Below are 112801 nucleotides of genomic sequence, written 5' to 3'. Positions count from 1 at the left end.
TCCTCGCGCACGGCGGCCACGATCTTCGCCCCGCGGTTGAGCTGCCGGGCCGTCAGCGTGACGAGCACGGCAGTGTCGTCGCGCTGGGTCGCGATGATGATCTGCCGGGCCCGCTGGACCTCGGCGCGGATCAGTACGTCACTGCGGGTGGCGTCGCCGACCACACCCGCGTAGCCGTCCGCCGTCGCCGCGTCGATCACCCTGGAGTTGGGATCGACGACCACGACCTGCTCCTTCTTCAGCCCCGTCGCGCACACGGTCTGTATCGCCGAGCGGCCTTTCGTGCCGAACCCGATGACAACGGTGTGCTCCCTCAAGGCGGTCCTCCAGCGGTTCAGTCGCCACTCCTCCCGGGTGCGTTCGGTGAGGACCTCGAGAGTGGTGCCGACCAGGATGATCAGAAACATCACGCGCAAGGGCGTGATCACGAAGATATTGGTGAGCCGGGCGGCGTCACTGACGGGAGTGATGTCGCCGTATCCGGTGGTGGAGAGCGTGACGGTCGCGTAGTAGAAGGCGTCGAGCAGGTCGACCGAACCGTCCGAGTTGTCGTTGTAGCCGTCGTGGTCGGCGTAGACGATGAGGGCGGTGCCGACCAGTACGAGCAGTGCGATGGTGACCCGTTTGGCGACCTGCCGCAACGGATGTTCCACGCGTCGGCGAGGCAGTTTCACCCGGCGGGTGACGATGCGTTCGTCCGCGTGACGGGCGATCGCGTCCTGGCCCGGAAGTTTCACGTGAAACACACCCCGATCCCGGCCGTGGCCCAGGGCAGGTCGAGAATCTCCAGCTCCTGGCCGGGGCGCGCCCCGCCGGGCGGCACGACCGCGAGCGCGTCGGCCACGGCGATGCCCCGCAGCATGGCCGGTCCGTTGTAGTGCAGCGGCACGGCCCGGTCCTCGCGCAGGACGACGGGGATCAGCCGGGTGTCGTACGGGTGGCCGTGCACGGTCTCCTTCAGGGGCAGCGTGTACGTCTCCGGGGCCCCGCGTCCCGCAAGGGTGCGCAGCAGGGGTTCGGCGAGCGTGAGCAGGCCGGAGACGGCGGCGAGGGGGTTGCCGGGGAGCCCGACGAGGTGCTGGTTCTCCTTGGTGCGGGCCAGGAGCATGGGATGGCCGGGGCGCACCTTGACGCCGTCCACCAGGAGTTCGGCGCCGATGCGGCGCAGGGTGGGGTGCACATGGTCGACGGGGCCCGCGGCGGTGCCGCCGGTCGTCACGACGAGGTCGGCTTCGGAGTTCTTCAGGGCCTTGTGGAGGGCCTCGGCGTCGTCGCCGAGCCTGCGCACGGCGATGACGTCCGCGCCGAGCGCGCGCAGCCAGGACGGCAGCATCGGGCCTAGCGCGTCCCGGATCAGTCCGTCGTGGGGCAGGCCCTCGGTGAGCAACTCGTCCCCGAGGACGAGGACTTCGGCGCGGGGCCGGGGGAGGGCCGAGACGGTGTCGTATCCGGCGGCCGCGGCGAGCCCGAGCACGGCCGGGGTGACGACCGTGCCGCGCTGCAGCAGGGGATCGCCGGAGCGGCACTCCTGGCCCCGGGGACGGATGTCCTGCCCGGGCACGACCTCCCGGGTGGCGTGGAGCCGTTCCTTCTCGTCGGTGCGGCCGTGCTCGCTGCGGATCACCGCGGTGACGTCCTGCGGGATCCGTGCCCCGGTCGCGATACGGACGGCCTCGCCGTCGGTGAGGCGCTCGGGCTCGGCGTGGCCGGCGAGGACCCCCTCGGCCCGGACGTCCCAGGGTCCCGGCCCGGCGACGGCCCAGCCGTCCATCGCGGACGTGTCGAACGACGGAAGGTCCGTGAGGGCGGCGAGGGGCGCGGCGAGTACGAGGCCCAGCGCGGCGTCGAGGGATACGGAGACGGGGGCGTCCGGCCGGCGGGGGGCCCGCCCGGCGAGGGCGCGTGCCTCGGGCCAGGGGGTGGCCCTGTGGTGGCCGTGCTCGGCCGTGCGGGCCCGGGAGGTTCCGGCGGCGGTTCCGGCGGTGTGCTGCCCGTGCTCCGGGCTTCCGCCCCTCGGTGACGGCGGGGGCACGGCGGGAGAACCTCCAGTGGCTCCGGAGCCGTCGGGCACCTGGGCACCGCCTTCCTTGACCAGGGCGAGGGCCTCCTCGACGTCGAGATCGTCGAGGTCGACCTCCTCGTACTGCCCCCGGGCGGTCATCCGGCGTCCGGGCGGGCTTCGGGAGCGGCTGCCCCGGTGCCGGTCCCGGGCCTGCTGGTGGTGCCGGTGCTGGTGCCGGTGCCGGTCCCGGTGCTGGTGCCGGACGGGGCCGTCGGGGGTGGTGCGGTGCCGTCGTCGGTCTCCGCCTCCGACTCCGCCGCCCAGCGCAGCGCCAGTGCGGTCGCCTTGCGGGCGGCCTCCGCGACCGCCTCGGGGCCCCCCTTGGCCTGCGCGGCCGCGTACCCCACGAGGAACGTGGTCAGCGGTGCCGCCGGGCGCGCCACACCGTGCGCGGCGTCGCGGGCGAGGTCGAGCAGGGTGCCGGTGTCGACGTCCAGGTCGATGCCGAGCTCGTCCTTGACTGCGGTGATCCATTCATCCAACACGTGCCCATGCTCCCTGATACGTGCCCGGGCGGCGGCGATGTCGTCCCAGGTGTCGCAGTCGAAGGACGCGACGGGGTCGGTGATACGGGTCAGTTCGAGCGCACCGGTGAGCCGGCGCAGCGGCAGCCCGGTCAGTTCGCCGTGCTCGGCGCGGAGGGCAGCCAGCTCGCGGCGCAGCGCCGCACTCCGGTACGCGGCCACGAGCGGCTGGTCGCGCCCGCCGGAGTCGGTGAGCAACACACCCTCCGTGCCTGCCTCCTGAAGAGCGGTCAGCAACCGCTCGACCGTGCCCCCGTCCAGGAACGGCAGGTCGGCGGAGAGCACCACGACGTACGCGGCGGTGGTGTGCCGGAGGCCTTCGTCGAGGGCGGCCAGCGGGCCCCCGCCGGGCGGGTCCTCGCGCGCCCACTCCACCGGACGCGCGGTGGGCCGGGGCTCCGCGACGACCACGGTGGTGGCCGCGCCGGAGCAGGCGGCCAGGACGCGGTCGAGCAGCGCGCGGCCGCCCACGCGAACGCCGGGCTTGTCCGCCCCGCCGAGGCGGCGGGCGGCGCCGCCGGCGAGCACGACGGCGTCATGGCCGTCCGTGTCCCGGCCGTCCATACCGGGTCCGAGTGCGTCGGAGGAACCGAGTCCGCTGGAGGAACCGGGTGCGCCGACGGAACCGGGTGCGCTGGGACGCTCGTACGCGGTCACCCCCCGAGTATGAGCGCCCGATGGATCATTTCCACCCCCGCGCACAGCATGTGGACGGGGGTGGTGACGAGGTCGTACGGGCCGAGGGGGCTACAGGGTCCGCAGCAGGACCGCGGGCTGTTCCACACAGTCCGCCACATACCGGAGGAATCCGCCCGCCGTGCCGCCGTCGCACACCCGGTGGTCGAAGGTGAGCGAGAGCTGCACGACCTGCCGCACCGCCAGCTCGCCCTGGTGCACCCAGGGCTTGGGGACGATCCGGCCGACGCCGAGCATGGCCGCCTCGGGGTGGTTGATGATCGGTGTGGAGCCGTCGACGCCGAACACTCCGTAGTTGTTCAACGTGAAGGTCCCGCCGGTGAGTTCCGCCGGTGTGAGCGTCCCGGTCCGGGCCGCCTCGGTGAGCCGCGCGAACTCCGCGCTCAGGGACTCCGCGTCCCGCGTGTGCGCGTCCTTCACCACCGGCACGACGAGCCCGCGCTCGGTCTGCGCGGCGAACCCGAGGTGCACCGCGTCGAGCCGGACGATCTCCCGGGCTTCCATGTCGACCGTCGAGTTGAGCTCGGGAAAACGGGCCAGCGCGGCGGTGCAGATACGGGCGAGGAGCGCGAGGAGGGCGATCTTCGGCCCGCCGGCCTCGTTCATCCGCACGCGCGCGTGCATCAGTTCCGTGGCGTCGGCGTCGACCCAGCAGGTCGCGTCGGGAATCTCGCGCCGGCTCCGGGAGAGCTTGTCGGCGACGGCACCTCGGACGCCCTTGAGAGGGATACGGGTGCCACGCGCGTGCGTGGGTGTGGACGTTTGGGCTGTTGGGGGCGCCACGGCCTGTGGTGGCCGCGCGACGGTCGGGGCGGACGAGACGGCCCGCGCCGCGTGCTCGACGTCCGCGCGCGTGATCAGCCCCTCGGGACCCGAGCCCGCCAGCTCCCGCAGGTCGAGCCCGTTCTCCCGGGCCAGCCGGCGCACGAGCGGGGAGATCACAGGCACGGGACCGTCGGCCCGGCGCCCCGCATCGGTACCGGTCCTGTCCGCGACCGGCTCCTCGTCCCGTACGGGACGACGGAGGGCCGTGCCGGACTCCGTGGGCGCGGCGGGCGCCGCCGCGACGGCCCGGTCGACGTCCGGGAGCCCAGTGCCACGGCTTCCAGCCGATCCGGCTCCAGCTCCGGCAGCAGTGCCAAACCGTCCCGAGCCCGGCCCGCCGTCGGCCGAACCCGGTGACCGCCACCCCGGAGCCGCCCCGGCCCCCGCCGGCCGCAGCCGTCCACGCCGTGCCGGAGGCGCCTGCGTGCCGTAGCCGACGAGTACGTTCCCGGAGCCCTCGTCCTCGGAGTCGGAGACGAGTGGGCCGGAAGCCGATGCGCCGGAAGCCGGTGCCCCGACCGCGACCGTCAGCAGCGGGGAGCCGACGGGCAGTTCGGTGCCCTCTTCGCCGTAGCGGGCCGTGACCACGCCGCCGTACGGGCAGGGGACCTCGACCATCGCCTTGGCCGTCTCGACCTCGACGACGGGCTGGTCGACGGCGACGACGTCACCGACCTGGACGAGCCAGCGGACGATCTCGGCCTCGGTGAGCCCCTCACCGAGGTCGGGCAGCTTGAATTCCAGGACCTGGGCCATCAGCTCTGTGCCTCCCACTGCAGCCGCGCCACCGCGTCCAGGATCCGGTCGACACCCGGCAGATGGTGGCGCTCCAGCATCGGCGGCGGATACGGGATGTCGAACCCGGCCACGCGCAGCACCGGCGCCTCCAGGTAGTGGAAGCACCGCTCGGTGACCCGCGCGGCGATCTCCCCGCCGGGCCCGCCGAAACCGCCCGACTCGTGCACGACCACGGCCCGCCCGGTGCGTCGTACGGACGCGGAGACCGTCTCGTCGTCGAACGGCACCAGGGAGCGCAGGTCGACGACTTCGAGGTCCCAGCCCTCGGCCCGCGCCGCCTCGGCGGCCTCCAGGCAGACGGGCACCGACGGCCCGTAGGTGATGAGCGTGGCGCTGCGGCCGTGGCGCCGTACGACCGCGCGGCCGATCGGGTCCACGGCCTGCGGCTCGTCCGGGTTCCAGGTGTCCTTCGACCAGTACAGGCGCTTGGGTTCCAGGAAGACGACCGGGTCGTCGGAGGCGATGGCGGCGCGCAGCAGCCCGTACGCGTCGGCGACCGTCGCGGGTGTGACGACATGGAGGCCCGGGGTCGCGATGTAGTACGCCTCGGAGGAGTCGCTGTGGTGCTCGACGCCGCCGATACCGCCCCCGTAGGGCACGCGCACGGTGATGGGAAGCGGCATCGCCCCGCGCGTGCGGTTGCGCATACGGGCCACATGCGAGATCAGCTGCTCGAAGGCCGGGTAGGCGAAGGCGTCGAACTGCATCTCCACGACCGGCCTGAGCCCGTACATGGCCATGCCGACGGCCGTGCCGAGGATGCCCGCCTCGGCGAGCGGCGTGTCCGTGACGCGGTCCTCGCCGAACTCCTTGGCGAGCCCGTCGGTGACGCGGAAGACGCCGCCGAGGGTGCCGACGTCCTCGCCCATGACGTGCACGGTCGGGTCGTCGGCCATGGAGTCCCGCAGGGCGCGCCCGAGGGCCTGCGCCATGGTGGCCGGCTTCACCGCGACGGTGGTCATCGGGCCGCCCCTTCCGACTCGTGCTCGTTCTCGGTCCCGTGCTCGTGGTGGCGCGCCTCGGCGTCCAGCTCGGCCCGCAACTGTGCCTCCTGTTCCAGGAGTTGCGTCGTGGGCTGGGTGTAGACATGTGCGAAGAGGTCCATCGGGTCGAGCGCGGGATCCTGGTTCATGCGCTCGCGCAGGTCCGCGGCCATCACCTCGGCGTCCTCGCGCGCGGCGCGCATTCCGGCCTCGTCGAGCAGCCCGCGCTCGGTCAGCTCGTGCTCCAGGAGGGCGATCGGGTCGTGCGCGCGCCAGGCCTCGACCTCGGAGTCGCCGCGGTAGCGCTTGTCGTCGTCTGCGTTCGTGTGCGCCTCCATGCGGTACGTGACCGCCTCCACGAGCGTGGGACCGCCACCCGCCCGCGCGTGGGCGACGGCGTCGCCGAGGACCTCGTACACGGCGGCGGCGTCGTTGCCGTCGACCAGGCGGCCGGGCATCCCGTAGCCGACGGCCTTGTGGGCCAGCGACGGGGCCGCGGTCTGCTTGGCGAGCGGGACGGAGATCGCGAAGCCGTTGTTCTGTACGAGGAAGACGACCGGTGCCTGCCAGACGGCGGCGAAGTTCAGCGCCTCGTGGAAGTCGCCCTCGCTGGTGCCGCCGTCGCCGACCAGGGCGAGCGCGACCACGTCGTCGCCCTTGAGGCGGGCGGCGTGCGCGAGGCCCACGGCGTGCGGGAGCTGGGTCGCGAGGGGCGTGCACAGGGGCGCGATCCGGTGCTCATGCGGGTCGTAGCCGGTGTGCCAGTCGCCGCGCAGCAGGGTCAGCGCCTGGACGGGGTCGAGGCCACGGGCGACGGCGGCGAGCGTGTCGCGGTAGCTGGGGAAGAGCCAGTCGCGCTCTTCGAGGACGAGCGCGGCGGCGACCTCGCAGGCCTCCTGGCCGGTGGAGGAGGGGTAGACGGCGAGGCGGCCCTGCTTGGTGAGGGCCGTGGCCTGCGCGTTGTAACGGCGGCCGCGCACCAGCTGCGCGTACAGCCTGCGCAGGAGCTCCGGGTCGACCCGCTCGGCCGCCTCGGTGCCGAGGACGCGGTGGGGCAGCGCGTCGGGCAGCAGCGGCGCGGGGTCGGTGCGGGGCTGCCAGGCGGGCGGCGGGGTCGGCCGGTATGCGCCTCGCTGCTCCATGACCGTCATGTCGGCACCTCCTCGTGGGCGGCTTCGAGAGACGTGCCGAGAGTGACGCGCCTCACCTACCGATTGTTCGGTCGTCGGCACATTTTGGCTACAGGCACCTCCAGGCTGTGGACAAACGGTTCTCCACAGCCTGAGATGGACGCAGTACGTCCATGGTAGGGAGGCGGGGGGACATGGCACCTGAACAAATGGCCGAGGGGCCGGAGGCGGGATCCTCCCTGCCGCCGCCGCGCCCGCTGGACGCCATCGATCAGGACATCCTCCAGATGCTCCAGGCGGACGGCCGCGCCTCGATACGGTCCGTGGCCGAGCGCGTCCATGTATCGCGAGCGAACGCCTACGCGCGCATCAACCGCCTCATCGAGGACGGCGTGATCCGCGGCTTCGGTGCCCGCGTCAACCATGAGCGCGCGGGGCACAGCACCTCGGCGTACATCACCCTCAAGATCGTGCAGAACTCCTGGCGCACCGTGCGCGAGCAGCTGACGGCACTCCCCGGGGCCTCCCACATCGCGCTGGTGGGCGGGGACTTCGACGTGCTCCTGTTGGTGCACACGCCCGACAACAGGGCGCTGCGCGAGCTGGTGCTCACCCGGCTCCAGGCCATCCCCGAGGTGCTCAGCACACGGACGCTGCTGGTGTTCGAGGAGGAGGACCTGGAGCCGCAGGGGTGACCTGCGCCTTTGGAGGATTGGGGCTCCCCTTGTGCCTCAGTCCTCCTGCCGGAGCCCCCCGAAGACCAGCCGCACCACCGCGTCGGCGACCTCGCGCTCGCCCATGCCCCGCCCGTCGGGGCGGTACCACTCCACGATCGAGTTGATCATCCCGAAGACCAGCCGTGTCGCGAGCCGGAATTCCACGTCGACGCGTACGTCGCCGTCGGCGGCCGCGGCCCTCAGGAGCTCGGCCACCCGGTGGTCGAAGTCCCGGCGCCGCTCCAGGGCCCACCGCTCGGCGTCGGTGTTGCCGCGCACGCGCAGCAGCAGTGTCACGTACGGCAGCTCGGCGGTGAGGACCTCGACCATGCGCCGGGTGACGTACTCCAGGCGCTCCACGGCACGCCCCACGCGCGCGTGCTCCTCGTCGAGGATCCCGAAGAGGCCGTCGAGCGCCCGGCTGACGGCCCGGCGCAGCAGCTCCTCCTTGCCCGTGACGTGGTGGTAGATCGACGACTTGGAGATGCCCGCCGCCTTGGAGAGGTGCTCCATGGAGGTGCCGTCGTAGCCGCGCTCGTTGAAGACCCGCACGGCCACGGAGAGCAGCGTCTCCGGGGTGTAGGTGTCGCGCTTGGCGGTGGTCATGGGGTGCCCTCCCGCTTCTCGGAGGCGTACGCGTGGCGGTAGAGCGCGAGGGACGGCGCGTAACGGCCTGACGGGTCGCGCATGTGCAGGTCGTCCAGGACGTCGTAGGCCCAGCTCCTGCCCAGCCTGCGGCTCCATTCGAAGGGCCCCAGGGGGTAGTTGACGCCCAGGCGCATCGCCGTGTCGATGTCCTCCTCGGTGGCCACTCCCTTGGCGACGGCGTCGTGCGCCAGGTCGACGACGCGGGCCACCGTGCGGGCGACGATCAGGCCGGGCACGTCCCCGATGACGCTGACGTCCTTGCCGAGCGCCTGGAAGAGCCCGGTGGCCTCGGCGAGGGTCTGGGTCTGGGTGTCCTGCGAGTGGGACAGGGCGATCCGGGTCGCCCGCCGATAGTCGAGCGCGAGGTCGAAGTAGACGACGTCACGGAACTCGACGGCGGTCTGGCCGTCCGCGAGGGCCAGCTGGCCGCCGCTCGGCAGCACCAGCCGGGTGCCGTGGTCCTCCTCGTCCTCGCGGACCTGGATGCCCGCCTCGCGGATCAGCGCGAGCAGGTCGGACGCGGGGCCCAGATCGCCCTCGGCGACCACGTACGCGGGCGGCTGGGCCTTCTCCGCGGTGTGCGGCTCGGGACGCTCGCCCTCGTCCCCGTAGTCGTACCAGCCGTGCCCCGACTTGCGGCCGTGGCGGCCCGACTCGACGAGCCTGCGCTGGGCCAGCGAGGGCGTGAACCGCACGTCCTGGAAGAAGGCCTCCCACACGGAACGCGTGACGAACTCGTTGACGTCCTGGCCGATGAGGTCGGTCAGTTCGAAGGCGCCCATCCGGAAGCCGCCCGACTCGCGCAGGACCGCGTCGATCGTGGCGGGGTCGGCGGCCTGGGCCTCGTAGACCGCGAAGGCCTCGGCGTAGAAGGGCCGCGCGATGCGGTTGACGATGAAGCCCGGGGTGTCGGCGCAGGCGACCGGGGTCTTCCCCCAGGCACGGGCCATCTCGTACGCGCGCGTGGCCGACGTGACGTCGGTCGCGAACCCGGAGACGACCTCGACGAGGGGCAGCAGCGGTGCGGGGTTGAAGAAGTGCAGCCCCACGAAACGGCCGGGGTTGCGCAGGGCGCCGCCGATCGCGGTCACCGACAGGGAGGAGGTGTTGGTGGCGAGCAGACAGTCGTCGTCGACGACGTCCTCCAGCTCGCGCAGCAGCTGCTGTTTGACGTCCAGGCGCTCCAGGACGGCTTCGACGACCAGGCCCGAGTCGGCGAGGTCGGCGAGGCTCTCCGCGGGGCGCAGGCGCGCGCGGGCGGCGTCCCGTTCGGCGCCGGTCAGCCGGTCCTTCTCGACGAGCCGGTCGAGGCGGGCGGCGATCGCGTCGGCCGCGGCCCCGGCACGGCCCGGCACGGCGTCGTACAGCCGTACGGGATGGCCCGCGACGAGCGCGACCTGGGCGATGCCCTGGCCCATGGTGCCGGTACCGACGACGGCCACAGGGCCGGCGAGGTCGAGTGCTGTCATGCTCGCGATCCTCCCGCACGGGGTTGTCCACAGGTTCAGCGGACCCCCTTGTCCCGACCGATCGTTCGGTTACTCTAACTCTGTCCGCCCGTTCCTGCCCAGGTCGTGAGCTCGACGGAGAGCTCACGAGACGAGGAGTTGGTCCCTCATGGCCGCCGAACTCACCGCGCACCAGCTGATCGCACAGCACCGGCCCACCCTCGACCAGGCGCTGGAAGCGATCCGCACACGCGCGTACTGGTCGCCACACCCCGAACACCCCAAGGCGTACGGGGAGAACGCAAGCCTGGACGCGACGGCGGGCAAGGCCGCCTTCGACGCCCTCCTGGGCGGCCGCCTCGACCTCGGCCAGCCAGGCACCGACGACTGGGTGGGCGGCGAGGTCTCGCCGTACGGAATCGAGCTGGGGATCACGTACCCGCACGCGGACGTCGACACCCTGCTGCCCGCCATGCGCGCGGGGCAGCGCGCGTGGCGCGACGCCGGCGCGGAGATGCGCGCGGTGGTGTGCCTGGAGATCCTCAAGCGGATCAGCGACCGCACCCACGAGTTCGCGCACGCGGTCATGCACACCAGCGGCCAGGCCTTCATGATGGCGTTCCAGGCGGGCGGCCCGCACGCGCAGGACCGCGGCCTGGAGGCGGTGGCGTACGCGTACGTGGAGCAGGTCCGCACCCCCGACAACGCCGAGTGGACGAAGCCCCAGGGCAAGCGCGACCCGATCGCGCTGACCAAGCGGTTCACGCCGGTGCCGCGCGGAATCGCGCTGGTGATCGGCTGCAACACTTTCCCGACGTGGAACGGCTATCCGGGCCTGTTCGCCTCCCTGGCCACGGGCAACGCGGTGCTCGTGAAGCCCCACCCGCGCGCGGTGCTGCCGCTCGCGCTCACCGTCCAGGTGGCCCGCGAGGTGCTCGCCGAGGCCGGCTTCGACCCGAACCTGGTGGCGCTGGCCGCCGAGCGGGCGGGCGAGGGCATCGCCAAGACCCTGGCGACACGCCCGGAGATCCGGATCATCGACTACACGGGCTCGACGGCGTTCGGCGACTGGCTGGAGGCCAACGCCCGCCAGGCGCAGGTCTACACGGAGAAGGCCGGCGTCAACACGGTGCTCGTGGAGTCGACCGACAACTACAAGGGAATGCTGTCGAACCTCGCCTTCTCCTTGTCCCTCTACAGCGGCCAGATGTGCACGACCCCGCAGAACCTCCTCATCCCCCGCGACGGCATCCGTACGGAGGAAGGCCCCAGGACGTACGACGAGGTGGTCGCCGACCTCGCCAGGTCGGTCGGCGGACTCCTCGGTGACGACGCCCGGGCGAACGGGCTGCTGGGCGCGATCGTGAACCCTGATGTGAAGGCCCGCCTGGAGGCGGCCGCGGGTCTCGGCGAAGTCGCCCTCGCCTCACGGGAGATCGCCAACCCCGAGTACCCGGACGCGGTCGTGCGCACCCCGGTGATCGTGAAACTGGACGGCGCCAAGCCGGACGACCAGGCCGCGTTCATGAACGAGTGCTTCGGCCCCGTCTCCTTCGCGGTCGCGGTCGACTCGGCGGCGGACGCCGTGGCACTGCTGCGGCGGACCATCGCCAACAAGGGCGCGATGACGGTCGGCGCGTACACGACCTCGGAGGAGGTCGAGGAGGCCGTCCAGGAAGCCTGCCTGGAGGAGTGCGCCCAGCTCTCGCTCAACCTGACCGGCGGGGTCTACGTCAACCAGACCGCCGCGTTCTCCGACTTCCACGGGTCGGGCGGCAACCCGGCCGCGAACGCCGCACTGTGCGACGGAGCGTTCGTGGCCAACCGCTTCCGCGTGGTGGAGGTCCGCCGGGAGGCGTAGGAGGCGCCCCAAAGGGGCGCGGGGAACTGCGCGACCAGCCACAGCCGACCCGCAGGGATACGACTACGAGGCACTCCAGTGGAACAACGTCATCGCCACGCTGGTGGCGAGGTTGTAGCTGGAGACCTGAGGCCGCATCGGCAGCGAGACCAAGTGGTCCGTACGGGCGCGCAGTTCGCCGGACAAGCCACTCCGCTCCGAACCGAAGGCGAGGACGGCATCGGCCGGGAGCTTCAGCGCCCGGATGTCCTCGCCCTCGGGGTCGAGGGCGAACACCGGCCCGGCGGGCAGTTCGTCCACGGTCAGTCGCTCGACGGCCGTGGCGAAGTGCAGGCCCGCCCCGGCGCGCACCACCGTGGGATGCCACGGATCGAGCGTGCCGGTCGTGACGACACCCGTCGCACCGAAGCCGGCCGCGAGCCGGATCACGGCGCCCGCGTTGCCGAGGTTGCGCGGCTGGTCGAGGACGACCACAGGTGCGCTGCGGGGCGTGCGGGCCAGCACGTGCAGATTGGCGGCACGCTCGGGCCGTACCGCCAGGGCGGCCACGGCGGTGGGGTGCGGGCGCGGGACGAGGGCTTCGTACGCGGCCTGCGGGACCTCCGTCAGAAGGGCGTCCAGCGTGTCCCGTACGTCCGGGGCCAGGTCGTCGGCGAGGGCGAGCGCGGCCTGTCGATCGGCGGTGACCGCCACCGGGATCTCGGCCCGGAAGCGCACGGCGTGCTTGAGGGCGTGGAAACCGTCGAGCAGCACGGAGGTGCCGGCGAGCCGACGCCAGGCGCTGACGGGGTCGCGTAGGTCGAGGTCTCGTGGCTCGGGCTCGCGTGGCTCGGGGTCGCGTGGGTCGGGGTCGCGTGGGTCGACGGCGTCGAGGTCGTGGGGGTCGTCCGTCATGCGGTGAAGCCTACGTGCGGGTGCTCGGCCGTCTCGGCGGTCTCGGCCGTCTCCGGGGTGCGCGGGGGTTCCTTGCGGAGCCCCGGGAGCGTACGCGTACGGCCCAGACGCGAAAACAGCCCTCCACGCGCGCGTGCCGCCCATCCGCCCACGCGGCGCAGGAAGGACGTCGGCAGGAACACGGCGTCGGCGGCGATCATCGCGAGCGAGAAGAACGGCAGCCCCAGCACGACAGCGATCACGGCGTGCTCGGTCATCATCGCGGCGAGCAGAACGTTCTTCACCCGCCGGTTGAACAGCGTGAAGGGGAAGGCGACCTGCACGACCACCGTCCCGTACGTCACGAGCAGCATCAGCGCGCCGCTCGCGGACAGCAGATCGGAGAGCGCCGGCCAGGGGGAGAAGTAGTCCAGGTGGAGGGGGTAGTAGACGGCGGTGCCGTCCTGCCAGCGCGAACCCTGGATCTTGTACCAGCCGGCGGTCGCGTAGATCAGACACGCCTCGGCCATGATCACGAAGAGGGCGGCGTTGTGGACGAGGTTGGCGACGACGTCGAGGAGGATGCGGGGCTGGACGCTCCGGCCGTACCGGCCGGACAGCCACCACAGGCCCTGTACGGCCCAGAGTCCCCAGTAGATCGTCCGCCAGCCGCCGAGAAAGCCGCCGTCGATCTTCCCCGCGAGCGTGGCCGCGGCCAGGACGAGGCCGAGCACCGTCCAGAGGGTGGGACCGGCCCTGTCCGGCCCGACCCATGCTCCGCGCGCGCGTGCGTCCCGGGCCCGGCGCTCCCGCCGCTCGTCCAGCGACCAGACCTGTCCGCAGCGCGTGAGCACGAGGTAGATCGCCATGAGGTGGATGACGTTGTCGCCGCCGTCCCCCATGAAGATGCTGCGGTTCTGCAGGGAGAGCACGCCGACCATGAAGAGCACGGACATGGTCCGGGTGCGCCAGCCGAGCATCAGCAGAAGGCTGGACAGTACGGCGAACGCGTAGACGATCCCGAACCAGACCTGGCCGTCGGCCCACATCAGGGCAGTGAAGGCGTGGTTGCTCGCGATGAGCTGCTGGGCGAGATCCCAGCTCCAGGGGCCGTCGGGCCCGTACAGCTCCTCGCGGTGCGGGAACTCCCGCAGCAGGAACAGCAGCCAGGTCCCGGCGAAGCCTATGCGGATCACTGCGCTCTGGTACGGGCCCAGCGCCTCGCCGGTGACGCGCGTGATGGCCTGCGCGAGGGTCCGGTCGACGCGCTGCTTCCGGTCGAACCGGCTTATCCGGCCGGCAAGCCGCTCACGCCCGAGGTCGCGCGTCCGGTCCCGGCCGAGGCTGCTCGTCCGGTGGTGGTCGGGGATGCGCGCCTGGTGGTGGTCGGGGGTGCTTGTCGGGGTGCCCGTCGAGGCGGGGGTGTTCGTCGGGGCACCGACAGGGGCTCCGGTCGGGGCGCCGGTCGGGACGGGGCCGGTCGGGACGGGGCCGCGGTCATGGTTGCCCGGCGGGGTGGGCTCGGGGTCGTGGTCGCCCGTCGGGCCGTGGTCCAGATCGCTCATCGGGCGCTCGCCTCCGTCCCCGTGGACTCCGCGGGCCGCGTCCCGGCCGCCCGGTCGGCCTCCGAGACCGGCCACCAGGGCAGCTCGCGGACGATGGGCTTGTCGGACACCTGCTCCTGGCTCCACTTCGGCGGCTGCACATTGGTCGTACGGGAGCGGACCTGGACCTGTTGCACGACCGCGCCCCGGCCGCCGGCCTGCTCGCGGTCGAGGCGCAGGACCACGATGCGGCGCAGGTACTTCTCGGAGAGGGCCCCGCGCAGGCCGTTCGGACGGTTCGCGTTGTCGTGCGTGGCCACGAAGAAGTCCCAGGCCCGGCGCAGCTCGTTCTGCTGGGTGTGGCTGGGCAGCAGATTGCCGTCGATGGCGGCACCGTCCAGCGCGGAGAGGTCGTACCAGCCGGTCGTCCTCATGTCACCGTCCGCGGCCCGTACGTCGGCGCGGACCTGGACCGCGATGTTCTGCTGCAGCGGGTTGGGCGCGAAGAGCTTCCAGTTCTGCTCGAACTCGGGGTAGATCCACTCGTCGATCGCCTGCCCGTGCTGCTTGGTGACCGTGTTCGACGGCGCCACATGCAGGAAGACCATGCCCACGTGCACACAGGCGGCGACCGCGACGACGGCGAGCGCGAGCGCCGCGGCGATCTGGTACGGGAGGGAGAGGGCGGCGATACCGGCGGGAGGGGGGAGCGGCGGACCGGTGAGGGCTGGGTCGTCGTGCTGCTGGTCGTAGTGCTCATCGTGCTGCTCGTCGCACTGCCGGCCGTCTTGACTGTCGTACTGCCGGCCGTCGCGTTGCTGGTCGCCGTACTGCTGGGGGATGCGGGCGGGAGCCTCGCCGGAGGGCTTCTGCCCGCCCGGGGACGCCTGACTGTCCGGAGACGCCTGACTGTCCGAGGGCTCATGGCTGTCCGGGGGCTCATGGCTGTCGGGGACGGCCGCCGCGGGCTCGCCCGGCACGGGCCGGGCGTTCGAGCCCTTGTCGTACGCGTCCATTCCGCCCCGTTCCCGAAGTCTGTCCGATTCCCGTCGCCCGTCCCGCGACAGTCGCACCGGCACGGTACTCAGGCCCGCCCGCCCAGCACAGTCCCATGGGTCACAGAAGCCACGAGGTTATCCACAGCGGTTGACACCTTACGACCCTCGCTCCTCCCCGAATCGAACACACCGACCGATCGGTAGGCCTGCCGGTCGGCAGCCCTCCGGTGAACGATGTGAACCGGCCCGGCCCGCCCGCACCGTTCCCTTCTTCTAGAACCTGTTCTATCTTGACGCTCCGCCAGATCAACGGATCCGCCGGAAGGACAAGGCCGTGGACTTCACCTTCACCGAGGAGCAGCAGGCGGCCGTGGAGGCGGCGAGGGCGGTGTTCGCGGGGGTCGCGCCGGACGGTGTGCCGAGTCCCGCGCTCACCGCCGGCGCCGTCGCGGACGACTTCGACCGCGCCCTGTGGGCGAAACTCGCCGACGCCGACCTGCTGAGCCTGCTGCTCGACGCCCGTCACGGGGGCGCGGGCCTGGACGCCGTCGCGCTCTGCCTGGTGCTGCGCGAGTCCGCGAAGGTGCTCGCGAGGGTGCCGTTGCTGGAGAGCACCGCGGCCGCGGTGACCGTGCAGACGTACGGCGGCGAGGAGTTGAAGGCGGACCTGCTCGCCCGGGCCGGCCGGGGTGAGCTGGTCCTGACGGTCGCCGCGAACGGCCGTACCGGCCACGACGGCGCCGAACTCGCCGTGACCGCACGGCCGGAGGGCGACCTGTGGGTGCTGGACGGGATGCAGACGGCCGTCCCCTGGGCACAGAACGCCGACTTCGTCCTCGTACCCGCGCTGGGCAGCGACTCGGGCCGCTCCGTGCTCGCCGTTGTCCCCCGCGTCCACGAAGGCGTGCTGCTCGCTGAGCAGTTCTCGACAACGGGCGAGCGGCTCGGCGAACTCCGGCTGGATTCCGTACGCGTTCCCGCCCGTGACGTCATCGACGCCGACGGAGCCTGGGAGTCGCTGCGTGACCTGCTCGCCACCGGGACGTGCGCGCTGGCGCTGGGGCTGGGCGAAGGAGTGCTCGGGATGACCAGCGAATACACCAGCAAGCGGGAGCAGTTCGGGTTCCCGGTCGCCACGTTCCAGGCCGTGGCCGTGCAGGCCGCCGACCGCTACATCGACCTGCGCGCGATGGAGGCCACCCTCTGGCAGGCCGCGTGGCGGATCAGCTCGAGGGCCGGCGGGGCGCTCCCCGCGTCCGGTGACATCGCCGTCGCCAAGATCTGGGCCTCCGAGGGCGTACGCCGTGTCGTGCAGACCGCGCAGCATCTGCACGGCGGCATCGGCGCGGACACCGACTACCCCCTGCACCGGTACCACGCCTGGGCCAAGCACCTGGAACTCTCACTCGGCCCGGCGGCAGCGCACGAGGAAACCCTGGGCGACCTGCTGGCGGCGCACCCCTTGGGATGAGCGCGGCCGTGGGGCGAACCTGAGGCTTCTGGGACGAGCGAGGGGCTTGAGACGAACCCGAGGCTCTGGAATCAGCGAGGGCGTTGAAAGAGGCGGGCGGCCAGGGAACCCGGCCGCCCCGGGTCGGCTAGAGCACGAACCCCGACTGCCCCTCCGTGTTCACCACAGGACGGCCCGCGGCCGCCCAGATCTGCATGCCGCCGTCGACGTTCACCGCGTCGATGCCCTGCTGGACCAGGTACATCGTGACCTGGGCCGAACGACCTCCGGAGCGGCAGATCACATGGACCCTGCCGTCCTGCGGCGCCGCCTCGGTCAGCTCGCCGTAGCGTGCGACGAAGTCACTGATGGGAATGTGCAGCGCCCCTTCGGCGTGACCCGCCTGCCACTCGTCGTCCTCCCGGACGTCCAGCAGGAAGTCACCGTCCGCGAGATCCGAGACCTCGACCGTGGGCACACCAGCTCCGAAACTCATGCCCCGACGCTACCCGACCGGGCCGTTCCGCAGCTCGGCCCGGGGCACGAGGACGGACGCGACTGGTCCCAGGGCCGACGCCACCGGTCTCAGCGCCGACACCACCAGAAAACCTGCCGTCCAGCCGTCCAGCCGTGCTGCCGTCAGGCCTCGCTGCCGAGCAGGCCCGCCAGTTCGGCCTCCCGCTCGCTCACCTGCGCCAGCAGCTGCTCGGCGATCTCCTCCAGCAGCCGGTCGGGGTCGTCCGGGGCGATCTTGAGCATCGCGCCGATCGCGCTCTCCTCCAGGTCGCGGGCGACGAGGGCGAGCAGTTCCTTGCGCTGGGCGAGCCATTCGAGACGGGCGTAGAGCTCCTCGCTACGGCTCGGGCGCCACTCCTCGGACACGGGTCCCGCTGCCCACTCCTCGGACAGCTCCCGGAGCAGCGGCTCGTCGCCACGGCCGTACGCCGCGTTGACCCGGGAGATGAACTCGTCGCGCCGCGCGCGCTCCGTGTCGTCCTGAGCCAGGTCGGGGTGTGCCTTGCGGACCAGTTCCCGGTAGAGCTTGCGGGCCTCGTCGCTCGGCCGGACCCGCTGCGGCGGCCGCACGGGCTGATCGGTCAGCATGGCCGAGGCCTCCGGGGACAGCCCGTCCGAGTCGAGCCAGTCGTGGAACAGCTCCTCGATCCCCGGCATCGGCATGACGCGGGCCCGTGCCTCCTGCGCCTTGAGCACGTCCTCCGGGTCACCGGTGCTCGCGGCCCGCGCCTCGGCGATCTGCGCGTCCAGCTCGTCGAGCCGCGAGTACATCGGCCCGAGCTTCTGGTGGTGCAGCCGGGAGAAGTTCTCCACCTCGACCCGGAAGGTCTCCACCGCGATCTCGAACTCGATCAACGCCTGCTCGGCCGCCCGAACGGCCCGCTCCAGCCGCGCCTCGGGCCGCTCCGCCTCGTCACCCCCGGCGTCACCGGCCCCACCGACGGCACCATCCCCCGCCGGCCCGCCCTCCGCCGCCTCGTCGCCTCCGACCGCCCCCGTCGATGCCCGGGCACCCGATTCGGCACCCGCCTCGACAGACGGCACGGCAGACGGCTCGGCATCCACCTCGACGGACGGCTCGGAGGACGGCACCTCCTCGACGTGTGCCTGGTCGCCGCCGGGCTCATCGGCGCGCGGCTCACCGGCGACCGGCTCCGCAGGGGGCTCGGACGGCTGCTCGGACGGGGACTGCTCAGCTTCCGGGGTCGTCACCCGCCCAGCCTAGGCCACGGCTGCACCGGCCACCCGAACCCGCCTGGGACAAGGGCTTTCACCCCTGCCGCCGACTCCCACCCTCAGCCGGTCACCGCCGAAATCCCCAGCTTCTCGGCTCCGCAGTTCCCAGCTCCCAGTTCCCAGCCCCGCCCCGAAAGGGGCGCGGGGAACTGCGCGACCAGCCCCCACCAACCCGCACCCGGCCAACCACCAGCCAGCGAGCTCCCAGCCTCAGGCTTGCCGACCCCCAGCTTCCGCCCCCAGCTCCTGGCGCACAGCTCCCGGCTCCCGGCTCCCGGCGCGCAGCCCTGCCGGCGTTCAGACCCCCAGCTCTCCCACGATCCGCCCCGCCCGCACGGCCGCCACCAGCTCCGCGTGGTCGGCCTCGGTCCGGTCCGCGTAGGCGACCGAGAAGGTGGCGACCGCCTCGTCCAGTTCCTCGCTCTTGCCGCAGTACCCCGCGATGAGCCGTGGATCGGCGCTGTGCGAGTGCGCCCTTGCCAGCAGGGCTCCCGTCATCCGGGCGTAGTCGTCAATCTGGTCGGCGGCCAGCGCCGCGGGATCGACGCTGCCCTTGCGGTTGCGGAACTGCCGCACCTGGAAGGGCCGCCCCTCGACCGACGTCCAGCCGAGGAGAATGTCGCTGACGACCTGCATCCGCTTCTGGCCGAGGACGACCCGGCGGCCCTCGTGCTCGACCTCGGGCACCGCGAGGCCGGCCGTCGCCAGATGCGGCACCAGCACGGACGGGCGGACCTCCTTCACCTGGAGGACGAGGGCCTCACCGCGGTGGTCGAGGAGCAGCACCACGTACGAGCGCGTGCCCACGCTGCCCGTGCCGACCACGCGGAACGCCACGTCGTGCACCGCGTACCGCGCGAGGAGCGGCAGACGGTCCTCGGAGAGCGAGGCCAGATACTCTTCCAGCGACCGCGCAACCCCGGCGGCCTCTTCGTCCGGCACGCGTCGCAGCACCGGCGGGGCGTCGACGAAGCGGCGCCCGCCGCCCTCCACGACCTCCGTCGACTTGGCCGCGAACCGCCCGCTGGTGTTGCCACGGGCCTTCTCCGAGACCCGCTCCAGCGTGCCGAGCAGGTCGTGGGCGTCGGTGTGCGAGACCAGCTCCTCGTCCGCGATGGCGTTCCACGCGTCCAGGACCGGGAGCCTGGCGAGCAGCCGCATGGTGCGCCGGTACGAACCGGTCGCGAAGTGCGCGGCCTTGCGACACGTGTCCTCGTCCGCCCCCGCCTCCCGGGCGGCGAGCACGAGCGAGGTCGTGAGCCGCTTGAGGTCCCACTCCCACGGGCCGTGGACGGTTTCGTCGAAGTCGTTCAGGTCCATGACGAGTCCGCCGCGCGCGTCCCCGTACAGACCGAAGTTCGCGGCGTGCGCGTCGCCGCAGATCTGGGCGCCGATGCCGGTCAGCGGCGTACGCGCGAGGTCGTAGGCCATGAGTCCGGCCGAACCGCGCAGGAAGGCGAAGGGGGTAGCCGCCATCCGGCCGACCCGCATCGGCGTGAGCCCGGGGATCCGGCCGTGGTTGGACGCGTCGACCGCGGTCACCGCGTCCGGGCGGTCGCCGTTGGTGTCGATGGAGGAGTGCGCACTGCGCGGGACGCTGCCTCGCAGCGCCTTGCCTTCCTCCTTGGGCGAACCCTGCGCCTTGGCCGGGCCCTCCCCGGGCCGCCGCGCGAACCCGGGCACCGCCGGAACCCTTGCCGCCCCGGCCACCACACCACCGGTCTCGCTCACTCGAACCGCCTCCCCCGCGCACGAACATCAATCACGAACATCGATTTCGAGACGACCGTACCGCCGGGCGGCGATCCTTGTGAGCCCCTGTGGACAACTCCACGCCTGTGGAAAACACCCCAGCTCAGCGCCGGATCAGCGCCGAAGACAGCTCGCGGGCGGTGCCGGCGCTACTTCCGGAACTGCTCCTGGCAGCGACCGTCCTCGGCCAGATATGTCTTCGCCCACGCGCCCAGCTCCCCCAGCGCGGGCTCCAACGCCGCCCCCGCCTCCGTCAGCCGGTAGGAGACCCGCAGCGGCGGCCCGTCGTCGACCTCGCGCACGACCAGCCCGACCGTCGCCAGCTCGGTGAGCCGGTCGGAGAGCATGCGCTCGCTGATGCCGGGGATGGCACGGCGCAGGTCGGCGAAGTGCACGGGGGCGGGCAGGAGCACGGCCACGATCGGGCCCGTCCAGCGCTTTCCGAGCACCTGGAAGACCTGGGTGATGCCGTTGTCCACGCGCCTGCACGACGCGGCGTCGTGGTTTTCCTGGACCGCCATGCCTTCAGGGTACTGGTCTCCCGTGAGGGGATGAAAAAAAGTAAGTGACTGTGTTATTCATAGTTACGAACAGAAACGCAGTCCATGGCGACGGGCCGCACCGCGCCCGGACTGCCAACAGCGTCGAGCCCTCTCGGCGCACCCGTCGGACAGCGCTCCGTCGAACCACATCGCCGAACCACCCTCACTGGAGAACTCATGGCCACCCTGCTGCACCTGGACTCGTCCGTCTTCCCGGGTCCCGCCTCGGCGTCCCGCGCCGTCACGGACGCCTTCCGCACGACCTGGGAGGAGCAGCACCCCGAGGGCACGGTGATCTACCGCGACCTCTCCGTGAATCCCGTGCCGCACATCACCGCCCTTGCCCACAGCGCCGGCTTCGCCGATCCGGCGGAGCACTCCCCGGAGCAGGCCGCGGCCTTCGCCGAGCGTGTGAGGTTCATCGAGGAGCTGGAGCGGGCGGACGCCGTGCTGATCGGCGCGCCCATGTACAACTACTCGATCCCGTCGACCCTCAAGGCGTGGCTGGACAACGTGGTCCTCTACGGCCGTACCGCGGGCGAGACCCCGTCCGCCAAGGGCACCCCGGTCACCGTCGTGGCCAGCCGCGGCGGCTCCTACGCGCCGGGCACCCCGCGCGCGGGCTACGAGTACGTGCAGAACTACCTGGAGGCCGTCCTCAAGGACATGCTCGCCCTGGACCTCGAATTCATCGTTCCGGAGCTCACGATGGCCCCGCACAACCCGGCGATGTCCGAGCTGGTCCCGCTCTTCGAGGCCTCCCGCGCCAAGGCCCTGCAGGAGGCTGCCGACAAGGCCAGGACCCTCGCCGACCAGCTCACGTCCAAGGCGGCCTGACGCTTCACGGCGTGAGCACGACCACGTGACCACGCACCCCGGTCGTGCGGCGCCCACTGCGCCCGAGCCGCGCCGCACGACCGTTTTCCCCCTCTACGGAGAGGGCACTTTCACTGATGGGCACCCCTAGGAGACCCGTTTCCCCCTGGGTTTCCCCCTGGGTTTCCCCCTGGGGCGGCATCACGGGCCGCATCACGACCCCTGGGGTCCCATCACGACGGAAGTCGCCCCTACGCGCCCGCGCCCGCTGCCGCAGCCGCTGCCCGGTTGATCCCGTCCGTCTCCAGCACCCGCTCGGCCGCCCCGTCCCGGGCCACCGCGATCATCGCCAGGCCCACCTGTTCGGTCGTCGTGATCCGCCGGGGCGCCAGCTTCCGAAGGACGGGCAGCAGCGGCCCGGTCAACGCGTAGATCGCCCGGTACACCCGGGTCTTCGACCGGATTCCGTGCAGCGGCTGGATGAGCCCCGGCCGGAACATGTACCCCTCCACACCGTCCAGGGCGAGCAGCGCGTTCTCCGTCTCCCCCTTGACCCGCGCCCACATCACACGCCCCTGCGCGGAGCCGTCGGTCCCCTGCCCGGACACGTAACAGAAGGTCAGCCCCGGATTCCAGCGGCCCAGCGAACGCGCCACCTCGAGCGTGAGGTCGTACGTGACCTTCCGGTACGCGTCCTCCTTCATACCCGCCGACGAAACCCCGAGGCAGAAGAAGCAGGCGTCGTACCCGGAGAGCTCGTCATCGAGCCCGCCGAGATCGGTGAGATCGGCCCGCACGACCTCACTCAGCTTCGGATGCGAGACCCCCACCGCCGTCCGCCCGACCACGAGCACACGCTCCACACCCGCGTCCCGCAGACACTCCCGCAAAACCCCTTGCCCGACCATCCCGGTCGCCCCAAAGAGAATCACCTTCACAGAGCCCACTCCCACCACATAGCCGGACCGTCACGCTGGGCGGTCCTGCCCGGCGAAGAAATCAGCCTCACACAAAGCAGACCCCCGGCCGTGAGATACCTCACCGCCAGGGGCCTGCCCTGCTCTGTCGGCGGCCGGGGTGGGCAGTCCGGCCGGGCCTGAGTCGGGGAACGAAGAACGGGCCCCCACCGGAACTTTCGTTCTGGTGGAGACCCGGTCTCCTGTGGTGCGCGAGGGGGGAGTTGAACCCCCACGCCCTTGCGGGCACTGGAACCTGAATCCAGCGCGTCTGCCTATTCCGCCACCCGCGCATTGGGTGTGTCGTCCGTCTCTCACCGAGTGGGTGAGCGCCTGCCGACATGCAGAAGATTAGCACGCTGGATGGGGTGGATTCACATCCGTTTCCGAGGGCCGGAGGTAGGGCAGCGGACCTCCGCGTCGGCCCTCCATCAGCCCCGCTTCACCCCCGCATCACCTGCGGGACCGCCTCGGACGGCACCCCGGATCCCTTCGTCCCCACCCTCCACGTATCAACGAGAACCGGTTCACGTATCAACCTCGTACCGGTCCAGGCCATCTCCCCAGGAGGGGGCCAGGGTCCACAGTCGGGTGCGGGACACTGTGGGGACGCCACCTCTACGATCCTTCTCATACGGAGTGCCCGGGGGGAGTTCGAAGAGGGGCTTCCGAGGGAACTTCGGGAGGGGACTTCAGTGGGCGTCGACTTCTGTCGACCGGGCCGACAGGGGGAACCAGCCGATTTCCCGGCGCGTGGATACGATCAGTAAGCAGTACCAGGGCAACGACGAAGGAGGAGGTGCCCCATGGGAGTCCTGAAGAAGTTCGAGCAACGTCTCGAAGGTCTGGTCAACGGCACCTTCGCCAAGGTGTTCAAGTCCGAGGTCCAGCCCGTGGAGATCGCAGGAGCGCTCCAGCGCGAGTGCGACAACAACGCCACGATCTGGAACCGCGACCGGACCGTCGTCCCGAACGACTTCATCGTGGAGCTGAGCACGCCCGACTTCGAGCGGCTCAGCCCCTACTCCGGCCAGCTCGGTGACGAGCTCGCCGGCATGGTGCGCGACTACGCCAAGCAGCAGCGCTACACCTTCATGGGCACCATCAAGGTCCATCTGGAGAAGGCGGACGACCTGGACACGGGCCTGTACCGGGTCCGCAGCCGTACGCTCGCCTCCTCCGCCAACCAGCAGGCCACTCCCGAGCGCGCACCCGCGGGCCCGCCCCCGGCGGCGGCCCGCGGCCAGGCAGGCGGCTACGGCTATCCGCCCGCGGCCGCTCCTCCCATGCCTGCCGCGCCGCCCCCCGGCGGCCGTCCGGGCGCCGCACCCGCGGGCCAGCGGCCCGCCGCGGCCCCACAGCCGGGTGGACGTACGCGGCACTGGATCGAGATCAACGGCACCCGCCATCAGATCTCCCGCCCGACGCTGGTGCTGGGCCGCAGCACCGAAGCCGACGTGCGGATCGACGACCCCGGCGTCTCGCGCCGGCACTGTGAGATCCGGACCGGAACGCCCTCGACTGTCCAGGATCTCGGGTCCACCAACGGCATCGTGGTGGACGGGCAGCACACCACCCGCGCTACGCTCCGCGACGGCTCGCGGATCGTCGTGGGCAGCACCACCATCATTTACCGGCAAGCCGAAGGGTGAAGCGGGGGCAATGTCAGAGCTGACCCTCACGGTCATGCGGCTGGGTTTCCTGGCCGTACTGTGGCTGTTCGTGATCGTGGCCGTGCAGGTCATCCGCAGCGACCTGTTCGGAACGCGCGTCACACAGCGCGGCTCGCGCAGGGACGCCAACCGACCGCAGCAGGCCGCGCGCCAAGCCGCGCCGCCGCAGCAGCGCCAGCAGGCGGCACCACCGAGCGGCGGCGGCCGTCAGCGCCGTGGCGCCCCCACCAAGCTGGTCGTCTCCGAGGGCATCCTCACGGGCACGACGGTCGCCCTGCAGGGGCAGACCATCACCCTGGGACGTGCACACGACAGCACCATCGTGCTGGACGACGACTACGCGTCCAGCAGGCATGCCAGGATCTACCCGGACCGTGACGGCCAGTGGATCGTCGAAGACCTCGGGTCCACCAACGGCACGTATCTCGACCGGAACCGACTGACGACTCCCACGCCGATCCCGCTGGGCGCGCCGATCCGCATCGGCAAGACCGTCATCGAGCTGCGGAAGTAGTGCTACGTCATGAATGAGCGCGAGCGGAGCGAGCGGGCAGCGGCGGTCCACACGACGGACCCCGGCGCGCTCCCGACCGGAGGGTGGGCACCGTGCGGATGTACCCGGAGCCGACGGGCGAGGTGCGCATGAGTCTGTCACTGCGCTTCGCCGCCGGATCGCACAAAGGCATGATCCGCGAGGGCAACGAGGACTCCGGTTACGCCGGTCCTCGGCTGCTCGCGATCGCGGACGGAATGGGCGGCCAGGCCGCCGGCGAGGTGGCCTCCTCCGAGGTCATCTCCACCATCGTCGCGCTCGACGACGACGTGCCGGGCTCCGACATCCTCACCTCGCTCGGGACGGCCGTTCAGCGCGCCAACGACCAGCTCAGGATGATGGTCGAGGAGGACCCCCAGCTCGAAGGCATGGGGACGACCCTCACCGCGCTCCTGTGGACCGGGCAGCGGCTCGGCCTCGTACACGTCGGTGACTCCCGCGCGTATCTGCTGCGGGACGGCGTGCTGACGCAGATCACGCAGGACCACACATGGGTGCAGCGCCTCGTCGACGAGGGCCGCATCACGGAGGAAGAGGCCACCACCCACCCGCAGCGCTCCCTGCTGATGCGCGCGCTGGGCAGTGGCGACCATGTCGAGCCGGACCTCTCCATCCGTGAGGTCCGCGCCGGCGACCGGTACCTGATCTGTTCCGACGGGCTGTCCGGAGTCGTCTCCCATCAGACGATGGAGGACACCCTCGCCAGCTACCAGGGCCCGCAGGAGACCGTGCAGCAGCTCATCGAGCTCGCGCTGCGCGGCGGCGGCCCCGACAACATCACGGTCATCGTGGCCGACGTCCTCGACATCGACGGCGGGGACACCCTCGCGGGGCAGCTCTCCGACACCCCCGTCGTCGTGGGCGCGGTCGCCGAGAACCAGCACCAACTGCACGACAACGGCGCCATGCAGACGCCCGCCGGCCGCGCCTCCAGCCTCGGCCGGCAGGTGCCCGGGCAGGGCGGCGGCGGAGAGTTCGGCCCGCCCGGCAGCGGCGACACCACCGGCTACGTACCCACCGGCGGTTTCGGCGGCTACTCGGACGACGACTTCGTCAAGCCGCGCTCCGGGCGGAAGTGGCTGAAGAGATCTCTCTACATCGCGCTCGCGCTCGGCGTCGTCGGCGGCGGACTGTACGGCGGCTACCGCTGGACGCAGACTCAGTACTACGTCGGCGCCAACGACGAGCACGTCGCGCTGTACCAGGGGATCAGCCAGGACCTGGCCTGGGTCTCGCTCTCGAAGGTGGAGAAGGATCACCCCGAGATCGAACTCAAGTACCTGCCGCCGTACCAGCAGAAGCAGGTCAAGGCCACGATCGCCGAGGGCGGTCTGACCGACGCCCGCTCGAAGGTCGAGGAGCTGGCCACCCAGGCGTCCGCGTGCAAGAAGGACGCCGAGCGCCGCGAGGCGGACAGCAAGGAGAACGCGAAGACCGGTGAGGGCGAGGCCGGCGGTGTCACTGGAACCACACGGACCTCTGCCGCGTCCAAGGCGACACCTACGCCGACCCCGTCGGGGTCAGGTACAACATCGCCCGACCCGTCCAAGTCCACGACCGCACCCACTCCCACACCCGGCCCCAGCCTCTCCGACGAAGAGCAGAAGCTGGTCTCGCTGTGCGGTAAGCAGTAAGCAGCCGTGAGGGGCCCTGTCACACGATGAGCAGCACTTCCAACCCGTCGACGCACCACACGTCCACGATCGGCTCGATCGGAGCACCGAGCCGGCGCAACACCGAGCTCGCGCTGCTGGTGTTCGCCGTGGTCATCCCGGTGTTCGCCTACGCCAACGTCGGCCTGGCCATGAACGACTCGGTGCCGCCCGGGCTGCTGAGCTACGGCCTCGGCCTCGGCCTGCTCGCGGGCGTCGGCCATCTCGTCGTGCGGAAGTTCGCCCCGTACGCGGACCCGCTGCTGCTGCCGCTGGCCACGCTGCTCAACGGCATCGGGCTGGTGGTGGTGTGGCGCCTGGACCAGTCGCAGCGGCTGCAGCAGAGCCCCAACTTCTTCGAGGCGGCCCCCCGCCAGCTGCTGAACTCCGCGCTGGGTGTCGCCCTGTTCGTGGTCGTGCTGATCTTCCTCAAGGACCACCGCGTCCTGCAGCGCTACACCTACATCTCCATGGTCGCCGCGGTGATCCTGCTGCTCCTCCCGCTGGTCCCGGGCCTCGGCGTGAACGTCTTCGGCGCGAGGATCTGGATCAAGATTCCCGGCCTCGGCACCATCCAGCCCGGTGAGTTCGCGAAAATCGCCCTGGCGGTCTTCTTCGCCGGCTATCTCATGGTGAAACGCGACGCCCTGGCCCTGGCCAGCCGCCGCTTCATGGGGCTCTACCTGCCGCGCGGGCGGGACCTCGGCCCGATCGTCGTCATCTGGGCGCTCTCCATCCTGATCCTGATCTTCGAGACCGACCTGGGTACCTCGCTGCTGTTCTTCGGCATGTTCGTGATCATGCTGTACGTGGCCACCGAGCGGACCAGCTGGATCGTGTTCGGTCTGCTGATGTCCGCGGCCGGCGCCGTCGGTGTCGCCTCCTTCGAGTCGCACGTCCAGCAGCGCGTCCAGGCCTGGCTCGACCCGATGCGCGAGTACGAGCTGAGCCAGCAGGGCGTCCTGGGCCACACCGAGCAGTCGATGCAGGCCCTGTGGGCCTTCGGCTCCGGTGGCACCCTCGGCACAGGACTCGGCCAGGGAAACTCCGACCTCATCGGCTTCGCCGCCAACTCCGACTTCATCCTCGCCACCTTCGGCGAGGAGCTGGGCCTGGCCGGTGTGATGGCCATCCTGCTGATGTACGGCCTGATCGTGGAGCGCGGCGTCCGTACGGCGCTCGCGGCCCGTGACCCCTTCGGCAAGCTCCTCGCCGTCGGCCTGTCCGGCGCCTTCGCCCTTCAGGTCTTCGTCGTCGCCGGCGGCGTCATGGGCCTGATCCCGCTGACCGGTATGACGATGCCCTTCCTGGCATACGGAGGTTCCTCCGTCATCGCCAACTGGGCCCTCATCGGCATCCTGATCAGGATCAGCGACACCGCCCGCCGCCCCGCGCCGGCCCCCGCTCCCAACCCCGACGCCGAGATGACCCAGGTGGTCCGACCGTGAACAAGCCCCTGCGCCGGATCGCGATCTTCTGCGGACTCCTCGTCCTCGCGCTGCTCATCCGCGACAACTGGATCCAGTACGTCCAGGCAGACTCGCTGAAGAAGGACACGAAGAACCGCCGCGTCGCCATAGCGCGCTATGCCACACCGCGCGGCGACATCATCGTCGACGGCAACCCGATCACCGGGTCCACGAAGACCAGCGGCGACGACTTCAACGACTTCGAGTACAAGCGCACCTACAAGGACGGCGCGATGTGGGCCCCCGTCACGGGCTACGCCTCGCAGGCCTTCGGTGCCACGCAGCTGGAGAGCATCGAGGACGGCATCCTCACCGGCAACGACGACCGGCTCTTCTTCCGCCGCACCCTCGACATGATCACCGGCAAGAAGCAGGAAGGCGGCAACGTCGTCACCACGCTCAACGCCGCCGCGCAGAAGGCCGCGTACAGCGGTCTGCTGAAGCAGGGCAAGGGTGCCGTCGCCGCGATCGACCCCGAGACCGGCGCGATCCTGGCGCTGGCCTCCACTCCCTCGTACGACCCGTCGTCGTTCGCCGGGAACTCCACCAAGGTCGACGGCAAGGCCTGGACCAAGCTGCAGAAGAAGAACAACCCCGACGACCCGATGCAGAACCGGGCGCTGCGCGAGATCTACCCGCCCGGGTCGACCTTCAAGGTGGTCACGGCCGCGGCGGCGCTGGAGCACGGCATCGTCGACAGCGCCGATGAGAAGACCGACTCGCCACTGCCGTACACCCTGCCGGACAGCACCACCGAGCTGAAGAACGAGGGGAACATCCCCTGCAAGAACGCGACGCTGCGCGAGGCGCTGCGCGTCTCCTGCAACACCGTCTTCGGCAAGCTGGGCGTCGACGTCGGCAAGGAGGACATGCTGGAGACGGCCAAGAAGTTCGGCTTCAACGAGGAGCAGTTCATCCCGATCCGCTCCAGCGCCTCCAACTTCCCCGAGAAGATGGACAGGCCGCAGACCGCGCTCAGCTCGATCGGCCAGTTCGAGACGGCCACGACGCCGCTGCAGATGGCCATGGTGGCCTCGGCCATCGCCAACGACGGCACGCTCATGAAGCCGTACATGGTCGACAAGCTCCAGGCGCCCGGCCTCGATGTCATCGAGCAGACCGAGCCCTCCGAGATGAGCGAGCCGCTGTCCGAGAAGAACGCCCAGATCCTTCAGTCGATGATGGAGACGGTCGTCAAGGAGGGCACCGGCACCAAGGGCCAGATCAACGAGGACGGCGTCACCGTCGGCGGCAAGACCGGTACCGCCCAGCGTGGTGTCGACAACAGCGAGAACCCGTACGCCTGGTTCATCTCGTACGCGAAGCTCGAGGACGGCAGCTCGCCGGTCGCCGTCGCCGTGGTCGTCGAGGACGAAAGTGCCAACCGTGACGACATCTCCGGCGGCGGTCTCGCGGCACCGATTGCGAAGGACGTGATGAAGGCAGTCATCGACAGCAAGAAGTGACCCCGCTCACGTCCCCTTCACATCGGTGCACGTTGCGATACCGGTCCTGTATCGGGTGACGGTTGTGGCCAGGTCAGTCAAGGCGAGCCGGGTACGGTATGCCCGGACAGCACACCGCCGGACCACACGTGGTGTGGTCAGGACCGTCGGAGAGGGCTGGTAGGTAGCTATGGAAGAGCCGCGTCGCCTCGGCGGCCGGTACGAGCTGGGCCACGTGCTCGGCCGTGGTGGCATGGCGGAGGTACATCTCGCCCATGACACCCGGCTCGGCCGCACGGTGGCGGTGAAGACGCTGCGAGCGGACCTCGCGCGCGATCCGTCATTCCAGGCCCGGTTCCGCCGGGAGGCCCAGTCGGCCGCCTCGCTCAACCATCCCGCGATCGTCGCCGTGTACGACACGGGTGAGGACTACATCGAGGGCATCTCCATCCCGTACATCGTGATGGAGTACGTCGACGGGTCCACGCTGAGAGAGCTGCTGCACTCCGGGCGCAAGCTGCTGCCCGAGCGCGCCATGGAGATGACCATCGGCATCCTCCAGGCGCTCGAGTACTCGCACCGCAACGGAATCGTCCACCGCGACATCAAGCCGGCGAACGTCATGCTGACGCGCAACGGCCAGGTCAAGGTCATGGACTTCGGCATCGCCCGCGCCATGGGCGACTCCGGCATGACGATGACGCAGACCGCGGCGGTCATAGGAACCGCGCAGTACCTGTCACCGGAGCAGGCGAAGGGCGAGCAGGTCGACGCCCGCTCCGACCTGTACTCCGCGGGCTGTCTGCTGTACGAGCTCCTGACGGTCCGCCCGCCGTTCATCGGGGACTCCCCGGTCGCGGTCGCGTACCAGCACGTGCGTGAGGAGCCGCAGGCGCCCAGCGTCTTCGACCCCGAGATCACGCCCGAGATGGACGCCATCGTCCTGAAGGCGCTCACCAAGGACCCGGACTACCGCTACCAGTCCGCCGACGAGATGCGCGTGGACATCGAGGCCTGCCTCGACGGCCAGCCCGTCGCGGCGACGGCGGCCATGGGCTCCGTGGGCTACGGCGGCTACCCGGACGACCGGCCCACCACCGCTCTGCGCTCCGCGGACTCGCAGGCCACGTCCATGCTGCCTCCGATGAACCCGGACGACGGCGGCTTCGGCTACGACGACCGTGCCGGGCGCCGACGCCAGCAGAAGAAGAACAACACCTCGACGATTCTGCTGGTCGTGGCGGGTGTGCTCGTGCTGGTCGGCGCGATCCTCATCGGCAAGTGGGCCTTCACCGGGCAGGGCGGGTCGGGCGACGACGCGTTCCCGGCGCCGAACTTCGTGAACCGGACCCAGTCCGAGGCCGAGAAGATGGCGACCAACCGCGAGCTGGAGCTGAAGATCGACTCCAAGCCCTGCGAGAACACCCCGAAGGACAGTGTCTGCGCCCAGAACCCGAAGGCGGAGACACAGGTCAAGAAGGGCGACACGATCACGCTGACCGTGTCGACGGGGGCGCCGAAGGTCGCGGTACCGAACGTCATCGACGACCCGGTCGACGAGGCCACGGAGAAGCTCGAGGACGACAAGTACGGCTTCACGGTCAAGACGGAGTCCAAGGAGTCCAGCGAGACGCCCGGCACGGTCCTCGAACAGGACCCGACGGCGGGCGACGAGGTGGAGAAGGGCTCCACGATCACCCTCACCGTCGCCAAGGAGAAGGAACAGACCACCGTTCCGGACGTGAGCGGCCTGAGCTGTGACGACGCCAAGGCGCGGATGGAGCAGAACGACCTCACGGGCAACTGCACCGACGTGGAGACCGACGACGCCAACCTCGTCGGCAAGGTCGTCGCCACATCGCCCACGGCCAACTCCCCGGCCGACCCGGGCTCCACGGTGAACATCCAGATCGGCAAGGCGGCGGAGGAACAGGAGTTCGCCATGCCGAAGGTGACCCAGATGACCCTCGCCCAGGCCAAGCAGGTTCTCGCGCAGAACAACCTTCAGCTCGGCAACGTCCAGGGGTCGCAGGACGACAACTCCATCGTCCTCGCGAGCAACCCGCAGGAGGGCCAGCAGGTGAAGGCCGGCGACAGGGTCAACCTCGGAACGATCGACGCCGGGCAGCAGAACAACGGCGGCAACGGCAACGGCGGCCTCATCTCGGGCTCCAACGGGGCGGCCTTCCGCGAGGAGGACTGACCCGGGCGACCGGACGCGGACCGCTGGTCGCTGGTCAACGTCAATGGGGGCCTGTACTGCTCGGTCGAGCAGTACAGGCCCCCATTTGCATGGCCCTTGCGAGGTCCGGTGCGGGATCGCGCCCCCACGGGGTGCGGGGCTGTGTCCCTACGGGGTGCGGCTCTGCCTCGCGGGTGCGGCAGGCACGCAGGGGGCTCGCGGGTCGTCACCGCGCATACCGCGGAGCGCTCAGCGCAGCTCCGTCGGCGGGGTCCGCTCGTCGTTGACCTTCTCCACACGGTCCAGCTCGCCCCACACGACGTACCGGTAGCGGGACGTGTAGACGGGCGTGCAGGTCGTGAGCGTGATGTAGCGGCCGGCCTTCTGCCTGCCCGATTCCTTGGGGACGGGCGCGAGGACCTTGACGTTGAACTTCGACGTCTCGGGAAGGGTCGCGTAGACCTTGTAGACGTACCAGTCGTCCTTGGTCTCGAAGACGATCGCGTCGCCCTTCTTGAGCTTGTCGATGTTGTGGAACTTGGCACCGTGACCGTCGCGGTGGGCCGCCAGCGAGAAGTTGCCCTTCTTGTCCTGCGGAAGGGCGGACTTGACGGGGTCGGTGTAGTAGCCGGCGATGCCGTTGTTGAGGGACTTCGTGGAGGTGCCCTTCTTGACCAGCACCTCGCCGCTGCTCATCGCCGGGACGTGCAGGAAGCCGATGCCGTCCTTGGTGTCCAGACCGACCGGGCCGCGGTCCTCCGCCCAGTGGTCGCGCACCTTGTCGCCCTGCTTGTCGGCCTCACGGTCCGCCACGACGTTCGTCCACCACAGCGAGTAGGCGACGAACAGGCCGAGGACCAGACCCGCCGTGATGAGGAGTTCACCGAAGACGCTGACGGCCGCCGCGATCGGGCCGCCGCCGCGGCGCCGCGGCGAGGACGCCCGGGCGTCCGTGTGCTCTTCGTGGTCGGTCGTCGCTGCCACTGCATTGCCCCGTCTGGTCTCTCAGGAATCTTGGAATGTCGTGAAGCTCGGGAGGTTCTGAAGCTGGGATGTTCTCAAGCTGGGTTGTTCTGAAGCTTGGGATGCCGTGAAGCGTGGGGTCGCCGGCCGCCCGGGTGTCTCAGTCGACCAGCGCGTTCGGTTTGCCCTTGTCGCGTGGTCGTTCCTCGACCATCGTGCCCCAGACGATCATCCGGTACTTGCTGGTGAATTCCGGGGTGCAGGTGGTGAGAGTGATGTAGCGGCCCGCCTTGGTGAAGCCCCCCGCCTTGGGGACCGCGTCCAGCACGGACGTGTTGCTCGGCGACGTCACCGGCAGGATCGACGCCATCTTGTACACGAAGTACTTGTCCTGCGTCTCCACGACGATCGGGTCGCCCGGCTTCAGGCGGTTGATGTACCGGAACGGTTCACCATGGGTGTTGCGGTGCCCGGCAAGACCGAAGTTGCCCGTCTTGGCGTCCGGCATCGCCGTCTTCACGCCCTCCTCGGCATAGTGACCGACCATGCCGCGGTCCAGCACCCGCTTCTTGTCGGTGCCCTCGGCTATCGGCACGACCACATCGAGCTTCGGGATGTGCAGGAGGGCGAAGCCCTGGCCCGGCTCGAACACCCCCGGGTTCCCCTTGCCGTTGGCCCAGTCGTCCTGGAGGCTGCTCGCCTCGTTGCCCGCCTGCGCGTGCGCCCGGACGTTCGTCCACCACAGCTGGTACGTCACGAACAGCAGCATCAGCACGCCGGTGGTGATGAACACCTCGCCGATCGCCCGGCTGGCCATCACGGCCGCACCCGGCTTCCGTGCCCGCGCCGCACGCCGCGCCTCCATGCGTGAGAGGGGCGCTCCGGCCGCCGCCCGGCTCTCCTGGGCCTCCTCCTGCCCCTCCTGTGCCCCACCGGCCCCACCATGCCGCCCATGGCGCCTGGAGGCCTTGCGACGGGCCGCACGACCGCCACCCGGGACTCCAGCGCCACCTGAGGCTCCTGAGGGCGGTACGGCGCGCCCAGCGGGCCCGGCGGGCGTCGGAATCCCCGGTATGGACTCGACGACATCGGCTATACGCAGCCCGACCGTCTCGTCGTCGACAAGGGGCGGCTGCTCGTACGGAGCGGAGTACGCCGGAGCCTGGGAACTCGCCGGGCTCGTCGGACTCAGCGGGTCCGGCTGGGCGTACGTCCCGTCGTACGAGGTCTGCGGCGCCCCTCCATAGGACGGTCGCCGCTCCTCCCCGTACGGGGGCTGCGGCTCGTACGACCTCTGGGGCTCGTACGGCTGCTGCGGTTGCTGCTGCTGCGGTTGCTGTTGCTGTTGCGGCCCGGCATACGACGGCGGCTGTCCCGGTTCGGCGTACCCGTGTGCGGGCTCCGCCTGCGCGCGGCGACCCGGCTCCGGGTACGAGGAGGCGGTCTGCCCGGCGCTCCAATCCCGCGGATACCCCTGGGGGTCGTACCACTCCTGCTCGGGCGCCGCGGGCGGCCGCTGCCCCGGCAGGGGGTCGCTGAGCGGGTCGGCCAGCCCGTCGACGGCGGCCCGCATCGCTCCGCTCGGCCGGGCATCGGCGTTCGGTGCCCCGAAGTCGCGGGCCGGCTCGAAGGCCGGCGCCCCCTCGAAGGCACCCGGCGCCTCAAACGCCTCAGCGGCCCCGTACAAGGCGTCCTCGCCGTACGGGGCGGCACTGTCGCGCTCGGGGCGCAGGGCGGTCACGCCGTGGCCCTGCCCACCACCGGGGCGAGCCCGACCGATCTGGCGACGGCTCCCTGGTCTCCGCACTCCACCAGCCAGTTGGCCAGCATGCGGTGACCGTGCTCGGTCAGCACGGACTCGGGGTGGAACTGCACACCCTCGACCAGGAGTTCACGGTGCCTGAGCCCCATGATGATCCCGTCGTGCGTACGGGCCGTGACCTCCAGCTCGACAGGGACGGTCTTCGGCTCGGCGGCCAGCGAGTGGTAGCGGGTGGCGGTGAAGGGCGACGGAAGCCCCGCGAACACCCCCCTGCCCTCGTGCTCGACGAGCGAGGTCTTGCCGTGCAGCAGCTCGGGCGCGCGGTCCACCACGCCGCCGTACGCCACCTGCATCGACTGCATCCCCAGGCAGACCCCGAAGACGGGGATGCCGGTCTCGGCGCAGTGCCGGACCATGTCGACGCAGACGCCGGCCTCTTCGGGGGTGCCGGGGCCGGGCGAGAGCAGTACGCCGTCGAAGCCGTCCTGTGCGTGCAGGGCCGACACCTCGTCGTTGCGCAGGACCTCGCACTGGGCACCCAGCTGGTACAGGTACTGGACCAGGTTGAAGACGAAGCTGTCGTAGTTGTCGACGACGAGAATCCGCGCGCTCACTGGTTGTCCACCGTCACATCGTTGAAGGGCAGCAGCGGTTCGGCCCACGGGAAGACGTACTGGAAGAGCACGTAGACCGCCGCGAGGACCAGCACCAGGGAGATCAGTGCCTTGATCCACGTGTTCCCCGGCAGATGCCGCCAGATAAAGCCGTACATGCCGTCCCTTCCGTCGCGCCACGGCACCGGACTCACGCCGTACCAGACCAGACTAACGGCGTAGGGCCCCCGGTTTCCCAGCCTCCACAGGCTGGGTCGAGTCAAGATGTGCCCATACGATCAGCCGGTGGCTGTGACCCCATTCCGGCTCACAGGTCGTCAGCGTCAGATAGCGGCCCGCACGCGTGTACCCCGACTTCTTCGGTACGGGGTCAATGACCGCAATGTCACTGGGCAATGTTTTGTAGGGCTTTGTGTCGATGCGGTACGTGAACCAGGTCGTCCCGTCGGTCAGCACCACCGAGTCACCCGGCCGCAGCCTGGGGAAATCCTTGAACGGGTCCCCGTACGTGCGCCGGTGGCCGGCGACGGCGAAGTTCCCCGGCTGCCCGAGCTGCGCGGTGCTCGCGTAGTGGCCGAGACCCTTCTTGAGGGTGCCCGTCTTCGTGCCTTCGAGCACGGGCTTGTTCCACGTGAAACCAAGCCGAGGGATGTACATCACAGCGAAGGGCTTGCCGTCCTTGTACGGGGCGGGCTCCTCGGGGCTCGCGTCGGGGTTCGACCCGGGGGCGCCCGTCGCCGTGGACCTCGGCTCCTTGGGCCCGGCGGCCACGGAACCCTTCGACCACTGCTCCTGGAGCTGCGCGATCTGGTCGTCCATCGCGGTGTCGGCCTTCACACCCGTCCAGAACAGCACGTATACCACGAAGAGCACGATCACGGTGCCGACGGTGATGCACAGCTCGCTGAACGTCCTGACGACCACTCGCACCGACACAAGGTCCCCCAGCGGCAGCGGCTCCACTACTCCATGGCCTCTTACCCCACGGGCTGCTACTCCACAGGCTTCGCGTAGTGGAGATCCACTGTGCCCGAGTAGCCGGGAAGAGTCACGGTCCCGTCCTCGTCGACTTTCCAGCCGAGCCCGTAGACGTTGACATACACCATGTAGTTCTGGATCGCCTTGGACGCCGAGAGGGCCTTCTGGAGCTTCTCCGGGTCACCGACCGCCTGGATCTTGTATGGGGGCGAATAGACGCGGCCCTGGAGGATCAGGGTGTTTCCCACACAGCGGACGGCGGAGGTGGAGATCAGCCGCTGGTCCATGACCTTGATGCCCTCGGCGCCGCCCTGCCACAGGGCGTTCACCACGGCCTGGAGGTCCTGCTGGTGGATGACCAGGTAGTCGGGCTGCGGCTCGGGGTAGCCGGGGAGCTTGGCGGTGGCGTTCGGGGGCGCGTCGTCGAGGGTGACCGTGAGGGCCTCGCCCTTGAGCTTCTGGGTGCCCGCGTTCTTCTCCAGGGCGGCGAGTCTGGCCTCCTCCGCCTTCGTACTGCCGTTGTCCCGCTCCGCCAGCGACTCGACGTCCTCCCGCAGCGATCCGTTGCTCTCGTCGAGCTGCCCGTTCTTGTGGCTGCGCTCCTGAATCAGGTCGGAGAGCTTCAGCAGCGAGGCATCTGTGCGGATATTGGTGCCCTTGGCCGTGTTGAAGCTGGTGAAGAAGATCAGCCCGGCCAGGGCGAACACGGCCACGGTCAGCACCCGTACCGGCCGGAAACGCCGGATTGTGCCAGCACTGGTACCTGGCTGGGGAGAGTCGGCAGAATTGCTCAACGTACCCTTATCTCCTTCGGCGCCGCGGAAGCACTACGCTAACGGACGCCCGGGGGAGCGCTAAGAGTCCCCTTGTACGCTGCCCCGGAGCCAGCCCACGTTCCCTGCGCGGCCACGCAGCGCATCGACAGGAGAGACCCTCGTGCCGAAGTCACGTATCCGCAAGAAGGCCGACTACACGCCGCCCCCGGCGAAGCAGGCGACCAACATCAAGCTGAACAGTCGTGCCTGGGTCGCCCCGGTCATGCTGGCCATGTTCCTCATCGGCCTCGCCTGGATCGTCGTGTTCTACGTGACGGACGGTTCGCTGCCGATCGACGCGTTGGGCAACTGGAACATCGTGGTGGGCTTCGGCTTCATCGCGGCGGGATTCGGCGTTTCCACGCAGTGGAAGTAACGCGGCCATAAGGTGTCGGGAGCCTGTACCAGGGCTTCTCCAACCTGTGTCCGCAAGCCGTGGCCCAAGTTGTCCACTGAGTTATCCACAAGGGTTTCCACAGTGTGGATAGGTCTGAAGATCTGTGGATAACCCATCCGGTGTTGACGCCGGTGTGACTGGCCTACCGGTATCCGCAAGTGCGTTCGCCCCCTGTCCCGCCTGGGGAAACCCAGGTCAGGGACAGGGGGCACACTTGTTCCTACACAGCATGCACAAGATCCGCCACGGTCTGTGGACAACGTGGGCTCCCGCGGGATTCTCAGGCGGGTCGGACTTGACTCTCGGACGGGCTGAGCGGCTCGGCTCGGGTGGGCCGGACTCTTCGGCTCAGATGAGCTGGGTGGTTCGGCTCAGGTGAGCTGGCCGGTCCTCACCAGTGTCATGACCACAACCGCGATCAGCACCAGCGCACACACGCCGTACTGGATCAGGGACCGCCGCTCGCGGGGCGCGTGCACCATGGCGTAGCCGATCACCACACCGCCGACGAGGCCGCCGATGTGGGCCTGCCAGGCGATGTTGAACGCTGGGCTGAAGGTGAAGATCAGGTTGATCACCAGCAAGGCGATCACCGGACGCAGGTCGTAGTTGAGCCGCCGCATGAGGACGGCGGTCGCGCCGAACAGACCGAAGATCGCGCCGGAGGCGCCCAGCGACGGCTGGTTCGGTTCGGCGAGCAGATACGTGAGCGCACTACCGGCGAGGCCGGACGCCCCGTACACGGCGAGGTAGCGGGCACGGCCGAGGGCCGCCTCCAGGGGGCCGCCGATCCACCACAGGCTGAACATGTTGAAGGCGATGTGGATATAGCTGGCGTGCAGGAACATCGACGTGACCAGCCGGTACCACTGCCCCTCCGCGACGCCCTCGACGCTTCCGAGGATCGGCACAAAGGCCCGGCCGATGAGGTCGAAGCTGTCGGTGAAGCGGTCGCCCACGGAGAGCTGGACCAGGAAGACGGCGAGATTGAGCCCGACAAGGATCTTGGTGATCAGCCGGGGATCCGAGGTGACCGTGCCGCCGGCGAGAGTGCGGGGCTGGGCGGCGTTGGGGGCGTGGCCCGTGCCGGAACCGTTGCGCACGCATTCCGGGCACTGGAAGCCGACCGAGGCGCTGATCATGCACTCGGGGCAGATGGGGCGCTCGCAGCGCGTACAGCGGACGCCGGTCTCCCGGTCCGGGTGCCGGTAACAGGTGGGCAGGCTCGCGGCACCCTGTGGTTCCTGCGGGCTGCCTGGCGCCTGGTCCATCGGGATCCCCTCATCCTCTGTACGCATTTGGTACGCAACGCACCGCCCCGCTCATCCTTACGGATGGGCGGGGCGTTTGGTTCCCTGCGGGAGACCTCTCTCGGTTCCTCCGAGGGGTCTCGGTTCCTGCGGGGGCCTCGGGTTCAGCGGGTCTCGATGACGACCGACTCGATGACCACGTCGCTGACCGGGCGGTCGGTGCGCGGGTTGGTCTGCGCGGAGGCGATGGCGTCCACGACCTTCTGGCTGGCCCCGTCGCTCACCTCACCGAAGATGGTGTGCTTGCGGGTCAGCCAGGCCGTAGGGGAGACGGTGATGAAGAACTGGGAGCCGTTGGTGCCCGGGCCGGCGTTCGCCATGGCCAGCAGGTACGGCTTGTCGAAGCCGAGGTCGGGGTGGAACTCGTCCTCGAACTCGTAGCCGGGACCGCCGGTGCCGTTGCCCAGCGGGTCACCGCCCTGGATCATGAATCCGCTGATCACCCGGTGGAAGACCGTGCCGTCGTAGAGCTTGTCCGTGGACTTCGCACCCGTGGCCGGGTTGGTCCACTCACGCTCGCCCTTGGCGAGCTCGACGAAGTTCCGGACCGTCTTGGGCGCGTGGTTCGGCAGGAGCCGCACTTCGATGTCGCCGTGATTGGTCTTCAGGGTGGCGTAAAGCTGCTCAGCCACGATCTGCCTTCCGTTGTCCTTTGTGACTCCCCGATCCTCGCACGGACCGCGCCCCTCGTCTTCCGTCACCGCCGCTCGGGAGCGCGACAACCGCTTCGTACCAAAGCGGCGCGCAGTCCGGGGATCCGTGACATTGTCGTGGCAAGCTCCCGTTGCACCGTATTGATCAGCTATTGCCCCGAGTACGCCCGGAGTCGTCTCTCATGACCCGGATGCCCGCCCTCGCATGCCCCGGAGCTCTCCGGCAGGCATGATCCGGATAAGGGTGGAAAGGTGAACTGTGACTTGCTGGGGGATGGCCCCAAGCCCCCATGTACGCCACCGAGGAGGAGGATCCCGTGACCCGCAAGGACAGCGTGCGCGCAGCGGCCGAGTCGGCAAAGGACAGCGTGCGGCACGCCGCGGAAGTGGTGGCGCCCTACGCCGACACGACCAGGGACCGCGCCACGCAGTATGCGCACGAAGCACGCGTCAAGCTCGCGCCGAAGGTGTCGGCCGCAGCTCTCCAGGCCGCTGAACAGGCACGCACGCAGTACGACGCCCATCTCGCCCCGCGTCTTGAGCAGGCGCGGACACATGTGCCGCCGAAGGTCGACCAGGCCGCCCACGAGGCAGCGGTCCGCACCCGCAAGGCCGCGCGGCAGGCGGCGGACTACTCCCGGCCGAGGATCGAGCAGGCCAGGGTCGCCGCCGGCCCTGTTCGCGAGGAGGCCACGTCCCGCAGTGTGGCGGCGCTGGCCGCATTGCGCGGTCAGGTCTCGGCCAAGCAGGTCGAGAAGCTGGTCCGTAAGCAGGAGCGGCGGGCCAGGGTCGGCCGCCTCGCCAAGGGCCTCGCCGTGCTGGGCATCCTGGCCGGTGGTGCCTTCGCCGCCTGGAAGTGGTGGGACAAGCAGGCCAACCCCGACTGGCTGGTCGAACCGCCCGCCGCCACGGAGGTCCCGGAGGGCGGCCACCTGACCTCGGTCGACGGCAGCGGTCAGGACGAGCTCGACCCCGAGGTCCAGGCCAAGCAGGCCGAGGCCGAGGCTGCGGAGCACAAGGACCGCGGCTGACGCGGCGGTAGGACATCACGCCGTAGGGCATCACATCGTGGGGGCGGGAGGCCCGGTGCCTCCCGCCCCCACGATGTTTCACGTGGAACCAGCCCCGTTCCCGTTTCACGTGAAACCGTCCGTACGTCGAGCCGACCCCAGGTGGAGCCGGGCTCTACGTGGAGCCGAACTCTATGTCGAGCCAGGCGCTGTTCGGCGCGGGCGCCTGCGTTCCGGCAGAGGCTTGCGCTTGCGTGTGCGGCGGGAGGCTTCCGCAGCAGGACCGACCACCGGTGTGGTCGGAACCGACGACGCGGAGGCCGTGGCCGTGAGGGCCGTGAGAGCTCTGACGCGGTCGGTGAAGTCGGGGTCGGGGAGGGGAAGATCCAGGTCGTCGTCCACATAGGCGACGGCCGCGGGCACGTAGTGCAGGACGGCGTTGACCGGTTCCGGCACGGGCGAGCCGTCCGGCTTGAGCGCACGGAGGATGCGCAGCGTGGTGGTGATCCCGCCCTCGGGTCCGGCCTCCGCGTCGGCGACGGCATCGGTCTGGGTGTGCTGGGTGTGCCACCAGTCGGCTGCTCCCTGTTCGCCCAGGGCCCGGTGGTGCAGGTAGAGGCAGTAGCTGGCGGCGGGGTCACCGGCCCCGGCGGCGTACTGCCACCAGAAACGGGCGGACTCCTCGCGCTCGGAGAGCTGCAGCATGCATCCCAGCACGCGGGCCCCGGACGGTTCGGGCAGTGCCCGGGCGAGAAAGATCCGGAGGTCGGTGAGGGCTCCGGTGTGGGTGATCACGGTCTCGCAGAGCGTCTGGAGATCGTCGGCGGCGGAGCTTTCGTCTACCGCCCCGTCACGGTCCTGTCCTCTACCTGGGGAGCGCTCGCCGTCCGGGGCCCCGGACGGGGTCTCGTCGGACGGGGTCTCGTCGGACGCAGCCCTCTCGCCCGGGTTCTTGCCGAGGAAGTTCTCACCGACCGGGTCCGCGTCGGCCGGCCCGGAGGCGTTGTACGTGTGGCCCGTGGGGCAGCGGCGTTCCCCGGGTGCCTCCCACCGCGCCGCCGCTCGGGCGGCCAGGCGGGCGGCGGCCGCTTCGATGTCGGCCGCGGTGTAGGGCTCGCGGCGCAGCCTGGCGCGGGCGAGCAGCTCGTCAATGTGCAATGTCATCGGCATGCCCTTCCTCGCTCTCGCTCCGCACGAAGCCGTCGCATTCGCCGTCGCCGTCGCCCTGTGCGGCGCTCTCATGCCGCGTGACCTCAAGTCGCCTCTTGACCCCGTACGCGTGCTCCAGCCGTCGCCTGGCGTGGCGGACGGTGGAGCGTACGCCGGCCGGGGTGATCCCGAGCGCGGCCGCCACCTCCTCCACGGTGAAGCCCTGGCCGAACTGCAGGAGCATGACGTCCATCTGACGTGGCGGCAGCTGTCCGATCGCCTCGTAGAGACTGAGGCTCTCCTCGAACTGGCCTATGGGGTCCACCGCCTGACTGAGCGCCACCGTTTCGAAGGCGGCCTCGCCCATGAGAGCAGGACGGCGGTCCCGGGCTCTGGAGAAGTCGATGGTGGTGTGCCGCAGCACGCGCCAGGCGTACGCGGTCGGGTTCTCCTTGGTCAGGACAGTGGACCAGGCCCTGAGTAATTTCTCGAAGGCCGCGTCGACGGCCTCCTCGGCATCGGCCCTGCTGCCCAGCCGGATCTCCGCCCAGTGGACGTAGATCGGCCGGTACATCCGGTGGAATGCCTCGAAATCCAGCGGCAGTTTCCGTATCGGCCGGGCGCCGGTCGTGGCTCGGGGAAGTTCCTGGCTCACGTCTGTCCCTCCGTACCGCTCTCGCGGCGCATCTCGCTGATGCCTGCCCGGACTCCGGCCGCGGCCACGCGGCGCAGCAGACCGAGCACGTCACGGCCGAACACCCGCAGGGCGAGCACCGCCAGGATCACATCGTCGGCAACGTCCAGATTCACGTGCGGTTTTGCCTCTCCTTACAGAAGGCGAGGCCTCGTGGCGTTTCTGGCGGCCTCGGGAGGGCGCCTGTTTTACGCCCTCCGTTCACGATGACGTTTGCAACGGGCCAGGTGTGCAACACCCGCACAGACTTTCTTAACGGAGCGCAGCGTTCTGATTACGCATTTTCGTTCACAGCAGCTCACGCAAGCCTTCACGACTTCTACGCGCGGCCCTCACGCCACGTCGGCCACCTGCGCGGCGACCGCGGCGCCCCGAAATCGGGCACCTCTTTGCGCAAACAATCGCAAACATCGCCGCCCTCACCCTGTGACACACGTCACCGCACACACCCCCTGTGGCGCTCCGGCACTCAAGGGGAGAAGCACCGACGGGCTTGACGAGGCCACGTCATTACAGGACAGACGGGCAATTCCCAGCCGCCCCGCACCCGTTGATGAGCCCGTCCCGGCGTGGAACCGCCCCTGAAGGACGGGCCCGCCGCATGGCTCGACGGGCAGGGGCAGGCGGTGTCAATGCCGCCACCGCGGGACGGCCGGGACACCCCAGAAGACCCCCGAGGCACAGGTCCTCACCTCCCCGCCCACACACCCCACAACACAAGAAAACCCCCTCTGACCTGCGATTACGCAGATCAAAGGGGGTTCATCGACGTGGAGCCTAGGGGAGTCGAACCCCTGACATCTGCCATGCAAAGACAGCGCTCTACCAACTGAGCTAAGGCCCCGGAAGGGAGGCATCTGCCAGAAGGATCCCCTTCTGAGCAGCGCCGCAGACCAGAGTACCGGGTCACCCCGGGTATCCCGCAAAAAGATTGGGGCTCCCCGCGCACGACCACTCTCCGTAAGATGCTCGACGTGGTTCGCGACAGCGAACCACGGTACTTGGGGAAGCGATGGGGAGACGCGAATGGACGCCGCACAGCAGGAAGCAACCGCAAGAGCCCGGGAGCTGCAGCGGAACTGGTACGGGGAGCCGTTGGGGGCGCTCTTCCGTAGGCTCATAGACGATCTGGGGCTCAATCAGGCACGCCTCGCCGGAGTGCTCGGCCTGTCGGCGCCCATGCTGTCGCAGCTGATGAGCGGCCAGCGCGCCAAGATCGGGAACCCTGCCGTGGTCCAGCGCGTACAACTGCTGCAGGACCTCGCGGGGCAGGTGGCGGACGGCAGTGTGAGCGCTGCCGAGGCCACCGAGCGCATGGATGAGATCAAGAAGTCGCAAGGGGGCTCGGTGCTCAGCAACACCACGCAGTCGACGACGAGTTCGGGGGGTGCGCCCACGGTCAAGCGTGTGGTGCGCGAGATCCAGTCATTGCTGCGTTCGGTTGCTGCCGCGGGGGACATCATCGAGGCGGCCGACACTCTCGCCCCGACCCACCCGGAACTGGCAGAGTTCCTCCGGGTGTACGGAGCCGGCCGCACCTCGGACGCGGTCGCCCACTACCAGTCCCACCAGAGCTGAGCACATCGCCCGGCCGCCGAACAACCAGTAGCCGCAGTCCCGTTGGGCCTGCCGTTCACCGGAGGGCAGGCAGCCGGGCACCTCGGAAGGGCAGCCGTACCGACCGCCGAAGGGGGAGCGACGCACGACCATGGGTGAGGTCTTCGCCGGCCGGTACGAACTGGTCGACCCGATCGGACGCGGGGGAGTCGGTGCCGTCTGGCGCGCCTGGGACCACCGGCGGCGCCGGTATGTGGCCGCCAAGGTGCTCCAGCAGAGCGACGCGCACTCGCTGCTGCGCTTCGTGCGGGAGCAGGCGCTGCGGATCGACCACCCCAATGTGCTCGCGCCCGCCAGCTGGGCCGCCGACGACGACAAGGTCCTTTTCACCATGGACCTCGTTGGCGGCGGTTCTCTGGTCCACCTCATCGGGGACTACGGTCCCCTGCCGCCGGCGTTCGTCTGCACCCTGCTCGACCAGCTGCTGGCAGGGCTCGCCGCGGTGCACGCGGAGGGGGTCGTGCACCGAGACATCAAGCCCGCCAACATCCTCCTGGAGGCGACCGGAACGGGCCGTCCGCGGCTGCGGCTGTCCGACTTCGGCATCTCGATGCGGCTGGGCGAACCCCGCCTGACGGAGACCAACTACGTGGTGGGGACGCCCGGTTACTTCGCGCCCGAGCAGCTGCTCGGCGCGGAGCCCGACTTCCCCGCCGACCTCTTCGCGGTGGGCCTGGTCGCCCTCTATCTCCTGGAGGGAGCCAAGCCCGATGCCAAGGCGCTGGTCGACCACTTCACAACCCACGGCACACCGGGCGCCCCGAAGGGCATTCCCGAGCCGCTGTGGCAGATCGTAGCCTCTCTGCTCCAACCGGACCCCCAGGCGCGGTTCCGCACCGCCACGGGGGCGCGCAAGGCGCTCGCCGCGGCCAGGGAGCTCCTCCCTGAGCCCGGCCCCGACGACGAGCTGATCGAGATCTTCGACCAACTCGGCCCGCTTCCAGCCGAGTTCGGCCCGCAGGGCCCTCTGACGACCACTGCCGCGTCCGGGGGCGCCCAGGCCCACGACACCGCGCCTCAGCGGCAGGGCCCGGGCACCACGACGCCGTCGCAGCACTCCGGTGCCGCGTCTCGGGGCGCTCGGACAGCCACGGAGGGCCGTGCGGCGCAATCCCCGGGCACCGCTCCGTCCGGGACCCCCGCAGGAGCCGCACCCCCACAGGCGGGCGCCTCTCCCGAGGCCCGCCCCGATGGCGTATCTCCGGACGCCCACACAGATACGGCGTGGCCCCAGACGCGCACGGGTGCCGTCCCTCCGATGCCTCCCCCAGGCGCTGTTCCTCCCCACCCCCACACCGGCGCCGTATCGCCCAGTCCCACCCCCGGCGACGTACCACCACCGCCCTCTACCGCGCCCGTCCCCCCGCAGTCCCCCGTGGTGTCGGACACCGGAGGCTTCCCGCTGCCGCCCCCGCCTCCGCCCCGGACCAGTACCTCCCCCGCACAGCGGCACGAACCAGGGCCCCCCTCTCAGCCACAACCCCACCCTCAGGCACAGGCACAACCACAGCCCGAGCAGCCACCCACTCCCCCCACGTCGCTCGCGCTCCCGAACCCCGCGTACTCCCCACACTCCCCGTCGCTGCCGTACGAACCCACTCACGTGCTCTCCCCCCAGGCTCCGCACCCCTCGGCCGCTCACCCCCCGGCCACGACCCCCGTGTCGCCGCCCCAGCCGCGCGAATTCGCCTCTACTGCTTCATACACCGCTCAAGACATTCGGGTTCCACCTCAGCCGCAGCCCGTTGCGCGGCATCGCGCCAAGCGGGCGCAGCGGCGGCCGGGGCCGCCCGCGATGGTGACGGTTCCGGTGCTCCTGCTCGCGCTGGCCTGTTTCGCGGTCGGGTTCTGGGCCCTGACACAGATCTGAGCCGATGCGGCACTGACGCAGATCCGAGCCGCACCGGGAAGCCCCCGTCGCAGCCGGACCGGGAGACCGGGAACCACCCGTGGACTACGTCGACCACGTCGACCACGTCGACCACGTCGACTACCAGGCTCGCGGCGGCCCGTACTCCCGCGACCGCGCATCCGGACCCCCAACAGACGGCACAGGCACGGTCCCCTCTCCGGGCCCCCCGCCTCCGGCCACCCCCGACCCGGCCGCCGCCCGCCTCCGTGCGACCACGGTCCAGACGGCGAGCCCCAGCACGAGCACGGTCCCCCCGCCGATCCCGCCCACGGCCACCGCCTTCATCGCGGTGTTCCCGTCCGGTCCCCCGTCGCCGCCGGCCGCCGCGGCGCCGTTCGACGCCTCGGCCTTGTCCCCCGCGGTCACGTCGAACACGTCGGGCGGCACGGCGGTTCCGTCGTACACCGCCGGTGCCCCGGCCGTACCGCTCACCCGCACACGCAGAGTCAGGTCGAACGGCCCGTCGCCGAACTTGCCGGCCATCTCCGCACTGAGGTGCACGGCCAGGTGGTACCAGCCCGCGAACCGCATTCCGCTCACCTGGTCGTCGACGTCGTACCGGTTCTCGTAGGCGACGGGAGGCAGCGGCTCCAGCGTGGCCGACTTCGCCCTGCCGTCGTATCCGGTGCCCGCGTCGTCCACGAAGGCCCGCACCGGGTTGTAGAGCGACAGGCCGAGGGCGTTGCCCAGGAACCCGTCACCGCTCGCGGGGCCGAGTTCGGCGGTGGCGTAGAGCTGTTGCCCCCAGTCGACGGGAACGCGGTAGAAGAGGGTCTGCCCGGCCTGGATCGCGTCCTTCCAGACGCCCTGTTCCAGGGAACGCGCCTCGTTGAAGCTCGTACCACCCCTACGAGTCCTCGCGAGGCCGTCGACCGCCTGCGGCGAGGCGGAGTCCCACACCTCGGGGGCGGTCGTCGAGGCGGCCTTCTTCAGCGCGGGCTCCGACACGTACCGAAGCTCCAGCTCCCAGTCGTCCGGCGAGGATCCCGCACCGCTGATGCGCTCCACGAGCACGGCGTACTTCCCCGCGTTCTTGCAGGTGTACGCGCCGGGGCCGGCCCTGCGCGAGGCCCAGGCGGTGATCGGCCGCGGGCTCTCGGTGGGCCCGAACCTGGCGGCACCGGCATCCCCGGAGAAGCACTTGTTGCCGTTGGGGTCCTGCAGGGACACCTTGATGCCGTCCGAGTACACGGCCTTCGTTCCCGCCTTGGGGACGGCGGTGACCGACACATAGGCCGTGGACACGGCATCGAGCGGCAGCCCGTAGTAGAGCTTCCCCTTGTCGCCGACGGAGCTCCGATAGGTCGTGCCGGGTGTCAGCCGCACGGCATCAGCAAGTGCCGTCGCACCCTCGACCTGCTCGGCGCCCGCGGCGAAGCGGTACGGAGGGGGAGTGCCGGCCGCCGTCGCCTGTCCCGCCGAGGCCACGGCCGAGAACAGCGCCGCCGCCGCGGCCAGGACCGTACGGCCGCGCCACCGTCCCGTGCGCCGCCTCATCACGCGCCACCCCTCGCCGTAGCACCGGATCGTCACTCACCGGGCGTCCGCGGACCGGTGTCGGCGCTGTCCCGACGCTGTCCCGGACGTCCGTGAAGCCTCGACCATCCTGCCCCTCAGGCCGCCGCGCCACCCCTTGTTCAGCCACGCAAGCGCTTCCTGTGACGTCCACGACGCTTGAGGTCCACAACGCACCGTCCAGGCCCTGCCCCCGGCAACACAAAACCCCGACCGCGAGGCGGCCGGGGTCTGTACTGAGACTGTCGTCGATACTCACGAACCCGTGGGCACGGAGTCGGTCGCCTCCGTCCACAGATCCTGCTCGGCGCGATCCGCCTGGATCTGGCGGTACACGAGGAGCCCGCCGATGGCGGCCAGTGCGACCAGGAGAAGCTTCTTCACCGCGCGACCTCGTCTTTCCTTGGCGTAGGGGACTTCTGCCGCCCGACTATACACACCGGCCGATACCCAACGGTGACCTGCGTCGGCCGCCAACTCCCGCACGGCACACAGCAGTAGAACCGGACGACAGCGCTCCCTTCGGAGCGTGAGCTGTCACCACACACTGTGACTTTTTGCTGCTCTTCATCGCTTTTCTGGCTTCTTGGGTCCATCCGGGTGGTGTTCATCGGAAGATCGACGCGCCACGAGCACAGGTCCACCACTTCAGGGCCGCCATACACATCATGAGGAAAGTACGCAAATCGCCCAACCCGAAAGTGAGGGGCCATGGCCAAGATCTGGGTCATGAAGCTGTGGACCGCGGTCATCACCGCCTTCATCGCACTGTGCACGACGCTCGGACTCGTCACGACGGCGAGCGCGGCCACACCGGTACAGCAGCCGGAGAGCCCGCGCAACAGCACCGCGACCGTGACGCTCCCGACGACGGCCGCCTGGGCGTGGGCGTACGCCCGCTCCCTGCCCCCCACCATGAAGCAACGCATCCGCGCCGAGGCCCACGGCTCCTCGCCGAGCTGCCGCCACCGCGGGCCGGCGGACACGGACGAGACCTCCGACGAGGAGGAGCCCGCGGCGGACTCCGCCGCCCCCTGCACCGACCGGACGTAGGCCGAGCGCCGACGAACAGGCCCCTACGTAGACCCTCTTCACGTAAATCAGCCTCTACGTAGACCTCGTTCTACGTCGCTCGATTACCTTTCACACACCTCACGTCCGGGGCGAACTTGCGTACACACCGGGCACACGACAAGACCCCCAACCAGGACTGGTTGGGGGTCTTCGCAATGTGGGGCTAACAGGATTTGAACCTGTGGCCTCATCCTTATCAGGGATGCGCTCTAACCAACTGAGCTATAGCCCCGCCGCGCTCTGCGGTGTATGTCCCGCGCGCTGACCTCTGAAGATTAGCGCACGACGGGGTCAGTCCCAAAATCGGTATCCGAGGCCCGCTCCAGCCTGCCCGGACGGCGTGACAACGCATCCCCGGACAGCGTGAGAGCGCATCCCCGACAAGGGATGCGCTCCAAGCAGGAAGCGGTTACGACAACGTTTTACTCGTCCTCTGCGAGCGTCAGCTCGATACCGCCGACGAAGCCCGCGGAGAGGTTGTAGATGAACGCTCCGAGGGTGGCGAGCGCGGTGGCGAGGACGACGTCGATGACCGCGATGATTGACGTGAAGATGAGCACACGCGGCAGCGACAGGAAGGACTGCAGGTCGAAGCCGTTGGACTCGTTCGAGCCGGTGGCCTCGGAGATCGTGCCGCCCACCGTGGAGAAGACGCCCATGGCGTCCATGACCATCCACAGGACCGCGGCCGCGACGATCGTGCAGATGCCGAGCGCGATGGAGAGCAGGAAGCTGACCTTCATCACCGACCACGGGTCGGCCTTGGCCACCCGCAGACGCGCCTTGCGCGTGCGCGGGGTCGTACGGGCCCCGGTGCGCGGCCTGCGGACAGCGCCGGTGGCCACCTGCTGTGCCGGGTACGCCTGCGGCGGGTGGTACGGCTGAGAGGTCTGCTGCGGCTGCCGTTCCCCCGGCAGCGGCGATCCCGGAGGCGGCGGTGCCGCGCCCACGGGAGCAGGCTGGCCCGCGGGAGGCGTGTGGCCCACCGGAGCCGCCGGGCCCGGGGCTGGTCCCGGCCCCGGAGAAGGCGCCGGGCCCGGAGGCACCGGCGAGCCTGGGGCCGCGCCCGCCGCGTACTGCGGCGTCTGCGGGCCTCTGGTGTCCGTCACAGTTCCCCCCTGGGATCCATGAGAGTCATGGGAGTCAGTCGCCTCCGTGGCGGGGCCACGGCCGCCGTCCTTTTCCGTACCGGTAGAACCGGCGCCCGTGGCTCCGCTCACGATGACTCACTCCTCGCGCTACTCGTCCGAGGACGGCTCGCCCTCGTCCGTACCGGCGACCGTTTCGACCTCGTCCGAGTCGTCGACCGCGCCGTCGACTTCCTCGGCCTCGCGACCGGCCTCGGCGTTTCGAGCGATACCGACGACGGCATCGCGCTTGCCCAGGTTGATCAGTTGGACGCCCATGGTGTCACGGCCCGTCTCCCTGACCTCGTTGACTCGCGTACGAATCACACCGCCCGACAGCGTGATGGCGAGGATCTCGTCGGTCCCCTCGACCACCAGCGCGCCGACGAGCGAACCGCGGTCCTCGACGATCTTGGCGGCCTTGATACCCAGGCCACCGCGACCCTGGACGCGGTACTCGTCAACAGCGGTCCGCTTCGCGTACCCGCCGTCTGTGGCAGTGAACACGAACGTACCGGGTCGAACAACATTCATCGAGAGCAGCCGGTCTCCCTCACGGAAGCTCATGCCCTTCACGCCCGAGGTCGCACGGCCCATGGGACGCAATGCGTCAGCCGTCGCCGTGAACCTGATCGATTGAGCCTTCCTGCTGATCAGAAGCAGATCATCCTCTGCCGAAACGAGCTCGGCACCGATCAGTTCGTCGTCAGAACCGTCCTCCGTTTCACGGAGGTTGATCGCGATGACGCCGCCCGAACGCGGTGAATCGTAATCCTTCAAGGGCGTCTTCTTCACAAGTCCGCCCTTCGTGGCCAGCACCAGATAGGGCGCCGCCTCGTAGTCGCGGATCGCGAGGATCTCGGCGATCGCCTCGTCCGGCTGGAATGCCAGCAGGTTGGCGACGTGCTGTCCACGCGCGTCACGTCCGGCGTCCGGGAGTTCGTACGCCTTCGCGCGGTAGACGCGGCCCTTGTTGGTGAAGAACAGCAGCCAGTGGTGCGTCGTCGACACGAAGAAGTGGTCGACGATGTCGTCTTCCTTGAGCTTCGTGCCGCGTACGCCCTTGCCGCCGCGCTTCTGGGAGCGGTAGTCGTCCGTCTTGGTGCGCTTGACGTAGCCGCCGCGCGAGATGGTGACGACGATGTCCTCTTCGGCGATCAGGTCCTCCATGGACATGTCGCCGTCGAAGGGGACCAGCTTGGACCGGCGGTCGTCGCCGAACTTCTCGACGATCGCGGCCAGTTCCTCGCTGATGATGCCGCGCTGGCGCACGGGCGAGGCCAGGATCTCGTTGTACTCGCGGATCTTCGCCTGGAGTTCGTCGTGCTCGGAGACGATCTTCTGGCGCTCCAGAGCGGCCAGCCGGCGCAGCTGCATCTCGAGGATCGCGTTGGCCTGGATCTCGTCGATCTCCAGGAGGCCCATGAGGCCCTCTCGCGCGATCTCCACGGTGTCACTGCGCCGGATCAGTGCGATGACCTCGTCGATGGCGTCCAGGGCCTTCAGGAGGCCACGCAGGATGTGCGCGCGCTCCTCGGCCTTGCGCAGCCGGAAGCGCGTACGCCGGACGATGACCTCGACCTGGTGTGTCACCCAGTGGCGGATGAACGCGTCGAGCGACAGCGTGCGCGGCACGCCGTCGACCAGCGCCAGCATGTTCGCGCCGAAGTTCGTCTGCAGGTCGGTGTGCTTGTAGAGGTTGTTCAGCACGACCTTGGCGACCGCGTCCCGCTTCAGGACGATGACGAGGCGCTGGCCCGTACGGGACGAGGTCTCGTCGCGGACGTCCGCGATGCCGCCGACCTTGCCGTCCTTCACCAGGTCGGCGATCTTCTGCGCGAGGTTGTCGGGGTTGACCTGGTAGGGGAGTTCGGTGACCACCAGGCACTGGCGGTTCTGGATCTCCTCGACGTCGACGACCGCGCGCATCGTGATGGAGCCACGGCCCGTGCGGTACGCCTCCTCGATGCCCTTACGGCCCACCACAAGGGCGCCGCTCGGGAAATCGGGGCCCTTGATGCGCTCGATCAGGGCGTCCAGAAGCTCCTCGTGCGAGGCCTCCGGGTTCTCCAGGTACCACTGGGCGCCGGACGCGACCTCGCGCAGGTTGTGCGGCGGGATGTTCGTCGCCATGCCGACCGCGATGCCCGCCGAGCCGTTGATCAGCAGGTTCGGGAAGCGCGCCGGCAGAACCGTCGGCTCCTGGTTGCGGCCGTCGTAGTTGTCCGTGAAGTCGACGGTCTCCTCGTCGATGTCACGGACCATCTCCATGGACAGCGGCTTCAGCTTGCACTCGGTGTACCGCATGGCGGCGGCCGGGTCGTTGCCGGGAGAGCCGAAGTTGCCGTTGGAGTCCACCAGCGGCATCCGCATCGACCACGGCTGCGCGAGGCGGACCAGCGCGTCGTAGATCGAGGAGTCGCCGTGCGGGTGGTAGGTGCCCATGACGTCGCCGACGACGCGGGCGCACTTGTAGAAGCCCTTCTCGGGCCGGTAGCCGCCGTCGTACATGGCGTACAGGACGCGGCGGTGGACGGGCTTGAGACCGTCCCGTACGTCGGGCAGCGCGCGCGACACGATGACGGACATCGCGTAGTCGAGGTACGAGCGCTGCATCTCGGTCTCGAGCCCGACGGGCTCGACGCGCAGGGCGATCTCGCCCTCTTCGGGGACGATCGGACCGTTGGGAGGAAGAGGTGTCTCGTCGGTCATTGCTGGTGAAGATCCTTTCTGACGCGGTCAGCTGAGACCGACTCAGATGTCGAGGAAGCGGACGTCCTTGGCATTGCGCTGGATGAACGCGCGGCGTGCCTCGACGTCCTCGCCCATCAGGACCGAGAACAGGTCGTCGGCCTGGGCGGCGTCGTCGAGCGTGACCTGACCGAGAACGCGGTGCTCCTGGTCCATCGTCGTGATGCGCAGCTCCTCGGCGTTCATCTCGCCGAGGCCCTTGAAGCGCTGGATCGAGTCCTCCCTGACGCGCTTGCCCGACTGGCGGCCGAGCTCGATCAGGGCGTCGCGCTCACGGTCCGAGTACGCGTACTCGAAGTCGTCCCGGCCCCACTTGATCTTGTACAGCGGCGGACGCGACAGGAACACGTGTCCGGCCTCGACCAGCGGCCGCATGAAGCGGAACAGGAAGGTCAGCAGCAGGGTGTTGATGTGCTGGCCGTCGACGTCGGCGTCCGCCATCAGGATGATCTTGTGATAGCGCAGCCGCGCGATGTCGAAGTCCTCGTGGACCCCGGTGCCGAACGCCGAGATCAGCGCCTGGATCTCCTGGTTCTGCAGGATCTTGTCGATCCGCGCCTTCTCCACGTTCAGGATCTTGCCGCGGATCGGGAGGATCGCCTGGTACTCCGGGTTCCGGCCGGACTTGGCCGAGCCGCCGGCGGAGTCACCCTCGACGATGAAGATCTCGCACTTGGTGGGGTCGTTCGACTGGCAGTCGCTCAGCTTGCCCGGCAGGGACGCCGTCTCCAGGAGCCCCTTGCGACGGGTGAGGTCACGGGCCTTGCGGGCCGCCACGCGCGCGGTGGCCGCCTGGATGGACTTGCGGATGATGTCCGCGGCCTCGTTCGGGTTGCGGTCCAGCCAGTCGCTGATGTGCTCGTGGACGACCTTCTGGACGAAGGTCTTCGCCTCCGTGTTGCCCAGCTTGGTCTTGGTCTGGCCCTCGAACTGCGGCTCGCCCAGCTTGATCGAGATGATCGCCGTCAGACCCTCGCGGATGTCGTCGCCCGTGAGGTTGTCGTCCTTCTCGCGGAGCAGCTTCTTGTCGCGCGCGTACCGGTTGATGAGACCGGTGAGCGCCGCACGGAAGCCCTCCTCGTGCGTACCGCCCTCGTGGGTGTGGATGGTGTTGGCGAAGGAGTACACACCCTCGCTGTATCCGCCGTTCCACTGCATCGCGACCTCGAGGGAGAGCATGCGCTCCTTGTCCTCGGCCTCGATGTCGATCACCGTGGGGTGGATGACCTCGCCCTTGCGGGAGTTGAGGTACTTCACGAAGTCGACGATGCCGCCCTCGTAGTGGTACGTGACGGTCTTGACCTCGTCGTTCTCGTCCGCACCCGCCTCGTCCGCACCGGTCACGGCCTTCGCCGAGTCGCGCTCATCAGTGAGTTTGATCGTCAAACCCTTGTTGAGGAACGCCATCTCCTGGAAGCGCCGCGAGAGCGTCTCGAAGGAGTAGTCGGTGGTCTCGAAGATGTCCCCGTCGGCCCAGAAGGTGACCGAGGTGCCGGTCTCCTCGATGGCCTCGTGCTGGGCGAGCGGGGCGGTCGGGACGCCCAGCTTGTAGTCCTGCGTCCAGCGGTGCCCGTCGGTCCTGACCTCAACGGCCACCTTCGTGGACAGCGCGTTCACGACGGAGACGCCCACGCCGTGCAGACCGCCGGAGACCGCGTAGCCGCCGCCACCGAACTTTCCGCCCGCGTGCAGCACGGTCAGGACGACCTCGACGGCGGGCTTGCCCTCGGACGGGACGATGCCCACCGGGATGCCGCGGCCGTTGTCGACGACGCGCACACCGCCGTCGGCGAGGATCGTGACGTCGATCGTGTCCGCGTGCCCGGCCAGCGCCTCGTCGACGGAGTTGTCGACCACCTCGTACACGAGGTGATGAAGACCACGCTCACCGGTCGAGCCGATGTACATGCCGGGTCGCTTGCGGACCGCGTCCAGACCCTCGAGGACGGTGATGGCGCTGGCGTCGTACGAGGCCGTGACCTCGCCGTTCGAGGTGGTGGCCCCGCCGTTCGCGCCGGCGTCGGTGGACGGGATGTTCTCGTTGGGGTTGCCGGAATCGGCCACGAAGCGCCCTTTCTGGCACAGCACAAGCCAAGCTCCCGGCGGGTGGCCGGAGCGGCTGCGGCGTGTTGCGTTGGTAAGCCTTAGTCAGCGTTGCTCGGTGCGTCCCACAAGTGGGGCGGGATTAGCCTCCAGTCTACCGGTAGCGCCGACAGTGATGGGGGTTTGCCGGTACCTGAGTCCGCATGTGCCGCCCTGAACCGGTCTCCACCGACTCCCCATATGCGGACCCGGGCTCAAAGAGGCGCAGAGCGGCACTCAGCGCTTCGAGGTGTCAACCCCCCGCTACGAACGGCATACCGTCCGGTCTGGCTCACCCGTAGGTGTCACCGGGGCCCGTGCTGCCAGGGGCGCGCAAGGGGCCGAAACGCTGGACGGGACCCCCGGGGCCGAGGACCTTGATCAGCTTCACGGTGCCGTGCCCGAGGTCCTCGTTCAGGCGTGCGACCAGCTGCGGAGCGAGCAGCCTCAGGTTGGTCGCCCAGGCCGTCGAGTCGCACCGCACGATCAGCACGCGCTCGTCCTCGTCGTACTTCTCCGGTACGCAGTGGTTGGCCAGGTCGTCGCCGACGATCTGCGGCCAGCGGCCCATGACACCGCCGACGGCCGCCGGGGCCTCCCAGCCGCGCTCGGTGATGAGCCGGTTGATGGCGGAGCCGAGCGCCATCGGGTCACGCCCGTCGGCATGCGCGCCCGAGCGCAGACCGCCGCGCCGCGCCTGCTTCTTCTGCCGCGCCGCGTCCCCACGCGCGCGTGCCTGCTCCTTCGCGGCGCGCAGGGCCACGCGCGCGAGGTCGACGCCGGAGGGTTCCGGACCCTTCGTCGGCTCTGGCTTCGGCTCCGGTGTGTTCTCGCTCATACGCGCTTCACCGTGCCCCCGGACACGGTGAACCGTGTCCCTGTCAGTACGCCCGGTACGTCGTCGTCGACCGCGGCCGTCACCAGCACCTGCTCGCCCGGGGCGACCAGCTCGGCGAGGCGTTCGCGGCGACGGGTGTCCAGCTCGGCGAACACGTCGTCGAGGACCAGCACCGGCTCGTTGCCCTCGGCCCGCAGCAGGTCGTACGAGGCCAGGCGCAGCGACAGCGCGTACGACCAGGACTCGCCGTGTGACGCGTATCCCTTCGCGGGCAGCTCGCCAAGTTTGAGCAGTAGTTCGTCACGATGTGGTCCGACCAGGGTGACGCCCCGCTCGATCTCGGACTTGCGCGTCTCCACCATCGCGGCCATCAGCTGCTCGTACAGCTCCTCGCGGGCGTGGCCGGTGATCTCGGGCGAGGAGGGCCTGTACTCCAGGGTCACGGGACCGCCGCCCGGCGCCAGCTGCTCGTACGCCTTGTCCGCCAGTGGCTGGATCGCGGCGACCAGGTCGAGGCGCTGGGCGAGCAGCTCGGCACCCACGCGCGCGAGGTGCTGGTCCCAGACGTCGAGCGTGGACAGGTCCATCGTGCGGCCGCCGTGGCGACGGGCCAGCGCGGCCGACTTCAGGAGGGTGTTGCGCTGCCTGAGGACGCGGTCGTAGTCCGAGCGCACGCCGGCCATGCGCGGGGAGCGCGCGGTGATCAGCTCGTCGAGGAAGCGCCGGCGCTCGCCCGGATCGCCCTTGACCAGCGCGAGGTCCTCGGGCGCGAACAGCACGGTCCGTACGATGCCGAGTACGTCACGGGGTCTGACCTGCGAGGACCTGTTGATGCGGGCGCGATTGGCCTTGCCCGGGTTCAGCTCCAGCTCGACGAGCTGCTGACGCTCGCCCTGCCGGACGTTGGCCCGGATGATCGCCCGGTCGGCGCCCATCCGTACGAGGGGCGCGTCCGACGAGACGCGGTGGCTGCCGAGGGTGGCGAGATAGCCGACCGCCTCGACGAGGTTGGTCTTGCCCTGTCCGTTGGGCCCCACGAACGCGGTGACGCCCGGGTCGAGCGGGACCTCGACCCGGGCGTACGAGCGGAAGTCGGCCAGCGACAGATGCGTGACGTGCATGGTCGTTCGCCGACCTCCCCCAGGGCTGTGGATCCGCGGTGCGGACCTGTGGACTACTTCTTCCGGCTACCCGGCCGATTCACTTCGACCTCGCTTCGGCGGGTTCACTTCTTCTCGACCGCGTGGCCGCCGAACTGGTTCCGCAGCGCCGCGACCATCTTCATCTGCGGGGAGTCGTCCTGCCGGGACGAGAACCGCGCGAACAGCGACGCGGTGATCGCGGGCAGCGGCACCGCGTGGTCGATGGCGGCTTCCACGGTCCACCGGCCCTCGCCGGAGTCCTGTGCGTAGCCGCGCAGCTTCTCCAGGTGCTCGTCCTCGTCCAGCGCGTTGACCGCGAGGTCGAGCAGCCAGGAGCGGATGACGGTGCCCTCCTGCCAGGAGCGGAAGACCTCGCGCACGTCGGTGACCGAGTCGACCTTCTCTAGGAGCTCCCAGCCCTCGGCGTAGGCCTGCATCATCGCGTACTCGATGCCGTTGTGGACCATCTTCGAGAAGTGGCCCGCGCCCACCTTGCCCGCGTGGACGGCGCCGACGCCGGCGTCCCCCTCGGGCTTGAGGGCGTCGAGGACAGGCTGGACCTTGGCGATGTTCTCGGCGTCGCCGCCGTACATCAGCGCATAGCCGTTCTGCAGGCCCCAGACGCCGCCCGAGACGCCGCAGTCGACGAAGCCGATGCCCTTGGCCGCCAGCTCCCCGGCGTGCTTCTCGTCGTCCGTCCAGCGGGAGTTGCCGCCGTCCACGACGACGTCACCGGGCTCCAGGAGCTCGGCGAGCTCGTCGATCGTCGACTGGGTCGCCGCACCGGCCGGGACCATCACCCACACCACACGCGGACCCTTGAGCTTGCCCACAAGCTCTTCGAGGCTGTGGACATCGGCGACGTCCGGATTGCGGTCGTATCCGATGACGGTGTGGCCTGCGCGGCGGATGCGCTCGCGCATGTTGCCGCCCATCTTGCCGAGGCCGACGAGACCGAGCTCCATCAGGTTGTTCCTTCACTAGCGATGTGGCAGGAGGGCACTTTCGTACCTGCGTCCGAGCCTAAACCCGGACGCTCCTGCACACCTGTGGGCATAGCCGCTCAGACGTACGCCCCCACCTGCGGCCTTCGTCAGCCGCTGAGCCGCACCGGCATGATCAGGTACTTGTACGCCTCGTCCGCCTCCGCGTCCAAGGCGGGCTTGCCGCTGAGGAGCGCCGGCTTGGTGGACGTCGTGAAGGAGAGCTGCGCCACCGGGGAGTCGATGGCGCTCAGGCCGTCGAGCAGGAACGTGGGGTTGAAGGCGATCGAGACGTCGTCGCCCTCCAGCTGGGCGTCGACCCTTTCCACAGCCTGTGCGTCGTCGCTGGAACCGGCCTCCAGGATCAGCACGCCCTGCTCGAAGGAGAGCCGCACCGGGGTGTTCCGCTCGGCGACCAGGGCGACGCGCTTGACGGCCTCCACGAAGGGGGCGGTCTCGATCACGGCGATGGAGTTGAACTCCGTCGGGAACAGCGAGCGGTACTTCGGGAGGTCGCCCTCCAGCAGACGCGTGGTCGTGCGCCGTCCCGCGCCCTCGAAACCGATCAGACCCTCGCCGGCGCCGGAGCCGGACAGCGCCAGGATGACGCTGTCGCCGCTTGTGAGGGCCTTGGCGGTGTCCAGGAGCGTCTTGGCGGGCACCAGGGCCACCGCGGACGCCTCGGGGTTCTCCGGCTTCCACAGGAACTCGCGGACGGCGAAGCGGTAGCGGTCGGTGGACGCCAGCGTGACCGTGTCGCCCTCGATCTCGATGCGCACACCGGTGAGGACGGGCAGCGTGTCGTCGCGGCCCGCGGCGATGGCCACCTGGGCGGCGGCGGAGGCGAAGACCTCACCGGGGACGGTGCCGGTCGCCGACGGCATCTGCGGCAGTGCCGGGTACTCCTCCACAGGCAGTGTGTGGAGCGTGAAGCGCGAGGACCCGCAGACCACGGTCGCCCGTACACCGTCTGTGGAAATCTCCACCGGCCGGTTGGGGAGAGCGCGGCAGATGTCGGCGAGCAGGCGGCCGGAGACGAGCACCGTGCCTTCCTCGTCGATCTCGGCGTCCACGGAGACCCGTGCCGAAACCTCGTAGTCGAAGCTGGAGAGGCTCAGCGCGCCCTCTTCGGCCTTCAGCAGAAGGCCGGCGAGCACAGGCGCCGGCGGACGGGCCGGGAGGCTGCGTGCCGCCCAGGCCACTGCCTCCGCGAGTACGTCGCGTTCCACCCGGATCTTCACCGTTGCCGCCTCCGTCTGTTGCCGGCGCTCTCGCCCTGCTGCCTCGTCGTCTGACTCGGTGTCGCTCAGCCCGGTCATGGGAAGGACACCGGGGAACAGTCTGACGCACCGCACTGACAGTCGGTGCCCCTCGGGGTCAAGTCGTTCCGAGCGGCAGCTGAGGCTCCGAGCGCGAGTTGTGCACAGCCCCCACTTCGAATCGATTCCCAGACTCTCTCTAGTTGGGAGTAGTAGTAGGGGCTGTGGATACCGTGGATAACCCCGTATTCGCAGCTCAGGGGCGGTTTTTTGTCCACTGGCCCTGTGGGCGGAGGCGGTGGAAAACAGGCGTCTTCTGTGGACGGGGAAAAGTTCTGCACACCCGATGCACAGGCGGGGGCCACTTCTCCCCAGCGCCGTCCCCAGATTTACCCACGTTCCCCACAGCCCAACCCGGCACCTTCGTGTGACGCCTTTCACTCGACACGGTGAGGAAGCGCGTCGCGTTGCCGAACAGTGGACAGCGGTGTGGAGAAGCCGGGGATCGCTGGGGACAACCGCCCCCAGCCTGTGGGCCGCCGGTGGACAACTTTCTGCACACCCTGTGGATCATCTCGTCGTCCACAGTCTGTGGAGATCGTTCGTCCACGAATCCACAACCGGCTGACCTGGCCCGATGTTCTTTCAGCAGCACACCCTGTGGACACGATCTGGACAACTTCCCAGTCCCCAGGGTGTGGACGCGAGAAAGTCCCCGAATCTGTGGAGGGCGGCCGTAACCAGGGCCCGTATTCGAACAACGGATGGTCTTCGGGTGTCGGCGGAGCGACTCCGGGTGCGGCCGGGAGCCGTCGTACGAGGGCGGATGAGGGCCGAGAGAAGGCAGAACGAGGGCAGAACGAGGGTCCTCAGGAGGCGTGTGAGCGACGAAGACCCCCCCTCGGAGGCGGGCTGGGGACGACGTCGACACATGCCGGATCGCCATCGGGCGCGTGCGGGAACGGCGTCTGGCGCGTGCCGGAAGGGCTTTGCGGGTGTGCCGGAACGACGGAAGGCGCCCTCGGGAACGTGTCCCGGGGCGCCCTCAGCGACGTACCGCCGCTGCTGTCAGCCGTTCTTGATGCGGTTCGTGAGTTCGGTGACCTGGTTGTAGATGGAGCGGCGCTCGGCCATCAGCGCGCGGATCTTCCGGTCGGCGTGCATGACGGTCGTGTGGTCGCGGCCACCGAACTGCGCCCCGATCTTCGGCAGCGAGAGGTCGGTGAGCTCGCGGCACAGGTACATCGCGATCTGGCGAGCCGTCACCAGCACGCGGCTGCGCGAGGAGCCGCACAGGTCGTCCACCGTGAGACCGAAGTAGTCGGCGGTCGCCGCCATGATGGCCGTCGCCGTGATCTCCGGGGCCGAGTCCTCGCCGCCCGGGATCAGGTCCTTGAGGACGATCTCCGTCAGGCCGAGGTCCACCGGTTGCCGGTTGAGAGACGCGAACGCCGTCACCCGGATCAGCGCGCCCTCCAGCTCACGGATGTTCCGCGAGATCCGGGACGCGATGAACTCCAGCACCTCGGGCGGGGCGTTGAGCTGCTCCTGCACCGCCTTCTTACGGAGGATGGCGATACGGGTCTCCAGCTCGGGCGGCTGGACGTCGGTGATCAGGCCCCACTCGAAACGGTTCCGCAGCCGGTCCTCCAGGGTGACCAACTGCTTGGGCGGCCGGTCGCTGGAGAGCACGATCTGCTTGTTCGCGTTGTGGAGCGTGTTGAAGGTGTGGAAGAACTCCTCCTGCGTCGACTCCTTGTCCGCCAGGAACTGGATGTCGTCGACGAGCAGGATGTCCATCTCGCGGTACCGCTTGCGGAAGCTGTCGCCCTTGCCGTCGCGGATGGAGTTGATGAACTCGTTGGTGAACTCCTCGGAGCTCACATACCGCACGCGCGTGCCCGGGTAGAGGCTGCGCGCGTAGTGCCCGATTGCGTGCAGCAGGTGCGTCTTGCCGAGTCCCGACTCCCCGTAGATGAAGAGGGGGTTGTACGCCTTCGCGGGTGCCTCGGCGACGGCGACCGCGGCGGCGTGCGCGAAGCGGTTCGAGGCGCCGATGACGAAGGTGTCGAAGAGGTACTTCGGGTTGAGGCGCGCGGTGGGCTCTCCGGGACCGGCCGCGGGCGCCGGCTGCGCGGCCAGCGGCCCCGGGGCACCACTGGAGGCGGGCAGATTGGAGCCGACGGGTCCGCCGCGGTGGACATGCCCGGTCCCGGAATGCGACGGCGGCTCGGGCCGGCGGTCGCGGCGGTCCGGGCGCTGGTCGTAGTCGGAGCGCGGCTGGTCGTACCCGGGCCGCTGCTGTTCGTAGTCGGACCGCTGCTGTTCGTAGGGAGAGCGGTCCGGCGGCTGCTGCCGGTAGTCCTGAGAGGGCGACGCGTACGGGTCCCGGTCCGGGAAGCCGAGCCGCTGCTGCTGCCAGCCGTAGTCGTCCTGAGAGGGCCGCGGCCAGGCGCCGGGATCGGGGCGCTGATAGTCGGGGTACGCGGGACGGGCGGTCGGGAGCTGGTCCCCGCGGGGCGGCTGCTGGTCGGGGCGGCCCTGCGGGTGGTCGTCCATGTGGTCGTTCGCACGGTGGCGGCCGTATCCCCGGTATCCGTCACGGTCCTGCGCGGGGGGCCGCTCGGGCTCCTCGTAGCGCTGCTGCGACTGGGCGGGCGGCGCCGGCGGGGCCGGGGTCTCGCCGACCGAGTCGTCAACAGTGATCGCGATACGGATCGGGCGGCCGCACTCGCGGCTCAGGGTCTCGCTGACGATCGGCGCGAGGCGTCCTTCCAGGACGCCCTTCGCGAACTCGTTGGGTACCGCGAGCAGCGCGGTGTCCGCTACGAGTGCCAGCGGCTGGCAGCGCTTGATCCAGTGCTCGTCCTTCGTCTCGACACCCTGCCCACGCCCCTCACCGAGAAGTTGCTCCAATACTCGTGGCCACACTGCGGCAAGATCGGCAGGTACGTCAGCCACAGGGCACGCTCTCTCACGGGTCCCACGAACGTGTGATTCCTGGGACGGATTGGGTTGGAACTCAGGGTGGGGCGGGCGGCACGAATCAGATGGAGCAGGGAGAAGGGAACGAACCGGAGTCCAGCCACGGTAGTCAGGGCGACCCATGCGGTTCAAGTTGTTGTCCCCAGGCTGTGGATAGTGTCTCCCGGGCAGCGCTGGTTTGACCGGATGGCGTAGCCGCGCGTACCGTAACCAGGTCGAGTTGTCGATGGCTGCTGCCGCCTGCCTCCGATGGGCACAGATCGCGAAGAGTGATCGGGAAGCGGTGCACTCGGGCGTAAGCGAGCTACTCGTGGGCGCACGGTGACAGCCAAGACGGCACCCCGAAACTACCGATTTCTTCTGGAGCCCCCGAGTGAGCAAGCGCACCTTCCAGCCGAACAACCGTCGTCGCGCCAAGACCCACGGCTTCCGCCTGCGGATGCGCACCCGCGCCGGCCGAGCGATTCTCGCGAACCGTCGTGGCAAGGGTCGCGCCAGCCTGTCCGCCTGATCACCAACAGGTCATGACGTGCTGCCTACCGAGCATCGGCTGAGGCGGCGCGAGGACTTCGCGACCGCGGTACGCCGAGGACGCCGGGCCGGACGCCCGCTTCTCGTCGTTCATCTACGTAGCGGTGCAACGGACCCGCACGCGCCTGGGGAGAGCGCTCCCCCGACGCGTGCGGGTTTCGTTGTCAGCAAAGCAGTGGGCGGGGCCGTCGTACGCAACAAGGTGAAGCGCCGGCTTCGCCATCTGATGCGTGACCGAGTGGCTCTGCTGACCCCCGGTAGCCTGGTAGTCGTACGAGCGCTGCCCGGTGCGGGTGACGCCGACCATGCACAGCTGGCCCGAGACCTGGACGCCGCCCTGGAGCGGCTACTGGGAGGGGGCGCGCGATGAAGTACCCGCTGCTGGCTCTCATCAAGCTGTACCAGTGGACCATCAGCCCGTTGCTCGGGCCGGTGTGCAAGTACTACCCGTCGTGTTCCCACTACGGGTACCAAGCCATCGACCGTCACGGTGCGATCAAGGGAACGGCACTCACCGCCTGGCGCATCCTGCGGTGCAATCCGTGGTCGCTGGGCGGTGTGGACCATGTCCCGCCGCGCAAGCGTCCGCGGTGGCACGAAATGCTGCGTAACGCCTGGCGTGCACGCAAGGGCGGGACCTCCGCCGCCGAACCGGCCACCGAGGGGCACGGTATGTCCAACCATCCCTCGAGCCCGGCCGCCGAGACCCCGTCCCATGCTCAAGGAGCCTGATTAGTGGACACGATTGCCAGTATTTTCAGCTTCATCACGACACCCGTTTCCTGGGTCATCGTCCAGTTCCACTCGGTGTACGGCGCCATCTTCGGCCCCGACACGGGCTGGGCCTGGGGCTTGTCCATCGTGTCCCTGGTGATCCTGATCCGTATCTGCCTGATCCCGCTCTTCGTGAAGCAGATCAAGGCCACTCGGGCGATGCAGACGCTGCAGCCCGAGATGAAGAAGATCCAGGAGCGCTACAAGAACGACAAGCAGCGCCAGTCCGAAGAGATGATGAAGCTGTACAAGGAGACGGGCACCAACCCGCTCTCCTCGTGCCTTCCCATCCTGGCGCAGTCCCCGTTCTTCTTCGCCCTGTACCACGTGCTCAACAGCATCGCGTCGAACGACACCATCGGCGTGATCAACGACCGGCTGCTGGAGAGCGCGCAGAAGGCGCACATCTTCGGCGCTCCGCTGGCCGCGAAGTTCACGGACAGCGATGCCAAGGTCCAGGCACTGGGCTCCTCGATCACCGACGTGCGCGTCGTCACGGCGATCATGATCGTCCTGATGTCGTTCTCGCAGTTCTACACGCAGCGCCAGCTGATGACGAAGAACGTCGACACGACGGTGAAGACGCCGTTCATGCAGCAGCAGAAGATGCTGATGTACGTCTTCCCGATCATGTTCGCCGTCTTCGGTATCAACTTCCCCGTCGGTGTCCTCGTCTACTGGCTGACCACCAACGTGTGGACCATGGGCCAGCAGATGTATGTCATCCACAACAACCCGACGCCGGGTTCCAAGGCTCAGGCCTCCTACCTGGAGCGGCTGCACAAGCGCGTCACGCACAACGGCAAGACGCGCGGCCGCGGTGAGAAGGCCATCGTCAAGGCCATCGTGGCCAAGGGCCGCGACCGCAACGATGTCGAGCGCAAGTTCATCAACGGACTGACCAAGGCGGGCCTGGCGGCCCAGGCCGACGGCACGGTGGTGAAGAGCGAGGCCTCGACGGTGGTCGAGACCGAGGACGGCACCCCGGCGACGGGCGGCGCCGCTCCCAAGCGCCAGCAGCCCAAGCGCCAGAGCAAGTCCCAGCGTCAGTCGGGTACTGCCCAGAGCGGCCACAAGGCGGCGGACGAGCCCGCGCCGAAGACCTCGCTCAGCAAGTCCGACGAACCCGAGGACGCCAAGCCCGGTCCCAAGCCGGCGGGCGGCAAGTCCGCGTCCGGTGGTACCCGCAGCAAGGCCCAGTCCGGACAGCGCAAGGGCCCGCAGCGGCCCAAGTCCCCGTCCAAGAAGTAAGAAGGAGTCCATCCCGTGACGGAAGGCACCACCTCCGCTGCCCCTGAGGGTGGCGACACCCTGACCCGCCTGGAGCAGGAGGGCGAGATCGCGGCCGACTACCTCGAGGGTCTGCTGGACATCGCCGATCTCGACGGCGACATCGACATGGATGTCGAGGCCGATCGCGCGGCGGTCTCGATCATCAGCGACTCCAGCGGCCGTGACCTGCAGAAGCTGGTCGGCCGCGACGGTGAGGTTCTGGAGGCTCTCCAGGAGCTCACGCGGCTGGCCGTGCACCGGGAGACCGGGGACCGCAGCCGGCTGATGCTGGACATCGCGGGTTACCGCGCCAAGAAGCGCGAGGAACTCTCCGAGCTGGGCGCGAAGGCCGCGGCCGAGGTCAGGAGTTCCGGTGAGCCCGTGAAGATGAAGGCGATGACCCCCTTCGAGCGCAAGGTGGTGCACGACGCGGTCAAGGCCGCGGGCCTGCGCAGTGAGTCCGAGGGCGAGGAGCCGCAGCGCTTCGTCGTCGTGCTCCCCGCCTGATCCAGCACGTCGTTCTCCGGCCCCGTCTGTGTTCGCAGGCGGGGCCGAACTTTGTCAGCCTGATAGTCCCCGATGGTTCCTCATAGTCCTGGTAGTCAGCGCGCAGTGCGCTCAAGCGGTACGGAAGGACGGTTCCCCGTGACGGAGGCAGCGGAGCTTCCCCCTGCGCCCGAGCAGGCCCGGGCGGTATTCGGCGATCGCTTCTCAGACGCGGTTCGTTACGCGGAGCTGCTGGCGGACGCGGGAGTGCAGCGGGGGCTGATCGGCCCCCGTGAAGTGCCTCGCCTCTGGGAACGGCACATGTTGAACTGTGCGGTGCTCTCGGAGGTCGTTCCCGAGGGCGTGACGGTGTGCGATGTCGGTTCCGGTGCCGGACTGCCGGGTATCCCGCTCGCCCTCGTCCGCCCGGATCTGAAGATCACGCTCCTTGAGCCCCTGTTGCGCCGGACGAACTTTCTCACCGAGGTTGTCGAGCTGCTCGGCCTCGACCACGTCACCGTCGTCCGTGGGCGCGCCGAGGAGGTCCTTGGCACGCTGTCTCCGGTCCATGTGGTGACGGCGCGGGCCGTGGCGCCGCTGGACCGCCTCGCGGCCTGGGGAGTGCCACTCCTGCGTTCGTACGGCGAGATGCTCCTCCTCAAGGGCGACACCGCGGAGGAAGAGGTCAAGAACGCCGGGGCCGCCCTGAGCAAGCTGGGTGCCGTGGACATCTCCGTGCTTCACGTCGGTGAAGGTGTGGTGGATCCTCTCGCCACGGTGGTACGCGTCGAGGTCGGGGAGAGCCCGGGCGGCGTGCGCTTCGCGGCCAAGCGGGCGAAGGCGGCACGGACGGGGCGGACCCGAAGGCGTCGCTGACCGAGTCCTTGGGGAAAGCGACAGGAAAGCGACTCATTCGGGATGTGTGTTGTCGGGTCGGAGGCTCGTTGACTGATCCGTCCTGACGACGAGACGTACTCCACACAAGCTGCCAAACCTACGCATGCCGGAGTGTCGCGCGGTCGCGGTCGCACGCGCTGTGCATCGTGTTTCACGTGAAACGTCGCTCACTGCTGCACGGCATCATCAGTCGCGGCCGCGCCGCGGCCGAACCCCGCGACCGAAATCCTCTTGGATCTCTGGGATCCTTCAGAAAAAGACCCTCTCCTGGCGGCCATGCGTCCCCCGGAGAGGGCACGGAGTTGTCCACAGAGGTGGATTTCTCCACAGAACCACGGGCCTCGCTGGTTCACGACCCCGAAGACATGGGAGGCTCTGTTCATTGCGAGCCTGAAGTCGAGGAGAGTGAATCCTTGCGGTCCGACGCCAACATCGCGGGACCGATGACCGATCCGGTCCCCGGTCCCCGTACCGAGTCGATGGGGGAGGATGTTTCACGTGAAACACCGCCCCCGATGGACGACACTCCCATCGGTCGTGCTGCCCAACTGGCGGTAGAGGCTCTTGGCCGCGCCGGCGAGGGCCTGCCACGGCCTGACCAAACCCGCGTGATGGTGGTCGCCAACCAGAAGGGCGGGGTGGGCAAGACCACGACCACGGTCAATCTCGCCGCTTCGCTCGCTCTGCACGGTGGGCGCGTCCTGGTGGTCGACCTCGATCCTCAGGGCAATGCCTCCACCGCGCTGGGCATTGATCATCACGCCGAAGTTCCTTCGATCTACGACGTGCTGATCGACAGCAAGCCACTCTCCGAGGTTGTTCAGCCAGTACCTGATGTCGAGGGTCTCTTCTGTGCACCTGCCACGATCGATCTCGCCGGTGCGGAGATCGAGCTGGTGTCCCTGGTGGCACGAGAGAGCCGACTGGAACGGGCGATCCAGGCGTACGAGCAGCCGCTGGACTACATCCTCATCGACTGCCCGCCCTCGCTGGGCCTCCTGACGGTCAACGCTCTCGTAGCCGGTGCCGAGGTACTCATCCCGATTCAGTGCGAGTACTACGCGCTGGAGGGCCTGGGCCAGCTGCTGCGCAACGTCGATCTGGTGCGGGGGCACCTCAACCCCAACCTGCATGTATCGACGATCCTGCTCACCATGTACGACGGCCGGACCCGCCTCGCGTCCCAGGTCGCCGACGAGGTGCGCAGCCACTTCGGCGACGAGGTGCTACGGACGAGCATTCCGCGCTCGGTCCGTATCTCCGAGGCCCCCAGTTACGGTCAGACGGTACTGACCTATGACCCGGGGTCGAGCGGAGCCCTCTCCTACCTTGAGGCGGCACGAGAGATCGCGCTGCGCGGAGTCGGAGTGGCGTACGACGCGCAGCATGCCCACATGGGCGCACACAACGAACAGAACATGGTGGAGGGGATCCAGTGAGCGAGCGACGGAGGGGGTTGGGCCGTGGTCTCGGCGCACTGATCCCGGCTGCACCGACAGGAGAGAAGGCGGCACCACCCGCGGTGGGCGGAGCGTCCACATCGCCGGGAGCCGTGCCCGTGCTCACCGCAGAGCGTGGGGTGGCGGCAGCCAAGGTGGCCGCACTGCCGTCGGCCCATGTTTCACATGAAACAGAGGAGCCGTCGGCGAGCGTATTCGGCGAGGCTCCGTCGGCGCCCGTCGGCGCGTACTTCGCCGAGCTGCCTCTCGACTCCATCACCGCGAACCCGCGCCAGCCCCGTGAGGTCTTCGACGAGGACGCTCTCGCGGAGCTCGTCACCTCCATCAAGGAGGTCGGCCTTCTCCAGCCGGTCGTCGTACGGCAGATGGGTCCGGCGCGCTACGAGCTCATCATGGGCGAGCGGCGCTGGCGGGCCTGTCGTGAGGCGGGGCTCGACGCCATCCCGGCGATCGTGCGGGCCACGGACGACGAGAAGCTTCTCCTGGACGCGCTCCTGGAGAACCTGCACCGTGCTCAGCTGAACCCGCTGGAAGAGGCTGCCGCCTACGACCAGCTCCTCAAGGACTTCAACTGCACGCACGACCAGTTGGCCGACCGGATCGGCCGTTCGCGCCCTCAGGTCTCCAACACCTTGCGTCTGCTGAAGCTGTCGCCGTCGGTTCAGCGCCGCGTGGCCGCCGGGGTGCTCTCCGCCGGACACGCGCGAGCCCTGCTCTCCGTGGACGACTCGGAGGAGCAGGACCGCCTGGCCCACCGGATCGTGGCCGAGGGGCTCTCGGTGCGAGCGGTGGAGGAGATCGTCACGCTCATGGGCTCGCGGCCGCAGTCGGCCGCACGCTCCAAAGGGCCGCGAGCCGGCACAAGGCTCTCCCCGGCGCTGAGCGACCTTGCGACCCGTCTCTCGGACCGCTTCGAGACTCGGGTGAAAGTCGACCTCGGCCAGAAGAAGGGCAAGATCACCGTCGAGTTCGCCTCGATGGACGACCTTGAGCGGATCCTCGGCTCGCTCGCCCCGGGCGAGGGACCGGTTCTGCAGAAGAGCCTCCTGGACGACGACGCCGAGGAGCCGGAAGCCTGAGGCTCCGGTCGGCCGGTCGATATTGACTGCCCGACCCGGAGAGCGGGCCGTGTCCGGTATACACCGGACACGGCCCGCTCTTTGCTTTCAGGCGGTATCGATGGAATCGCATCGTGGATACGATGCGTTCGGGTATGGCGCATTCACCTGGCAGCACCTTCTGTGGGGAGGCGAGGGGCCATGCGAACGGTGAGCCGGACCGGACTGGTGAGCGCGGGCCTGGGGCTCGGCGCGGTCGGCGGATTCGTCGGCAGCCTGCTCAGGGAACGGAGCGCTCTGACAGCCGCTCGCGACGCTGCGGGCGAGGAAAGTGAGGAACTGCCTTCATGGGGCGCCGGCTCGCACCGCTCACGCTGGACAACCTTCAGGACCTTCCCAAGCGCTGTCGCGCGTGTGTCTTCTGGGAACTGGACCCAGTCAGCGGCCAGGCAGCGGTAAAGGCAGGAACTCCCGAGCTGGAGAAAGAGGCGTGGATCTCCGCAGTTCTGCTCGAATGGGGATCCTGCGGCCGGGTCGTGTACGTCGATGACGTACCGGCGGGCTTCGTGCTCTACGCGCCGCCCGCCTATGTGCCGCGGGCGACGGCCTTCCCCACGAGCCCGGTCTCCCCTGACGCGGTCCAGCTGATGACCGCCTTCATCACGCCGGGCTTTCAGGGGCAGGGACTTGGACGTGTGATGGTGCAGACGGTCGCCAAGGATCTGCTCCGGCGGGGCTTCAAGGCGATCGAGGCTTTCGGGGACGCCCGCTGGAAGGAGCCGGCCTGCGTGCTGCCCGCCGACCATCTCCTGGCCGTGGGATTCAAGACGGTCCGGCCGCACCCGACGTACCCGCGACTGCGCCTGGAGCTGCGTACGACGCTCTCCTGGAAGGAAGACGTGGAGTTGGCGCTCGACCGGTTGCTGGGGGCGGTACAGAAGGAGCCGGTGCTGCGTCCGCTATAGGGCGCTCTCGGTTCTGTCGGTGAGGCGCCTGGGTCGTCCGCCACACATGCAGATGGGCCAACCCGTCCGGGTTGGCCCATCTGTGTTTCACGTGAAACATCGCCGCCTGCAGCGGGCGGCATGTCGAACTACTCGGCGATGAAGTCCTCGAGGTCCCGCACGATCGCGGCCTTCGGCTTGGCACCGACGATGGTCTTGGCGACCTCGCCACCCTGGTAGACGTTCAGGGTCGGGATGGACATGACGCCGTACTTGGCAGCCGTACCCGGGTTCTCGTCGATGTTGAGCTTGACGACCTCGATCTTGTCGCCGTACTCGGCGGCGATCGCCTCGAGGGACGGAGCGATCTGGCGGCACGGGCCGCACCAGGCAGCCCAGAAGTCCACCAGGACGGGCTTGTCGCTCTTCAGAACGTCCTGCTCGAAGGAATCGTCGGTCACGTGCTTGAGGGTGCCGGCCACGGCGGGCTCCTTAACTGGTTGGTGCGGTGGGGCGGGATGGGGGTCAGACAGCGGTCTTCTCGGGCTCCGCAGCGGCCTCGCCGTCCGCGAGGGCGGAGAGGAAGCGCTCGGCGTCGAGGGCGGCGGAGCAGCCGGTGCCGGCCGCGGTGATCGCCTGGCGGTAGGTGTGGTCGACGACATCGCCCGCGCCGAAGACACCCGTCAGGTTGGTCCGGGTCGAGGGTGCCTCGACCTTCAGGTAGCCCTCCCCGTCCAGGTCGAGCTGGCCCTTGAAGAGCTCGGTGCGCGGGTCGTGGCCGATCGCGATGAACAGGCCGGTGACAGGCAACTCGGACGTCTCGCCGGTCTTGAGGTTCCGCAGCTGCAGACCGGAGAGCTTCTGGTCGCCCTGGATCTCGGCGACCTCGCTGTCCCAGACGAACTTGATCTTCGGGTCGGCGAAGGCACGGTCCTGCATCGCCTTGGAGGCGCGCAGGGTGTCGCGGCGGTGGACGATCGTCACGGACTTGGCGAACCGGGAGAGGAAGGTCGCTTCCTCCATGGCGGTGTCGCCGCCGCCGATCACGGCGATGTCCTGGTCCTTGAAGAAGAAGCCGTCACAGGTCGCGCACCAGGAGACGCCGCGTCCGGAGAGGGCGTCCTCCTTGGGCAGACCCAGCTTGCGGTGCTGCGAGCCCGTGGTGACGATGATCGTCTTCGCCTGGTGCACGGTGCCTGCAGTGTCCGTGACGGTCTTGATCTCACCGCTGAGGTCGACCGCGACAATGTCGTCCGGTACCAGCTCGGCACCGAAGCGCTCGGCCTGCGCACGCATGTTGTCCATGAGCTCGGGGCCCATGACGCCGTCCTGGAAGCCGGGGAAGTTCTCCACCTCAGTGGTGTTCATCAGCGCACCGCCTGCGGTGACGGCGCCCTCGAACACCAGCGGCTTAAGCGACGCGCGCGCGGTGTAGAGCGCCGCCGTGTAGCCGGCGGGCCCGGACCCGATGATGATCACGTTACGGACGTCGCTCACGGATTGATTCCTCGTCTCTGGAGACTGCTTCGTACGACTGGTGGGAGCCTCTCTCAGAACTCTCACCCCACCCAACGGATCCTAAGGGGCGCGCATTCCCACTGTGTCCGGGCACACGAAGACGAGTCACCGCGCGGGGACGCCAGGGGTGGCGCAGAGATGCTCAGGACGGTCTGCGGTGGAGCCGGGCCGGCTCAGCTCCGCGCGTAGGTGTGCTCCAGCAGAACCTTGCCGGCGGAGATCGACGGCTTGTCCACACAGGCGGAGTCCACGACGTAGGCCGTGACGCGTGTGGTGTCGGAGACGTCGGGCAGCACCACGAGATACGCCTCCTTGCCCTCGTAGGAGCCTTCCTTGAAGGCGAGCGGTTCCGCGTCTCGACCGATTCCCTGTGTCACGCACCCGGGAACCGAGGCCGAGGGTGTGTTGAGGATGTGCGGCCCCTCAGTGGAGTGGGTGCCGTACGGGTTGGAGGTGCGAGGGCCGCCGTCCTTCTTCTTGTCGGCCTTGCTCAGAAGATCCGCGACCTGGCCCTTGAGCTTGCCCTCAGCGAAGGTATTCGCGGAGTCGCTCTGATTGGGGGAGGCCGACGGGGAGTCATTGTCCGAGGCGTTGTTGCCCAGCGACTGGAACAGCAGACCGCCGAGGCTCAGCGCGGCGGCCGTGAACATTGCGCTGAGGACCGCTGTCCTTCGGCGTGTACGACGCGGGCGGTTGGTGCGGCCCGGTCCGGTGGCGGCGCGAGGGCGCCCCGCGGGACGGTCTGGCGCGGTCGATGTTTCACGTGAAACATGCGTGCCGTCGTCGTCGCCCTGATCGGGCAGGGGGCGTGAAGCGCCGACGGAGGCGAGGGCGCCTGTGGTGTCGTCATCGGGAACCGTGGCATTCAGCAGGGCTTCAGCGGCGAGAGCGGCGTCGATACGTCCCGCGACATCGTCGGGCATGCGGAGCGGGCCCGGCAGCGTGCCGAGCAGGCCGCGGATCTCCTCCAGCGAGTCGTACACGTCGGCGCAGAGCGCGCAGTCGTCCAGATGCCGCCGCACGTCCGCCGTACGGGTAGGGGGGAGCAGACCTTCGGTGAGGTCGGAGATCTCCTCGACGTCCGGGTGCCCGGCCGTGTCGGTCGTGGATGTCACGCTCGCCCACCTCCGCCCTTCACAGCAGCTGAATCGCTTGGTCCATCGTGTTCTCCCGCTGCGGGTGGGACGGATGCCCCCTGCGTGCGGTTCCGTCCCTCACCCGACTTCTTGCTCGCTCTGTCGCTCCCGCTGTCCGTACGCAGGTGTTTGAGCAGTGGGAGAAGTCTGGCTCTGCCACGCGCGCAGCGGCTCTTGACCGTGCCGGTCGGCACATCGAGCAGGCTGGCCGCCTCCGCCACGGGGTAGCCCTGCATGTCCACCAGGACGAGGGCTGCGCGCTGGTCGGGAGGCAGAGTGCCCAGCGCCTCCAACAGCTCACGGTGCAGATCGTTGCGCTCGGCCGGAGCGGAGGCCGACTCGTGCGGCTCCAAGAGCTGTTCGAGCCGTTCCGTGTCGTCCACGGGGGACGTCTTCCTGGAAGCCGCCTTGCGCGCACGGTCCAGGCAGGCGTTCACCGTGATCCGGTGGAGCCACGTTGTGACGGCCGACTGGCCGCGGAAGGTGTGGGCGGCCCGATAGGCGGAGACGAGGGCGTCCTGGACGGCGTCAGCGGCTTCCTCGCGGTCGCCCAGCGTCCGCAGCGCCACCGCCCAGAGCCGATCACGGTGACGCCGCACGATCTCGCCGAAGGCATCGGGATCGCCCTCCACATGACGGGCGAGGAGGTCCTGATCGCTCACTTCGCTGAATCCGGCGCCGTCCGCCATCGAACCCCCTCCCCCTCCGGTGGATGCTCAGCCGGTGAACTTCACATCGGTGATGGCCTGCTTGTACCCGGCATCGCTGAACTGGTCACCGGGTGCGTACGGCAGCGCAGTGAACCACACCAGCACGTACTGGGTCTTCACTTTCTTGTCGGCCTTCACCTTCGCGGTGGTCCCGCTCGTGGTCAGGGTCCCGATCTTCTGCATGGAGCTCAGCGACGTCGTGGAGCTCATGGAATCCGTCGCGTACAGCGAGACCGTCGTGTGGTTGCCGCCGAACCTCAGACCTATCGAAGCGGCCGAGATCCCCTGCTTCGAGCCGAGGTCGTAGACGATGCCGACGCCGGGCTTGAATGCCGGGTTCATCTCCGGACCGTCTAGGAAGCTCTTGCTCCGCCAGTACGTCGAGCTGTCGCCGTCGTAGGTCTTGGCCACGTCGCCCGCCGCCTGGGCAGAACCCTTCGCGACGTACTCCTCGGCACCCTCGATGGTGATCGGCTTGACCGGCTTCGTCTTGTCGCCGCTCTTGTCGTTGCCGTCAGTCGTCTTGGTGTTGCCCGTATCGTCGGACTTCCCGCGGTCCATGAGCGCGTCCGCGAGCTGCCAGCTGCCGAGACCGAGCGCGGCGATCAGAAGGGCGGACACCGCCCACTTGAGGGCCTTGCCGGTACGGGTCTGCAGCGGAGGAAGGGGAGTCGGTACCGGCTGGGTGGCCCCCGGGTGGGACGAAGGGCGGCCGTAGTTGCCCTGCTGGTACGTCGTGCGCTGGTAGTCCGGCGGTGCGGTGAACGTCGGCTCCGGCGGCCGGATGCGAGGCATCTCGCCGACCGCCTTCACCAGTTCCTCCGGCGTGGTGCACGGAGGCTCCTGGCGGGAAGCGGTCGCGCCGTCGTTGACGAGCGCGCGCATCGCGAGCTCCGAAAGGCCCCGGTGCACACCTGCGCGTACCTGGTCGGGAGCGATGAGGCCCACGCCCTTGGGCAGTCCGGAGAGGCCGTAGGCGTCGTCCTCGTACGGCCAGCGCTGGGTGAGCGTGGCGTACAGCAGCGCGCCGATCGCCTCCGTGTCGGTGCGCTGCGGAGTGTCGGAACTGATGCCGCGCAGCGCCGCGTTCACGGCGAGGCCGCGGATGCGCCACTGCCCGGACGAGGTGCGCAGCACGGCGCCAGGGGTCAGCTTCAGATGGGCCAGCCCCTCACGGTGCGCGGCGGCCATCGCCTGGGAGACCTGGCTGACCATCTGGTACGCCTCGTGCACCTCCAGCGGGCCGGCGGCCAGGAGCGCCGTCAGCTCCGTGGCATCCGGCAGCCACTCGTGCACCACATAGACGAGGTCGTTCTCCTCGACCGCGTCCAGGACCTGGACGAACCGGGGATCGCCCAGGAGCGCGGAGGAACGGGCCGCCGCGAGGACGGATCGCGCTCGTGGATGGTCGGCGGGCAGCAAGTGCACACCGACGGCGCGGCGGAGTTTCTCATCCACCGCACGCCAACTGCTGAAACCGTCCAGACGGGTGACGCACTCTTCCAGGCGGTAGCGTCTGGCGAGTTTGTGACCGCTGTGCAGCTCGGGCGGCGAGGTCCTGCCAGGGCTCTCGTTCCCCCCGCTCCCCTGTTCCTCTTCGCTCTCCGAGCTGTCCGTGTCCCGCTCCCGGTTCTGGGCCACCCCGTCGGCCGTGGACTGGTCCGCCTTCGCGGTCAGCGGCTCGTCGCCGCTGTTGTCTGCCACGTCGACGGCAGCCGTGCTCCGTTCCGCCACCGTCGTTCCTGCCTCCCCATCCATTGCGCGCTGTCCGACGCCAAAGCCAATTGTGCCCACAGTCCGCCCCTATGCACGACACGCGGTCGCGCACGATGGTTGTGCGCCTGCCCCCGTCTCAGCGCCCAAGGCGCCCGCGGACCATGCCGACCATTCCGTTCAGCTCCTCGATGCGCATCCGCCGCGCCGCGACGTAGAAGACACCGAGCAGTACGACACCACCGCCGAGCAGGGAGGCGAACGAGCCGCCGACGCCCTGTCCCAGTGTGTGGCCGATTCCGTAGCAGGCCGCACCACTGAGCAGTGCGGCCGGCACCGACGCGATACCGAGCCGTGCGTAGGTGCGCAGGACCCGCCCACCGTCCAGGTCGCCGCCCAGCCGCTTGCGCAGCCGGCTCCACGCGACCCCGACGCCGATCGCGTAGGCAAGACCGTACGACGCGGCCATGCCCGCCACCGCCCAACGCGGGGGAAGCAGGAAGAAACAGAGCGCCGAGGCACCGGCGTTGACGGCGGCCACGATGACCGTGTTGTAGAAGGGGGTCCGGGTGTCCTCGTACGCGTAGAAGGCGCGCAGCACGACGTACTGCACGGAGTACGGGATCAGGCCCAGGCCGAAGGCCATCAGCATGTAGCCCATGTTCGTCGCTTCGCTGGTCCCGGAGGAGCCGAACATCAGCGTGCACATCGGGATGCCGAGCGCGACGAAGCCGAAGGAGATCGGCACGATCGCCACGGCGGTCGTACGCAGACCTTGTGAGATGTCGTCGCGGACCGCGCCGCTGTCGCCCTCATGGGCCGAACGCGAGAGCCGAGGCAGCAGGGCGGCCATCAGGGAGACCGTGATGATGGCCTGCGGAAGGCCCCAGATGAGCTGGGCGTTGGCGTAGGCCGCGAAGCCGGTGCCGTCGACCGGGGAGTCCTTGCCCGCCGCGGTGGACAACTGGGTCACGACGATCGCGCCCGCCTGGTTGGCGAGGACGAAGAGCACGGTCCACTTGGCGAGCATCGCGGCCTTGCCGAGGCCGTGGCCCTTCCAGTCGAAGCGCAGCCGCAGCCGGAAACCGGTCTCGCGGAGGTAGGGGATCATCGCGAGGGCCTGCACGACGAGGCCGAGCAGGACGCCGATGCCGAGAAGCCGCTCGCCCTCCGGCGGAATGGTCGCGGCTTCCATGCCGGAGTTCTCCGCGGTGCCGTACACCCAGATGAACAGGCCGAGCGTCACGATGATGACGACGTTGTTGAGGACCGGGGTCCACATCATCGCGCCGAACTTTCCGCGGGCGTTCAGGATCTGGCCCATCACCACGTGGATGCCCATGAAGAAGATCGTGGGCAGGAAGTAGCGGGCGAAGGTGACAGCGACGTCGTTGGCCGCCGCGTCTCTGGCGACCGGCGTCGACAGCACACGGACCAGGAACGGAGCGGCGAGTACCGCGAGCGCGGTGAGTGCGCCGAGAACCACCACGACGAGGGTCAGCAGCCGGTTGGCGAATGCCTCTCCACCGTCCTCGTCGTCCTTCATGGCGCGCACCAGCTGCGGTACGAAGACGGAGTTGAGGCCGCCGCCGACGGTCAGGATGTAGATCATCGTCGGCAGCTGGTAGGCGACCTGGAAGGTGTCACCTAGGAGGCCGACACCCAGCGCCGCGACGATCAGCGCGGAGCGGATGAAGCCGGTGAGGCGGGACACCATGGTGCCCGCCGCCATGAGCGCACTGGACTTCAGCAGTCCGGACGCCCGGCCACCGGACTTCTTCGCGGCCGCCGGCGCAGGTGTGGGCGGGGGTGCCGAGGGCGGCTCGGCAGCCGGAGCGGGCTCCGGCGTCGGAGAGGGCACGCTGGGCGGACCCCCCGCGGGCGGGTATGCGCCGCCCTGCTGCTGGTCCCGGAAGAGATGAGCGAAGGCGTCCGGCTCGTGCCGATGCTCGCCGGCCTGGGTCACCAGGTCGTCGACGCCCACGAACTGGGTGGTACGGGGGTCGTCGCCGTACGGCAGGTACTGCGTGGGGCCCTCCGGCTCGGGAGCCGGGGTCTGGGCCCACACGCGCGGGTCGGGGGCGTACGGGGACTGGGGCGGCTGAGCGTAGAGCGGGGGCTGCGGCTGGTAGGTGCCCGGCGGCGGCGGGGGATGCGCGGCGCGGTCGTAGAGGGCCTCGGTGACAGGGTCCTGAGCGGCGAGATCCTGCGCCCGGTAGGGATCCTGGGCGTAGGCATCCTGGAGGTACACGTCGGGTGCGGGTTGCTGAGGCACCTCGCCGGGCTCCGGCGGGCCCTGCGGCGGGTCGTCGGGGTGGCCGGAGCCGCCCGCGCCCTGACCGCGGTCACCGTCGTACGGCGCGTTCATGGTTTACCCCACCTCATCGTCCCCGGGCCCACCGGCCGCGACATCGCTCAACGGTCCACTCTCTCACCAGTGCCGGACGGGTCCGTGATTTCGGCTGCGGTGTCCGGTGCAGGGTCACTCGGGTGCTCCGGCCCGTGTGCCCTCGACTCGGCGTCGGATGCTTCGGGAGCGTCCTCGTCCTCGCCGTCCGCCTGGGCGTTCTCGGATTCCTCCGTGGCCTGGCGGGCGGCCGCGCGCTTGCGCTGGGTGTACATCCGGAACCCGGCGAGCACGAGCAGCAGGACACCACCGGCGATGACCAGCATCACCGTGGCGGTGATCTCGGTGACCTTCACATCGAAGGGGACTTCGGGACCGTACGGCCGGCCGTCCTCCGTGAACAGCTGGGCGACGACTCCCACCCGGCCGTTGGCGTGGGCGTTGGTGGTGAACTTCACCGACTGGCTGTGTCCGCCCGAGACCGAGACAGGCTGTTCGTCGTAGGCGCCGTCGCCGATGCTGAGGCGGCTCGGCTGGGTCGAGGTCAGGCGCAGAGTGAGGTGGTCGACACCCTGGACGAGGTTGTTCTGCACCGTCACGGGGATCGTGGCGCTGCGGCCCGACAGCTTCGCCTCGGACTTCTCGATCAGTCCGACGCTCTCGGTGAGCCGGGTGAGATACGCCTCCACGCCGTCGCGGTAGAGCGTCGCATCGGTGCTGCGGCCGCGCCAGGACGTGGACACCGACCGGTCCATGGCCCGTCCGAAGGGGGTGGCCACACGGGATTTGTCGGCGAGGATCACCTGGAAGCTGTCGAGGGCGTCCTGCGTGCGCTCGATCTGATCGAAGGCCGCTTGCGGCAGCTCCTGCTTGCGCAGCGAGGAGGGGTACGACCCCGCCGACGGGACCCGCGTGGTGGCGCCTGCGTCCGGCTTGGTCTTGGTGGCCGCGGACAGGTCCGCCGACTGCGACCAGGTTCCGTCCTGGAGCGCCGTCAGTGCCTGTGCCATCGCCTGGGCCTGGCTGGACGTCGGCATGCGCTGCGGGGCGACCACGACGCTGCGCTGCTTGTCCGGGACCTGGAGCGAGAACATCAGGCTCTGGGCGAGGAACTTCTGCACGGCGAGCGTGGCGTTGCCCGCCACCGCCATGTCGCCCTGGAACGCCGTCGACAGACGGGCGTCCGCGACCACCGCGGTGGTGCCGCCGCCGATCGGACGCGCTGCGGACGGCGTGTACGGCAGGCTTCCGGCCTCCTGCAGGCTGTCGCTGCGGGAGATCACCGTATCGGCGCCGGCCGAGGTGGCGACCTTGACGATCGAGGGGTCGATCGCGCCGTTCGCGGGCCAGGCGTACTCCGTGCTGGGCGTCACGTGGAGGATCGACTCCACCGTCGTCGCGGCCACTGTGGTGGCGTCCTTGAGTCGGCTGAGCGACCCGGTGGCGGTCTTTCCGTTGTGGGCCAGCGACGCCAGATCCGGGTCGGCGAAGGGAAGGGCGACGACTTCCTCGTTCTCGACCGTCTTCTCCAGCTCGGAGAGCCACTGCTTGGCCACCGCCTGGTGCGTGCCCGCCGTGGTCGTGCTGCTGGAGCCGTTCACCTGGACGCGGTAGCTGCGGGTCATCGCGTCGACGGAAGCCAGCAGATCCGGGTCGACGACCCATGTGACGTCGAGGTTCTTGCCGAGTGCGAGGAGCTGCTGCAGGCGCCCGCCGGGGGCGAGCTCAGCAGCCAGGTCGTCGTCCTTGAAGACGGGGGTCTGCTGCTCGTTCGAGCCCGTCTCGGCCGTCATGTGTGGGGTGGAGATGAGCGGCCAGAGGTATGTGGTCCGGGTCTTCTTGTCCGCCTCGTCGGGCTGCCACGGCAGGAAGGTCCGCTCGATGCCGAGGATCTGGTCGTACGCCGCGGCGGCCGTCCGGCCGGTGAGCGTGACACCGAGCTGGTAGACGCCGTCGGAGCTGAGGGGCAGCTTGTCGACGGGGACGGAGATGCTGAAGGTCTGCGGGACGCCCGGTGCCAGCTTGGAGAACTTCGCGACGTACTTGCCGCCGACGTCCGTACCCGCGTACGGGTTGCTCTGCGCGGCGGTGTCGATCGCCGAGCGGCCGTTCATCGTCGGGCCTACCCGAAGACCGACGTGCGCGTCAGTGATCGTCTGCTTGCCCTTGTTGACGATCCTGCCGGAGACGGTCAGCGTGTCACCGTCGGAGGGCACGCGAGGACTCAGCGTGTCCAGGGAGACATCGACCGTACGGGAGCCGGAGACCTCCGCTGCGGCGCTGGACTCGGCCGCGTACGCGGCCGGCGCCACGGGCAGCTGGCAGAGGCCGGCCAGCAGGGGAGCCGCTGCCAGCAGCGCCCCGGTGCGCCGCAGCCAGCGGCGGGCAGGTGAGGGAGTCATCCCCTGGAAGTCTGCCGCCTCGGCCACGCGCTCGCCCGTCCCTCGTCGTCGTCAGTGGTCGTCGGAATGTGCGTCCACGCATGGTAACGATGCGCGCTGAGGGTAAGTGCCGCGGTCCGGTCCACAAGATCGGGAACGAGACCCCACTGTCCCACTATGTCCGCCTATCAGTGGCGAGGTTCCCGCAGAGACATGGGAAGGTGCCGGTGCACGTTTAATGGAGGCGCCCGCGGGGGTCCGGGCCACGTACCCTTTTCTGTTGTGCCGAACGCCAACGAAGACAGTCCCAGTGCCCTGAATCAGGTGCAGAGCCGCGCGGTGAGCGAACTGCTGCGGGTGTCCCCCGTCGCCGATGAGCTCGCCCGCCGTTTCCAGGAGGCCGGGTTCTCTCTCGCCCTGGTCGGTGGCTCGGTCCGGGATGCGCTCCTCGGCCGGCTCGGCAACGACCTCGACTTCACGACCGACGCCCGGCCCGAGGACGTGCTGAAGATCATGCGGGCCTGGGCGGACGCCGTGTGGGAGGTCGGGATCGCCTTCGGCACGGTCGGTGGTCAGAAGGACGCCCGCGTCGGAGACGTCGACCAGAGCTTCCAGATCGAGGTGACGACCTACCGTTCGGAGGCGTACGACCGGACCTCGCGCAAGCCCGAGGTCTCGTACGGCGACTCGATCGAGCAGGACCTGGTGCGTCGTGACTTCACAGTGAACGCGATGGCCGTGGCGCTCCCCGAGAAGGAGTTCATCGATCCGCACGGCGGGCTCGACGATCTTGCCGCACGTGTTCTGCGGACTCCGAGCACACCTGAGTCCTCCTTCTCCGATGACCCGCTGCGGATGATGCGGGCCGCGCGGTTCGCCGCGCAGCTCGACTTCGAGGTGGCGCCGGACGTCGTTGCGGCGATGAAGGCCATGGCCGAGCGCATCGAGATCGTCTCCTCCGAGCGCGTGCGTGACGAGCTGAACAAGCTGGTCCTGTCCGCGCACCCCCGGAAGGGTCTGACACTGCTCGTCGACACCGGGCTGGCCGACCGGGTGCTGCCCGAGCTGCCGGCGCTGCGCCTGGAGCGGGATGAGCACCATCGGCACAAGGACGTCTACGACCACACACTGATCGTCCTGGAGCAGGCGATGGCACTGGAGGAGGACAGTCCCGACCTCACGCTGCGTCTGGCCGCACTGCTGCATGACATCGGCAAGCCGCGGACGCGTCGCTTCGAGGACGACGGTCGGGTCTCCTTCCACCATCACGAGGTGGTGGGCGCCAAGATGACCAAGAAGCGGATGACGGAGCTCAAGTACTCGAATGAGCTCGTGAAGGACGTCTCGCATCTGGTCGAGCTGCACCTGCGCTTCCACGGCTACGGCACCGGGGAGTGGACGGACTCCGCGGTCCGCCGGTATGTGCGTGATGCGGGCCCGCTCCTCGACCGCCTCCACAAGCTGACCCGCTCGGACTGCACGACGCGCAACAAGCGCAAGGCCACCGCTCTCTCCCGTGCGTACGACGGTCTGGAGGAGCGCATCGGCCAGCTTCAGGAGCAGGAGGAGCTGGACGCGATCCGGCCCGACCTCGACGGCAACCAGATCATGGAGATCCTGGGTGTCGCGCCCGGCCCGGCCATCGGGCAGGCCTACAAGTTCCTGCTGGAACTGCGTCTGGAGAACGGGCCGATGGAGTACGACGCAGCAGTGTCGGCGCTCAAGGAGTGGTGGGCCGAACAGAACTGAGGGCGCGCGGCGAGTCATGTTTCACGTGAAACATGACTCGCGCTCCTGAAGCCGGACATGTCGAGGGGCGTTGTTTCACGTGAAACAACGCCCCTCGTGTTTGTACCGCTCCTACTTGTTGTCTGCCAGGCAGAGCACGAAGGAGTCGGACCCCTCCTGCCAGGAGAGAGCAGCAGTGGTGCCCTGGACGGACTGGCAGGCGAGCTGCGCCAGGCTGGAGCCGTCCTTCTTCGCCAGAACCTTGTGCGTGGCCTTCGAGTCGCCGCAGTCGAGCTTCTCGACCGAGGCGTTGGAGTCGGAGCCCGTGTTGCGCAGGCAGTCGCCGGCCTTGAGCTTCGTGGCGTCGTCGCCGCCGAAGAAATAGGTACCGGCGGCTATGGAGAGCACGGCCACGGGGATGATGAACCGCAGGTACTTCTTGAAGCCGCTACGCGCCGGAGCCGGCGGCGGAACCGGCGCACCCTGGTTGAAGTACGGGGACTGCTGGGGGTCTCCGGGCTGCGGCTGGCCGTACGGGTTCCCACTCGTCGGGGGCTGCCCGTAGGGGTTCTGGCCCTGGGGCGGCTGCCCCTGTGCGAACGGGTTCTGGCCTTGGGGCGGCGGAGTGGTCACTTTGAGGGTCCCCCTCGGACGTAGGAGCGCGTGGCGCGAAATAAGACGCACGTAAGCTACCGGCCGCCACTGACAACTCTGTAGCCCACAGTGGCTCTGTGTCATTGATGTGACACTTACTGCCGAGCAAAGCGGGCCATAGTCGCAGCAACTGCCCCGTAGATAACGGCCACCGTGACCACCAGCGGGACTGAGCGGCCGTCAGGAGGCAGCATCAGCGCGGCCACCGCGGCGGCGCCGACGAAGGCCACGTTGAACAGAACGTCGTAGACGGCGAAGATCCGGCCGCGGAAGCCGTCGTCGACGGACGACTGGACCACGGTGTCCGTGGCGATCTTCGCGCCCTGGGTGGTCAGGCCGAGGACGAAGGCCGCGACCAGTATGGGGACTTCGGCGAACGGCAGCCCGAGCGCAGGCTCCAGGACCGCGGCGGATCCGGCACAGGCGATGATCCAGCCGCTGGGCCCCAGTCGGCCGACCGCCGCCGGGGTCAGCACCGCCGCGGCGAAGAAGCCCGCTCCGGAGATCCCCACGGCCAGGCCCAGGAGGGCGAGCCCGTCGTCGTCCGAGCCCGACGACCAGGCGTACCGGCAGAGCATCAGCACCATGACCGTCAGGGCGCCGTAGCAGAACCGCATCAGCGTCATCGCGGCCAGGGCCCGGGCGGCCTCCCGTCGTGGGGGCTGGGCCAGATGGCGTACGCCTGACGTCAGGCCGTGTGCTGTGCCGACCAGTGCTGCCTTCAACCGTGGATGCACCAACTCCCGGTCGGGGCCCAGAAGGTCCGGTGCCAGGCGCAGCGAGGCGAGCGCGGAGCACACGTAGAGGGCCGCTGCGACGAGGACGACCGCCGCGTCGGAGTCCGAGGCGACCAGGCGGACGACGAAGGCGAGACCGCCGCCGACGGTCGCGGCGAGCGTTCCGGCCGTGGGCGAGAGGGAGTTGGCCATCACCAGGCGCTCGGAGTCGACGACGCGGGGCAGTGCGGCGGACAGACCCGCCAGGACGAACCGGTTGACCGCGGTCACGCACAGAGCGGACGCGTAGAAGAGCCAGTCCGGCACGCCGCTCAGCATGAGGACGGCCGTCAGGGCGGCCAGCGCCGCCCGCAGCAGGTTTCCGTACAAGAAGACCTGGCGGCGCCGCCAGCGGTCCAGCAGGACGCCGGCGAAGGGGCCGACGAGGGAGTACGGGAGCAGCAGGACCGCCATTGCCGAGGCGATCGCCGCCGCCGAGGTCTGCTTCTCCGGTGAGAAGACGACGTACGTGGCGAGCGCGACCTGGTAGACGCCGTCGGCACCCTGCGACAACAGCCGGACGGCGAGCAGACGCCGGAAGTTCCCGAAGCGCAGGAGGACGCGCAGATCACGCACGACAGCCATGGGGCACAGCCTCACATACGAGGAGGGTCCCCGGGCTTGCGACCCGGGGACCCTCAACAGAGCGGCACATCAAGCGTCTTAGCGCTCGACCTCGCCCTTGATGAACTTCTCGACGTTGTCGTAGGCCTCGTCGTCGAAGTACTGGACCGGCGGCGACTTCATGAAGTAGCTCGACGCGGAGAGGATCGGGCCGCCGATGCCGCGGTCCTTGGCGATCTTCGCGGCGCGCAGGGCGTCGATGATGACACCCGCGGAGTTCGGGGAGTCCCAGACCTCGAGCTTGTACTCCAGGTTCAGCGGGACGTCACCGAAGGCGCGGCCCTCAAGGCGGACGTACGCCCACTTGCGGTCGTCGAGCCAGGCCACGTAGTCCGAGGGACCGATGTGGACGTTCTTCGCGCCCATGTCACGGTCGGGGATCTGCGAGGTGACGGCCTGCGTCTTCGAGATCTTCTTGGACTCGAGGCGGTCGCGCTCCAGCATGTTCTTGAAGTCCATGTTGCCGCCGACGTTGAGCTGCATCGTGCGCTCAAGGCGGACACCGCGGTCCTCGAACAGCTTCGCCATCACGCGGTGCGTGATGGTGGCGCCGACCTGCGACTTGATGTCGTCGCCGACGATCGGGACGCCCGCCTCGGTGAACTTGTCCGCCCACTCCTTGGTGCCGGCGATGAAGACCGGAAGGGCGTTGACGAAGGCGACCTTGGCGTCGATGGCGGCCTGGGCGTAGAACTTCGCCGCGTCCTCGGAACCGACGGGCAGGTAGCAGATGAGGACGTCGACCTGCTTGTCCTTGAGGATCTGGACGATGTCGACCGGGGCCTCGGCGGACTCCTCGATGGTCTCGCGGTAGTACTTGCCGAGACCGTCGTAGGTGTGACCGCGCTGGACCGTGACGCCCTTGCTCGGGACGTCGCAGATCTTGATGGTGTTGTTCTCGCTGGCACCGATGGCGTCCGAGAGGTCGAGGCCGACCTTCTTCGCGTCGACGTCGAAGGCGGCGACGAACTCGACGTCACCCACGTGATAGTCGCCGAACTGGACGTGCATCAGGCCGGGCACCTTGGACGCCGGATCGGCATCCTTGTAGTACTCGACGCCCTGTACCAGCGAGGCGGCGCAGTTGCCCACGCCGACGATGGCTACGCGAACCGAACCCATTCCGGTTGCTCCCTGTGTGTACTCGGTGAAGCCCTGAGAGGACTTCACGTGGCAGTGTCATCGGACGGATCCGGCCCGGGAGTGTCCCCGGGCCGGGGCAGGCCGCCCGACTCCCCAGATGTGCTGTTCTGCTGAGCGGAGCCGTCCGGTCCGGGACGCTGCTGGTCCCGTCCGGCCCGCTCGCTCTCGATGAGCTCGTTCAGCCAGCGCACTTCGCGCTCCACGGACTCCATTCCGTGGCGCTGGAGCTCAAGGGTGTAGTCGTCGAGTCGCTCCCGGGTGCGCGCCAGAGAGGCACGCATCTTCTCCAGGCGCTCCTCCAGACGGCTGCGGCGGCCTTCGAGGACCCGCATCCGTACGTCCCGTGACGTCTGGCCGAAGAAGGCGAAGCGAGCGGCGAAGTGCTCGTCCTCGTACGCGTCGGGACCCGTCTGTGAGAGCAGGTCCTCGAAATGTTCCTTACCTTCGGCCGTCAACCGATAGACGATCTTGGCGCGACGCCCTGAGAGTGGCGCCGCGAGCGCGTCCTCGGGGGTGTTCCCCGGCTCCTCGATCAACCAGCCGTTGGCGACCAGCGTCTTGAGGCAGGGGTAAAGCGTCCCGTAGCTGAACGCGCGGAACACACCCAGTGACGTATTGAGGCGTTTGCGCAGCTCATAGCCGTGCATCGGGGACTCGCGGAGCAGGCCGAGGACGGCGAACTCAAGGATCCCGGCACGCCGGCTCATCGTCGCCTCCTCTCTGCCGCGGTCTTGCCGTGACGGTCTTTATGCCGAGCTGATGTATCGACTCGATACATCGGAACGATAGATCGGTCCGCGGCATGCGGCAAGAGGGGGCATCGTGAACGGGGTCACATCACCGATTCGTAGGAAGCAAGTTGCCTGATTTGCGGTGAACTTCGGTACTAGGCAGGTTTTGACGGTGCGTAGTCTGTGCGCCATGCAAACCACCGGGAACCGAGTGACGCATGGGGACGTCCTCGTCCTCGGTGCAGTACGGATGAATGTAAGAACGACCGCATCCGTACTTCGGGGGGACCGGAAACCAGCCGCCGTTTCCAGGCGCGCTCAGGTGCGCCTGCCCGAGGAGTAATCGTTCGATGAGCGAGCACCGTCGCAAACCGCCGCAGCCGCAAGGCGGCGGACGTGCCGCGGCCCGACGCGGCCAGACCGGGTCGTCCTCCGGCCGCCGTGCGGCGCCGCGGAGCGCCACCGGGTCTCCTTCCGACTCCTATGACTCGGGAGGTGAGGAGCGCCCGCTCGGCAGCCGTGCCGAGGCCCGGCGGGCGGCACAGAGAAGCAGCACCAGCGGTGGCAGGCGCAGAGCCGCCGACGGTGCGGGAGGCGGCGGCCACGGTGGTGGCGGCCGGCGTGGTGGCCCTGGCGGGCCGAACGGCCCTGGGCGGGGCAGAGGGCGCGGCCCCGAGCCCTACAAGAAGCGGATCATCGACTATCCGCGCGCGGGCAAATACGGATGGGCACGTTGGGTGCCGTCGTGGAAGCTCGTGACGGGTACGTTCATCGGCTTCTGCGGCAGTCTGATGGCCGTGGCGGGCGTCGCGTACGCCATGGTGGGCGTGCCGGACGTCGCGGCGGCCGCGAAGGCGCAGAACAACGTCTACTACTGGGCCAACAACAAGCCGATGGTGTCCACGGGCGGTGAGACCAACCGCCAGAACATCAAGTACGAGCAGATTCCCAAGGCGATGCGGTACGCCGTCATGTCGGCCGAGAACAAGAAGTTCGAGACCGACAAGGGCATCGACCCCGTGGGTATCGGCCGTGCGCTCTTCAACATGGCCAAGGGCGGCGAGACGCAGGGCGGCTCGACCATCACCCAGCAGTACGTGAAGAACGCGATGCTGAACGACCAGTCGCAGACGATGTCCCGGAAGTTCAAGGAGCTCCTGGTCTCCATCAAGGTGGGCCGCAAGGTGCCCAAGGAGGAGGTCATGGCGGGGTATCTGAACACCGCCTACTACGGCCGCTCCTCATACGGTCTGCAGGCGGCGGCGCGTTCGTACTTCGGCAAGGACGCGACTGACCTCAAGGCGAACGAGTGCGCCTTGCTCGCGGCGGTGCTGAAGGGTGCCACGTACTACGACCCCGCGGGACAGACGGCGATCGACCCGGCCGCCACGCGCGAGGCCAACACCGAGAGGGCTACGTATCGCACGAACTGGATCCTCGACGAGATGGTCAAGGACGGGCACCTGTCGGCCTCGGAGCGAGCCGAGTACAAGGACCTGCCCAAGCTCCAGAACCCGCGGTCCAGCTCCGAGCTGGGCGGTCAGATCGGCTATCTCGTCGATCTCGCCAAGGGCTACGTCATCAACAACACGGACATCACCGAGGAACAGCTCCGGCAGGGCGGCTACGAGATCCATACGACCTTCGACAAGAAGAAGGTCGCCGATCTCGAGAAGGCCGTGAAGAAGGTCCGCAAGGAGAACCTCGACGAGAAGCGCCGCCCGAAGACCGACACACACGTCCAGTTCGGCGGAGCCTCGGTGGACCCGAAGAACGGTGCCATCGTCGCCATCTACGGCGGTGAGTCCGCGACCAAGCACTTCACCAACAACGCCGACGAGACCGGTGCCGCGGTCGGTTCGACGTTCAAGCCGTTCGTCCTGGCGGCCGCCATGCAGGACGGCAAACGCGACCCCGACCTCGGGGAGTCGCAGGCGCAGGACGAACGCACCAAGGTCTCGCCGGACAGCTTCTACAGCGGCAAGAACAAACTCAAGATCAAGACCTACGACGGCAGTATCTGGAAGAACGACAAGGGCAAGGAGTGGCTCCAGACCAACGACGACGACGAGTCGTACGGCACTCCGCCGAACTACCAGGTCGACCTGCGTGAAGCCATGAGGGTCTCGGCGAACTCCGCCTTCGTGCAGCTCGGCATGGACGTCGGTCTGGACAAGGTGAAGCAGGCAGCCGAAAACGCCGGCCTCAGGGAGAGCAGCCTGACGGGTACCACCTTCCCGTCCTTCTCCATCGGTATCTCCGACCCCAGTGCGATCCGCATGGCCGGTTCGTACGCGACGTTCGCGACCAGCGGGAAGCAGAACGACCCGTTCTCGGTCAAGGAGGTCGAGTACGAAGGGGGCAGCGTGTGGAAGCACAAGTCCGCGACCAAGGAGGCCTTCACCGCGCCGGTCGCTGACAACGTCACCGACGTCCTGAAGACCGTCGTCGAGGACGGAACCGGTACCTCGGCCCAGCTCGACGGCCGCGAGGTGGCAGGCAAGACCGGTACGACGGACGGCAACAAGTCCGCCTGGTTCGTCGGGTACACGCCGCAGCTGTCGACCGCGGTCAGCATGTACCGCATGGACGACGACGAGACCAAGAAGAGTCGTCCGTTCCTGGAGATGTACGGCACGGGTGGCCAGGAAACCATTCACGGTGCCTCGTTCCCGGCCGAGGTCTGGCACGACTACATGGAGCAGGCGCTCAAGGGCACGACGCCCGAGAAGTTCCCGGAGGCCGAGCCCATCGGTGAGGTGGTCAACGACCTTCCGACCCCGAGTGTGACTCCCACGCCCACCGAGTCCGAAGAGGAGCAGCCCGAGCCCAGTACGGAGCCCAGCGAGACGGAGACCACTCCCTCGCCCTCCGCGAGCGAGACCTGTGGCCCCTTCGGCACCTTCGAATGCGAGGACACCGGCGGGACCGAAACGGGTGGAACCGAGACGGGCGGCACAGACGGCGGGGTGTCGTCCTCACCCACGGAATCCGAGGATCCAGGCAATACCAGAGGTAATGGAAATGGCGGCATCTTCGGATGATCGACCGGATAGCTGCCTCCACGAGGTGTTTCACGTGAAACATCCGCAGTGAGGTGTTTCACGTGAAACGAGGGCCGTCACACCGACTCGGTGGGACGGCCCTCGGCGTATTCCTAGGCGCGTACGGCAGGATGTGCGGCATGCCCAGTGCAGAAACGACGCGCGCGAGCGTGCACGAGCCAGATCTGGTGCGGCCGACCAAGGAGGACCCGGTTGCCGCGACCGGCAGTGAACTGTTCGGTGGTCCTCTCGGGCGGCGCGCGCTGCTCGGGACGTCCTGGTGGACTCCCGTGCGGGTCATTGCGCTCGTCGCGATCGGCATGTTCGCCCTCGGCATGGTGCAGAAGCTGCCGTGCTACGACGGAGCCTGGTTCTTCGGGGCCAGCTCGCAGTACACGCATGCCTGCTACTCGGACATCCCGCACCTCTACCAGGGGCGGGGCTTCGCAGACGGGCTGGTGCCGTACTTCGACAAGCTCGAAGGCGACATGGAGTACCTCGAATACCCGGTGCTGACCGGAGTGTTCATGGAGGTCGCCTCGTGGCTCACGCCGGGCAGCGGCAGCATTCAGGACCAGGAGCAGGTCTACTGGATGGTCAACGCCGGGATGCTGATGGCGTGCGCGGCCGTTATCGCCGTCTGCGTGACCCGCACCCACCGGCGCCGCCCCTGGGACGGCCTGCTGGTCGCTCTGGCGCCTGCTTTCGCGCTGACCGCCACGATCAACTGGGACCTGCTGGCCGTCGCTCTGACGGCCGCCGCGATGCTGATGTGGGCACGGAGCCGCCCCCTTGCCTTCGGAGTCCTGCTGGGGCTCGCCACGGCCGCCAAGCTCTATCCCGCGCTGCTGCTAGGGCCACTGTTCGTACTGTGCTGGCGCGCGGGCAGGTGGCGGGAGTTCGGTACGGCGCTCCTCGGTGCCGCCGGCTCCTGGCTGGTCGTGAACCTTCCGGTCATGCTGCTCGCGCCCGAGGGATGGGCGAAGTTCTACACGTTCAGCCAGGAACGCGGCGTTGACTTCGGCTCCTTCTGGCTGATCCTGTCCCAGCGCATGGAGACCCCGCTCGACACCGACACGGTCAACACGTTCGCCACGGTGCTGATGCTGATCTCCTGCGTGGGTGTCGCGGCTCTCGCGCTGACCGCTCCGCGCCGGCCGCGCTTCGCCCAGCTGGCGTTCCTGATCGTCGCGGCCTTCATCCTCACCAACAAGGTCTACTCGCCGCAGTACGTGCTGTGGCTGGTGCCCCTCGCCGTGCTGGCTCGTCCGAAGTGGCGGGACTTCCTGATCTGGCAGGCGTGCGAGGTGGCGTACTTCCTCGGCATCTGGATGTACCTCGCGTACACGACCAGCGGAGACGCCCACAAGGGACTGCCGCAGGAGGGGTACCAACTGGCCATCGCCGTACACCTGTTGGGGACGCTGTATCTGTGCGCGGTGATCGTGCGCGACATCTTCATGCCGGAGCGGGACGTGGTGCGCCGGTCCGGTGACGACGATCCCTCCGGTGGCGTGCTCGACGGCGCGCAGGACGTTTTCGTCCTGGGAGCCGCGGCCCACCCGCCGCGGCACGCGGCACACTTCGACGGGCCGTACGTGGAGTGGGGCGCCGAGGACGAACCGACGAACCGGCGTTCGCCCTGAGCGAACAGGGCATGGGCGAGTCACGAAAAAGGCCGTACACGGAGTCCGTGTACGGCCTTTCGTCTGTGCGCGGGGCTTGGTGTCCCCCCGCTGTCAGCGCTCGACGATGCGGTCGAACTGCGTGGTGGTGTGCCGCAGATGGGCCACCAGCTCCTCGCCGACCTTCGGCTCCGGGGCGTCCGAGGGCACGAAGAGGATCGAGACCTGCATGTGCGGGGGCTCCGCGAACCAGCGCTGCTTGGCGCCCCAGACGAACGGTGAGAGGTTCCGGTTGACCGTGGCGAGGCCTGCCCTGGCGACGCCCTTGGCGCGCGGCATGACGCCGTGCAGGGCCTTCGGGGCCTCCAGGCCCACCCCGTGCGACGTACCGCCGGCCACGACCACCAACCAGCCGTCCGAAGCGACCTTCTGCTGGCGGTAGCCGAAACGGTCGCCCTTGGAGACGGGTGTGACGTCCAGGACGGCTCCGCGGTACTCGGTGGCGTCGTGGTCCCCCAGCCACAGCCGCGTGCCGATGCGGGCACGGAAGCGGGTCTGCGGGAACTGCTGCTGCAGCCGGGCGAGTTCCTCGGCCTTGAGGTGGCTGACGAACATGGTGTGCAGCGGCAGCCGGGCCGCGCGCAGCCGGTCCATCCAGCCGATGACCTCCTCGACGGCGTCCGAGCCGTCGGTGCGGTCCAGCGGCAGGTGGATGGCGAAGCCCTCGAGGCGCACGTTCTCTATGGCGGCGTGGAGCTGGGACAGGTCCTGCTCGCTCACACCGTGCCGCTTCATGGAGGACATGACCTCGATGACGACGCGGGCGCCCACGAGGCCGTAGACGCCGTCGACCGACGACACGGAGCGGATGACCCGGTCGGGCAGCGGTACGGGCTCCTCGCCCCGCCTGAACGGCGTCAGGACGAGCAGGTCGCTGCCGAACCAGTCCTTGATCCGCGCGGCCTCGTACGTCGTGCCCACGGCCAGGACGTCGGAGCCCATGCGAGTGGCCTCGTCCGCGAGCCGCTCGTGGCCGAAGCCGTAGCCGTTGCCCTTGCAGACCGGGACGAGCCCCGGGAACTGCTCGGACACGTGCTTGTGGTGCGCCCGCCAGCGTGCGGTGTCGACGTAGAGCGTGAGCGCCATGGCCGGACCTGGAACCTTTCTCGTGGCAGCGGTGTATCAGAGGTGTGAAGGCGAATTCTGGTACGTCAGCGGCGCGACATGTAGATGTCGAGCGCCTTGTGGAGCAGTTTGTTGAGCGGGAAGTCCCACTCACCGAGGTATTCGGCGGCCTGCCCACCGGTGCCCACCTTGAACTGGATGAGGCCGAAGAGGTGATCGGTCTCGTCCAGCGAGTCGGAGATGCCGCGCAGGTCGTAGACGGTGGCGCCGAGCGCGTAGGCGTCGCGCAGCATCCGCCACTGCATCGCGTTCGAGGGCCGGACCTCACGCCCGATGTTGTCGGAGGCCCCGTAGGAGTACCAGACGTGCCCGCCGACGACCAGCATCGTCGCGGCGGACAGGTTCACACCCTCGTGCCGGGCGAAGTACAGCCGCATGCGGTTGGGGTCCTCGGTGTTGAGAGCCGTCCACATGCGCTGGAAGTACGAGAGCGGTCGGGGCCGGAAGTGGTCGCGCAGGGCCGTGATCTCGTAGAGGCGCTGCCACTCCTCCAGGTCCTGATAGCCGCCCTGGACGACCTCGACGCCGGCCTTCTCGGCCTTCTTGATGTTGCGCCGCCAGAGCTGGTTGAAGCCCTTGTGGACGTCCTCCAGCGACCGGTTGGCCAGCGGCACCTGGTAGACGTAGCGGGGCTGTACGTCGCCGAAGCCCGCCCCGCCGTCCTCGCCCTGCTGCCAGCCCATGCGCCGCAGCTTGTCGGCGACCTCGAAGGCGCGCGGCTCGATGAAGTCCGCCTCGATGTCGCGCAGGCGCTTCACGTCCGGGTCCTGGATGCCCTTCTTGATCGAAGCGGCCTCCCAGCGCCGGATGATCACCGGCGGGCCCATCTTCACGGAGAAGGCGCCCTGCTGCTTGAGATGCGCGAGCATCGGATCCAGCCAGTCGGTCAGATTCGGCGCGAACCAGTTGATGACCGGGCCCTCGGGCAGATAGGCGAGGTAGCGCTTGATCTTGGGCAGCTGGCGGTACAGAACGAGACCTGCGCCGACGATCTCGCCGGACCTGTTGTCGAACCATCCGAGGCTCTCGGAGCGCCACTCGGCCTTGACGTCTGCCCAGGCCGGGACCTGCATGTGGCTAGCCGCGGGCAGATTCTGGATGTACGCCAGATGCTGCTCACGGCTGATGGTCCTCAGGGTCAGGCTCATTCGGGGCGCTCCTCGGGCTGGTGTGTCCCCATGGGTACAAGGGCTCCGGCTCTCGCGCCGAAGCCTACTGCGCCCTGCGAGCGCCTCGTCTGGCCGTATGGAACCTGTGCCCCGACCAATACGTGGCCGGGGCACCCGGAGGTGTTGTCCGGTCGTGGGGCCGGGCGTTGGGAAGACCGTGGGCCGGCGGCTCCCGAGAGCCGGGGGCCGGTCAGCCGATGACGCCGCCGAAGAGGCCGCCGTGCGCCATGCCGAGGAAGAATCCGACGCCGGAGGCACCGAGACCCAGGATCAGCCCGAAACGCTCCCGGGTCGTCACGGAGACGAACTGCCCGGCCGCCCCGGTCAGGATGCCCACTAGCCCCGTCCACGAGCTGAGCAGATGGAGGCTGTGGAACATCGCGGTGACGAAGGCCGTCACTCCGAGGACGAGCGTCACGGCGAGCAGGGTGTCCTGGAGCGGATGGGGCTTGTGGTCGGTGGCGAACAGGGAACCGACGGTCTTGGAGTTGGGTCGCAATGCCTGTGCCATGTGGCACCTCCTGCGGAAGGCGGCGCATCGTAGCGCCATACACACCCGATGTGTACAGATTGACGGTCTCGGGCCCCGGATTTCAACCGCAAGCCGGTGTGCAGGTAGTCTGTACCGTCTGCACCGGTGTCTGCCCAGGCCATGACACGATCCCCCGCTCGGTTCGCCGATCGGTGGGCCCGATTGTCAGTGGCTGCCGATACCGTTGCGTACGCATCACAACCCTCCTGCCACGGAACGACCGTGGCCGTTGAGTCCAAAGGAGGTGGGTTCCACATGCGTCACTACGAAATGATGGTCATCCTCGACCCCGATCTCGAGGAGCGCGCTGTCGCCCCCCTGATCGAGAACTTCCTCTCCGTCGTCCGTGAGGGCAACGGAAAGGTCGAGAAGGTCGACACCTGGGGCCGTCGTCGTCTCTCGTACGAGATCAAGAAGAAGCCCGAGGGCATCTACTCGGTCATCGACCTGCAGGCCGAGCCTGCGGTCGTCAAGGAGCTCGACCGCCAGATGAACCTGAACGAGTCGGTCCTCCGGACCAAGGTCCTCCGTCCCGAGACCCACTGAGCTCTCCAGCTCAGCTGATCTCGGACAACGAGTAGTAGCACCAAGCAGCCAGCAGCAAACCCGCCGAGAGGTTCCCCCATGGCAGGCGAGACCGTCATCACGGTCGTCGGCAATCTTGTCGACGACCCCGAGCTGCGCTTCACCCCGTCCGGTGCGGCGGTCGCGAAGTTCCGTGTCGCGTCCACTCCCCGCACCTTCGACCGCCAGACGAACGAGTGGAAGGACGGCGAAAGCCTGTTCCTGACCTGCTCGGTCTGGCGTCAGGCGGCGGAGAACGTCGCCGAGTCGCTTCAGCGAGGCATGCGCGTCGTCGTGCAGGGCCGGCTGAAGCAGCGGTCCTACGAGGACCGTGAGGGCGTCAAGCGCACGGTCTACGAGCTGGACGTCGAGGAAGTCGGCGCCAGCCTGAAGAACGCCACGGCCAAGGTCACCAAGACCACCGGTCGAGGCGGCCAGGGCGGTTACAGCGGCGGCGGTGGCGGTCAGCAGGGCGGCGGCTGGGGCGGAGGCTCCGGCGGCGGTCAGCCGCAGGGCGGCGGCGCTCCCGCCGACGACCCCTGGGCGACCAGCGCTCCTGCAGGCGGCGGCCAGCAGGGCGGCGGCGGTGGCGGCTGGGGCGGAAGCTCCGGCGGCGCTGCGGGCGGCTCCGGCGGCGGCTACTCGGACGAGCCCCCCTTCTAGCCCCTGGGCTGAGGGTGGGCCGTACCCACACTTCTTGATCACACAGGAGAAACACCCATGGCGAAGCCGCCTGTGCGCAAGCCTAAGAAGAAGGTCTGCGCATTCTGCAAGGACAAGGTCACGTACGTGGACTACAAGGACACGAACATGCTGCGGAAGTTCATTTCCGACCGCGGCAAGATCCGTGCCCGCCGCGTGACCGGCAACTGCACGCAGCACCAGCGTGACGTCGCCACGGCTGTCAAGAACAGCCGTGAGATGGCGCTGCTGCCCTACACCTCCACCGCGCGATAAGGGAAGGGTGACCGACCAATGAAGATCATCCTCACCCACGAGGTCTCCGGCCTCGGCGCCGCGGGCGACGTCGTCGACGTCAAGGACGGCTACGCTCGCAACTACCTGATCCCGCGGAACTTCGCGATCCGTTGGACCAAGGGTGGCGAGAAGGACGTCGAGCAGATCCGTCGTGCTCGCAAGATCCACGAGATCCAGACCATCGAGCAGGCCAACGAGATCAAGGCCCGCCTCGAAGGTGTGAAGGTCCGTCTGGCCGTTCGCTCCGGCGACGCCGGTCGTCTCTTCGGTTCCGTCACTCCGGCTGACGTCGCCTCGGCGATCAAGGCTTCCGGTGGCCCCGACGTCGACAAGCGCCGCATCGAGCTGGGCTCGCCGATCAAGACGCTGGGCGCTCACGAGACGTCCGTGCGTCTGCACCCCGAGGTTGCCGCCAAGGTCAACATCGAGGTCGTCGCCGCGTAAGCGGTGCACTAGCAGCACAAGTGAGGGCCGCACCCCAAGGGTGCGGCCCTCACTGTTTTCCTGGACCTGTGGGAATGGAGCGTGCCTCCGGCAGGACTCGCGGGCGGCGAGTGTTTCACGTGAAACAAAGCGAATCCGTCTTCGGGGAGCTGCGCGGAGTGCTCGTTGTTTCACGTGAAACCGAGCGACCTCACGTACCTCCACGACGCCGGAGCGGGTTTGCTCAGCGCGTGGCGCCTGTGACGATCCAGCGACCCGAGCGCGTGCGCAGCCACAGGGTCAGCATCCGCACGGTCATCATGAGAGTCATCGCTCCCCAAACGGCAGTCAGCCCGCCGCCGAATACGGGCACGAGCAGTGCCACCGGAGCGAATACCGCCAGGGTGAGGATCATGGCCCATGCGAGATACGGGCCGTCCCCCGCGCCCATCAGCACGCCGTCCAGGACGAAGACGATCCCGCAGATCGGCTGAGAGAGCGCCACCATGAGCAGGGCGGGCAGTGCGGTGTCATGGACGACCGAGTCGCTGGTGAAGAGCGGCAGGAACAGGGGGCGGCTGACGATCACCAGCCCGCCGAGCACAACACCGACGGCGATGCCCCACTCCACCATGCGGCGGCAGGCCTCGCGGGCTCCCTTGGCGTCTCCGGCGCCGAGATAGCGGCCGATGATGGCCTGACCCGCGATGGCGATGGCGTCGAGGGCGAAGGCGAGCAGGCTCCACAGCGACAGGATGATCTGGTGCGCGGCGACATCGGCGTCTCCGAGCCGAGCGGCGACGGCGGTGGCGATCATCAGGATCGCGCGCAACGAGAGGGTGCGGACCAGCAGCGGTGCGCCGGCCTGGGCGCAGGCACGTATCCCGGCGGCGTCCGGCCGTAGGGATGCCCCGTGCTTCCGCGCTCCGCGGACCACCACGAGGAGATACACAGCGGCCATGCCGTACTGCGCGATGACGGTTCCCCAGGCGGAGCCGGCGATGCCGAGGTCCGCGCCGTAGACGAGGCCCACGTTGAGGGCGCCGTTGGCGACGAAGCCCGCGATGGCGACGTAGAGGGGTGTCTTTGTGTCCTGCAGTCCGCGGAGGACGCCGGTGGCGGCGAGGACGACGAGCATCGCGGGGATGCCGAGGGCCGAGATGCGCAGATAGGTCGTGGCGTAGGGGGCGGCGGTGTCAGAAGCGCCGAAGAGTTCCACCAGGGCAGGCGCGGTGGGCAGGACGACTGCGATGACGGCGGCGCCGAGCAGCAGGGCCAGCCAGATGCCGTCCATGCCCTGGCGGATCGCGGCCTGGAGGTCGCCCGCCCCGACCCGTCGGGCGACGGCGGCCGTGGTGGCGTATGCGAGGAAGACGAAGATGCTCACGGCTGTGACGAGGAGAGCCGAGGCGATGCCGAGACCGGCGAGTTGAGCGGTGCCGAGATGGCCGACGACGGCGGTGTCGACCATGAGGAAGAGAGGCTCGGCTATGAGTGCGCCGAAGGCCGGAACGGCCAGCGCGACGATCTCTCGGTCGTGCCGACGCCGGGCGGCCTTGGGTGCCGCGGGAGCCTGTGTCATGCGCATCAATCTAATCTTCCACAGGTAAGAGATGCAAGTGCCCGATGACCCTTACCTTCGATCGCGTGGGATGCGCTGTCGCACGCCATTCGCATCGATCTTGATCCGACTGGGAAAGTTTTTCTTCTGCACAGCCGGTGGACGGGATATCCGCAGGTCAGGATAGGTGTGGAAATGATGCTGAGTGCTTGTTCACAGGCCTGTCCACCGGGTCGTGCACAGGTTTTGCAGGGTTCTCCACAGCATCGGGGCCGTCGTCCACATGGCCTGTGGATAACCAGATTGGCTGACGGTGCCCGCGGGCCTACCGTGGTGCGGCACCCGCTCGCTTCTCCGTCCTCGGAAACCTCACAAAACCGACGCGTCAGAACCGGAGTTGGGCATCTCATTTGTCAGTGTCGTGCCGTAGGAATGAGGGGCACGGCGAGGTCCGCTCGGCGGACGGGAGGAGGTGGCCCGGTGAGTATTTCCGAGCCCTTGGACGATCCGTGGGCCGACAGCGGTCCCAGTGATCGTCTGCCCGCCTCCCGCCAGCGCCGCGACGGTGGCCGGGGCAGAGACGACCAGCACGACCGCGGTCAGGACAACGGAGCCTGGGACGGCGGAGGTTCGGCGTTCGAGCGAGTGCCGCCACAGGATCTGGACGCCGAGCAGTCCGTTCTCGGCGGCATGCTGCTCTCGAAGGACGCCATCGCCGACGTCGTCGAGGTGCTCAAGGGCCACGACTTCTACCGGCCGGCGCACGAGACCATCTACGGCTCGATCCTCGATCTCTATGCGAAGGGCGAGCCGGCCGACCCGATCACGGTCGCCGCCGAGCTCACCAAGCGCGGCGAGATCACCAAGGTCGGCGGCGCCTCGTATCTGCACACCCTGGTCCAGACGGTTCCGACGGCGGCGAACGCCGAGTACTACGCGGAGATCGTCCACGAGCGGGCCGTGCTGCGCCGCCTGGTCGAGGCCGGTACCCGCATCACGCAGATGGGTTACGCGGCCGACGGCGACGTGGACGAGATCGTCAACAGCGCCCAGGCCGAGATCTACGCGGTCACCGAGCAGCGCACCACCGAGGACTATCTGCCGCTCGGCGACATCATGGAGGGCGCGCTCGACGAGATCGAGGCGATCGGTTCTCGGTCGGGGGAGATGACCGGTGTGCCGACGGGCTTCACCGACCTCGACCAGCTCACCAACGGGCTGCACCCGGGCCAGATGATCATCATCGCCGCCCGTCCCGCCATGGGTAAGTCGACGCTGGCGCTGGACTTCGCACGGGCCTGCTCGATCAAGCACAACATGCCGAGTGTGATCTTCTCGCTCGAAATGGGCCGCAACGAGATCGCGATGCGTCTGCTGTCCGCCGAGGCGCGTGTGGCCCTGCACCACATGCGTTCCGGGACGATGACCGACGAGGACTGGACCCGGCTCGCGCGCCGGATGCCGGACGTCTCGGCAGCTCCCCTCTACATTGACGACTCCCCGAACCTGTCGATGATGGAGATCCGCGCCAAGTGCCGTCGCCTCAAGCAGCGCGCCGATCTCAAGCTCGTGGTCATCGACTATCTGCAGCTGATGCAGTCCGGCGGCAAGCGGTCCGAGAGCCGACAGCAGGAAGTCTCCGACATGTCGCGAAACCTCAAGCTGCTTGCCAAGGAGCTTGAGCTGCCGGTGATCGCGCTGTCGCAGCTGAACCGTGGCCCAGAGCAGCGCACGGACAAGAAGCCCATGGTCTCCGACCTGCGTGAGTCCGGGTCGATCGAGCAGGACGCGGACATGGTGATCCTGCTGCACCGCGAAGACGCGTACGAGAAGGAGTCGCCGCGCGCCGGCGAGGCGGACATTATCGTGGGCAAGCACCGTAACGGCCCGACGGCCACGATCACGGTCGCCTTCCAGGGCCACTACTCCCGCTTCGTGGACATGGCACAGACCTGATCGCCGTCCGCCCGGACAGCGATGAGGGCGCGGCGGTCAGTCGCGTCGGTAGCGGGCCCTGATGTGGAAGCGCTCGCCCTGCGGGCCGAGGATGCTCAGGAACTCCACCGGCCGCTCGTCGGCGTTGCCGAACCAGTGCGGGAGGTGGGTGTCGAACTCGGCGACCTCGCCCGTGGTGAGGACGAGGTCCTGGTCGGCGAGCACGAGGCGCAGTCGTCCTTTGAGGACGTACAGCCAGTGGTACCCCTCGTGCGAGCGGGGATCGGGTTCGCGGTCGGTCGGGCCCGCGGGGAGGATCTGTTTGAACGCCTGCAGCCCGCCGGGTTTGCGGGTCAGCGGGATGACGGTCAAGCCGTTGCGGGTGAACGGCTGCGGGTAGACGCGCGGGTCGAGGCCGGCCGGGGCGCCGACGAGTTCGTCGAGCGGCATCTGATAGGCCTTGGCCAGGGGCAACAGCAGCTCCAGGCCCGGCTTGCGGTGTCCGGACTCCAGCCGGGACAGGGTGCTGACCGGAATACCGGTGGTTTCCGACAGGGCGGTCAGGGTGGCCCCGCTGCGGCGCCGCAACTCGCGCAGCCGTGGCCCGACCGCGGCCAGCACGGTGTCGAACTCGTCGCTCATGCGTTCACTGTGCCCACGCTTTGCAGTTCTCGCAAAGAACTTTGGCGTTTCGGCATGGGCGGGGACAGGTTGACGGCAGGCCACGGGCGACCGGCGCCATGGCAACCGACCCACCAGGCGAGGCACAGACGATGGACGCACAGTTCTGGGACGAGATGTATCGCAGCCGCGACCAGGTCTTCAGCGGCGACCCCAACGGAGTGCTGGTCACCGAGGTCACCGATCTGCCGCCGGGACAGGCGCTCGATGTCGGATGCGGTGAAGGCGCCGACGCCCTCTGGCTGGCCCGGCACGGCTGGCAGGTCACCGCGGTCGACATCTCGACGACCGCCCTGCAGCGCGCGGCGGCCGCTGCCTCGGACATCGAGGGTCGCGTGGCGTGGACACGGGCCGACCTGAACATCACGCCACCCCCGGCCGACGCGTTCGACCTGGTGTCGGTTCAGTACTTCCCGCTCCCACTCCAGCCGGATCACACGGCGCTGCGGGGCCTGCTGAACGCCGTCGCGCCCGGCGGCACCCTGCTCTTCGCCGGCCACGACCTCGCCGATCTGTCCCCACGCCCGGAGCAGGGCTTCGACCCCGGCGACTACTACCAGCCCGGCGACATCGCCGAACTCCTCGACCGCGACTGGACCGTCCTGATCAACGAAACGCGCCCACGAACCGCTCCCGCACCCGCCGGCACCCACCACACCCACGACACCGTCCTGCGCGCGCAACGCTTGCGGTGATCCGGGGCGCGAGATGCCGCGCCTGGGTCACGACGTCCCGCGGCGGGCTCAAATGCGCTCGACGCGGGACGCCGGGGCAGGTGGACTTGGGGCCATGACGACACCTGTGGAAGAACTGCTTCCCGCCACACGCCGGGCCCTGCTGCACCGAATCGCCACCGCTCAGGCCGAAGGACGGGCGCCCTCGCTGGTGGCGGCGGTCGTCCGGGGCGGAGAGCCGGTCTGGCACGGTTCCCGCACCTCGGTGGACGGGCACGGGCCGGACGAGAACGTGCAGTACAGGATCGGTTCGATCACCAAGACGTTCACCGCGGTCCTGGTGCTGCGGCTGCGCGACGAAGGCGCCCTGGACCTGGGGGATCCGCTGGAGAAGTATCTTCCGGGCACCGGCGCGGGGGAGGCGACGATCGCCGAACTCCTTGCGCACACAAGCGGATTGGCGGCCGAATCCCCCTCCCCCTGGTGGGAGCGCACCCCTGGATCGCTGCGTCCCGAACTCGCCGATGTGCTGGGCGAACAGCCGCACCGGCATCCCGTCGGACGGCGGTTCCACTACTCGAACCCCGGCTATACGTTGCTGGGCGCGCTGGTGGAGGAGCTCAGGGGCGTCCCATGGGAGGAGGCTCTACGGAACGAGGTGCTCGAACCGCTGGGGCTGCACCGCACGGGTGCGGAGCCTCAAGCACCGCACGCGGGCGGCTGGGCCGTGCATCCCTGGGCGGACGTGATGCTGCCGGAGCCCGTCGAGGACCTGGGCCGGATGGCACCGGCGGGCCAACTCTGGTCGACCACCGGCGACTTGGCGCGCTTCGCAGCCTTCCTGGCCAAGGGCGACGACCGAGTGCTGAGCGCGGAGTCCGTACGGGAGATGCGTACGCCCGCCGCGCCGGCCGAAGCCGAAGAGGTGGCGGCCGGCAGCGCCTACGGCCTCGGTATGCAGGTCCAGCATCGGGACGGCCGGATGTTGGTGGGGCACTCCGGTTCTCTCCCCGGCTTCCTCGCCGGTCTCATGATCGGCGTCGAGGACGACCTGGCCGCCGTCGTGCTCGCCAACTGCACCTCCGGCCCGCCGGTGTTCACGGTCGCCGCCGATCTCGTACGTATCGTCGCGGAGGCCGAGCCCCGGATTCCCGAGCCGTGGCGGCCGCTGCCCGAGGTCGACCGTTCCGTACTCGAGTTGGCGGGACCCTGGTACTGGGGAACGCACGCCTTCGCGCTGCGCCTCACGGCCGACGGGGGTGTTTCGCTCGGGCCGCTGTCCGGCAACGGCCGGCGTTCGCGTTTCCGGGCCAACGGGGACGGGACCTGGACGGGACTCGACGGCTACTACGCGGGCGAGGCCCTGAGGGCCGTACAGCATCCCGACGGGTCGGTGAGCCACCTGGACCTCGGGTCGTTCGTGTTCACGCGGCAGCCGTACGAGGAGGGGGCTTCCGTGCCGGGTGGTGTGGATCCTGAGGGGTGGCGCGGGATCAGTTAGTCGCCCCATGACGGGGTGAGCCGCGTGGCGAGGGGCGTGATGTTTCACGTGAAACACAGCACCCTCGCGTACGCGGACCTGGGCACCGACTCGGCGGTCAGGATCCACCCGCCTCAGAGCTGCAGCTTGAACCCGACGTGGGACGCCGTGAAGCCGAGCCGTTCGTAGAACCGGCGGGCATCGATGCGGCTGACGTCGGAGGTCAGCTGCACCAACTGGCAGCCCTCGCTCCGGGAACGGTCGATCGCCCACTCGATGAAGCGGGTGCCCAGGCCGCTGCCACGCTCGTCGGCATGGACGCGTACGCCTTCGATGATCGAGCGGGTCGCACCCTTGCGGGACAGGCCCGGAATGATCGTGAGTTGGAGCGTGCCGACGACGCGGCCTTCGCGCACGGCGACGACCAGGTGCTGGTTCGGATCGTCGGCCAGGCGCTCCAGGGCGGCCAGATAGGGGCTCAGGTCGTCCGGTGACTCGCGCTGCGCTCCCAGAGGATCGTCGGCGAGCATCGCGACGATGACAGGGACGTCGTCCGGGACAGCCGGTCGTATCTCAAGATCTTCCATGGCAGCACCCTACGCAGGCGTGCCCCGAGGCTGACGTCTCCCAGCGCGCGCAGCGCAGCCGCGCTCGCTACGCGGGCGTCGGCACGCTCGCCGACTCCACGACGCGGACCAGCGGAGCCAGCTCGGGATTCATGGCCGCTGCGTCGAGCGCCTCGCGCAGGGCGGCGTCGTTGGTGGGCCGGGCTTCGTCGAGGAGCTTGAGGCCCGCCTCGCTGACGTTCGTGTAGATGCCGCGGCGGTCGGTCGGGCACAGGTAGCGCGAGAGCAGCCCGCGGTCCTCCAGTCGGGTCACCAGTCGCGTGGTGGCGCTCTGGCTGAGGACGACCGCGTCGGCGACCTGCTTCATCTGGAGGTGGCCGCCGTCGCCGTCGTGCTGACGGCTGAGGACGTCGAGGAGCGAGTACTCGCGCACGCTCAGGTCGTGCTTGGTCTGCAGGGCCCGTTCGATGTGCGCCTCGATCCTCCCGTGCAGCAGGGAGAGGGCACACCAGCCCTGGGCGAGGGCGGTGAGCGCGGGGTCTGTCGCTGTCATGGCGTTCTCCTCCGTACCGGAGCGGCTGACACCAGGATAGAGCACTGCCGCAATAGTCCGCGCTTGCAATTAGTCGGCGCCTGCAAGTATTGTCGACGCACGTAAAGCGCTCCTGCAATCGTCTGGGAAGGTTTTCCCCATGCCTCTCGCGCTTCTTGCCCTCGCGATCGGGGCCTTCGGAATCGGAACCACCGAGTTCGTGATCATGGGCTTGCTGCCCGACGTCGCGGGTGACTTCGGTGTCTCCATCCCCACCGCGGGCTTCCTCGTGACCGGCTACGCGCTCGGCGTCATGTTCGGTGCGCCGCTCATGACCGTGCTCGGCACCAAGGTGTCCCGTAAGCGGATGCTGATGCTCCTGATGGGGCTCTTCATCGTCGGCAACCTGCTCTCCGCCGTCGCTCCCGACTTCACCGTGATGCTGATCGGCCGCGTGGTCGCCTCGCTCGCGCACGGTGCCTTCTTCGGCATCGGTGCCGTGGTCGCCGCAGACCTCGTCGCGCCCGACAAGAAGGCCGGCGCCATCTCGATGATGTTCACGGGCCTCACTGTCGCCAACGTCGTCGGCGTACCGCTGGGCACCCTCATCGGCCAGTCCGCCGGCTGGCGCGTGACGTTCACGATCGTCGCGGCCCTGGGCGTCCTCGGCCTGGCGGGCATCGCCAAGCTCGTCCCCGACATGCCCAAGGCGGAAGGTGTGCGCCTGCGCCACGAGCTGGCCGCGTTCAAGAACGTCCAGGTGCTGCTCGCCATGGCGATGACCGTCCTCGGTTTCGGCGGAGTCTTCGCGGCGATCACCTACATCGCGCCGATGATGACGAACGTGGGCGGCTTCGCCGACGGCTCCGTCACCTGGCTGCTCGTCCTCTTCGGTCTCGGCATGGTCGGTGGCAACCTCGTCGGCGGCAAGTTCGCCGACCGCGCCCTGATGCCGATGCTGTACGTCTCCCTGGGCGCCCTCGCGGTCGTACTCGCCCTCTTCACGTTCACCGCGCACAACAAGATCGCGGCGGCCGTGACCATCGCGCTGATCGGTGCCCTCGGGTTCGCCACCGTGCCGCCGCTCCAGAAGCGGGTACTCGACCAGGCGCACGGCGCCCCGACGCTCGCCTCCGCCGTGAACATCGGCGCCTTCAACCTCGGCAACGCCCTCTCCGCCTGGCTCGGCGGCCTCGTCATCGCGGCCGGCCTCGGCTACACCGCCCCCAACTGGGTCGGCGCCATTCTCGCCGCCGCGGCCCTCGTCCTCGCCGTCCTCTCGGCCGCTCTGGAGCGCCGGGCCGACGCCACCGACACCGCCGACGGCCTGGTCGTCACCGGAGCCGGGGCCGAGGCAGCGTCGGCGGAGGCCGCCCAGCAGAAGGCCGCTGTTCACCACTGACCCGCTGCCCGGGCGGCCGTATCCGCCCTGGCGTGGTCGGCCGCTGGGCCATGGCTGTCCCGGCGTCCGACCGAAGCCCTGAGCAAGCCTTTACCCGCACCTCAACAGACCGGCCTCCCCACAGGCCACCACCCGGCGAACCGCCACCCCCACACAGCACCACTCATCAAGGAGAAACAAGCTCATGAGCACCACCACCGTCACCCCGCTGACCATCCAGGACGCCGAGGCTCTCGTCACGGCCGCCCGCCGGGCCGCGGAAGCCGCCGACGTCAAGGTCAGCGTCACCGTCCTCGACGCGGGCGGCCACCTGCTCGCCTTCCGGCGCGACGACCGGGCCGTACTGATCTCCGGTGAGACCAGCACCCGCAAGGCCTACACGGCACTGCAGCTGGACACCCCCACCGCAGACCTCGTCGACGCCGTGCAGCCGGGTGGCCTCTTCCACACCCTGCCCACCGCCCTCGACCGCCCGCTGCTCTTCATCGCGGGCGGTGTCCCGGTCCACCGCGACGGCCGTCTGATCGGCGCGATCGGAGTCGGCGGCGGCGCACCGGAGCAGGACCACTCCTTCGCCACCGCCGCGCTGAAGACGCTCGCCTAGGAGCGCTCGAAAGCGCTGTATCGCCAGGAAACACCGAAACGCCTGCCCCGGACGGGGCAGGCGTTTCTGCTGGCCGCCGGCTCTCGGCTGCCGAGCCGGCAACCGCGGAGCTCTCAGCCTCCAAGCTCTCAGCCGCCGGTCGAACTCACCCTCGGCCCTTCAGCCCGCCGCCACCGTGAGCGGAGCGAACCGCCGTGTCCAGTCGCCCGGCAACTCCGCGATGCCGTACGTCATGACCGCGTTGAAACTCAGGGGGGCGAGCCCGCGCTCCTTCACCCACGCCAGCAACTCCTCGTGCCGTACGTCGATGTCGGTGCGCAAAGGCCCGTCGACGTGGGCGGCCAGCGAGGCGATGAGCGCCTTGGCCGTCTCCGTGTCCCGGGCGATCAGCGGACCCACGACATGGTTGTCCAGATTGGGCCAGGCGGCCGCGTAGCCGATGATCCGGCCGTCCTCCTCGGCGACACGCAGCTGGTCGGCGAAGGCGGGCAGGCGCGTGATCATGTGCGTGCGATCGGCACCGAAGACCTCTTCGTCGAGCCGGAGGATCGCGGGGAGGTCCTCGGCCGTGGCCGCACGCGTGGCGACCTCGGACTCCGGGCCGCCCGGGACGAAGTGGCCGCGGACCATCTCGGCGCGGCCGGTGGTCTTGAAGCCCAGCTCCTCGTAGAGAGGGCGTCCGTACGGCGTCGCGTGCAGCGTCACCGGCGTGGTGCCCAGCTCGGCGACGACATGTCGCATCAGCCTGCGTCCGACGCCCTGGCGAGCGTGCCGCTCGGCGACCAGCACCATGCCGATCGCGGCCAGGGCGGGGCAGTCCTGGGGCCCGTACGAGGTCACGACGCAGGCGGTGACGAGGCCCCCGTCGGGGTCGTCGATGCCGTAACCCGTACCGGCCGTGAGCAGGAGGCCCCACTTGTGTTCCTCGCGGGGCCAGCCGCGGTTCTCGGACAGATCGGCACAGGCGGAGAGATCGCGTGGCGTCAGACGGCGGATGGGCTGGAAGGCGGGGGAAGAAGTCGACACGCAGGTCAGGCTGTCCGACCGGCGCGCTCGGCGTCCACCGGTTTCCGGGCAGCCGCACTGATCTTTTGCCCGCGCGACTTCTGCCCGACGGACTTCAGCTCACGCAGCCTCCGTCCGCGTCGGGTCAGTCCCCAGGGCTTGAGCACCGAGATCACCGTCATGAAGAGATAGGCGGACAGCGAGACGATCGGCCCGAACAGTACGTCACCGGCGTCAGGCAGGGGACCACCTGCAGAAACAGCTGTGACGGCGGAACCGACTCCGGGGCGCAGCGCGAAGACAGTGGCAGTGATCGTGGCCAGGGTCAGCCAGAACTTGATGTAGACCCAGCGGTGCCTCGCCAGCCCCCACGGCGTGCCCAGGGACAGCACCAGACCGCTCACAAGCGTGAGGAACGCGAGGGGGAGCAGGAGCCAGTCGGCGAACAGCTTCATGGCACGGACGGAGGCCTCCACGGTCACCGCGGACCCTGTGGTGGTCGCGGTGATCCCCAGAGCGAGCAGCCCGAGCGTGAGCCCGAGCCAGCCCGCGGAGGCGGCTACATGGACGACGAGGGTGGCCCGGCGTGCGGGGCGGCTTAGTTTCACGTGAAACACCGTGCCGGGCTGGAGCGCAGAGTACGTCTGCCGGCGGGAGTAACCCCACGTACTAGCCTCGGCGTACATGGCGAGACTTCATCTCTTCGATCTGGACGGAACCTTGCTGCACGGCACCTCGGCGCCCGTGGAGATCTCCCGGCAGCTGGGCCTGGAAGCCGAGGCCGTGGCGCTCGACGAGGCGATCGGAGCGGGGCTCATAGGCTCACCGGAGTACGCGACGCAGGTACACGCCCTCTGGAGAGATCTCACAGAGGCGCATGTGGCGACCGCTTTCGCGAGTGCGCCGTGGCTGGAGGGCATCCAGGACGTCTGGGCGGAGATCAGGGGGAGCGGCGACTACTGCGCCGTTGTCTCGCTCTCACCCTCGTTCTTCGTCGAGCGGCTGGCGGGCTGGGGCGCGCACGCGGCGTACGGATCACGCTTCCCCGCGGTGCCGTTCACCGAGCCGGTGGATCCTGTCGGGATCCTGAGCGCGGCGGCCAAAGTACGGATCGCGGACCGGCTCTGCGCGGAGTTCGGGGTGGCGAGGGCCGACTGTGTCGCGTACGGCGACTCGATGTCGGACAGGGACCTGTTCGGGGTGGTTCCGGTATCCGTCGCCGTCAATGCGGATCTGCATCTGGAAGGTCTCGCCACCCACTCCTACGTGGGGCGGGATCTGCGGGATGCCTATGAATTGGTGCGCCCTGCCCGGTAATTGAAGGAATCGTCGGTCCGGTCCCCCTTCAATTCCCCACGTGGGGAAGAGGGGACTTGTGTGCCGGACAGCGGCCGGTATGGTCGACTCCGGTTCGTGTCCGGTGTGATGTCCGCACATCCCGCCGGGGCGAACAAAGGGCAATGCAGCCTAACGGGACAGAGAGATCGAAGACCGCATTTCCGGTTACACGGCCGGGGTGTTGGCGCACGGTGAGATGCTGCGATGGCGGTAGTGCGGCCAATGTCACACTCTCGGCTTACTTGTCCGTAGGGTGCGGGATTCCGAGTTGAATGTGGCCGCCATGGGGCGACGGGGCGGAACGGGGAAAGCAAGCAGTCTGCGGGGGAAAAGCAGGCATCTTCCGATCGAGGAAGTGCGCAGACCGACCGAAAGATGTTCGAGGCGAGGCACAACATGGACGCTCCGACCACCACGTCGGCCGACAACGGCACTTCAGGGGGTAGTGGCGGGGGCGGCTGGTTCACGCCGCACAAGCCGCCGGAGCCGCCCGCGAGCGGCGAGCAGGAGGCGCCCGAGGGCCACCGCCTGGCCGCGTTGCGCCCCGTCGGCAGGTCCGCGACGGGCACCGACTCCACGGCGCGGCAACGAATACCCGCGACCGACGCGACCGTCTCCGACACCGAACGGGCCGACAGCGGAGCCACGGACAGGCTCGGGCGCCACGCGGGCTCCCCTGACAGCGGCCACGCCTACGGCGACCCCACCGGCACCAGGTCCGTGCCTGCCGACGCTGCCCACGCCGGCGCTCCCTATGCCAGTGCCCCCCATGCTTCCGGCCCCCATGTCGGGGCCCCTCATGCCGGACCTGCTCCCGTCGGGCCGACCGCGACGCCGACCATGACGTACGAGGCGACACCCGCCCCCCAGGCCCACACCGGCGCCCCCGCCCCAACCGGACCCGACCACGCGCCCCGCCTTCCCGACCAGCGCTCCGCGCCTGCCCCTGCCTCCGCCGCCATAGCCGTTCCTGCCCCAGCACAGGCCGCCTCCCCCGACGCCGTCCTCATCCGCCGGACCATGGCCGAGGTGGGACCCGTCGCCGACAAGGTCACCTCGTACTTCTACGCGCTGCTTTTCGTGCGGCACCCGGAGCTGCGTCAGCTCTTCCCCGCCGCGATGGACACTCAGCGGGACCGGCTCCTGCGGGCACTGCTGACTGCGGCCGAGCACATCGACAACACCGAGGTCCTGGTCGCGTATCTCAAGAACCTCGGTCGTGGTCACCGCAAGTACGGCACCCGCCCCGAGCACTACCCGGCCGTCGGCGAGTGCCTGATCGGCTCGCTCAGCCGGTTCGCCACGGTCTGGGACGAGGAGACCGAGGCTGCCTGGGTCCGGGCGTACACGACGATCTCGCAGGTCATGATCGACGCCGCGGCCGCGGACGAGCTGCGGGCCCCGGCCTGGTGGCACGGCGAGGTGATCTCGCACGACCTCAGGACCCCGGACGTCGCCGTCATCACGGTCCGCCCCGATCAGCCGTACCCGTTCCTCGCAGGGCAGTACGCGAGCCTGGAGACGCCTTGGTGGCCGCGGATCTGGCGGCACTACTCGTTCGCCTCGGCGCCCCGCTCCGACGGACTGCTGTCGTTCCATGTGAAGGCGATCCCGGCGGGCTGGGTCTCCAACGCGCTGGTGCACCGCGCTCGCCCGGGCGACGTCGTCCGGCTCGGCCCCCCGGCCGGCTCGATGACGGTCGACCACACCACCGACAGCGGACTGCTCTGCCTGGGCGGTGGTACCGGCATAGCGCCGATAAAGGCCCTGGTCGAGGATGTTGCCGAGCACGGCGAGCGGCGCCCCGTCGAGGTCTTCTACGGAGCACGCACCGATCACGACCTGTACGACATCGACACGATGCTCCGGCTCCAGCAGAGCCACCCCTGGCTCGCGGTGCGCCCGATAGTCGACCAGCACGGGCATCTGCATCTCCCCGACGCAGTGCGCGAGTACGGGCCGTGGGACGAGTACGACGCGTACCTGTCGGGTCCGCCCGGCATGATCCGCAGCGGCGTCGACGCGCTCAGGGACATCGGCATCCCGTCGGAACGGATCCGCCACGACGCGGTGGAAGAACTCGTCGTGACCGGAGACTGACTCCGAGTCGGCCGTCAGCCCAGATCGGGTGCGTGCATCGCCAGTACGCCCTCGATGTTCCCGTCGAGATAGTGCCGCAACGACAGCGGCACGAGATGGACGGAGGCGATGCCCACGCGGGTGAAAGGGATCCGCACGATCTCGTACTCCCCGCAGGGCTCCTCGATCTCGGGGCCATGGCGCAGGGACGGGTCCATGGATTCCAGGCGGCAGACGAAGAAGTGCTGGACCTTCACGCCGGTCGTGCTGGCGGTGTCGCCGATGTGCTCGACGGTGTCGACGAAGCAGGGCACCACATCGGTGATCTTGGCGCCGAGTTCCTCGTGCACCTCACGATGGAGTGCGTCGACGACGGTCGTGTCCTCCGGCTCGACCCCGCCGCCGGGCGTCAGCCAGTAGGGATCGACGCCGGGCTTGGTCCGCTTGATGAGGACCAGGTCGTTGCCGTCCAGTAGGACGGCCCTGGCGGTGCGCTTGACCACGGGTCGGACGGTCATGGGAGAAATGTGGCCCAGTTGGTTCCACGTGAAACATCGCCCTCTTGACGAGGTGATGCATCTTGGTCATGACCAGTCCATGGCGGCGTGCATGAGCCACTCGTGCGCCCGCGCGATATGGGGCATGGCCAGAGTGCCGGTACGCACGACCAGGAAGTACGTACGAAGCGGAGGCACCGCGGGTTCGGTCAGCGCGACCACGTCCCCCCGCTCCAGAGCCGGTGCGCACAGATAGCGCGGCAACACCGCGAGCCCGGCACCGGTGGTCGCACAGGCGAGGACGGCGCGCAGGTCGGGGACGATGACGGTTCCCGAGGCGGCCGGGCGGGAGTCGAAGACGGAAGCCCAGTAGCGGGCGACGAACGGCAGTGACTCGTGCACCTCCACCACGGGGAAGTTCTCCAGCGAGGGCTCGCCCCGGTGACGCAACGAGCCGGAGCCGAGGCGGTCGGCCCAGCGCGGGGCGGCGACCAGGACGTGCTCCTCGTCGCAGAGCGGAGTCGCGGTGAGCAGAGCGCCGCGTGGGCGGGCCGTACTGATGGCCAGATCGTGATGCCCGGCGGCAAGCCCTTCCAGCGTCTCTTCCGCGTTTCCGAAGGAGGCACGCAGCGCGAAGCCCTGGCCGTCGTCCCCGGTCAACTCGGTGAGCGCGGGCAGGGCGCGTTCGGCGGTGAACTCCGGCGGGCCCGCGAGATGGAGCGTGCGTACGGAGGAGTCCTCGTCGAGGCCGGTCTCGGCGATCTCCACCAGGGCGTCGAGATGGGGCGCCGCCTTGTGGGCGAGTTCGTCGCCCATGGTCGTAGGGGTCACTCCACGGGCCTGACGCAGGAAGAGAGGGCGCCCCAGCTGTCGTTCGAGGGTCCGGATCTGCGAGGTGACGGCAGGCTGCGAGAGGCCCAGCAGAGCGGCCGCGCGGGTGAAGGAGCCGGCCCGGTGCACGGTCACGAAGGTCCGCAGCAAGGCCAGATCCATGGCGTCCCTTCTCTCTCCAGCTCCCCGGAAGCCCCCAACTATAAATATGTCGATAGGTCTCTGTCGCTACTGTGATTGGACACTGACACAGAGTCAACTAGCCTTGTTCGCGCGGTTCTTCGCGCGCAGAACCGGGACGGTCCGAGCCACGAGGGGGGAGGCTCGGACCGTCCGTCCTACGTACCCGCTACTGGGCCGATGACTCAGAAGGCGTTCAGCGCGAGGACTCGTCGAGCGCGCGCAGCACATCGGCCACGAGGTCCTGAGGATCCTCGGCACCGGCCGAGAAACGGATGAAGCCCTCCGGCACCGCGTCACCGCCCCAGCGGCCGCGCCGCTCGGCAGTCGACCGCACACCACCGAAGCTGGTCGCGTCGTCCACCAGCCGCAGCGCGTCGAGAAAACGGTCGGCACGCGCACGCGTGGGCAGCGTGAACGACACCACGCACCCGAAGCGCCGCATCTGCTGCGAGGCGATCTTGTGGGACGGGTCGCCGGGCAGCCCCGGATAACGGACCCCGAGCTCCTCGTGCCGGTCGCGCAGTGCCTCGGCGATCACCAGCGCATTGGCGTTCTGCCGGTCCACACGCAGTTGGAGCGTCGCGAGGGAGCGGTGCGCGAGCCACGCCTCCATGGGCCCGGGAATCGCCCCGACGATCTTGCGCCAGCGCCGTACCGGGGCCATCGCCGCGGCGTCGCCACCGGTGACGTACCCCAGGAGGATGTCGCCGTGCCCGGTGAGCTGCTTGGTGCCGCTGGCCACCGAGAAGTCGGCGCCCAGTTCCAGCGGGCGCTGACCGAGCGGGGTCGCCAGGGTGTTGTCGACGGCGACCAGACAGCCGCGCGCGTGCGCCGCCTCGACGAGCCGCCGTACGTCGCACACGTCGAGCCCCGGGTTCGACGGGGTCTCGATCCACAGCAGCTTCGCGCCGTCGAGGACGTCGAGCTGGGCGTCGCCGCCGGTCGGGGCGGTGCGCACCTCGATGCCGTACGTCTCCAGCTGCGCGCGCACGAGCGGCAGCACCTGGTAGCCGTCGTCGGGCAGCACGACCGTGTCGCCGGCGCTCAGCTGGGAGAAGAGGACGGACGAGATGGCGGCCATGCCGGAGGCGAAAACGAGCGTTTCGACGTCATCCCGCCCCGGCGCCTCCAGCTCGCCGATGGCGCGCTCCAGGTGGGTCCAGGTCGGGTTCTCGTCGCGGCCGTAGGTGTACGGGCCCGTGGGGTCGCCCGGGAGATGGAAGTGGGCGGCGAAGACCGGCCCCGGGAGGGTCGGCTCGTGCTTGACGGGCTCGGGCAGCCCCGCCCGCACCGCGCGGGTGCCGTCACCCGCTCCCGTAACGGAATCTGTCATGCCGCCTGTCCCTCCACTTGCTCCCGTACCGCGGCGAGCAGGCCGGGGCTCGCCGCCTCCACCATCTCAAGACACTCCTCGAAGCCGTCCAGGCCCCCGTAGTAGGGGTCCGGTACGTCGAGGTCGGCTCCCGAGGCCGACGCGACGGCAGGGTCGTACGAGCGCAGCAGCCGCACCTTCTCCGCGTCCGTCTCGGTGGGGGCGAGGCGGCGCAGGGCCCGCAGGTGGCCGGCGTCGAGGGCTATGACCAGGTCGAGCCGGGCGAACCAGTCGGCGTGGAACTGGCGGGCCGCATGGCCGCCTTCGTAACCGCCTGCTTCCAGGACGGAGACGGTGCGCGGGTCGGCGCCGTCGCCCTCGTGCCAGCCGCCGGTGCCGGCGCTGTCCACCTCGACCAGGCCGTCGAGCCCGGCCTCCGCCACCCGCGCGCGGAATACGGATTCGGCCATCGGGGAGCGGCAGATGTTGCCGGTGCAGACGAAACACACGCGATAGGACATCAGGTCGCTCAGTCCTTGTCGGGGAGGACGACGTTCAGCGCCCAGGAGACGATGGAGATGATCAGGCCGCCCAGGACGGCGGTCCAGAAGCCCTCGACGTGGAAGCTCAGGTCGAGCTTGTCCGCCAGCCACGAGGTGAGCAGCAGCATCAGGGCGTTGATCACCAGCGTGATCAGGCCGAGCGTGAGTATGAACAGCGGGAACGTCAGCACCTGCACGATCGGCTTGACCAGGACGTTGACCAGGCCGAAAACCAGTGCGACGAGCAGCAGCGTGCCGATCTCCTTGCCCGTGCTGTCACCGGACAGGGTGATCTTGTCGAGCAGCCACACGGCGACGGCCAGGGCGCCGGCGTTGGCGATCGTCTTGACTACGAAATTCTTCATGTGTCTGATCGTGACAGACGTGATCGACCACGAGCAGCGGGGCAAGGGCGGACAAGAACGATGAAGGCATTCCGGCTGGACGAACTGGAGGCGGAGCGCGCCGCCAACGACGGCGCGTACCTCCAGTTCCTGCGCGAGAAGAACATGTCGGTCGGCCTGTACGCGCTGGACGCGGGCACCCAGGACCCTCAGCAGCCCCACCGCCAGGACGAGGTGTACTTCGTCGTCAGCGGCCGCGCGGCGATCACCGTCGGCATGGAGACGACCCAGGTGGCACGCGGCAGCGTCGTCTACGTGCCCGCGGGGGTGGCCCACAAGTTCCACCACATCAGCGAGGATCTGCGGGTTGTGGTGGTCTTCTCTCCGCCCGAGAGCTGACCTCCGCCTCAGGGTTCCCTAGGGGAACGTTCAGGGGAGGACAAGGGGTGCGAGGCCACCGTCGGCACCCCTGCCGCGCCTAGCATCGAGGGCAGGACATTCAAGACCCGTCATCCTTCGGGAGCGGGCTCGGACAGCACTCGGAAACGGGCAGAGAGACAAGGAACAAGGGCGATGCGAGAGATCTTCGCGGGTATGCCGTGGTGGATTAAGTGGGTCGCGGTGCCGGTCATCGCCCTGGTCGTGTTCGGCGGCGTGATAGCGAGCGTCGTCGGGTTCGTGATCGGCCTGCTCTTCAAGCTGCTGGTCTTCGTGGCGTTGGTCGGCGGACTGATCTACGTCGTACGGAAGTTCATGTCGAGCTCCTCGTCGAGGAGCGACTGGTAGGCAAGGGGATACCCGCCGGTCGGCAACCGGCCGGCGGTAACAGGAACAGGCAGTTCCCTCGGGTGGGGGAAGTTTCGGCACAGGCCGTCTGCGAGCGGTGGCAGACGGTTAAAGTCCGGAATTCGACGCGGGGTTGATTCCCGCGAGCGGCGCTCCGATCCCTCCCGTGTTACCCCCGCACGGGCGGCCCCCCTCGCGCTTCGGGAGTAACCCTTGGCCACGGTTGACACCGCATCCGCGGGACCACACGTCCCTTCCTCCGAGCCGCATCCCACGACCCTCATCGGATCCGTGCAGCGTGCGATGCGCCTCCTGGAGTCCGTCGCCCGCCATGAACACGGGGCGCCCGCAAAGCAGCTCGCCCGTGAGGCCGGGCTCGCCCTGCCCACGGCGTACCACCTGTTGCGCACGCTGGCCCACGAGGGCTATCTGCGCCGGGAGAAGGGCCTGTTCTTCCTCGGCGAGGCGGTCGAGCGGCTGAGTAACAGCGGGGCCCAGCAGAAACGTCGCAGCATGGTCGCCGACGCACTCGCGCAGTGTCGTGACTCGATCGGCGCGCCCGTGTACTACGCGCTCTACCGCGACGGTGAGATCGAGGTCCAGTGCGTCGCCGACACCCCGGCCAATCCCGCCGTCGAGGAGTGGGCCGACTTCCGCGAGACGGGGCACGCGCACGCGATCGGCCAGTGTCTGCTGTCCCAGCTCGACGAGGAGGCCCGTCGGGACCACCTGGACCGCTACCCCGTCCGGTCCATCACGCCATATACGGTGCGTGACGATCGAACTCTGTTGCGACGCCTCGAATCCGCGCGACGAATGCAGCCCGTGATCGAGCGTCAGGCGTACGCGCTGGGCACGGTCTGCGCAGCGATTCCGATCACCGTGGGCAGTACTGCGGCCACGATCGCCATTTCTCTGCCGGCCCACCAGGCCGACCGACTGCTGCCGGCGGCACGCCGATTGCAGAGCGAGCTCGGCAGGCTGCTGGGGTCACTCTCGCTCTCTATCAGCATCTGAAAACTCACTCCTTGTGATCTGGTGTGTACGTTCAGCAAGATGCCAGCAGTG

The 112801-nt window shown here is 69.0% G+C and carries 103 protein-coding genes and 3 tRNA genes (1 of these 106 only partly in view); 41 read left to right on the top strand and 65 right to left on the bottom strand.

Annotated features, from left to right (window positions below; genetic code table 11):
* The 6 genes from ACFWXQ_RS23480 to pdhA form a co-directional block, all read right to left on the bottom strand.
* Window positions 1-737 carry the 5' portion of a potassium channel family protein gene (locus ACFWXQ_RS23480; RefSeq protein WP_383937554.1) on the bottom strand. Its footprint begins 361 nt before the window's first position, so the window shows 737 of its 1098 coding nt (coding positions 1-737); its start codon is at window positions 735-737; its stop codon lies off the left edge, out of view.
* The gene (locus tag ACFWXQ_RS23475) at window positions 734-2161 is read right to left on the bottom strand and encodes a molybdopterin molybdotransferase MoeA (RefSeq protein WP_383937556.1); all 1428 of its coding nucleotides are present in this window, start codon (window positions 2159-2161) and stop codon (window positions 734-736) included. The genes ACFWXQ_RS23480 and ACFWXQ_RS23475 overlap by 4 nt, the downstream gene beginning before the upstream one ends.
* On the bottom strand, window positions 2158-3243 hold the full coding sequence (locus ACFWXQ_RS23470; RefSeq protein ID WP_383937558.1) for an NTP transferase domain-containing protein: 1086 nt from the start codon (window positions 3241-3243) through the stop codon (window positions 2158-2160). The genes ACFWXQ_RS23475 and ACFWXQ_RS23470 overlap by 4 nt, the downstream gene beginning before the upstream one ends.
* Window positions 3244-3333: 90 nt before the next feature.
* Window positions 3334-4863: a dihydrolipoamide acetyltransferase family protein gene (locus ACFWXQ_RS23465; RefSeq protein WP_383937630.1), complete on the bottom strand. Its 1530-nt coding sequence runs from the start codon at window positions 4861-4863 to the stop codon at window positions 3334-3336.
* Window positions 4863-5867 carry an alpha-ketoacid dehydrogenase subunit beta gene (locus ACFWXQ_RS23460; protein WP_383937560.1) on the bottom strand — a complete coding sequence of 335 codons (1005 nt, stop codon included), beginning with the start codon at window positions 5865-5867 and terminating at the stop codon, window positions 4863-4865. Before ACFWXQ_RS23460 ends, ACFWXQ_RS23465 begins: the two co-directional genes overlap by 1 nt.
* Window positions 5864-7039 carry a pyruvate dehydrogenase (acetyl-transferring) E1 component subunit alpha gene (gene pdhA / locus ACFWXQ_RS23455; RefSeq protein WP_383937562.1) on the bottom strand — a complete coding sequence of 392 codons (1176 nt, stop codon included), beginning with the start codon at window positions 7037-7039 and terminating at the stop codon, window positions 5864-5866. Before pdhA ends, ACFWXQ_RS23460 begins: the two co-directional genes overlap by 4 nt.
* Window positions 7040-7212: 173 nt before the next feature.
* On the opposite strand from pdhA, the gene ACFWXQ_RS23450 reads away from it, so the two are divergent.
* The gene (locus ACFWXQ_RS23450; RefSeq protein ID WP_383393764.1) at window positions 7213-7713 is read left to right on the top strand and encodes an Lrp/AsnC family transcriptional regulator; all 501 of its coding nucleotides are present in this window, start codon (window positions 7213-7215) and stop codon (window positions 7711-7713) included.
* A gap of 36 nt (window positions 7714-7749) precedes the next feature.
* Here ACFWXQ_RS23450 and ACFWXQ_RS23445 read toward each other — a convergent pair whose 3' ends face one another.
* Window positions 7750-8340 carry a TetR/AcrR family transcriptional regulator gene (locus tag ACFWXQ_RS23445; protein ID WP_055613049.1) on the bottom strand — a complete coding sequence of 197 codons (591 nt, stop codon included), beginning with the start codon at window positions 8338-8340 and terminating at the stop codon, window positions 7750-7752.
* Entirely contained in the window at window positions 8337-9851 is a 1515-nt protein-coding gene (locus ACFWXQ_RS23440) for a 3-hydroxyacyl-CoA dehydrogenase (RefSeq protein WP_383937565.1), read from the bottom strand. Before ACFWXQ_RS23440 ends, ACFWXQ_RS23445 begins: the two co-directional genes overlap by 4 nt.
* Window positions 9852-9999: 148 nt before the next feature.
* On the opposite strand from ACFWXQ_RS23440, the gene paaN reads away from it, so the two are divergent.
* Entirely contained in the window at window positions 10000-11691 is a 1692-nt protein-coding gene (gene paaN, locus ACFWXQ_RS23435; RefSeq protein WP_383937566.1) for a phenylacetic acid degradation protein PaaN, read from the top strand.
* Between the two features lie 63 nt (window positions 11692-11754).
* Here the strand turns inward: paaN and ACFWXQ_RS23430 are convergent, their stop codons facing one another.
* The 3 genes from ACFWXQ_RS23430 to ACFWXQ_RS23420 are packed head-to-tail and all read right to left on the bottom strand — an operon-like array spanning window position 11755 to window position 15124.
* Complete coding sequence (locus tag ACFWXQ_RS23430) at window positions 11755-12585, bottom strand: TrmH family RNA methyltransferase (RefSeq protein ID WP_383937568.1); 831 nt, start codon at window positions 12583-12585, stop codon at window positions 11755-11757.
* The gene (locus ACFWXQ_RS23425; protein ID WP_383937570.1) at window positions 12582-14129 is read right to left on the bottom strand and encodes an HTTM domain-containing protein; all 1548 of its coding nucleotides are present in this window, start codon (window positions 14127-14129) and stop codon (window positions 12582-12584) included. Before ACFWXQ_RS23425 ends, ACFWXQ_RS23430 begins: the two co-directional genes overlap by 4 nt.
* Window positions 14126-15124 (bottom strand): DUF5819 family protein, encoded by a 999-nt coding sequence (locus tag ACFWXQ_RS23420; RefSeq protein WP_383937572.1) that lies wholly within the window; start codon window positions 15122-15124, stop codon window positions 14126-14128. Before ACFWXQ_RS23420 ends, ACFWXQ_RS23425 begins: the two co-directional genes overlap by 4 nt.
* 316 nt (window positions 15125-15440) lie before the next feature.
* Between ACFWXQ_RS23420 and ACFWXQ_RS23415 the strand changes: the two genes are divergently transcribed.
* Entirely contained in the window at window positions 15441-16577 is a 1137-nt protein-coding gene (locus ACFWXQ_RS23415) for an acyl-CoA dehydrogenase family protein (RefSeq protein WP_383937574.1), read from the top strand.
* A 127-nt stretch (window positions 16578-16704) separates the two neighbouring features.
* On the opposite strand, the gene ACFWXQ_RS23410 is transcribed toward ACFWXQ_RS23415, so the two are convergent.
* From ACFWXQ_RS23410 to ACFWXQ_RS23395, 4 genes are all read right to left on the bottom strand, one after another.
* Entirely contained in the window at window positions 16705-17034 is a 330-nt protein-coding gene (locus tag ACFWXQ_RS23410) for a rhodanese-like domain-containing protein (protein ID WP_383937632.1), read from the bottom strand.
* Between the two features lie 161 nt (window positions 17035-17195).
* Complete coding sequence (locus ACFWXQ_RS23405; RefSeq protein WP_383937576.1) at window positions 17196-18284, bottom strand: J domain-containing protein; 1089 nt, start codon at window positions 18282-18284, stop codon at window positions 17196-17198.
* A 321-nt stretch (window positions 18285-18605) separates the two neighbouring features.
* On the bottom strand, window positions 18606-20039 hold the full coding sequence (locus ACFWXQ_RS23400; protein WP_383937578.1) for a DUF2252 domain-containing protein: 1434 nt from the start codon (window positions 20037-20039) through the stop codon (window positions 18606-18608).
* Window positions 20040-20209: 170 nt separating this feature from the next.
* Entirely contained in the window at window positions 20210-20581 is a 372-nt protein-coding gene (locus ACFWXQ_RS23395; protein ID WP_200397085.1) for a helix-turn-helix domain-containing protein, read from the bottom strand.
* Between the two features lie 198 nt (window positions 20582-20779).
* Here ACFWXQ_RS23395 and ACFWXQ_RS23390 point away from each other — a divergent pair, with 198 nt between their 5' ends.
* The gene (locus ACFWXQ_RS23390; protein WP_383937580.1) at window positions 20780-21439 is read left to right on the top strand and encodes an FMN-dependent NADH-azoreductase; all 660 of its coding nucleotides are present in this window, start codon (window positions 20780-20782) and stop codon (window positions 21437-21439) included.
* 230 nt (window positions 21440-21669) lie between these two features.
* Here ACFWXQ_RS23390 and ACFWXQ_RS23385 read toward each other — a convergent pair whose 3' ends face one another.
* Together ACFWXQ_RS23385 and ACFWXQ_RS23380 are read right to left on the bottom strand one after the other, a co-directional pair.
* Window positions 21670-22350 carry an NAD-dependent epimerase/dehydratase family protein gene (locus ACFWXQ_RS23385; protein ID WP_386269032.1) on the bottom strand — a complete coding sequence of 227 codons (681 nt, stop codon included), beginning with the start codon at window positions 22348-22350 and terminating at the stop codon, window positions 21670-21672.
* Between the two features lie 230 nt (window positions 22351-22580).
* Window positions 22581-22667 (bottom strand) — tRNA-Leu (locus ACFWXQ_RS23380).
* A 513-nt stretch (window positions 22668-23180) separates the two neighbouring features.
* On the opposite strand from ACFWXQ_RS23380, the gene ACFWXQ_RS23375 reads away from it, so the two are divergent.
* From ACFWXQ_RS23375 to pknB, 6 genes are all read left to right on the top strand, one after another.
* Window positions 23181-24026, top strand: coding sequence for a DUF3662 and FHA domain-containing protein (locus ACFWXQ_RS23375; RefSeq protein WP_190230799.1), 846 nt, complete (start codon window positions 23181-23183; stop codon window positions 24024-24026).
* 10 nt (window positions 24027-24036) lie between these two features.
* Window positions 24037-24561 carry an FHA domain-containing protein gene (locus ACFWXQ_RS23370; RefSeq protein WP_055613061.1) on the top strand — a complete coding sequence of 175 codons (525 nt, stop codon included), beginning with the start codon at window positions 24037-24039 and terminating at the stop codon, window positions 24559-24561.
* Window positions 24562-24659: 98 nt separating this feature from the next.
* Complete coding sequence (locus tag ACFWXQ_RS23365; RefSeq protein ID WP_383937634.1) at window positions 24660-26234, top strand: Stp1/IreP family PP2C-type Ser/Thr phosphatase; 1575 nt, start codon at window positions 24660-24662, stop codon at window positions 26232-26234.
* Window positions 26235-26260: 26 nt separating this feature from the next.
* A complete protein-coding gene (locus ACFWXQ_RS23360) occupies window positions 26261-27700 on the top strand; it encodes an FtsW/RodA/SpoVE family cell cycle protein (RefSeq protein WP_200397082.1) in 1440 nt (479 codons plus the stop codon).
* Window positions 27697-29187, top strand: coding sequence for a peptidoglycan D,D-transpeptidase FtsI family protein (locus ACFWXQ_RS23355; protein ID WP_383937585.1), 1491 nt, complete (start codon window positions 27697-27699; stop codon window positions 29185-29187). Before ACFWXQ_RS23360 ends, ACFWXQ_RS23355 begins: the two co-directional genes overlap by 4 nt.
* A gap of 169 nt (window positions 29188-29356) precedes the next feature.
* On the top strand, window positions 29357-31369 hold the full coding sequence (pknB, locus tag ACFWXQ_RS23350) for a Stk1 family PASTA domain-containing Ser/Thr kinase (protein WP_383937586.1): 2013 nt from the start codon (window positions 29357-29359) through the stop codon (window positions 31367-31369).
* A gap of 228 nt (window positions 31370-31597) precedes the next feature.
* Here the strand turns inward: pknB and ACFWXQ_RS23345 are convergent, their stop codons facing one another.
* From ACFWXQ_RS23345 to ACFWXQ_RS23320, 6 genes are all read right to left on the bottom strand, one after another.
* Window positions 31598-32332 carry a class E sortase gene (locus tag ACFWXQ_RS23345; protein ID WP_383937588.1) on the bottom strand — a complete coding sequence of 245 codons (735 nt, stop codon included), beginning with the start codon at window positions 32330-32332 and terminating at the stop codon, window positions 31598-31600.
* A 139-nt stretch (window positions 32333-32471) separates the two neighbouring features.
* Complete coding sequence (locus tag ACFWXQ_RS23340; protein ID WP_383937590.1) at window positions 32472-34052, bottom strand: class E sortase; 1581 nt, start codon at window positions 34050-34052, stop codon at window positions 32472-32474.
* On the bottom strand, window positions 34049-34687 hold the full coding sequence (locus tag ACFWXQ_RS23335; protein WP_200397078.1) for an aminodeoxychorismate/anthranilate synthase component II: 639 nt from the start codon (window positions 34685-34687) through the stop codon (window positions 34049-34051). The genes ACFWXQ_RS23340 and ACFWXQ_RS23335 overlap by 4 nt, the downstream gene beginning before the upstream one ends.
* Window positions 34684-34845: a hypothetical protein gene (locus ACFWXQ_RS23330; RefSeq protein ID WP_107102406.1), complete on the bottom strand. Its 162-nt coding sequence runs from the start codon at window positions 34843-34845 to the stop codon at window positions 34684-34686. Before ACFWXQ_RS23330 ends, ACFWXQ_RS23335 begins: the two co-directional genes overlap by 4 nt.
* Before the next feature lie 52 nt (window positions 34846-34897).
* Entirely contained in the window at window positions 34898-35617 is a 720-nt protein-coding gene (locus ACFWXQ_RS23325) for a class E sortase (protein ID WP_383937592.1), read from the bottom strand.
* A gap of 62 nt (window positions 35618-35679) precedes the next feature.
* Window positions 35680-36459 (bottom strand): DUF881 domain-containing protein, encoded by a 780-nt coding sequence (locus ACFWXQ_RS23320; protein WP_383937593.1) that lies wholly within the window; start codon window positions 36457-36459, stop codon window positions 35680-35682.
* A 142-nt stretch (window positions 36460-36601) separates the two neighbouring features.
* Between ACFWXQ_RS23320 and crgA the strand changes: the two genes are divergently transcribed.
* Window positions 36602-36856 (top strand): cell division protein CrgA, encoded by a 255-nt coding sequence (gene crgA, locus ACFWXQ_RS23315; RefSeq protein WP_055613069.1) that lies wholly within the window; start codon window positions 36602-36604, stop codon window positions 36854-36856.
* Between the two features lie 392 nt (window positions 36857-37248).
* Here crgA and ACFWXQ_RS23310 read toward each other — a convergent pair whose 3' ends face one another.
* On the bottom strand, window positions 37249-38148 hold the full coding sequence (locus ACFWXQ_RS23310; protein ID WP_383937594.1) for a rhomboid family intramembrane serine protease: 900 nt from the start codon (window positions 38146-38148) through the stop codon (window positions 37249-37251).
* Between the two features lie 143 nt (window positions 38149-38291).
* Window positions 38292-38819, bottom strand: a complete 528-nt coding sequence (locus ACFWXQ_RS23305) for a peptidylprolyl isomerase (RefSeq protein WP_143641373.1) — start codon at window positions 38817-38819, stop codon at window positions 38292-38294.
* Window positions 38820-39157: 338 nt separating this feature from the next.
* On the opposite strand from ACFWXQ_RS23305, the gene ACFWXQ_RS23300 reads away from it, so the two are divergent.
* The gene (locus ACFWXQ_RS23300; protein WP_383937597.1) at window positions 39158-39871 is read left to right on the top strand and encodes a DUF5324 family protein; all 714 of its coding nucleotides are present in this window, start codon (window positions 39158-39160) and stop codon (window positions 39869-39871) included.
* A 171-nt stretch (window positions 39872-40042) separates the two neighbouring features.
* Here the strand turns inward: ACFWXQ_RS23300 and ACFWXQ_RS23295 are convergent, their stop codons facing one another.
* The 4 genes from ACFWXQ_RS23295 to ACFWXQ_RS23280 all read right to left on the bottom strand — a co-directional run bounded on the left by ACFWXQ_RS23295 (window position 40043) and on the right by ACFWXQ_RS23280 (window position 42537).
* On the bottom strand, window positions 40043-41014 hold the full coding sequence (locus ACFWXQ_RS23295) for a hypothetical protein (RefSeq protein WP_383937599.1): 972 nt from the start codon (window positions 41012-41014) through the stop codon (window positions 40043-40045).
* Window positions 40998-41654 (bottom strand): sigma-70 family RNA polymerase sigma factor, encoded by a 657-nt coding sequence (locus ACFWXQ_RS23290; protein WP_383937601.1) that lies wholly within the window; start codon window positions 41652-41654, stop codon window positions 40998-41000. The genes ACFWXQ_RS23295 and ACFWXQ_RS23290 overlap by 17 nt, the downstream gene beginning before the upstream one ends.
* Window positions 41651-41809: a hypothetical protein gene (locus ACFWXQ_RS23285; RefSeq protein WP_269650963.1), complete on the bottom strand. Its 159-nt coding sequence runs from the start codon at window positions 41807-41809 to the stop codon at window positions 41651-41653. The genes ACFWXQ_RS23290 and ACFWXQ_RS23285 overlap by 4 nt, the downstream gene beginning before the upstream one ends.
* Window positions 41810-42464: 655 nt before the next feature.
* Window positions 42465-42537: transfer RNA gene (locus tag ACFWXQ_RS23280), tRNA-Ala, on the bottom strand.
* A gap of 182 nt (window positions 42538-42719) precedes the next feature.
* Between ACFWXQ_RS23280 and ACFWXQ_RS23275 the strand changes: the two genes are divergently transcribed.
* Both ACFWXQ_RS23275 and ACFWXQ_RS23270 read left to right on the top strand, forming a co-directional pair.
* A complete protein-coding gene (locus ACFWXQ_RS23275) occupies window positions 42720-43271 on the top strand; it encodes a hypothetical protein (protein WP_055613072.1) in 552 nt (183 codons plus the stop codon).
* 130 nt (window positions 43272-43401) lie between these two features.
* The gene (locus ACFWXQ_RS23270; RefSeq protein ID WP_383937604.1) at window positions 43402-45180 is read left to right on the top strand and encodes a serine/threonine-protein kinase; all 1779 of its coding nucleotides are present in this window, start codon (window positions 43402-43404) and stop codon (window positions 45178-45180) included.
* 120 nt (window positions 45181-45300) lie between these two features.
* Here the strand turns inward: ACFWXQ_RS23270 and ACFWXQ_RS23265 are convergent, their stop codons facing one another.
* Window positions 45301-46719 (bottom strand): hypothetical protein, encoded by a 1419-nt coding sequence (locus ACFWXQ_RS23265; RefSeq protein WP_383937606.1) that lies wholly within the window; start codon window positions 46717-46719, stop codon window positions 45301-45303.
* Window positions 46720-46992: 273 nt separating this feature from the next.
* Complete coding sequence (locus ACFWXQ_RS23260; protein WP_003999697.1) at window positions 46993-47121, bottom strand: DLW-39 family protein; 129 nt, start codon at window positions 47119-47121, stop codon at window positions 46993-46995.
* 327 nt (window positions 47122-47448) lie between these two features.
* Here ACFWXQ_RS23260 and ACFWXQ_RS23255 point away from each other — a divergent pair, with 327 nt between their 5' ends.
* A complete protein-coding gene (locus tag ACFWXQ_RS23255) occupies window positions 47449-47790 on the top strand; it encodes a DUF6344 domain-containing protein (RefSeq protein ID WP_383937608.1) in 342 nt (113 codons plus the stop codon).
* A 179-nt stretch (window positions 47791-47969) separates the two neighbouring features.
* Here the strand turns inward: ACFWXQ_RS23255 and ACFWXQ_RS23250 are convergent.
* The 9 genes from ACFWXQ_RS23250 to dnaA all read right to left on the bottom strand — a co-directional run bounded on the left by ACFWXQ_RS23250 (window position 47970) and on the right by dnaA (window position 60954).
* Window positions 47970-48043 (bottom strand) — tRNA-Ile (locus ACFWXQ_RS23250).
* A 190-nt stretch (window positions 48044-48233) separates the two neighbouring features.
* A complete protein-coding gene (locus ACFWXQ_RS23245) occupies window positions 48234-49031 on the bottom strand; it encodes a DUF3566 domain-containing protein (protein WP_383937610.1) in 798 nt (265 codons plus the stop codon).
* 18 nt (window positions 49032-49049) lie between these two features.
* Entirely contained in the window at window positions 49050-51650 is a 2601-nt protein-coding gene (gene gyrA, locus ACFWXQ_RS23240; RefSeq protein WP_383937612.1) for a DNA gyrase subunit A, read from the bottom strand.
* 42 nt (window positions 51651-51692) lie between these two features.
* A complete protein-coding gene (gene gyrB / locus ACFWXQ_RS23235) occupies window positions 51693-53777 on the bottom strand; it encodes a DNA topoisomerase (ATP-hydrolyzing) subunit B (RefSeq protein ID WP_383937614.1) in 2085 nt (694 codons plus the stop codon).
* Window positions 53778-54063: 286 nt separating this feature from the next.
* Window positions 54064-54609 (bottom strand): DUF721 domain-containing protein, encoded by a 546-nt coding sequence (locus ACFWXQ_RS23230; RefSeq protein WP_383937616.1) that lies wholly within the window; start codon window positions 54607-54609, stop codon window positions 54064-54066.
* Window positions 54606-55730 (bottom strand): DNA replication/repair protein RecF, encoded by a 1125-nt coding sequence (gene recF / locus ACFWXQ_RS23225; RefSeq protein ID WP_383937618.1) that lies wholly within the window; start codon window positions 55728-55730, stop codon window positions 54606-54608. Before recF ends, ACFWXQ_RS23230 begins: the two co-directional genes overlap by 4 nt.
* A gap of 104 nt (window positions 55731-55834) precedes the next feature.
* On the bottom strand, window positions 55835-56716 hold the full coding sequence (gnd, locus tag ACFWXQ_RS23220) for a phosphogluconate dehydrogenase (NAD(+)-dependent, decarboxylating) (RefSeq protein WP_383937620.1): 882 nt from the start codon (window positions 56714-56716) through the stop codon (window positions 55835-55837).
* Window positions 56717-56844: 128 nt separating this feature from the next.
* Entirely contained in the window at window positions 56845-57975 is a 1131-nt protein-coding gene (dnaN, locus tag ACFWXQ_RS23215) for a DNA polymerase III subunit beta (protein ID WP_055611472.1), read from the bottom strand.
* A 1086-nt stretch (window positions 57976-59061) separates the two neighbouring features.
* Complete coding sequence (gene dnaA / locus ACFWXQ_RS23210) at window positions 59062-60954, bottom strand: chromosomal replication initiator protein DnaA (RefSeq protein WP_383937622.1); 1893 nt, start codon at window positions 60952-60954, stop codon at window positions 59062-59064.
* A 397-nt stretch (window positions 60955-61351) separates the two neighbouring features.
* On the opposite strand from dnaA, the gene rpmH reads away from it, so the two are divergent.
* The 9 genes from rpmH (at window position 61352) to ACFWXQ_RS23165 (ending at window position 68421) form a co-directional block, all read left to right on the top strand.
* Window positions 61352-61489 (top strand): 50S ribosomal protein L34, encoded by a 138-nt coding sequence (gene rpmH, locus ACFWXQ_RS23205; RefSeq protein ID WP_006381191.1) that lies wholly within the window; start codon window positions 61352-61354, stop codon window positions 61487-61489.
* An 18-nt stretch (window positions 61490-61507) separates the two neighbouring features.
* The gene (gene rnpA, locus ACFWXQ_RS23200) at window positions 61508-61879 is read left to right on the top strand and encodes a ribonuclease P protein component (protein ID WP_079052841.1); all 372 of its coding nucleotides are present in this window, start codon (window positions 61508-61510) and stop codon (window positions 61877-61879) included.
* Entirely contained in the window at window positions 61876-62241 is a 366-nt protein-coding gene (gene yidD / locus ACFWXQ_RS23195; protein WP_055611475.1) for a membrane protein insertion efficiency factor YidD, read from the top strand. Before rnpA ends, yidD begins: the two co-directional genes overlap by 4 nt.
* Before the next feature lie 3 nt (window positions 62242-62244).
* Window positions 62245-63534: a membrane protein insertase YidC gene (gene yidC / locus ACFWXQ_RS23190; RefSeq protein ID WP_383937623.1), complete on the top strand. Its 1290-nt coding sequence runs from the start codon at window positions 62245-62247 to the stop codon at window positions 63532-63534.
* Between the two features lie 15 nt (window positions 63535-63549).
* A complete protein-coding gene (locus ACFWXQ_RS23185; protein ID WP_055611477.1) occupies window positions 63550-64062 on the top strand; it encodes a R3H domain-containing nucleic acid-binding protein in 513 nt (170 codons plus the stop codon).
* A 138-nt stretch (window positions 64063-64200) separates the two neighbouring features.
* Entirely contained in the window at window positions 64201-64917 is a 717-nt protein-coding gene (gene rsmG, locus ACFWXQ_RS23180; protein WP_383937626.1) for a 16S rRNA (guanine(527)-N(7))-methyltransferase RsmG, read from the top strand.
* A gap of 386 nt (window positions 64918-65303) precedes the next feature.
* Window positions 65304-66377, top strand: a complete 1074-nt coding sequence (locus ACFWXQ_RS23175; RefSeq protein ID WP_143641541.1) for a ParA family protein — start codon at window positions 65304-65306, stop codon at window positions 66375-66377.
* Entirely contained in the window at window positions 66374-67477 is a 1104-nt protein-coding gene (locus tag ACFWXQ_RS23170) for a ParB/RepB/Spo0J family partition protein (protein ID WP_383937628.1), read from the top strand. Before ACFWXQ_RS23175 ends, ACFWXQ_RS23170 begins: the two co-directional genes overlap by 4 nt.
* A 326-nt stretch (window positions 67478-67803) precedes the next feature.
* The gene (locus ACFWXQ_RS23165) at window positions 67804-68421 is read left to right on the top strand and encodes a GNAT family N-acetyltransferase (RefSeq protein ID WP_189841525.1); all 618 of its coding nucleotides are present in this window, start codon (window positions 67804-67806) and stop codon (window positions 68419-68421) included.
* Between the two features lie 128 nt (window positions 68422-68549).
* On the opposite strand, the gene trxA is transcribed toward ACFWXQ_RS23165, so the two are convergent.
* The 7 genes from trxA to ACFWXQ_RS23130 form a co-directional block, all read right to left on the bottom strand.
* On the bottom strand, window positions 68550-68882 hold the full coding sequence (gene trxA / locus ACFWXQ_RS23160) for a thioredoxin (RefSeq protein ID WP_143641354.1): 333 nt from the start codon (window positions 68880-68882) through the stop codon (window positions 68550-68552).
* Between the two features lie 43 nt (window positions 68883-68925).
* Window positions 68926-69897 carry a thioredoxin-disulfide reductase gene (trxB, locus tag ACFWXQ_RS23155; RefSeq protein ID WP_383936106.1) on the bottom strand — a complete coding sequence of 324 codons (972 nt, stop codon included), beginning with the start codon at window positions 69895-69897 and terminating at the stop codon, window positions 68926-68928.
* A gap of 194 nt (window positions 69898-70091) precedes the next feature.
* The gene (locus ACFWXQ_RS23150; RefSeq protein WP_383936105.1) at window positions 70092-71033 is read right to left on the bottom strand and encodes an anti-sigma factor family protein; all 942 of its coding nucleotides are present in this window, start codon (window positions 71031-71033) and stop codon (window positions 70092-70094) included.
* A complete protein-coding gene (gene sigM / locus ACFWXQ_RS23145) occupies window positions 71030-71743 on the bottom strand; it encodes an RNA polymerase sigma factor SigM (RefSeq protein WP_266761473.1) in 714 nt (237 codons plus the stop codon). The genes ACFWXQ_RS23150 and sigM overlap by 4 nt, the downstream gene beginning before the upstream one ends.
* A 27-nt stretch (window positions 71744-71770) precedes the next feature.
* Complete coding sequence (locus ACFWXQ_RS23140) at window positions 71771-73498, bottom strand: protein kinase family protein (RefSeq protein WP_383936102.1); 1728 nt, start codon at window positions 73496-73498, stop codon at window positions 71771-71773.
* 118 nt (window positions 73499-73616) lie between these two features.
* Entirely contained in the window at window positions 73617-75845 is a 2229-nt protein-coding gene (gene murJ, locus ACFWXQ_RS23135; protein WP_383936100.1) for a murein biosynthesis integral membrane protein MurJ, read from the bottom strand.
* A gap of 47 nt (window positions 75846-75892) precedes the next feature.
* The gene (locus tag ACFWXQ_RS23130; RefSeq protein ID WP_383936098.1) at window positions 75893-78253 is read right to left on the bottom strand and encodes a DUF6049 family protein; all 2361 of its coding nucleotides are present in this window, start codon (window positions 78251-78253) and stop codon (window positions 75893-75895) included.
* Window positions 78254-78487: 234 nt separating this feature from the next.
* On the opposite strand from ACFWXQ_RS23130, the gene ACFWXQ_RS23125 reads away from it, so the two are divergent.
* A complete protein-coding gene (locus ACFWXQ_RS23125) occupies window positions 78488-79954 on the top strand; it encodes a CCA tRNA nucleotidyltransferase (protein ID WP_383936096.1) in 1467 nt (488 codons plus the stop codon).
* Window positions 79955-80065: 111 nt separating this feature from the next.
* Here ACFWXQ_RS23125 and ACFWXQ_RS23120 read toward each other — a convergent pair whose 3' ends face one another.
* The 4 genes from ACFWXQ_RS23120 to ACFWXQ_RS23105 all read right to left on the bottom strand — a co-directional run bounded on the left by ACFWXQ_RS23120 (window position 80066) and on the right by ACFWXQ_RS23105 (window position 83837).
* Entirely contained in the window at window positions 80066-80566 is a 501-nt protein-coding gene (locus ACFWXQ_RS23120) for a hypothetical protein (protein WP_383936094.1), read from the bottom strand.
* Window positions 80567-80682: 116 nt separating this feature from the next.
* The gene (locus ACFWXQ_RS23115) at window positions 80683-81948 is read right to left on the bottom strand and encodes an MFS transporter (RefSeq protein WP_383936092.1); all 1266 of its coding nucleotides are present in this window, start codon (window positions 81946-81948) and stop codon (window positions 80683-80685) included.
* A gap of 78 nt (window positions 81949-82026) precedes the next feature.
* On the bottom strand, window positions 82027-83109 hold the full coding sequence (locus ACFWXQ_RS23110) for an inositol-3-phosphate synthase (RefSeq protein WP_383936090.1): 1083 nt from the start codon (window positions 83107-83109) through the stop codon (window positions 82027-82029).
* A gap of 44 nt (window positions 83110-83153) precedes the next feature.
* Window positions 83154-83837: a helix-turn-helix transcriptional regulator gene (locus ACFWXQ_RS23105; protein WP_383936088.1), complete on the bottom strand. Its 684-nt coding sequence runs from the start codon at window positions 83835-83837 to the stop codon at window positions 83154-83156.
* Window positions 83838-84211: 374 nt separating this feature from the next.
* On the opposite strand from ACFWXQ_RS23105, the gene ACFWXQ_RS23100 reads away from it, so the two are divergent.
* Together ACFWXQ_RS23100 and ACFWXQ_RS23095 are read left to right on the top strand one after the other, a co-directional pair.
* Entirely contained in the window at window positions 84212-86905 is a 2694-nt protein-coding gene (locus ACFWXQ_RS23100) for a transglycosylase domain-containing protein (protein WP_383936086.1), read from the top strand.
* Between the two features lie 131 nt (window positions 86906-87036).
* The gene (locus ACFWXQ_RS23095) at window positions 87037-88551 is read left to right on the top strand and encodes a glycosyltransferase family 87 protein (protein ID WP_383936084.1); all 1515 of its coding nucleotides are present in this window, start codon (window positions 87037-87039) and stop codon (window positions 88549-88551) included.
* A gap of 93 nt (window positions 88552-88644) precedes the next feature.
* Here the strand turns inward: ACFWXQ_RS23095 and ACFWXQ_RS23090 are convergent, their stop codons facing one another.
* The 3 genes from ACFWXQ_RS23090 to ACFWXQ_RS23080 form a co-directional block, all read right to left on the bottom strand.
* Entirely contained in the window at window positions 88645-89676 is a 1032-nt protein-coding gene (locus ACFWXQ_RS23090) for an alanine racemase (RefSeq protein ID WP_383936082.1), read from the bottom strand.
* Window positions 89677-89741: 65 nt separating this feature from the next.
* Window positions 89742-90863, bottom strand: a complete 1122-nt coding sequence (femX, locus tag ACFWXQ_RS23085; protein WP_362071320.1) for a peptidoglycan bridge formation glycyltransferase FemX — start codon at window positions 90861-90863, stop codon at window positions 89742-89744.
* A 211-nt stretch (window positions 90864-91074) separates the two neighbouring features.
* Complete coding sequence (locus ACFWXQ_RS23080) at window positions 91075-91395, bottom strand: hypothetical protein (RefSeq protein WP_055610617.1); 321 nt, start codon at window positions 91393-91395, stop codon at window positions 91075-91077.
* Window positions 91396-91671: 276 nt separating this feature from the next.
* On the opposite strand from ACFWXQ_RS23080, the gene rpsF reads away from it, so the two are divergent.
* The 4 genes from rpsF (at window position 91672) to rplI (ending at window position 93402) form a co-directional block, all read left to right on the top strand.
* Window positions 91672-91962, top strand: a complete 291-nt coding sequence (gene rpsF / locus ACFWXQ_RS23075) for a 30S ribosomal protein S6 (RefSeq protein WP_055610618.1) — start codon at window positions 91672-91674, stop codon at window positions 91960-91962.
* A 78-nt stretch (window positions 91963-92040) separates the two neighbouring features.
* Window positions 92041-92643: a single-stranded DNA-binding protein gene (locus ACFWXQ_RS23070; protein ID WP_383936080.1), complete on the top strand. Its 603-nt coding sequence runs from the start codon at window positions 92041-92043 to the stop codon at window positions 92641-92643.
* Between the two features lie 57 nt (window positions 92644-92700).
* Window positions 92701-92937: a 30S ribosomal protein S18 gene (rpsR, locus tag ACFWXQ_RS23065; RefSeq protein WP_003949403.1), complete on the top strand. Its 237-nt coding sequence runs from the start codon at window positions 92701-92703 to the stop codon at window positions 92935-92937.
* A gap of 18 nt (window positions 92938-92955) precedes the next feature.
* Entirely contained in the window at window positions 92956-93402 is a 447-nt protein-coding gene (rplI, locus tag ACFWXQ_RS23060; protein WP_055610620.1) for a 50S ribosomal protein L9, read from the top strand.
* A 223-nt stretch (window positions 93403-93625) separates the two neighbouring features.
* On the opposite strand, the gene ACFWXQ_RS23055 is transcribed toward rplI, so the two are convergent.
* The gene (locus tag ACFWXQ_RS23055; RefSeq protein ID WP_383936077.1) at window positions 93626-94963 is read right to left on the bottom strand and encodes an MATE family efflux transporter; all 1338 of its coding nucleotides are present in this window, start codon (window positions 94961-94963) and stop codon (window positions 93626-93628) included.
* 459 nt (window positions 94964-95422) lie between these two features.
* Here ACFWXQ_RS23055 and dnaB point away from each other — a divergent pair, with 459 nt between their 5' ends.
* On the top strand, window positions 95423-96898 hold the full coding sequence (dnaB, locus tag ACFWXQ_RS23050; RefSeq protein WP_200397041.1) for a replicative DNA helicase: 1476 nt from the start codon (window positions 95423-95425) through the stop codon (window positions 96896-96898).
* A gap of 36 nt (window positions 96899-96934) precedes the next feature.
* On the opposite strand, the gene ACFWXQ_RS23045 is transcribed toward dnaB, so the two are convergent.
* Window positions 96935-97519, bottom strand: a complete 585-nt coding sequence (locus ACFWXQ_RS23045; protein ID WP_383936076.1) for a helix-turn-helix domain-containing protein — start codon at window positions 97517-97519, stop codon at window positions 96935-96937.
* 131 nt (window positions 97520-97650) lie between these two features.
* On the opposite strand from ACFWXQ_RS23045, the gene ACFWXQ_RS23040 reads away from it, so the two are divergent.
* Together ACFWXQ_RS23040 and ACFWXQ_RS23035 are read left to right on the top strand one after the other, a co-directional pair.
* On the top strand, window positions 97651-98253 hold the full coding sequence (locus tag ACFWXQ_RS23040; protein ID WP_383936074.1) for a class I SAM-dependent methyltransferase: 603 nt from the start codon (window positions 97651-97653) through the stop codon (window positions 98251-98253).
* A 94-nt stretch (window positions 98254-98347) separates the two neighbouring features.
* Window positions 98348-99733, top strand: a complete 1386-nt coding sequence (locus tag ACFWXQ_RS23035) for a serine hydrolase domain-containing protein (protein WP_383936073.1) — start codon at window positions 98348-98350, stop codon at window positions 99731-99733.
* Between the two features lie 113 nt (window positions 99734-99846).
* Here the strand turns inward: ACFWXQ_RS23035 and ACFWXQ_RS23030 are convergent, their stop codons facing one another.
* Together ACFWXQ_RS23030 and ACFWXQ_RS23025 are read right to left on the bottom strand one after the other, a co-directional pair.
* On the bottom strand, window positions 99847-100299 hold the full coding sequence (locus ACFWXQ_RS23030) for a GNAT family N-acetyltransferase (RefSeq protein WP_383936071.1): 453 nt from the start codon (window positions 100297-100299) through the stop codon (window positions 99847-99849).
* A 67-nt stretch (window positions 100300-100366) separates the two neighbouring features.
* On the bottom strand, window positions 100367-100831 hold the full coding sequence (locus ACFWXQ_RS23025; protein WP_362071305.1) for a MarR family transcriptional regulator: 465 nt from the start codon (window positions 100829-100831) through the stop codon (window positions 100367-100369).
* 139 nt (window positions 100832-100970) lie between these two features.
* Here ACFWXQ_RS23025 and ACFWXQ_RS23020 point away from each other — a divergent pair, with 139 nt between their 5' ends.
* Both ACFWXQ_RS23020 and ACFWXQ_RS23015 read left to right on the top strand, forming a co-directional pair.
* Window positions 100971-102212, top strand: coding sequence for an MFS transporter (locus tag ACFWXQ_RS23020; protein WP_383936068.1), 1242 nt, complete (start codon window positions 100971-100973; stop codon window positions 102210-102212).
* A gap of 184 nt (window positions 102213-102396) precedes the next feature.
* On the top strand, window positions 102397-102816 hold the full coding sequence (locus ACFWXQ_RS23015) for a heme-binding protein (RefSeq protein ID WP_383936066.1): 420 nt from the start codon (window positions 102397-102399) through the stop codon (window positions 102814-102816).
* Between the two features lie 159 nt (window positions 102817-102975).
* Here the strand turns inward: ACFWXQ_RS23015 and ACFWXQ_RS23010 are convergent, their stop codons facing one another.
* The gene (locus tag ACFWXQ_RS23010; RefSeq protein WP_383936064.1) at window positions 102976-103842 is read right to left on the bottom strand and encodes a GNAT family N-acetyltransferase; all 867 of its coding nucleotides are present in this window, start codon (window positions 103840-103842) and stop codon (window positions 102976-102978) included.
* Between the two features lie 5 nt (window positions 103843-103847).
* Complete coding sequence (locus tag ACFWXQ_RS23005) at window positions 103848-104429, bottom strand: DUF2269 domain-containing protein (protein ID WP_383936062.1); 582 nt, start codon at window positions 104427-104429, stop codon at window positions 103848-103850.
* Between the two features lie 76 nt (window positions 104430-104505).
* Here ACFWXQ_RS23005 and ACFWXQ_RS23000 point away from each other — a divergent pair, with 76 nt between their 5' ends.
* A complete protein-coding gene (locus ACFWXQ_RS23000; protein WP_383936060.1) occupies window positions 104506-105138 on the top strand; it encodes an HAD family hydrolase in 633 nt (210 codons plus the stop codon).
* A 417-nt stretch (window positions 105139-105555) separates the two neighbouring features.
* On the top strand, window positions 105556-107259 hold the full coding sequence (locus tag ACFWXQ_RS22995; protein WP_383936058.1) for a globin domain-containing protein: 1704 nt from the start codon (window positions 105556-105558) through the stop codon (window positions 107257-107259).
* Window positions 107260-107273: 14 nt separating this feature from the next.
* Here the strand turns inward: ACFWXQ_RS22995 and ACFWXQ_RS22990 are convergent, their stop codons facing one another.
* From ACFWXQ_RS22990 to ACFWXQ_RS22970, 5 genes are all read right to left on the bottom strand, one after another.
* On the bottom strand, window positions 107274-107756 hold the full coding sequence (locus ACFWXQ_RS22990) for an NUDIX domain-containing protein (RefSeq protein ID WP_383936056.1): 483 nt from the start codon (window positions 107754-107756) through the stop codon (window positions 107274-107276).
* A 66-nt stretch (window positions 107757-107822) separates the two neighbouring features.
* Entirely contained in the window at window positions 107823-108728 is a 906-nt protein-coding gene (locus ACFWXQ_RS22985) for a LysR family transcriptional regulator (RefSeq protein ID WP_383936054.1), read from the bottom strand.
* Window positions 108729-108942: 214 nt separating this feature from the next.
* Window positions 108943-110082: a cystathionine gamma-lyase gene (locus ACFWXQ_RS22980; RefSeq protein WP_383936052.1), complete on the bottom strand. Its 1140-nt coding sequence runs from the start codon at window positions 110080-110082 to the stop codon at window positions 108943-108945.
* The gene (locus ACFWXQ_RS22975; RefSeq protein ID WP_383936050.1) at window positions 110079-110582 is read right to left on the bottom strand and encodes a low molecular weight protein-tyrosine-phosphatase; all 504 of its coding nucleotides are present in this window, start codon (window positions 110580-110582) and stop codon (window positions 110079-110081) included. Before ACFWXQ_RS22975 ends, ACFWXQ_RS22980 begins: the two co-directional genes overlap by 4 nt.
* An 8-nt stretch (window positions 110583-110590) precedes the next feature.
* Complete coding sequence (locus tag ACFWXQ_RS22970; protein ID WP_383936049.1) at window positions 110591-110968, bottom strand: phage holin family protein; 378 nt, start codon at window positions 110966-110968, stop codon at window positions 110591-110593.
* 60 nt (window positions 110969-111028) lie between these two features.
* Here ACFWXQ_RS22970 and ACFWXQ_RS22965 point away from each other — a divergent pair, with 60 nt between their 5' ends.
* The 3 genes from ACFWXQ_RS22965 (at window position 111029) to ACFWXQ_RS22955 (ending at window position 112750) form a co-directional block, all read left to right on the top strand.
* Window positions 111029-111346, top strand: a complete 318-nt coding sequence (locus ACFWXQ_RS22965; RefSeq protein ID WP_055610299.1) for a cupin domain-containing protein — start codon at window positions 111029-111031, stop codon at window positions 111344-111346.
* 174 nt (window positions 111347-111520) lie between these two features.
* Window positions 111521-111733, top strand: a complete 213-nt coding sequence (locus ACFWXQ_RS22960) for a DUF5326 family protein (protein ID WP_383936047.1) — start codon at window positions 111521-111523, stop codon at window positions 111731-111733.
* A gap of 291 nt (window positions 111734-112024) precedes the next feature.
* Window positions 112025-112750: an IclR family transcriptional regulator gene (locus ACFWXQ_RS22955; RefSeq protein ID WP_383936045.1), complete on the top strand. Its 726-nt coding sequence runs from the start codon at window positions 112025-112027 to the stop codon at window positions 112748-112750.
* Window positions 112751-112801: the final 51 nt, after the last annotated feature.

This window comes from Streptomyces sp. NPDC058697 (assembly GCF_042715345.1).
In the GTDB taxonomy this organism is placed as follows: Bacteria; Actinomycetota; Actinomycetes; order Streptomycetales; family Streptomycetaceae; genus Streptomyces; species Streptomyces liliifuscus.
Note: the sequence above shows the minus strand (reverse complement) of the source record. Positions and strands in the feature narration are given on the sequence as shown.

What these genes read in the sequence shown, in the direction of transcription:
- ACFWXQ_RS23475 (WP_383937556.1), bottom strand. Translation starts at nt 2,161, where the DNA reads ATGACCGCCCGGGGGCAGTACGAGGAGGTCGACCTCGACGATCTCGAC.
- ACFWXQ_RS23465 (WP_383937630.1), bottom strand. Translation starts at nt 4,863, where the DNA reads ATGGCCCAGGTCCTGGAATTCAAGCTGCCCGACCTCGGTGAGGGGCTC.
- ACFWXQ_RS23460 (WP_383937560.1), bottom strand. Translation starts at nt 5,867, where the DNA reads ATGACCACCGTCGCGGTGAAGCCGGCCACCATGGCGCAGGCCCTCGGG.
- pdhA (WP_383937562.1), bottom strand. Translation starts at nt 7,039, where the DNA reads ATGACGGTCATGGAGCAGCGAGGCGCATACCGGCCGACCCCGCCGCCC.
- ACFWXQ_RS23450 (WP_383393764.1), top strand. Translation starts at nt 7,213, where the DNA reads ATGGCACCTGAACAAATGGCCGAGGGGCCGGAGGCGGGATCCTCCCTG.
- ACFWXQ_RS23445 (WP_055613049.1), bottom strand. Translation starts at nt 8,340, where the DNA reads ATGACCACCGCCAAGCGCGACACCTACACCCCGGAGACGCTGCTCTCC.
- ACFWXQ_RS23440 (WP_383937565.1), bottom strand. Translation starts at nt 9,851, where the DNA reads ATGACAGCACTCGACCTCGCCGGCCCTGTGGCCGTCGTCGGTACCGGC.
- paaN (WP_383937566.1), top strand. Translation starts at nt 10,000, where the DNA reads ATGGCCGCCGAACTCACCGCGCACCAGCTGATCGCACAGCACCGGCCC.
- ACFWXQ_RS23430 (WP_383937568.1), bottom strand. Translation starts at nt 12,585, where the DNA reads ATGACGGACGACCCCCACGACCTCGACGCCGTCGACCCACGCGACCCC.
- ACFWXQ_RS23425 (WP_383937570.1), bottom strand. Translation starts at nt 14,129, where the DNA reads ATGAGCGATCTGGACCACGGCCCGACGGGCGACCACGACCCCGAGCCC.
- ACFWXQ_RS23420 (WP_383937572.1), bottom strand. Translation starts at nt 15,124, where the DNA reads ATGGACGCGTACGACAAGGGCTCGAACGCCCGGCCCGTGCCGGGCGAG.
- ACFWXQ_RS23395 (WP_200397085.1), bottom strand. Translation starts at nt 20,581, where the DNA reads ATGGCGGTCCAGGAAAACCACGACGCCGCGTCGTGCAGGCGCGTGGAC.
- ACFWXQ_RS23390 (WP_383937580.1), top strand. Translation starts at nt 20,780, where the DNA reads ATGGCCACCCTGCTGCACCTGGACTCGTCCGTCTTCCCGGGTCCCGCC.
- ACFWXQ_RS23375 (WP_190230799.1), top strand. Translation starts at nt 23,181, where the DNA reads ATGGGAGTCCTGAAGAAGTTCGAGCAACGTCTCGAAGGTCTGGTCAAC.
- ACFWXQ_RS23370 (WP_055613061.1), top strand. Translation starts at nt 24,037, where the DNA reads ATGTCAGAGCTGACCCTCACGGTCATGCGGCTGGGTTTCCTGGCCGTA.
- ACFWXQ_RS23365 (WP_383937634.1), top strand. Translation starts at nt 24,660, where the DNA reads ATGTACCCGGAGCCGACGGGCGAGGTGCGCATGAGTCTGTCACTGCGC.
- ACFWXQ_RS23360 (WP_200397082.1), top strand. Translation starts at nt 26,261, where the DNA reads ATGAGCAGCACTTCCAACCCGTCGACGCACCACACGTCCACGATCGGC.
- pknB (WP_383937586.1), top strand. Translation starts at nt 29,357, where the DNA reads ATGGAAGAGCCGCGTCGCCTCGGCGGCCGGTACGAGCTGGGCCACGTG.
- ACFWXQ_RS23330 (WP_107102406.1), bottom strand. Translation starts at nt 34,845, where the DNA reads ATGTACGGCTTTATCTGGCGGCATCTGCCGGGGAACACGTGGATCAAG.
- ACFWXQ_RS23310 (WP_383937594.1), bottom strand. Translation starts at nt 38,148, where the DNA reads ATGGACCAGGCGCCAGGCAGCCCGCAGGAACCACAGGGTGCCGCGAGC.
- ACFWXQ_RS23295 (WP_383937599.1), bottom strand. Translation starts at nt 41,014, where the DNA reads ATGACATTGCACATTGACGAGCTGCTCGCCCGCGCCAGGCTGCGCCGC.
- ACFWXQ_RS23275 (WP_055613072.1), top strand. Translation starts at nt 42,720, where the DNA reads ATGGACGCCGCACAGCAGGAAGCAACCGCAAGAGCCCGGGAGCTGCAG.
- ACFWXQ_RS23270 (WP_383937604.1), top strand. Translation starts at nt 43,402, where the DNA reads ATGGGTGAGGTCTTCGCCGGCCGGTACGAACTGGTCGACCCGATCGGA.
- ACFWXQ_RS23265 (WP_383937606.1), bottom strand. Translation starts at nt 46,719, where the DNA reads ATGAGGCGGCGCACGGGACGGTGGCGCGGCCGTACGGTCCTGGCCGCG.
- ACFWXQ_RS23255 (WP_383937608.1), top strand. Translation starts at nt 47,449, where the DNA reads ATGGCCAAGATCTGGGTCATGAAGCTGTGGACCGCGGTCATCACCGCC.
- gyrA (WP_383937612.1), bottom strand. Translation starts at nt 51,650, where the DNA reads ATGACCGACGAGACACCTCTTCCTCCCAACGGTCCGATCGTCCCCGAA.
- ACFWXQ_RS23230 (WP_383937616.1), bottom strand. Translation starts at nt 54,609, where the DNA reads ATGAGCGAGAACACACCGGAGCCGAAGCCAGAGCCGACGAAGGGTCCG.
- recF (WP_383937618.1), bottom strand. Translation starts at nt 55,730, where the DNA reads ATGCACGTCACGCATCTGTCGCTGGCCGACTTCCGCTCGTACGCCCGG.
- gnd (WP_383937620.1), bottom strand. Translation starts at nt 56,716, where the DNA reads ATGGAGCTCGGTCTCGTCGGCCTCGGCAAGATGGGCGGCAACATGCGC.
- yidD (WP_055611475.1), top strand. Translation starts at nt 61,876, where the DNA reads ATGAAGTACCCGCTGCTGGCTCTCATCAAGCTGTACCAGTGGACCATC.
- ACFWXQ_RS23175 (WP_143641541.1), top strand. Translation starts at nt 65,304, where the DNA reads ATGGGAGGCTCTGTTCATTGCGAGCCTGAAGTCGAGGAGAGTGAATCC.
- ACFWXQ_RS23165 (WP_189841525.1), top strand. Translation starts at nt 67,804, where the DNA reads ATGGGGCGCCGGCTCGCACCGCTCACGCTGGACAACCTTCAGGACCTT.
- sigM (WP_266761473.1), bottom strand. Translation starts at nt 71,743, where the DNA reads ATGGCGGACGGCGCCGGATTCAGCGAAGTGAGCGATCAGGACCTCCTC.
- murJ (WP_383936100.1), bottom strand. Translation starts at nt 75,845, where the DNA reads ATGAACGCGCCGTACGACGGTGACCGCGGTCAGGGCGCGGGCGGCTCC.
- ACFWXQ_RS23115 (WP_383936092.1), bottom strand. Translation starts at nt 81,948, where the DNA reads ATGGCTGTCGTGCGTGATCTGCGCGTCCTCCTGCGCTTCGGGAACTTC.
- ACFWXQ_RS23110 (WP_383936090.1), bottom strand. Translation starts at nt 83,109, where the DNA reads ATGGGTTCGGTTCGCGTAGCCATCGTCGGCGTGGGCAACTGCGCCGCC.
- ACFWXQ_RS23105 (WP_383936088.1), bottom strand. Translation starts at nt 83,837, where the DNA reads ATGAGCCGGCGTGCCGGGATCCTTGAGTTCGCCGTCCTCGGCCTGCTC.
- ACFWXQ_RS23100 (WP_383936086.1), top strand. Translation starts at nt 84,212, where the DNA reads ATGAGCGAGCACCGTCGCAAACCGCCGCAGCCGCAAGGCGGCGGACGT.
- ACFWXQ_RS23095 (WP_383936084.1), top strand. Translation starts at nt 87,037, where the DNA reads ATGTGCGGCATGCCCAGTGCAGAAACGACGCGCGCGAGCGTGCACGAG.
- ACFWXQ_RS23090 (WP_383936082.1), bottom strand. Translation starts at nt 89,676, where the DNA reads ATGGCGCTCACGCTCTACGTCGACACCGCACGCTGGCGGGCGCACCAC.
- femX (WP_362071320.1), bottom strand. Translation starts at nt 90,863, where the DNA reads ATGAGCCTGACCCTGAGGACCATCAGCCGTGAGCAGCATCTGGCGTAC.
- ACFWXQ_RS23080 (WP_055610617.1), bottom strand. Translation starts at nt 91,395, where the DNA reads ATGGCACAGGCATTGCGACCCAACTCCAAGACCGTCGGTTCCCTGTTC.
- rpsF (WP_055610618.1), top strand. Translation starts at nt 91,672, where the DNA reads ATGCGTCACTACGAAATGATGGTCATCCTCGACCCCGATCTCGAGGAG.
- ACFWXQ_RS23070 (WP_383936080.1), top strand. Translation starts at nt 92,041, where the DNA reads ATGGCAGGCGAGACCGTCATCACGGTCGTCGGCAATCTTGTCGACGAC.
- rpsR (WP_003949403.1), top strand. Translation starts at nt 92,701, where the DNA reads ATGGCGAAGCCGCCTGTGCGCAAGCCTAAGAAGAAGGTCTGCGCATTC.
- rplI (WP_055610620.1), top strand. Translation starts at nt 92,956, where the DNA reads ATGAAGATCATCCTCACCCACGAGGTCTCCGGCCTCGGCGCCGCGGGC.
- ACFWXQ_RS23055 (WP_383936077.1), bottom strand. Translation starts at nt 94,963, where the DNA reads ATGACACAGGCTCCCGCGGCACCCAAGGCCGCCCGGCGTCGGCACGAC.
- ACFWXQ_RS23045 (WP_383936076.1), bottom strand. Translation starts at nt 97,519, where the DNA reads ATGAGCGACGAGTTCGACACCGTGCTGGCCGCGGTCGGGCCACGGCTG.
- ACFWXQ_RS23040 (WP_383936074.1), top strand. Translation starts at nt 97,651, where the DNA reads ATGGACGCACAGTTCTGGGACGAGATGTATCGCAGCCGCGACCAGGTC.
- ACFWXQ_RS23035 (WP_383936073.1), top strand. Translation starts at nt 98,348, where the DNA reads ATGACGACACCTGTGGAAGAACTGCTTCCCGCCACACGCCGGGCCCTG.
- ACFWXQ_RS23030 (WP_383936071.1), bottom strand. Translation starts at nt 100,299, where the DNA reads ATGGAAGATCTTGAGATACGACCGGCTGTCCCGGACGACGTCCCTGTC.
- ACFWXQ_RS23025 (WP_362071305.1), bottom strand. Translation starts at nt 100,831, where the DNA reads ATGACAGCGACAGACCCCGCGCTCACCGCCCTCGCCCAGGGCTGGTGT.
- ACFWXQ_RS23020 (WP_383936068.1), top strand. Translation starts at nt 100,971, where the DNA reads ATGCCTCTCGCGCTTCTTGCCCTCGCGATCGGGGCCTTCGGAATCGGA.
- ACFWXQ_RS23015 (WP_383936066.1), top strand. Translation starts at nt 102,397, where the DNA reads ATGAGCACCACCACCGTCACCCCGCTGACCATCCAGGACGCCGAGGCT.
- ACFWXQ_RS23000 (WP_383936060.1), top strand. Translation starts at nt 104,506, where the DNA reads ATGGCGAGACTTCATCTCTTCGATCTGGACGGAACCTTGCTGCACGGC.
- ACFWXQ_RS22995 (WP_383936058.1), top strand. Translation starts at nt 105,556, where the DNA reads ATGGACGCTCCGACCACCACGTCGGCCGACAACGGCACTTCAGGGGGT.
- ACFWXQ_RS22990 (WP_383936056.1), bottom strand. Translation starts at nt 107,756, where the DNA reads ATGACCGTCCGACCCGTGGTCAAGCGCACCGCCAGGGCCGTCCTACTG.
- ACFWXQ_RS22985 (WP_383936054.1), bottom strand. Translation starts at nt 108,728, where the DNA reads ATGGATCTGGCCTTGCTGCGGACCTTCGTGACCGTGCACCGGGCCGGC.
- ACFWXQ_RS22980 (WP_383936052.1), bottom strand. Translation starts at nt 110,082, where the DNA reads ATGACAGATTCCGTTACGGGAGCGGGTGACGGCACCCGCGCGGTGCGG.
- ACFWXQ_RS22975 (WP_383936050.1), bottom strand. Translation starts at nt 110,582, where the DNA reads ATGTCCTATCGCGTGTGTTTCGTCTGCACCGGCAACATCTGCCGCTCC.
- ACFWXQ_RS22970 (WP_383936049.1), bottom strand. Translation starts at nt 110,968, where the DNA reads ATGAAGAATTTCGTAGTCAAGACGATCGCCAACGCCGGCGCCCTGGCC.
- ACFWXQ_RS22965 (WP_055610299.1), top strand. Translation starts at nt 111,029, where the DNA reads ATGAAGGCATTCCGGCTGGACGAACTGGAGGCGGAGCGCGCCGCCAAC.
- ACFWXQ_RS22960 (WP_383936047.1), top strand. Translation starts at nt 111,521, where the DNA reads ATGCGAGAGATCTTCGCGGGTATGCCGTGGTGGATTAAGTGGGTCGCG.